General features: G+C 71.3%; 92 protein-coding genes, 2 pseudogenes and 1 riboswitch (1 of these 95 running past the window's edge). Of the genes and pseudogenes, 48 read left to right on the top strand and 46 right to left on the bottom strand.

The annotated features are described in order from the left end of the window. The 3 genes from AB0G10_RS22730 to AB0G10_RS22720 all read left to right on the top strand — a co-directional run. Positions 1-894, top strand: the 3' portion of a protein-coding gene (locus AB0G10_RS22730) for a thiolase domain-containing protein (RefSeq protein ID WP_360924895.1). The gene continues 258 nt to the left of window position 1, outside the view; 894 of the gene's 1,152 nt are visible here — the last part of the coding sequence; its start codon lies beyond the left edge, outside the window; the stop codon is at positions 892-894. Further along, complete coding sequence (locus AB0G10_RS22725) at positions 891-2,495, top strand: GMC oxidoreductase (protein ID WP_360924893.1); 1,605 nt, start codon at positions 891-893, stop codon at positions 2,493-2,495. The genes AB0G10_RS22730 and AB0G10_RS22725 overlap by 4 nt, the downstream gene beginning before the upstream one ends. 160 nt (positions 2,496-2,655) lie before the next feature. Beyond that, positions 2,656-4,461 (top strand): cellulose-binding protein, encoded by a 1,806-nt coding sequence (locus tag AB0G10_RS22720; protein WP_360924890.1) that lies wholly within the window; start codon positions 2,656-2,658, stop codon positions 4,459-4,461. 133 nt (positions 4,462-4,594) lie between these two features. Here AB0G10_RS22720 and AB0G10_RS22715 read toward each other — a convergent pair whose 3' ends face one another. After that, the gene (locus AB0G10_RS22715; RefSeq protein WP_360924887.1) at positions 4,595-5,815 is read right to left on the bottom strand and encodes a cytochrome P450; all 1,221 of its coding nucleotides are present in this window, start codon (positions 5,813-5,815) and stop codon (positions 4,595-4,597) included. A gap of 98 nt (positions 5,816-5,913) precedes the next feature. On the opposite strand from AB0G10_RS22715, the gene AB0G10_RS22710 reads away from it, so the two are divergent. Both AB0G10_RS22710 and AB0G10_RS22705 read left to right on the top strand, forming a co-directional pair. Then, on the top strand, positions 5,914-7,023 hold the full coding sequence (locus AB0G10_RS22710) for a steroid 3-ketoacyl-CoA thiolase (RefSeq protein ID WP_360924884.1): 1,110 nt from the start codon (positions 5,914-5,916) through the stop codon (positions 7,021-7,023). Positions 7,024-7,033: 10 nt separating this feature from the next. Beyond that, positions 7,034-7,186 (top strand): hypothetical protein, encoded by a 153-nt coding sequence (locus AB0G10_RS22705; protein WP_360924881.1) that lies wholly within the window; start codon positions 7,034-7,036, stop codon positions 7,184-7,186. A 144-nt stretch (positions 7,187-7,330) separates the two neighbouring features. On the opposite strand, the gene AB0G10_RS22700 is transcribed toward AB0G10_RS22705, so the two are convergent. From AB0G10_RS22700 to AB0G10_RS22690, 3 genes are all read right to left on the bottom strand, one after another. Continuing rightward, positions 7,331-8,362 (bottom strand): DUF3068 domain-containing protein, encoded by a 1,032-nt coding sequence (locus AB0G10_RS22700; RefSeq protein WP_360924878.1) that lies wholly within the window; start codon positions 8,360-8,362, stop codon positions 7,331-7,333. A gap of 64 nt (positions 8,363-8,426) precedes the next feature. Further along, on the bottom strand, positions 8,427-9,197 hold the full coding sequence (locus tag AB0G10_RS22695) for an SDR family oxidoreductase (protein WP_360924875.1): 771 nt from the start codon (positions 9,195-9,197) through the stop codon (positions 8,427-8,429). Beyond that, positions 9,194-10,345: an acyl-CoA dehydrogenase family protein gene (locus tag AB0G10_RS22690; protein ID WP_360924872.1), complete on the bottom strand. Its 1,152-nt coding sequence runs from the start codon at positions 10,343-10,345 to the stop codon at positions 9,194-9,196. The genes AB0G10_RS22695 and AB0G10_RS22690 overlap by 4 nt, the downstream gene beginning before the upstream one ends. Positions 10,346-10,425: 80 nt before the next feature. Between AB0G10_RS22690 and AB0G10_RS22685 the strand changes: the two genes are divergently transcribed. From AB0G10_RS22685 to AB0G10_RS22665, 5 genes are read left to right on the top strand one after another with little or no spacing between them, the layout of a single operon-like run. Beyond that, complete coding sequence (locus AB0G10_RS22685; RefSeq protein WP_360924869.1) at positions 10,426-11,925, top strand: FadD3 family acyl-CoA ligase; 1,500 nt, start codon at positions 10,426-10,428, stop codon at positions 11,923-11,925. Further along, positions 11,922-12,776 carry an enoyl-CoA hydratase gene (locus AB0G10_RS22680; RefSeq protein ID WP_360924866.1) on the top strand — a complete coding sequence of 285 codons (855 nt, stop codon included), beginning with the start codon at positions 11,922-11,924 and terminating at the stop codon, positions 12,774-12,776. The genes AB0G10_RS22685 and AB0G10_RS22680 overlap by 4 nt, the downstream gene beginning before the upstream one ends. Further along, positions 12,773-13,882 carry an acyl-CoA dehydrogenase family protein gene (locus AB0G10_RS22675; protein ID WP_360924863.1) on the top strand — a complete coding sequence of 370 codons (1,110 nt, stop codon included), beginning with the start codon at positions 12,773-12,775 and terminating at the stop codon, positions 13,880-13,882. Before AB0G10_RS22680 ends, AB0G10_RS22675 begins: the two co-directional genes overlap by 4 nt. Then, entirely contained in the window at positions 13,879-14,775 is an 897-nt protein-coding gene (locus AB0G10_RS22670) for an acyl-CoA dehydrogenase family protein (protein WP_360924860.1), read from the top strand. The genes AB0G10_RS22675 and AB0G10_RS22670 overlap by 4 nt, the downstream gene beginning before the upstream one ends. Continuing rightward, complete coding sequence (locus AB0G10_RS22665; RefSeq protein WP_360924857.1) at positions 14,772-15,905, top strand: acyl-CoA dehydrogenase family protein; 1,134 nt, start codon at positions 14,772-14,774, stop codon at positions 15,903-15,905. Before AB0G10_RS22670 ends, AB0G10_RS22665 begins: the two co-directional genes overlap by 4 nt. Here AB0G10_RS22665 and hsaB read toward each other — a convergent pair whose 3' ends face one another. Genes hsaB through hsaA form a run of 4 tightly spaced genes read right to left on the bottom strand, consistent with a single transcriptional unit; the run spans position 15,906 to position 19,330 of the window. Further along, positions 15,906-16,466: a 3-hydroxy-9,10-secoandrosta-1,3,5(10)-triene-9,17-dione monooxygenase reductase subunit gene (gene hsaB / locus AB0G10_RS22660; protein ID WP_360924854.1), complete on the bottom strand. Its 561-nt coding sequence runs from the start codon at positions 16,464-16,466 to the stop codon at positions 15,906-15,908. Further along, entirely contained in the window at positions 16,463-17,356 is an 894-nt protein-coding gene (gene hsaC / locus AB0G10_RS22655) for an iron-dependent extradiol dioxygenase HsaC (RefSeq protein WP_360924852.1), read from the bottom strand. Before hsaC ends, hsaB begins: the two co-directional genes overlap by 4 nt. Then, positions 17,353-18,162 carry a 4,5:9,10-diseco-3-hydroxy-5,9,17-trioxoandrosta-1(10),2-diene-4-oate hydrolase gene (gene hsaD, locus AB0G10_RS22650; RefSeq protein WP_360924849.1) on the bottom strand — a complete coding sequence of 270 codons (810 nt, stop codon included), beginning with the start codon at positions 18,160-18,162 and terminating at the stop codon, positions 17,353-17,355. Before hsaD ends, hsaC begins: the two co-directional genes overlap by 4 nt. A 1-nt stretch (position 18,163) precedes the next feature. Further along, positions 18,164-19,330: a 3-hydroxy-9,10-secoandrosta-1,3,5(10)-triene-9,17-dione monooxygenase oxygenase subunit gene (gene hsaA / locus AB0G10_RS22645; RefSeq protein WP_360924846.1), complete on the bottom strand. Its 1,167-nt coding sequence runs from the start codon at positions 19,328-19,330 to the stop codon at positions 18,164-18,166. A gap of 80 nt (positions 19,331-19,410) precedes the next feature. On the opposite strand from hsaA, the gene AB0G10_RS22640 reads away from it, so the two are divergent. Genes AB0G10_RS22640 through AB0G10_RS22630 form a run of 3 tightly spaced genes read left to right on the top strand, consistent with a single transcriptional unit; the run spans position 19,411 to position 21,669 of the window. Next, positions 19,411-20,520, top strand: coding sequence for a Rieske 2Fe-2S domain-containing protein (locus AB0G10_RS22640; protein WP_360924843.1), 1,110 nt, complete (start codon positions 19,411-19,413; stop codon positions 20,518-20,520). Then, positions 20,517-20,777, top strand: coding sequence for a hypothetical protein (locus tag AB0G10_RS22635; RefSeq protein ID WP_360924840.1), 261 nt, complete (start codon positions 20,517-20,519; stop codon positions 20,775-20,777). Before AB0G10_RS22640 ends, AB0G10_RS22635 begins: the two co-directional genes overlap by 4 nt. Further along, positions 20,758-21,669: a ferredoxin--NADP reductase gene (locus AB0G10_RS22630; protein WP_360924837.1), complete on the top strand. Its 912-nt coding sequence runs from the start codon at positions 20,758-20,760 to the stop codon at positions 21,667-21,669. The genes AB0G10_RS22635 and AB0G10_RS22630 overlap by 20 nt, the downstream gene beginning before the upstream one ends. A 27-nt stretch (positions 21,670-21,696) precedes the next feature. On the opposite strand, the gene kstD (AB0G10_RS22625) is transcribed toward AB0G10_RS22630, so the two are convergent. Next, complete coding sequence (kstD, locus tag AB0G10_RS22625) at positions 21,697-23,328, bottom strand: 3-oxosteroid 1-dehydrogenase (protein WP_360924834.1); 1,632 nt, start codon at positions 23,326-23,328, stop codon at positions 21,697-21,699. A gap of 79 nt (positions 23,329-23,407) precedes the next feature. On the opposite strand from kstD (AB0G10_RS22625), the pseudogene AB0G10_RS22620 reads away from it, so the two are divergent. From AB0G10_RS22620 to dmpG, 4 genes and pseudogenes are all read left to right on the top strand, one after another. Then, positions 23,408-24,856 (top strand): annotated as a pseudogene (locus AB0G10_RS22620) (FAD-binding protein); the annotation flags it as partial. 118 nt (positions 24,857-24,974) lie between these two features. Further along, positions 24,975-25,763 carry a 2-keto-4-pentenoate hydratase gene (locus AB0G10_RS22615; RefSeq protein ID WP_360924831.1) on the top strand — a complete coding sequence of 263 codons (789 nt, stop codon included), beginning with the start codon at positions 24,975-24,977 and terminating at the stop codon, positions 25,761-25,763. Beyond that, complete coding sequence (locus tag AB0G10_RS22610) at positions 25,760-26,620, top strand: acetaldehyde dehydrogenase (acetylating) (protein ID WP_360924828.1); 861 nt, start codon at positions 25,760-25,762, stop codon at positions 26,618-26,620. The genes AB0G10_RS22615 and AB0G10_RS22610 overlap by 4 nt, the downstream gene beginning before the upstream one ends. After that, positions 26,617-27,621 carry a 4-hydroxy-2-oxovalerate aldolase gene (dmpG, locus tag AB0G10_RS22605; protein ID WP_360924825.1) on the top strand — a complete coding sequence of 335 codons (1,005 nt, stop codon included), beginning with the start codon at positions 26,617-26,619 and terminating at the stop codon, positions 27,619-27,621. The genes AB0G10_RS22610 and dmpG overlap by 4 nt, the downstream gene beginning before the upstream one ends. On the opposite strand, the gene AB0G10_RS22600 is transcribed toward dmpG, so the two are convergent. Next, complete coding sequence (locus AB0G10_RS22600; protein ID WP_360925033.1) at positions 27,611-27,946, bottom strand: helix-turn-helix domain-containing protein; 336 nt, start codon at positions 27,944-27,946, stop codon at positions 27,611-27,613. The genes dmpG and AB0G10_RS22600 overlap by 11 nt on opposite strands. Positions 27,947-28,026: 80 nt before the next feature. Between AB0G10_RS22600 and AB0G10_RS22595 the strand changes: the two genes are divergently transcribed. Beyond that, on the top strand, positions 28,027-28,641 hold the full coding sequence (locus AB0G10_RS22595; RefSeq protein ID WP_360924822.1) for an NAD(P)H-binding protein: 615 nt from the start codon (positions 28,027-28,029) through the stop codon (positions 28,639-28,641). A gap of 66 nt (positions 28,642-28,707) precedes the next feature. Here AB0G10_RS22595 and AB0G10_RS22590 read toward each other — a convergent pair whose 3' ends face one another. The 6 genes and pseudogenes from AB0G10_RS22590 to AB0G10_RS22565 form a co-directional block, all read right to left on the bottom strand. Then, positions 28,708-29,211 (bottom strand): FBP domain-containing protein, encoded by a 504-nt coding sequence (locus tag AB0G10_RS22590; protein ID WP_360924819.1) that lies wholly within the window; start codon positions 29,209-29,211, stop codon positions 28,708-28,710. 47 nt (positions 29,212-29,258) lie between these two features. Continuing rightward, a complete protein-coding gene (locus AB0G10_RS22585) occupies positions 29,259-30,398 on the bottom strand; it encodes a lipid-transfer protein (RefSeq protein WP_360925030.1) in 1,140 nt (379 codons plus the stop codon). Positions 30,399-30,487: 89 nt separating this feature from the next. Then, on the bottom strand, positions 30,488-30,841 hold the full coding sequence (locus AB0G10_RS22580; RefSeq protein ID WP_360925027.1) for a MaoC/PaaZ C-terminal domain-containing protein: 354 nt from the start codon (positions 30,839-30,841) through the stop codon (positions 30,488-30,490). Between the two features lie 42 nt (positions 30,842-30,883). Beyond that, positions 30,884-31,735, bottom strand: a pseudogene (locus AB0G10_RS22575) (OB-fold domain-containing protein); the annotation flags it as partial. A gap of 6 nt (positions 31,736-31,741) precedes the next feature. Beyond that, the gene (locus AB0G10_RS22570; RefSeq protein ID WP_360924816.1) at positions 31,742-32,869 is read right to left on the bottom strand and encodes an acyl-CoA dehydrogenase family protein; all 1,128 of its coding nucleotides are present in this window, start codon (positions 32,867-32,869) and stop codon (positions 31,742-31,744) included. After that, the gene (locus tag AB0G10_RS22565; protein ID WP_360924814.1) at positions 32,854-33,876 is read right to left on the bottom strand and encodes an acyl-CoA dehydrogenase family protein; all 1,023 of its coding nucleotides are present in this window, start codon (positions 33,874-33,876) and stop codon (positions 32,854-32,856) included. Before AB0G10_RS22565 ends, AB0G10_RS22570 begins: the two co-directional genes overlap by 16 nt. Positions 33,877-33,976: 100 nt before the next feature. Here AB0G10_RS22565 and kstR point away from each other — a divergent pair, with 100 nt between their 5' ends. Further along, on the top strand, positions 33,977-34,573 hold the full coding sequence (gene kstR, locus AB0G10_RS22560; protein ID WP_360924811.1) for a cholesterol catabolism transcriptional regulator KstR: 597 nt from the start codon (positions 33,977-33,979) through the stop codon (positions 34,571-34,573). Here kstR and AB0G10_RS22555 read toward each other — a convergent pair. Next, positions 34,562-34,990, bottom strand: coding sequence for an SRPBCC family protein (locus AB0G10_RS22555; RefSeq protein ID WP_360924808.1), 429 nt, complete (start codon positions 34,988-34,990; stop codon positions 34,562-34,564). The two genes, kstR and AB0G10_RS22555, sit on opposite strands and share 12 nt — an antisense overlap. 19 nt (positions 34,991-35,009) lie before the next feature. Then, entirely contained in the window at positions 35,010-36,638 is a 1,629-nt protein-coding gene (gene kstD / locus AB0G10_RS22550; RefSeq protein WP_360924805.1) for a 3-oxosteroid 1-dehydrogenase, read from the bottom strand. A gap of 134 nt (positions 36,639-36,772) precedes the next feature. On the opposite strand from kstD (AB0G10_RS22550), the gene AB0G10_RS22545 reads away from it, so the two are divergent. Then, on the top strand, positions 36,773-37,399 hold the full coding sequence (locus tag AB0G10_RS22545; RefSeq protein ID WP_360924802.1) for a hotdog domain-containing protein: 627 nt from the start codon (positions 36,773-36,775) through the stop codon (positions 37,397-37,399). Here the strand turns inward: AB0G10_RS22545 and AB0G10_RS22540 are convergent. Genes AB0G10_RS22540 through AB0G10_RS22530 form a run of 3 tightly spaced genes read right to left on the bottom strand, consistent with a single transcriptional unit; the run spans position 37,394 to position 41,682 of the window. After that, entirely contained in the window at positions 37,394-38,392 is a 999-nt protein-coding gene (locus AB0G10_RS22540; protein ID WP_360924799.1) for a pectinesterase family protein, read from the bottom strand. The genes AB0G10_RS22545 and AB0G10_RS22540 overlap by 6 nt on opposite strands. Before the next feature lie 52 nt (positions 38,393-38,444). Beyond that, entirely contained in the window at positions 38,445-40,352 is a 1,908-nt protein-coding gene (locus tag AB0G10_RS22535; protein ID WP_360924796.1) for a PAS domain-containing protein, read from the bottom strand. 13 nt (positions 40,353-40,365) lie between these two features. Then, entirely contained in the window at positions 40,366-41,682 is a 1,317-nt protein-coding gene (locus AB0G10_RS22530) for a hypothetical protein (protein WP_360924793.1), read from the bottom strand. A 115-nt stretch (positions 41,683-41,797) separates the two neighbouring features. Between AB0G10_RS22530 and AB0G10_RS22525 the strand changes: the two genes are divergently transcribed. Beyond that, positions 41,798-43,303 (top strand): serine hydrolase domain-containing protein, encoded by a 1,506-nt coding sequence (locus AB0G10_RS22525; protein WP_360924790.1) that lies wholly within the window; start codon positions 41,798-41,800, stop codon positions 43,301-43,303. A 131-nt stretch (positions 43,304-43,434) separates the two neighbouring features. On the opposite strand, the gene AB0G10_RS22520 is transcribed toward AB0G10_RS22525, so the two are convergent. Both AB0G10_RS22520 and AB0G10_RS22515 read right to left on the bottom strand, forming a co-directional pair. Then, the gene (locus tag AB0G10_RS22520; protein WP_360924787.1) at positions 43,435-43,725 is read right to left on the bottom strand and encodes a hypothetical protein; all 291 of its coding nucleotides are present in this window, start codon (positions 43,723-43,725) and stop codon (positions 43,435-43,437) included. A 105-nt stretch (positions 43,726-43,830) separates the two neighbouring features. Continuing rightward, positions 43,831-44,637 carry an isocitrate lyase/phosphoenolpyruvate mutase family protein gene (locus AB0G10_RS22515; protein ID WP_360924784.1) on the bottom strand — a complete coding sequence of 269 codons (807 nt, stop codon included), beginning with the start codon at positions 44,635-44,637 and terminating at the stop codon, positions 43,831-43,833. Between the two features lie 159 nt (positions 44,638-44,796). Between AB0G10_RS22515 and AB0G10_RS22510 the strand changes: the two genes are divergently transcribed. Continuing rightward, complete coding sequence (locus AB0G10_RS22510; RefSeq protein ID WP_360925024.1) at positions 44,797-45,114, top strand: nucleotide pyrophosphohydrolase; 318 nt, start codon at positions 44,797-44,799, stop codon at positions 45,112-45,114. 598 nt (positions 45,115-45,712) lie between these two features. Here AB0G10_RS22510 and AB0G10_RS22505 read toward each other — a convergent pair. The 4 genes from AB0G10_RS22505 to AB0G10_RS22490 form a co-directional block, all read right to left on the bottom strand. Further along, positions 45,713-49,648 (bottom strand): bifunctional nitrate reductase/sulfite reductase flavoprotein subunit alpha, encoded by a 3,936-nt coding sequence (locus tag AB0G10_RS22505; protein WP_360924781.1) that lies wholly within the window; start codon positions 49,646-49,648, stop codon positions 45,713-45,715. Positions 49,649-49,865: 217 nt separating this feature from the next. Further along, entirely contained in the window at positions 49,866-50,918 is a 1,053-nt protein-coding gene (locus AB0G10_RS22500; RefSeq protein WP_360924778.1) for a DUF3068 domain-containing protein, read from the bottom strand. Positions 50,919-50,984: 66 nt separating this feature from the next. Continuing rightward, on the bottom strand, positions 50,985-55,898 hold the full coding sequence (locus AB0G10_RS22495) for an alpha-(1->3)-arabinofuranosyltransferase family protein (protein WP_360924776.1): 4,914 nt from the start codon (positions 55,896-55,898) through the stop codon (positions 50,985-50,987). Beyond that, complete coding sequence (locus tag AB0G10_RS22490; protein WP_360924773.1) at positions 55,895-57,658, bottom strand: substrate-binding domain-containing protein; 1,764 nt, start codon at positions 57,656-57,658, stop codon at positions 55,895-55,897. The genes AB0G10_RS22495 and AB0G10_RS22490 overlap by 4 nt, the downstream gene beginning before the upstream one ends. Before the next feature lie 104 nt (positions 57,659-57,762). Between AB0G10_RS22490 and AB0G10_RS22485 the strand changes: the two genes are divergently transcribed. After that, the gene (locus AB0G10_RS22485; protein WP_360924770.1) at positions 57,763-58,947 is read left to right on the top strand and encodes a glycosyltransferase family 4 protein; all 1,185 of its coding nucleotides are present in this window, start codon (positions 57,763-57,765) and stop codon (positions 58,945-58,947) included. On the opposite strand, the gene AB0G10_RS22480 is transcribed toward AB0G10_RS22485, so the two are convergent. The 3 genes from AB0G10_RS22480 to AB0G10_RS22470 are packed head-to-tail and all read right to left on the bottom strand — an operon-like array spanning position 58,932 to position 62,852. Beyond that, positions 58,932-59,096 (bottom strand): hypothetical protein, encoded by a 165-nt coding sequence (locus AB0G10_RS22480; protein ID WP_360924767.1) that lies wholly within the window; start codon positions 59,094-59,096, stop codon positions 58,932-58,934. The genes AB0G10_RS22485 and AB0G10_RS22480 overlap by 16 nt on opposite strands. Continuing rightward, positions 59,093-60,895 carry a hypothetical protein gene (locus AB0G10_RS22475; protein WP_360924764.1) on the bottom strand — a complete coding sequence of 601 codons (1,803 nt, stop codon included), beginning with the start codon at positions 60,893-60,895 and terminating at the stop codon, positions 59,093-59,095. Before AB0G10_RS22475 ends, AB0G10_RS22480 begins: the two co-directional genes overlap by 4 nt. 1 nt (position 60,896) lies before the next feature. Continuing rightward, positions 60,897-62,852, bottom strand: coding sequence for a hypothetical protein (locus tag AB0G10_RS22470; protein ID WP_360924761.1), 1,956 nt, complete (start codon positions 62,850-62,852; stop codon positions 60,897-60,899). 136 nt (positions 62,853-62,988) lie between these two features. Here AB0G10_RS22470 and AB0G10_RS22465 point away from each other — a divergent pair, with 136 nt between their 5' ends. Genes AB0G10_RS22465 through AB0G10_RS22450 form a run of 4 tightly spaced genes read left to right on the top strand, consistent with a single transcriptional unit; the run spans position 62,989 to position 67,352 of the window. Beyond that, complete coding sequence (locus AB0G10_RS22465) at positions 62,989-64,191, top strand: nucleotide sugar dehydrogenase (RefSeq protein ID WP_360924758.1); 1,203 nt, start codon at positions 62,989-62,991, stop codon at positions 64,189-64,191. Further along, positions 64,188-64,973, top strand: a complete 786-nt coding sequence (locus AB0G10_RS22460; RefSeq protein WP_360924755.1) for a glycosyltransferase family 2 protein — start codon at positions 64,188-64,190, stop codon at positions 64,971-64,973. The genes AB0G10_RS22465 and AB0G10_RS22460 overlap by 4 nt, the downstream gene beginning before the upstream one ends. Beyond that, positions 64,970-66,184, top strand: coding sequence for a polysaccharide biosynthesis protein (locus tag AB0G10_RS22455; protein WP_360924752.1), 1,215 nt, complete (start codon positions 64,970-64,972; stop codon positions 66,182-66,184). Before AB0G10_RS22460 ends, AB0G10_RS22455 begins: the two co-directional genes overlap by 4 nt. A gap of 4 nt (positions 66,185-66,188) precedes the next feature. Next, positions 66,189-67,352, top strand: coding sequence for an AI-2E family transporter (locus tag AB0G10_RS22450; protein WP_360924749.1), 1,164 nt, complete (start codon positions 66,189-66,191; stop codon positions 67,350-67,352). Here the strand turns inward: AB0G10_RS22450 and AB0G10_RS22445 are convergent. Further along, entirely contained in the window at positions 67,318-68,478 is a 1,161-nt protein-coding gene (locus tag AB0G10_RS22445) for an FxsB family cyclophane-forming radical SAM/SPASM peptide maturase (RefSeq protein WP_360924746.1), read from the bottom strand. The two genes, AB0G10_RS22450 and AB0G10_RS22445, sit on opposite strands and share 35 nt — an antisense overlap. A gap of 96 nt (positions 68,479-68,574) precedes the next feature. Between AB0G10_RS22445 and AB0G10_RS22440 the strand changes: the two genes are divergently transcribed. After that, positions 68,575-69,321, top strand: a complete 747-nt coding sequence (locus tag AB0G10_RS22440; RefSeq protein WP_360924743.1) for a M15 family metallopeptidase — start codon at positions 68,575-68,577, stop codon at positions 69,319-69,321. 19 nt (positions 69,322-69,340) lie between these two features. Here the strand turns inward: AB0G10_RS22440 and AB0G10_RS22435 are convergent, their stop codons facing one another. From AB0G10_RS22435 to AB0G10_RS22410, 6 genes are all read right to left on the bottom strand, one after another. Continuing rightward, positions 69,341-70,570 (bottom strand): site-specific integrase, encoded by a 1,230-nt coding sequence (locus tag AB0G10_RS22435; protein WP_360924740.1) that lies wholly within the window; start codon positions 70,568-70,570, stop codon positions 69,341-69,343. A gap of 2 nt (positions 70,571-70,572) precedes the next feature. Continuing rightward, positions 70,573-70,761 carry a helix-turn-helix domain-containing protein gene (locus tag AB0G10_RS22430; RefSeq protein WP_360924737.1) on the bottom strand — a complete coding sequence of 63 codons (189 nt, stop codon included), beginning with the start codon at positions 70,759-70,761 and terminating at the stop codon, positions 70,573-70,575. Positions 70,762-70,813: 52 nt separating this feature from the next. Next, positions 70,814-71,221: a replication initiator gene (locus tag AB0G10_RS22425; RefSeq protein WP_360924734.1), complete on the bottom strand. Its 408-nt coding sequence runs from the start codon at positions 71,219-71,221 to the stop codon at positions 70,814-70,816. Positions 71,222-71,345: 124 nt separating this feature from the next. Further along, positions 71,346-72,026 carry a hypothetical protein gene (locus AB0G10_RS22420; RefSeq protein ID WP_360924731.1) on the bottom strand — a complete coding sequence of 227 codons (681 nt, stop codon included), beginning with the start codon at positions 72,024-72,026 and terminating at the stop codon, positions 71,346-71,348. 1,306 nt (positions 72,027-73,332) lie between these two features. Then, the gene (locus AB0G10_RS22415; RefSeq protein WP_360924729.1) at positions 73,333-73,896 is read right to left on the bottom strand and encodes a hypothetical protein; all 564 of its coding nucleotides are present in this window, start codon (positions 73,894-73,896) and stop codon (positions 73,333-73,335) included. 72 nt (positions 73,897-73,968) lie between these two features. Further along, entirely contained in the window at positions 73,969-74,796 is an 828-nt protein-coding gene (locus AB0G10_RS22410) for a hypothetical protein (RefSeq protein ID WP_360924726.1), read from the bottom strand. Positions 74,797-74,913: 117 nt separating this feature from the next. On the opposite strand from AB0G10_RS22410, the gene AB0G10_RS22405 reads away from it, so the two are divergent. The 5 genes from AB0G10_RS22405 to AB0G10_RS22385 all read left to right on the top strand — a co-directional run bounded on the left by AB0G10_RS22405 (position 74,914) and on the right by AB0G10_RS22385 (position 84,963). Beyond that, on the top strand, positions 74,914-75,510 hold the full coding sequence (locus AB0G10_RS22405; RefSeq protein ID WP_360924723.1) for a TetR family transcriptional regulator C-terminal domain-containing protein: 597 nt from the start codon (positions 74,914-74,916) through the stop codon (positions 75,508-75,510). Positions 75,511-75,527: 17 nt separating this feature from the next. Further along, complete coding sequence (locus AB0G10_RS22400) at positions 75,528-76,244, top strand: MBL fold metallo-hydrolase (RefSeq protein ID WP_360924720.1); 717 nt, start codon at positions 75,528-75,530, stop codon at positions 76,242-76,244. Positions 76,245-76,308: 64 nt separating this feature from the next. Next, positions 76,309-81,381, top strand: coding sequence for a diguanylate cyclase (locus tag AB0G10_RS22395; protein WP_360924717.1), 5,073 nt, complete (start codon positions 76,309-76,311; stop codon positions 81,379-81,381). A 76-nt stretch (positions 81,382-81,457) separates the two neighbouring features. After that, positions 81,458-84,448, top strand: a complete 2,991-nt coding sequence (locus tag AB0G10_RS22390) for an NACHT domain-containing protein (protein WP_360924714.1) — start codon at positions 81,458-81,460, stop codon at positions 84,446-84,448. Between the two features lie 119 nt (positions 84,449-84,567). Next, positions 84,568-84,963, top strand: coding sequence for a hypothetical protein (locus AB0G10_RS22385; protein WP_360924711.1), 396 nt, complete (start codon positions 84,568-84,570; stop codon positions 84,961-84,963). 6 nt (positions 84,964-84,969) lie between these two features. Here AB0G10_RS22385 and AB0G10_RS22380 read toward each other — a convergent pair whose 3' ends face one another. Beyond that, a complete protein-coding gene (locus AB0G10_RS22380; RefSeq protein ID WP_360924709.1) occupies positions 84,970-85,890 on the bottom strand; it encodes a hypothetical protein in 921 nt (306 codons plus the stop codon). A 257-nt stretch (positions 85,891-86,147) separates the two neighbouring features. Here AB0G10_RS22380 and AB0G10_RS22375 point away from each other — a divergent pair, with 257 nt between their 5' ends. The 5 genes from AB0G10_RS22375 to AB0G10_RS22355 all read left to right on the top strand — a co-directional run bounded on the left by AB0G10_RS22375 (position 86,148) and on the right by AB0G10_RS22355 (position 92,227). Then, complete coding sequence (locus AB0G10_RS22375; protein ID WP_360924706.1) at positions 86,148-86,957, top strand: glycosyltransferase; 810 nt, start codon at positions 86,148-86,150, stop codon at positions 86,955-86,957. A 33-nt stretch (positions 86,958-86,990) separates the two neighbouring features. Then, on the top strand, positions 86,991-87,956 hold the full coding sequence (locus tag AB0G10_RS22370; protein ID WP_360924704.1) for a helix-turn-helix domain-containing protein: 966 nt from the start codon (positions 86,991-86,993) through the stop codon (positions 87,954-87,956). An 80-nt stretch (positions 87,957-88,036) separates the two neighbouring features. Then, positions 88,037-90,631, top strand: coding sequence for a LuxR C-terminal-related transcriptional regulator (locus AB0G10_RS22365; RefSeq protein ID WP_360924702.1), 2,595 nt, complete (start codon positions 88,037-88,039; stop codon positions 90,629-90,631). A gap of 10 nt (positions 90,632-90,641) precedes the next feature. Next, positions 90,642-91,802 (top strand): alpha-amylase family protein, encoded by a 1,161-nt coding sequence (locus tag AB0G10_RS22360; RefSeq protein ID WP_360924700.1) that lies wholly within the window; start codon positions 90,642-90,644, stop codon positions 91,800-91,802. Beyond that, positions 91,799-92,227 carry a hypothetical protein gene (locus AB0G10_RS22355; protein WP_360924698.1) on the top strand — a complete coding sequence of 143 codons (429 nt, stop codon included), beginning with the start codon at positions 91,799-91,801 and terminating at the stop codon, positions 92,225-92,227. The genes AB0G10_RS22360 and AB0G10_RS22355 overlap by 4 nt, the downstream gene beginning before the upstream one ends. Positions 92,228-92,347: 120 nt before the next feature. Here the strand turns inward: AB0G10_RS22355 and AB0G10_RS22350 are convergent, their stop codons facing one another. Together AB0G10_RS22350 and AB0G10_RS22345 are read right to left on the bottom strand one after the other, a co-directional pair. Further along, positions 92,348-93,307 (bottom strand): hypothetical protein, encoded by a 960-nt coding sequence (locus AB0G10_RS22350; protein ID WP_360924695.1) that lies wholly within the window; start codon positions 93,305-93,307, stop codon positions 92,348-92,350. Positions 93,308-93,668: 361 nt separating this feature from the next. Continuing rightward, on the bottom strand, positions 93,669-94,064 hold the full coding sequence (locus tag AB0G10_RS22345) for a hypothetical protein (protein WP_360924692.1): 396 nt from the start codon (positions 94,062-94,064) through the stop codon (positions 93,669-93,671). A gap of 37 nt (positions 94,065-94,101) precedes the next feature. Between AB0G10_RS22345 and AB0G10_RS22340 the strand changes: the two genes are divergently transcribed. Both AB0G10_RS22340 and AB0G10_RS22335 read left to right on the top strand, forming a co-directional pair. Continuing rightward, positions 94,102-94,458, top strand: a complete 357-nt coding sequence (locus AB0G10_RS22340) for a VOC family protein (protein WP_360924689.1) — start codon at positions 94,102-94,104, stop codon at positions 94,456-94,458. Positions 94,459-94,593: 135 nt separating this feature from the next. Next, positions 94,594-94,812, top strand: a complete 219-nt coding sequence (locus tag AB0G10_RS22335; RefSeq protein ID WP_360924686.1) for a hypothetical protein — start codon at positions 94,594-94,596, stop codon at positions 94,810-94,812. A 14-nt stretch (positions 94,813-94,826) separates the two neighbouring features. Here the strand turns inward: AB0G10_RS22335 and AB0G10_RS22330 are convergent, their stop codons facing one another. Further along, positions 94,827-95,255 (bottom strand): dihydrofolate reductase family protein, encoded by a 429-nt coding sequence (locus AB0G10_RS22330; RefSeq protein ID WP_360924683.1) that lies wholly within the window; start codon positions 95,253-95,255, stop codon positions 94,827-94,829. A gap of 27 nt (positions 95,256-95,282) precedes the next feature. Further along, complete coding sequence (locus AB0G10_RS22325) at positions 95,283-96,371, bottom strand: MFS transporter (RefSeq protein WP_360925021.1); 1,089 nt, start codon at positions 96,369-96,371, stop codon at positions 95,283-95,285. A gap of 135 nt (positions 96,372-96,506) precedes the next feature. On the opposite strand from AB0G10_RS22325, the gene AB0G10_RS22320 reads away from it, so the two are divergent. Then, positions 96,507-97,121 (top strand): alpha/beta hydrolase, encoded by a 615-nt coding sequence (locus AB0G10_RS22320; protein WP_360924680.1) that lies wholly within the window; start codon positions 96,507-96,509, stop codon positions 97,119-97,121. 42 nt (positions 97,122-97,163) lie between these two features. On the opposite strand, the gene AB0G10_RS22315 is transcribed toward AB0G10_RS22320, so the two are convergent. Beyond that, positions 97,164-97,325, bottom strand: coding sequence for a hypothetical protein (locus AB0G10_RS22315; RefSeq protein WP_360924677.1), 162 nt, complete (start codon positions 97,323-97,325; stop codon positions 97,164-97,166). A 274-nt stretch (positions 97,326-97,599) separates the two neighbouring features. On the opposite strand from AB0G10_RS22315, the gene AB0G10_RS22310 reads away from it, so the two are divergent. Further along, a complete protein-coding gene (locus AB0G10_RS22310; protein ID WP_360924674.1) occupies positions 97,600-98,568 on the top strand; it encodes a TerC/Alx family metal homeostasis membrane protein in 969 nt (322 codons plus the stop codon). A gap of 3 nt (positions 98,569-98,571) precedes the next feature. Here AB0G10_RS22310 and AB0G10_RS22305 read toward each other — a convergent pair whose 3' ends face one another. After that, complete coding sequence (locus AB0G10_RS22305; RefSeq protein WP_360924672.1) at positions 98,572-101,784, bottom strand: PAS domain S-box protein; 3,213 nt, start codon at positions 101,782-101,784, stop codon at positions 98,572-98,574. 111 nt (positions 101,785-101,895) lie between these two features. Between AB0G10_RS22305 and AB0G10_RS22300 the strand changes: the two genes are divergently transcribed. From AB0G10_RS22300 to AB0G10_RS22290, 3 genes are all read left to right on the top strand, one after another. Next, positions 101,896-103,893 carry a response regulator gene (locus AB0G10_RS22300; protein ID WP_360924669.1) on the top strand — a complete coding sequence of 666 codons (1,998 nt, stop codon included), beginning with the start codon at positions 101,896-101,898 and terminating at the stop codon, positions 103,891-103,893. 86 nt (positions 103,894-103,979) lie between these two features. After that, positions 103,980-105,767: a VanW family protein gene (locus AB0G10_RS22295; protein ID WP_360924666.1), complete on the top strand. Its 1,788-nt coding sequence runs from the start codon at positions 103,980-103,982 to the stop codon at positions 105,765-105,767. A gap of 90 nt (positions 105,768-105,857) precedes the next feature. After that, entirely contained in the window at positions 105,858-106,019 is a 162-nt protein-coding gene (locus AB0G10_RS22290) for a hypothetical protein (RefSeq protein ID WP_360924663.1), read from the top strand. A 5-nt stretch (positions 106,020-106,024) separates the two neighbouring features. Here the strand turns inward: AB0G10_RS22290 and AB0G10_RS22285 are convergent, their stop codons facing one another. Further along, positions 106,025-107,104, bottom strand: a complete 1,080-nt coding sequence (locus AB0G10_RS22285; protein ID WP_360924661.1) for a class I SAM-dependent methyltransferase — start codon at positions 107,102-107,104, stop codon at positions 106,025-106,027. A 53-nt stretch (positions 107,105-107,157) separates the two neighbouring features. Beyond that, the gene (locus AB0G10_RS22280) at positions 107,158-110,220 is read right to left on the bottom strand and encodes a BTAD domain-containing putative transcriptional regulator (RefSeq protein WP_360924657.1); all 3,063 of its coding nucleotides are present in this window, start codon (positions 110,218-110,220) and stop codon (positions 107,158-107,160) included. 194 nt (positions 110,221-110,414) lie between these two features. Between AB0G10_RS22280 and AB0G10_RS22275 the strand changes: the two genes are divergently transcribed. The 3 genes from AB0G10_RS22275 (at position 110,415) to AB0G10_RS22265 (ending at position 115,088) form a co-directional block, all read left to right on the top strand. Further along, positions 110,415-111,338: a YegS/Rv2252/BmrU family lipid kinase gene (locus AB0G10_RS22275; protein WP_360924654.1), complete on the top strand. Its 924-nt coding sequence runs from the start codon at positions 110,415-110,417 to the stop codon at positions 111,336-111,338. Between the two features lie 60 nt (positions 111,339-111,398). Beyond that, positions 111,399-111,609: riboswitch (cobalamin riboswitch) on the top strand. Between the two features lie 129 nt (positions 111,610-111,738). After that, entirely contained in the window at positions 111,739-114,093 is a 2,355-nt protein-coding gene (locus AB0G10_RS22270) for a ribonucleoside-diphosphate reductase subunit alpha (protein WP_360924651.1), read from the top strand. Then, entirely contained in the window at positions 114,093-115,088 is a 996-nt protein-coding gene (locus tag AB0G10_RS22265; protein ID WP_360924648.1) for a ribonucleotide-diphosphate reductase subunit beta, read from the top strand. The genes AB0G10_RS22270 and AB0G10_RS22265 overlap by 1 nt, the downstream gene beginning before the upstream one ends. The last annotated feature ends 255 nt before the right edge of the window (positions 115,089-115,343 follow it).

The raw sequence follows: 115,343 nt of genomic DNA, 5'->3' as shown, positions 1-115,343 counted from the left end.
GTCGGCGGCGCCACGGCGCTCGTGGCGACCAGCCTGATCCGGGCCGGCGTGCACCGGCGCGTGCTCGCCGTCGCGTTCGAGAAGCAGTCCGAGTCGAACGCCATGTGGGCGCTCTCGATCCAGCCGCCGTTCACGGCGCCGATCGGGGCGGGCGCGGGCGGCTACTTCGCGCCGCACATCAGGTCGTACATCCGCCGGTTCGACGCGCCCGAGCACGTCGGCGCCATGGTGGCCGTGAAGGATCGGCGCAACGGCGCGCTGAACCCCTACGCGCATCTGCGGCAGCCGGACATCTCCCTCGAGTCGGTGCGCCGGTCGCCGATGCTCTGGGATCCGATCCGGTACGACGAGACCTGCCCGTCCTCGGACGGCGCCTGCGCCCTGGTGATCGGCGATCAGGAGGCGGCGGACCGCAGCGACCGGCAGGTCGCCTGGATCAGGGCGACCGCCATGCGCACCGAGCCGACCTTCTATTCCGGCAAGGACCACGTGAACCCGCGGGCCGGCGCCGAGGCGGCCCGGGCGCTGTGGGAGGCCGCCGGCATCACCGACCCGCTGAACGAGGTGGACGTCGCCGAGATCTACGTGCCGTTCTCCTGGTTCGAGCCGATGTGGCTGGAGAACCTGGGCTTCGCCGGGCCAGGCCGGGGCTGGAAGCTCACCGAGTCCGGCGAGACCGGGATCGGCGGCCGGCTGCCCGTCAACCCGTCCGGCGGCGTGCTCTGCTCCAATCCGATCGGCGCGTCCGGCCTGCTCCGCTTCGCCGAGGCGGCCATGCAGGTGATGGGCCGGGCCGGCGAGCACCAGGTGGAGGGCGCCGCCACGGCGCTCGGCCACGCGTACGGGGGCGGATCCCAGTTCTTCTCCATGTGGGTGGTCGGGAGGCGGCCATGAGGAGTCCGGAGGCGGCCATGAGGATCAGCCGGCGCGCGGTTCTGCGGATCGGCGCGCTCGCCGCCGCCGGGACGCTGCCCGCCCTCCCGGCCCTCCAGGGGAAGACCGCGGTGATCGTCGGGAGTGGCTTCGGTGGCGCCGTGGCGGCGTACCGCCTCGCCCAGGCCGGCATGATCGTGACCGTTCTCGAACGCGGCCGGCGGTGGACCGTGGACGCGTCGGGCACCACGTTCTGCACGATCGGCAACCCGGACTGGCGCTGCGCGTGGTTCGGCGACCGGCCCCCGCTCGGCCTGGACACCGGCAAGGTCATCGAGAAACGGGCCGGCCTCATCCAGAAGCACGCGGGCGATGGCATCCAGGTGATGTGCGGCGCCGGCGTGGGCGGCGGTTCCCTGGTCATCGGCATGTTCCTGCCCCAGCCGCGGCGCACCGACTGGGAGCGTGTCTACCCGGCCGCGCTGCCGTACACGGATTTCGACTCGATCTATTGGCCGCGCGCCCGCCGAAGTCTGGGCGCCGCGGCCATCCCCGCCGACGTCCAAGAGCGGGCAGAGTACGTGGGAGCGAGGAGCTGGCTGCAGTACCTGTCCGAATTCGGCCGTCCCGCGGTGCCGGTGCCGTTCGGCGTGGACTGGAACGTCATCCGCGCCGAGCTGGCCGGGACCGCGGTCAAGTGCCACACCGTCGGCGAGGGCCCGTTCGGGAGCAACTCGGGCGCGAAGAACAGCGTCGACAAGAACTATCTGAAGTGGGCGGAGGAGACCGGCAGGGTGACGGTGCTGCCGTTGCACGAGGTCTCCGAAATCCGCGAGGTGTCCGGTTCCGATCGGTTCGAGGTCGCCGCCCGCCAGATCGACGAGACCGGCTCGGTGCTCGCCTCCAAGACGTTCACCGGCGACTACCTCTTCCTCGCCGCGGGCTCGCTGAACACCACGTCGCTGCTGCTCGCCTCGCGGGCGCGCGGCGGCCTGCCCCGGCTCACCAGCACCGAGGTCGGCAAGGGCTGGGGCAACAACGGCGACTTCCTGGTGGCCCGGCTCAATCTGCGCAAGCCGGTCGGCAGCGCGCAGGGCGGCCCCGGGAACGTCCGTTTCCACGACGACGCGAACCCCTACGCCCCGGCCTCGATGGCGTGGGAGGCGGCGCCCATCCCGGCCTGGCTGCCGAACACGACGGCGCACCTGATCACCAGCATCGCGAGTGAGCGCGGCGAGATCCGCTACGACGGCGCGACCGGCGCCGGCAGGGTCCACTGGCCCTACGCCGAGATGGAGACGTCGTCCGACAAGGCCGGCCGCGACCTCGCCACCCGGCTCTGGTGGGCCACCGAGGGCAGCAGGGGCAGCCTGCTCACCGGCCTGCCGTCCTACGACCGGAACACCGGGATGGGCCTGGGCTCGCGCAACACCTACCACCCGCTCGGCGGCCTGGTCATGGGAAAGGCCACCGACTTCGGCGGCAAGATCAATGGGTACGAGAACCTGTACTGCGTCGACGGGGCGCTGCTGCCCGGCTCGGCCGCTCTCGCCAACCCGGCTCTGACCATCACCGCCAACGCCGAACGATGCCTCGATCTGTTCCTGGCCGCGCATGCCTGACCAATTCTGCAACAAACCTGCAAATCGAATTCGTTGACGCACTTATATCGGCGGTGGCAGATTTCTGTCGTCCCCTTCGCACCGCCGGGCAATTCCCCCACCTGCGGCTTTCCTTTTCACGCCCCGGCTCGGCGGTGTCCATTCTCGGTCAGGAGAAATGATGACACCACCCTCCCGACGGCTGCTCTGGGCCGGCGGTCTCGCCTCCGTGCTCACCGCCGGACTGATCACCGCGGTCGGCACCGCCGAGGCGGCGACCGTGTTCAGCGCCGACTTCGAGTCGGGCAGCACCTCCGGATGGTCGAAGTCGGGCGGCACCTGGTCGGTCGTCAGCGACGGCTCGCGGGTGTTCCAGCAGAGCGACACCGGCAGCGAGCGGGCCCGGCAGTTCGCCGGCTCGACCGCCTGGACGAACTACGCGGTGCAGGCCCGGGTGAAGGCCACCTCGTTCGCGTCGAGCGCCGGCGTGGTGGCGCTGACCGCGCGGGCCGCCGGGTCGACGAAGATGTACCGGCTCGCGCTGACCGGTTCGAATCAGGTGCGCCTCGAGACGATGAACGGCAGCGCCGTGACGGTGCTCGGCTCGCTGTCCCAGACGATCTCGGCGAGCACGTTCTACACGCTGCGCCTGAACGTCAGCGGGACCACGATCAGCGGCACGGTCAACGGCGTCGCGGTCGGCTCGGCCTCGGACGCCACGATCGCGGCCGGCCGGATCGGGCTGCTGACCGAGCACGCGGCCGGCCGCTTCGACGACGTCGTGGTGGACGACGCCGGCGGTTCGACGCCGCCGTCGTCCTCGCCCACCTCGTCGCCGTCGTCCTCGCCCTCCACGTCCACCTCTCCCTCGCCGTCCGCGTCCTCCTCGCCCCCGCCGGCGGCCAACGCCCTCTACGTCGCGCCGAACGGCACGGCCGGCGCGGCCGGAACCGTCGCGGCGCCGACCACGCTGGTCGCGGCCATCCCGCGGATCGCCGCGGGCGGGACGATCTACCTGCGCGGCGGGACGTACGCGCACGCGTCGACAGTCACGATCCCGGCCGGCAACAACGGCTCCGCGGGCGCGCTCAAGACGATCGCGGCGTACCCCGGCGAGAAGCCGGTGCTCAACTTCTCGGCGCAGGCCGAGGACCCGGCCAACCGGGGGCTCGCGGTCAACGGCGACTACTGGCGGGTCGCCGGCGTCACCGTCGAGCGGGCCGGCGACAACGGCATCTTCGTGGGCGGCAGCAACAACGTCCTGGAGCGCACCGTGACGCGCTTCAACCGGGACACCGGGCTCCAGCTGTCCCGGATCGCGTCGGACACCCCGAACAGCCAGTGGCCGGCGAACAACCTGATCCTCAGCGCCGAGTCGCACGACAACGCCGACTCCGACGGCGAGGACGCGGACGGCTTCGCCGCGAAGCTCACCGTCGGATCCGGCAACGTCTTCCGGTACGCCGTCTCGCACCACAACATCGACGACGGCTGGGACCTCTACACGAAGACCGACACCGGGCCGATCGGCGTGGTCACGATCGAGGACTCGCTCGCCTACAACAACGGCACCCTGACGGACGGCTCGCAGGCCGGCAACGGCGACCGGAACGGGTACAAGCTCGGCGGCGAGGACATCGGTGTCAACCACCTGGTGCGGCGCAGCATCGCCTACAAGAACGGGAAGCACGGGTTCACGTACAACAGCAACCCGGGCTCGATGACCATCTCGAACAACCTGAGCGTCGACAACGCCGAGCGGAACTTCAACTTCGACGCCGGCACCTCGGTGTTCCGGAACAACACGTCGTGCCGCAGCGGCAGCGGGACCAACGACCGGATCATCGGCAATGCGGACGGCTCGAACCAGTTCTGGTCCGGGTCGAACGGGTCCCGGTGCTCGGCGTACTCCGGGGCGCTCGCCTGGTCGTACGCCGCGGACGGCTCGCTGGTCGTGACGATCGGCGGAAACCGGGTCACGCTGTAATCCACCGGTGATGAGCGAACGCCGCCTGCCCGAAGCCCGTTTCGACAGGGGCAGGCGGCCGTTCGCTCGGCGGCCCGGAGGCTGCGGCCGTCTCTCGGCCATGCCGCGTCCGGGCGGGAACGCCACCCCGCGATCAGCGATAGCGGACCGGGAGGTGCTTTATCCCGTTGATCCAGCCTGAGCGGAGTCGCGACGGCGGGCCGGCCAGCGCGATGCCGGGCATCTGGTCGGCGATGGCGTTGAAGATGAGGTCGATCTCCAGGCGGGCCAGGTTGGCGCCGAGGCAGAAGTGGGCGCCGCTGCCGCCGAAGCCGAGGTGCGGGTTGGGGCTGCGGGTGATGTCGAAGACCGAGGGCTCGGTGAAGACGTCCTCGTCGTAGTTGGCCGAGCCGTAGAACATCGCGACCCGCTGACCGGCCCGGATCGGCTGCCCGCCCAGCACGGTGTCCTTCGTGGCCGTCCGCTGGAACGAGTTGATCGGGCTGCCCCAGCGGACCACCTCGTCGACAGCGGTACGCGGGCGGGTCTGCCGGTACAGCTCCCACTGCTCGGGGTGGGAGAGGAACGCCAGCATGCCGTGCGAGATGGCGTTACGGGTGGTCTCGTTGCCGGCCACGGCGAGCATCAGCACGAAGAAGCCGAACTCGTCGGTGGAGAGGTGCGAGCCGTCGATCTCGGCGTTCACCAGCGTCGTCACGATGTCGTCGCGGGGGCAGGTCTGGCGGTCCTCGGCCATCGTCATGGCGTAGCCGAGCAGCGACGTCGCCGGCTCGATCGGGTCGCTGCCGTCGCTGAACTCCGGGTCGTCCTGGCCGATCATGGCGTTGGACCAGTTGAAGACGTCGTGCCGGTCCTCCTGCGGCACGCCGAGCAGCTCGGCGATCGCCTGCAGGGGCAGCTCGCACGCGATCTCGTTGACGAAGTCGCCCTCGTCGCGGGCGGTGGACACGATCCGGGACGCCCGCTCCTGGAGGGCGTCGCGCAGGCCGTTGATGGCGCGCGGCGTGAACCCGCGGGAGACGATCGCGCGGTGCTGGGTGTGCTGCGGCGGATCCATGTTGAGCAGGATGTAGCGCTGCATCTCGAGCCGGTCGCGCGTCATGTCCGCGCCGAACCGTACGATCGCGGTGTTCTCCCAGCTCGAGTACGTGTCGCTGTCCCGGGACACGGTCATCACGTCGGCGTGCCTGGTCACCGCCCAGTAGCCGTCGTCGTCGAACCCGGCGCTGCCCCTCTCCTGCGGCACCCAGCAGACCGGCGTGTGGGCCCGGGCCTCGGCGAACTCGGCCTGCGGGATGCCGTGGACGTAGATGTCCGGATCGGTGAAGTCGATGCGGGTGCGGGGCTCGGCCACGATGCCTCCCAACGGCAACAAGTTCTACCGATTCAAACACGAGCGGCGTACCGGATGGTAGGTTCGCGACGAGAACACGTTCTATCTTTGGAGTCGATGTGGGCTCACCGGTGATCGTCGATGCCGTTCGCACCCCGATCGGCCGGCGCGGCGGATGGCTGTCCGGGGTGCACGCGGCGGAGCTGCTCGGGGTAGCGCAGAACGGACTTATCGCGAAATATCGCGATTTGGTGGTCGAGCAGGTCATCGGCGGCTGCGTCACTCAGGGCGGCGAGCAGTCGAACAACATCACCCGCACCGCCTGGCTGCACGCCGGCCTCCCGCAGGAGACCGGCTGCACCACGATCGACGCCCAGTGCGGGTCGGCCGAGCAGGCGGCGCACCTGGTCGCGGGCCTGATCGCGGCCGGCGCGATCACGACGGGGATGGCCTGCGGCGTGGAGTCGATGAGCCGGGTCCCGCTGCGCGCCAACCTCGGCGACGCGGGTCTCCCCCGGCCCGGCTCGTGGGACATCGACCTGCCCGACCAGTACCTGGCGGCCGAGCGGATCGCCGACCGGCGCGGGCTGACCCGGGAGGATCTGGACCGGTTCGGCGTGCGCTCGCAGGCGAACGCGGCCCGCGCCTGGTCCGAGGGCCGCTTCGACCGCGAGATCGTTCCGGTCGGCGACGTCACCCGGGACCAGGGTCTGCGGGAGACGACCCTGGCCGGGCTGTCCGCTCTGAAGCCGGTGCTGGTGGACGGCCGGCACACCGCCGGCACGAGCTCGCAGATCTCCGACGGCGCCGCGGCGGTGCTGCTCATGGACGCCGATCACGCGCGTGACCTGGGCATCCGGCCCCGCGCGCGGATCCTGGCGCAGTGCCTCGTCGGCGCGGAGCCCTACTACCACCTGGACGGGCCGATCGCCGCCACCGACCGCGTCCTGGCCCAGGCCGGCATGAAGATCAAGGACATTGATCTGTACGAGGTGAACGAGGCGTTCGCGAGCGTGGTCCTCTCCTGGCTCGCGGTGCACCAGGCCGCCCCCGACCGGGTCAACGTCAACGGCGGCGCGATCGCCCTCGGGCACCCGGTCGGCAGCACCGGCGCCCGCCTGATCACCACGGCCCTGCACGAACTGGAACGCTCCGGCGGCCACACCGCGCTGATCACCATGTGCGCGGGCGGCGCCATGTCTGCCGCAACCATCATCGAGCGCATGTGAGGAGAGTCGAATGTTGGTGAACCTGCTGGTCGCAACGATAGCGGCGATCATTCTCGCGGTGATCGGGGTGACCGCAGTAGTCGCGGCCGTGAACCCCAGCGCCAGCGAGGTCGCCTCGAACATCGATCCCCTGGCACCCCCGAACTTCTACGGAATCCGCTGACCCCTTCCCCCGCCCCTTCTCTCCCGATCTTGTTGATCCGCGCAGAAACGGCGCAGCCCAAATCAACAAGATCGGCGAAGGGAGGGAGCGCGGAAGAGGGCGCGCGGGAAGGGAGCGCGGGAAGCGGAACTTGGGGCGGCGGGGCTAGGGGACCGGGGCGGGGTCGGGGGAAGCGGCGTGTGCCGGGGTCTTCTGCTCCGGCCCGCGGGTCCGGCGGAGGAGCCAGTAGCCGCCGATCATCAGGGCTACGCCGATGACGACGAGCAGGAGCGGGATCCACACGCTCAGCAGGATGAGCGTGGTCCGGCCGCTGGCCGCCTGGTCGTGGACGGCTTTCAGGGTCGGCTCGTCGTATTGCAGGTCGGCGTCGAAGATGACGATCGGGGAGCCGGCGTTCGGGACGAGTTCGCGGCGCTGGTGCTCGCGGTATCCCACGATCGCCCCGGTCTGCGGCTCCACCCAGAGTGTGCGGCCGGCCTCGTAGTTGACGGTTCCGCTGGTGGCGCCGGGCGCCAGGAATCCGAGTAGCGCGTCGAGGGAGGTCTCGTTCATCTCGATCTGCTGCTTCGGGATCCGCTGCTCGAACCGGTACGTCGGCAGGTCGTTGTAGTTCTCCTCGGCCGCGTACTCCATCGGCAGCGCGGCCTGCAGCGCCGAGTCCCAGTATTGGTAGGTCTTCTTCTCGGTGCCGAAGGGGAAGAGGTAGAGCTGCCCCGCGAAGTCGACGTCACCGGCGACGCAGGCCTGACCCATCGTCTCGCTGTGGCACTGCCCCTCCCAGTCGACGGCCGCGCCGGACTCGCGGTCGAGCGCTATCCGGCTCTCCGACCGGTTGATCGGCTCGCCGGTGTCGGCCCGGTCGGTCCCGTGGAACACATTCCAGATCAGCGTGTTCTCGGCGAGGTCGCCGGTCAGGTCGGCGGCGGCCTGGAAGTCGGGGGTGATGCCGGTCCGCGACTGCAGCGGGCCCTGCTCGACGGCCGCCTCCGCCGTTCCGTCCGGCAAGGGCTTGACCTGTACGAACGTGGCGTTGTCGGCGGCCACGACGACGTCCGGCGGGATCAGGTCGAGCGGCACCTTCCGCTGCGACGGCACGATGATCCAGACCAGCGCACCGGCCAGGAGCAGGCAGAGCACGCCGAGCCCGAAGAGTGTCGCACCTGTGATCCGCCGCATCATCGCGTCCTCCCACAAAGTAGAACGCGTTACAACTTACCGCTCCGTAACCTGCAACGGAAGCCTAAGGATGCTGGCTGCTCACCGAGATGACCTCGCCGGTCAGATAGGACGCGTAGTCGCTGGCCAGGAACGCCACGACGGTCGCCACCTCCCACGGCTCGGCGGCCCGGCCGAACGCCTCCCTTCCGGCGAGCCGGGCCAGCTCGCCGGCGTCCATGACCCGGTCGAGGTACGGGTGCGCGGCGAGGCTCGGGGCGACCGCGTTGATCCGTACCCCGGAAGCGGCTGCCTCGAGAGCGGCACATCGGGTGAACGCCATGACCCCGGCCTTCGCCGCCGCGTAGTGGGCCTGGCCGGCCTGGGCCCGCCAGCCGAGCACCGACGCGTTGTTGACGATGGCGCCGCCGCTCCCCTGCTCGGTCATCCGGCGGAGGGCGGCCCGGGTGCAGCGGAAGGTGCCGGTCAGCGTGACGTCGAGGACCCGGGCCCACTCGTCGTCGGTCATCGCGGTGACCGGCCGGTTCCCACCCAGGCCGGCATTGTTGACCAGGACGTCGATACGCCCGAAATGCCCCGTTGTGACAGTGAGCAGCTCCTGGACGTCCGCTTCGGAGGTGACGTCACAAGGGACGGATAACACTGAATCCCCATAAGTCTGTTCCAGGGAGCAAAAAGCCGTGGAAAGGCGGCGCTCATGGCTATCGCTCAGGACGACCCGCGCACCCTCCTCCAAGCATCGCGCCACCACCGCCGCACCGATCCCGGCGCCGGCCGCCGCCGTGACGACCACGATCTTGCCCTCCAAAAGGGAACGCCCGGCGGGCGGCTTCATCGCCGGTCCCCGCGCGGCAATCCGAGGACGCGCTCGGCCAGGATTCCCCGCTGGATCTCGTTGGAACCGCCGTAGATGGTGTCGGCCCGGCTGAACAGGAACAGTCGCTGCCACCGCTCGACGTCGGCGCCGGACGCGCCCCCGCCGCACGCGATCACGTCCATGGCGAGCTCGCCGAGCCCCTGCCGCCACCGGGTCCAGAGCAGCTTCACGACCGACGGATTGGCTGGCGGTGGCTCCGCGGCCGCCAGTGTGCGCATCGTGTGCGACCGCAGCACGGTGAGGTCGACCGAGGCCCGGGCCAGGCGCTCGCGCAGAAAGGGATCAGCGGCCGCCCCGGTGCGCCGGGCCAGCGAGACCAGGTCGTCGAGGTCGCGCTGGAATCCGATCTGCTGCCCGACCGTGGCCGCCCCCCGCTCGTAGGCGAGCGTCGCCATGGCCACCCGCCACCCCTCGCCGGGCCGCCCCACCACCAGGTCGCGCGCGGTGCGGGCCTCGTCGAAGAAGACCTCGTTGAACTCGCTGTCCCCGGTGATCTGCCGGATCGGCCGCACCGTGACGCCGGGCTGCCTCATCGGCACGAGCAGGTAGGACAGCCCGCGGTGCCGGGGCCCGCCCGGCTCGGCGGGAGCCGTCCGGGCCAGCACGAAGCACCAGTCGGCCACGTGCGCGAGCGACGTCCACACCTTCTGCCCGGTGATCACCCACTGGTCGCCGTCGAGCCGGGCCCGGGTGGTCACCCCGGCCAGGTCGGAGCCGGCGCCGGGCTCGGAGTAGCCCTGGCACCACAGCTCCTCCGCCGCGGCGAGGGGCGGCAGGAAACGGCGCTGCTGCTCGGGCGTCCCGTGATCCATGAGCGTGGGCCCGACCATGGTGGTGCCGATGTGGTCGACGCGGCTGGGCGCGGCGCTCTCCGCGTACGCCTCATGAAAGATCAATTGTCGCGCGAGCGACGCGCCCCGCCCACCGTGAGCCACCGGCCAGGCCAGCGTGGTCCACCCCGCCGCGGCGAGCCGCCGGGTGAACGCGAGGCGCTGCGGAAAGGCCTCGTTCTCCCGGCCCGGGCCGCCGGCGCCGCGCAGCTCGTCGGTGAGGTTCGCGGCGAGCCAGTCCCTGATCTCGCGGCGGAACGCCTCGTCGCCGTCCACTGGCGTCACCTCCCGGAGCGCGCGTAGAGTCCCAAAATACCGACCAAGCACTTGCTTGGTAAGACCCTCGGGAGGCCCGGATGGAGGAGACCATCCCGGCGGCGGTGGCCCGCGCGGCGCGCGAGTTCGGGACGGCCCCGGCGCTGGCCGACGGCGCGGCACGGCTCGACTTCCGCGAGTTGCACGACGAGGTCATGCGGGCCGCCCGGGCATTCCTTGCGTCCGGAATCGATCACGGCGATCGGGTGGCGATCTGGGCGCCCAACACCGCCGAGTGGGTCGTCGCGGCCCTCGGCGCGAGCTGTGCCGGCGCGACGCTGGTCCCGGTCAACACGCGCTACACGGCGATGGAGGCCGCCGACATCCTCGACCGCAGCCGCGCCAAGGCGCTGATCGTTTCCGGTCCCTTCCTCGGCGTCGATCGCCTCGCCGACCTGCGGTCCCACGGCGCCGTGCCGCCGCCGCTGGTGATCGGGCTGCCGGAGTGGCCGGCCTTCCTGCGACGCGCGCAAGGCGTGCCGCTCACGCTCGCCGAGTCACGAGCCTCCGATGTACGGGCGGACGAGCTCAGCGACATCCTCTTCACCTCCGGCACGACCGGCCGCAGCAAGGGGGCGATGAGCGCCCACCGCCAGGCCCTCGGGGTGGCGTCGGCGTGGGCCGGCATCGCGGGCCTCACCCGCGACGACAACTATCTGATCGTCAACCCGTTCTTCCACAGCTTCGGGTGGAAGGCGGGCATCCTCGCGTGCCTGCTCACCGGCGCCACGATCGTCCCGCAGCCGGTCTTCGACGTGTCCCGGGCGCTGGAGCTGATCGAGACCGAGCGGATCACGGTGCTGCCCGGCGCGCCGACCCTCTACATCGGCCTGCTCGACTCCCCCGACCGCGACCGGCACGACCTGTCGTCGCTGCGCCTCGCGGTGACCGGGGCCGCGACCGTGCCGCCCGCCCTGGTGACCCGGATCCGGGAGGAGCTCGGGGTCGGTGCGGTGCTGACGGCGTACGGGCTGACCGAGGCGGTGGTCGCGACGATGTGCCGGCCCGGCGACGACGACCGGACCGTGGCGACCACGTCCGGCCGGGCCGCGGCCGGGATGGAGGTGCGGATCGGCGACAAGGACGGCGAGATCCTGCTGCGCGGGCCGAACGTGATGATCGGGTACCTCGACGACCCGGAGGCCACCGCCGCGGCGATCGACCCCGGCGGCTGGCTGCACACCGGCGACGTGGGCCGGCTCGACGACCGCGGCTACCTCACCATCACCGACCGGCTCAAGGACATGTACATCACCGGCGGCTTCAACGTGTACCCGGCCGAGGTGGAGCGCGCCCTCGCCGCGATGCCGGGCGTCGCCGAGGCCGCCGTGGTCGGGGTGCCGGACGAGCGGCTCGGCGAGGTCGGCCGGGCCTTCGTGGTGGTCCGGCCCGGCCACGATCTCACCGAGTCCGAGGTGATCGGGTTCTGCCGCGGCCGGATCGCCGGATACAAGGCCCCGCGCAGCGTCGTGTTCACCCCGGAACTGCCGCACAACGCCTCGGGCAAGGTCCTCAAATACCGGCTGCGGAGTGGCTCATGACGGTTCTCTACGAACGCCGGGACGGCGCCGCGCTGATCACCATGAACCGGCCGCGCTACCGCAACGCGCAGAACTCGGCGATGACGTACGCGCTCGACGACGCGTTCACCCGGGCCGTCGACGACCCCGCCGTCGCGGTGATCGTGCTGGCCGGCGCGGGCGACCACTTCTCGGCGGGGCACGACATCGGCACGCCCGAGCGCGACGCCGACGTGGCCTTCCCGCGCCGGGCCGCGCAGTGGTGGGACCACACCCCGCGGCAGGGCGTGGACCGGCGGATGGCCCGGGAGCTCGAGGTCTACCTCGGGATGTGCCGGCGCTGGCGGGAGATCCCGAAGCCGTCGATCGCGATGGTCCAGGGCGCCTGCGTGGCCGGCGGCCTCATGCTGGCCTGGGTCTGCGACCTGATCGTGGCGGCCGAGGACGCGTTCTTCGCCGACCCGGTGCTGCGGATGGGCATCCCCGGGGTCGAATACTTCGCCCACCCCTGGCAGGTCGGGCCGCGGTTCGCCCGGGAGATGCTCTTCACCGGTGACCGGTTCGGGGCCCGCCGCGCGTACGAGGTGGGCATGGTCAACCGGGTGGTACCCCGGGACGCGCTCGAGGCGGAGACGTTCGCGCTGGCCGGGCGGATCGCCGCGATGCCGCCGTTCGGGCTGGCGCTCGCGAAACGCGCCGTGAACCTCTGCGAGGACCAGATGGGGATGCGCGCCGGCATGGACGCCGTCTTCGGCCTGCACCACGTCGCGCACGCGCACAACGCGGAGACCGGCGCCGACTCGCTCGCCGGGATGGACGCGGCAGCCATGAAGAGGATGGACGCGGCCGCCGTGAAGAGGGCGGCCCGGTGAACCTCGACCTCGCCCCGGAGGACGTCGCGTTCCGGGACGAGGTGCGCGCGTTCCTGGCCGCCCACGCCCCGGGGCGGCTGCCCCCGGTGGACACCCCGGACGGCGCGGCCGCCCACCGGCGGTGGGAGCGGCTGCTCTCCGGCGCCGGGCTCGCCGCCGTCTCGTGGCCGGTCGCCTACGGCGGGCGGGCCGCTCCCCCGCTGCACGCCCTGCTCTTCGACGAGGAGTACCACGCCGCCGGCGCGCCGGTCAGGATCGGTCAGAACGGTCTCTTCCTGCTCGCGCCGACGCTGCTGGCGCACGGCACCGCCGAGCAGTGCGCGCGGATCCTGCCGCCGATGGCCCGCGGCGATACCGTCTGGGCGCAGGCGTGGTCCGAGCCGGAGGCCGGGAGCGACCTCGCGGCGATCCGGTCCCGGGCCGCCCGGGTCGGCGGCGGGTGGCTGCTCAGCGGCCAGAAGACGTGGAGCTCGCGGGCCGCGGTGGCGGACCGGGCGTTCGGGCTGTTCCGCAGCGATCCGTCGGCCGGCCGTCATCGCGGCCTCACCTACCTGATGCTCGACCTGCGCGCCGACGGCGTCACGGTCCGGCCGATCCGGCAGCTCGACGGGCACGCCGGGTTCGCCGAGATCTTCCTGGACGACGTCTTCGTGCCGGATGACGACGTGATCGGCACCCCCGGCGACGGCTGGCGGGTCGCCATGAGCACGGCCGGCCACGAGCGCGGGCTCACCCTGCGCGGACCCGGCCGCTTCACCGCGTCGGCGTCCCGGCTCGTCCGGCTCTGGACCGCGCACGGCCGGGACCCCGCCCTCCGCGACCGGGTCGCCGACGCGTGGATCGCGGCCCGCGCGTACCGGATGGCGGCCTACCTCTCGGTGCACCAGCCGATCCCGGCCAGCGCCACCAAGCTCTTCTGGTCGGAGACGGACATCGCGCTGCACGAGACGGCGCTGTCCGTGCTCGGCCCGGAGGCCGATCCCGGCTGGCTCGACGGATATCTCTTCGCCCTGGCGGGCGCGATCTATGCGGGCGCCAACGAGATCCAGCGCGACATTCTCGCGCAGCGCGACCTGGGACTTCCCAGAGCCATGGGTACGTCGTGAGGCTCCGCCCGCATCCCGAAGACGCCGAATTCGGGGCCGTCCTGCACCGGGCCCTCTCGTCGTCGCCCGCCGAGATCCGGCCGAGGCTCGCGGCGCTCGGGGTGACCGGTCTCGCCGTCCCCGAACGGTTCGGTGGGACCGCGGCCGCCGTCGGCACCCTCGTCATCGCCGCCGAGGAACTGGGACATCACGCCGTACCGGGACCGGTCGCCGAATCCCTCGCGGCCGTGCCGGTGCTGCTCACCGCCTGTCCCGACTCGTTCGCCGGGAAGTGGCTGCCGGAACTCGCGGCGGGCCGGGTCACCGCCGCGCTGGCCGCTCCGCCGTGGATGCCCGTCGCCGCTCCGGCCGACCTCGTTCTGTCAGCCGGGCCCTCGTACACATCTCTGGTGTCCTGTGCCGGCGCCGAATCTCCCGGCTCCTGCGACCGCGTCGTCGCCGAAGGCGCGGCGCTCGCGCCCGTCGTCGAGCGGGCGCTGAATCTCGGCATGCTCGTCTGCGCCGCCCAGCTGCTCGGCGCGGGGCGGGCGCTGCTCGAGATGTCGGTCGAGCACGCGCGCACGCGAACCCAGTTCGGCGGTCCGATCGGCCGTTTCCAGGCAGTTCAGCACCGGCTCGCCGACGTGGCGGTGGGGCTGGAGTTCGCTCGGCCACTGCTCTATGCGGCAGCGGCGGCGCTCTCCAGCCGTGACGTCTCGGCCGCCAAGGTCGCCTGCGGGGAAGCGGCCCACCGGGCGGCCCGGGCGGCGCTCCAGGTGCACGGCGCATCCGGATACACCTGGGAGCACGCGATCCGGCCCTTCCTCACGACGGCCCGGACGCTGCGGTTCTCCTGGGGAACGCCGTCCCAGCACCGGGCCCGCATCATGACGGAACTGGAGGCCGAACCATGAGCTACGAACACGACGCCCTGCGCTCGGCGATCCGCGGCCTGACCTCCGGCTGCACGGCCCGCAACGGCCACGACCCAGCACTGTGGACCCGGCTCTGCAAGGAGATCGGCGTGGCGGGGCTTGCGGTGCCCCCGCAGTATGGCGGTGCCGGCGCCACCATCCTCGAATCGCTGGTGGCGCTGGAGGAGCTGTCCCGGAACCTCCTCCCCACCCCGATGCTCAACACCCTGCTCGCCACCCAAGCCCTCCTGGCCGCCGGTGATCCGGAGGCCTGCGCCCGCCTGCTCCCACCGATCTGCGCGGGCGATGTGATTGTCTCCATCACCGCCGACGGCACTCTCATCGACGCCGCCGGCGCAGACCTGCTGCTGGTGATAGCGGACGACGAACTGTTCGAGGTCGAGCCGGCCGCGGTCGTCCAGCATCCGTTGCCGTCCCTGGACCTGACGCGACGCCTGACGACGATCGCCCCCACCAGCCCTCCCGCCGCTGCCGCTGCCCGTGCCACCGCTGCGCCTGCCTCCGCCCCCGCTGCCGCGCCCCTCGGTGCGCGCATTAACGACATTTCGGATTTGTTGGATAAGGGGAATGAGGTCGCAGGGAACAAGGTCGCGGGAAACGAGGCCGGGGGCGACGCCGAGCGCGGGGCGGTGAGCGGCAAGCGGGTCGGGGTGGTTTCTGGTGGGTGGGTACGGGATCTGGGATGTGTCGCGCTGAGTGCCGAGCAGGTCGGGGCGGCGTCGCGGGCTCTCGAGCTGACCGTCGCCTATGCGAAGAGCCGGGTGCAGTTCGGGCGGCCGATCGGCGGGTTTCAGGTGTTGCAGCATCGGATGGCGGAGGGACACGTCCGGGTGGAGGCTGCACGCTCGGCGTGCTGGACCGCCGCGGAGGCGTTCGCCGCCGGCTCCGCGGAGGCCTCCCGGCTGGCGGCCGTCGCCAAGGTGTGGTGCTCGGAGACGTTGCGGGTGGTGGCCGCGGACATGGTGCAGATCCACGGCGGGATCGCTATCACCTGGGAGCACGACGCCCACCTGTATCTGCGGCGGGCGTGGGACTCGGCGCAGCTGTTCGGGTCGCCGCGCAGTCATCTGGATCGGCTGGCCGCAGCGCTGGTGGGCGGGGACGGCTGATCAGATCCAGTCGTTGTGGCGGGGCCAGGAGAGCAGGGTGTCGACCACCTCGGGGGGTTCGTGCGGGGATATCGCGACCGTGGCGGTGTAGCGGCCCCGGTGGAAGACCAGCGGGGCCGCGTCCCGGCAGTCGCCGAGGGTCGTGACGCGGCCGACGACTATCTCGTGGTCGCCGCCCGGGTGGACGGCCTGGACGCGGCAGTCGGCCCAGGTCAGGGCGCCCGGCAGGAGGGGTGCGCCGGACGGGGCCGGTGACCAGGGGACGCCCTCGAAGCGGTCAGTGCCGGCCGCGCCGAAGATGCGGGAGAGGTCGCGCTGGTCGTCGGCGAGGACGTTGACGGCGAAGAAGCCGGCGGCCAGGACGCGGCGGCCCGAGGACGACGAGGATCGGACGCAGAACAGGACCAGGGGCGGGTCGAGGGAGAGCGGGGCGAAGGCCTGGCACGCGAAGCCCGCCGGGCCGTCCGCGTCGGTGGTGGTCATGATGGTCACGCCGGTGCAGAAGTGGCCGAACACCCGGCGGAAGCGGCGGGTGTCGAGGGACGCCGGCGAGCGGGTCAATGTCCGCCGCCGCCGGAGAAGCGGTGACCCCAGACGCTGTGCGCCGTGGTCTGCCGGGCCACCCAGGTACGGTCGTCGACGGTGAGCCCGCCGGTGCCGTATTCGATGTCGAAGCCGCTCGGGGTTCGTACGTAGAAGGAGACCATCTCGTCGTTGGCGTGGCGGCCCAGGGTGGAGATCAGGTTGGCCTGGTGCCGGGCGCAGCGGTCCATCGCCCGGCCCACGTCGTCGAGCGAGGACGTCTCGACCATGAGGTGGATCAGGCCGGTCGGGGCGGGGATCGGGGCGAGCGCGACGCTGTGGTGCCGCGGGCCGCAGCCGAGGAAGCGCATCCAGAGCGGCCGGTCGGAGGCGGGCAGGCCGAGCATCTCCGGGTGCAGCCGCATCGAGTCGCGCAGCCGGAAGCCGAGCACCTCGGTGTAGAAGCGCAGCGCCGCGGCGTCGTCGGTGGCGGGCAGCACGATGTGGCCCATGCCCTGATCGCCGGTGACGAAGCGGGTCGCCGACACGTACGGCCGGCTGTCCAGGGCGGCGCCGCAGAAGAACTCGAGCCGGTTGCCGAACGGATCGTCGACGGCGAAGGCCTCCGCCACCCGGCGATCGGCGAGGTCGGTGAGGGGTTCCACGGTGACGCCGGCCTTCTCCACAGCCTCCGACAGACGGCTCAGCGCCGAGAAATCCGGCACCTCCCACCCGCTCGCCACCAGACGATCACGCGAGCCGGGCGTCACCACGATCCGGGCCGGCAGCTCGTCCATCCGCAGATAGAGGGAATCGGACGACGGCCCGCGCCCGGCGACCATCCCGAGGATCTTCGTGCCGAACTCCTGCCACGCCGGCATGTCGGTTGCCTCGACCCGCAGGTAGCCGAGGGATCGGATCGGACTCACGAATACGCCCCCTTTGACGACGACAGGAAGTCGATGGCCAGCCGGTTGAACTCGTCGAACTTCTCCAGATGGGCCCAGTGACCGCAGCCGCCGAACACGTGCAGCCGCGCGTTGCGCAGCAGCTTCAGCGCCACGAGCGCGCCGTCGAGCGGGTTGACGCGATCCTCCCGGCCCCAGACCAGCAGCGTCTCGTGCCGGATCCGGTGAGCCTCGCGCCAGAGCAGGCCCTCCTCGGGGAAGGCGGCGAACGACGCGCCCATCTCCCCCATCGCGCGCAGCGCCGCCGGGGAGGACGCCTGCCCGAAGCGCTCGTCGATCAGATCCGAGGTGATCAGGGAGGGGTCGAAGACGAGCGTGCGCAGGAATGCCCCGATCCGCTCCCGGCTGGGGTCACGCGCGAACGCGCCGAGGCGCTTCACCCCCTCGGTCGGGTCGGCCGCGAAGACGTTCAGACTCAGGCCACCGGGGCCCATCAGCAGCAGACGCCGGACACGGTCAGGAGCATCAAGAGCCATGCGTACGGCGGTTCCGCCGCCCAGCGAATTGCCGACGACGTCCACGCGGTCGAGGCCCAGCTTGTCGAGCAGTTCGACGACGCACCGGGAGGCGAACGTGAAGTACTGGCCCGTGATGTGTTCCTCGACCGAGCCGCCGTAGCCCGGCTGGTCGACCGCGATCACGTCGAATCGTGGGGCGAGCGCGGTGATCGTACGCCCGAAATTGCTCGTGGCGGACGCGCCCGGACCGCCACCGTGAAGAAGGACCACCGGAGGCCCTTCGCCCTGTCTGTGGAATGCCAATGTCATGTCACACCATCGCGTCGTTGAGCGGCAGACCGAATTCGCCGCGACCGAACATGGACAGCGCCCGCTCGGGGTCGTTGATCGCGTGCACCCGGCCGGCGTGGGCGTCGCGCCAGAAGCGCTGGATCGGGGTGCCGACCGCCAGGGCGCGACCGCCGGAGTTCTCGAACATCCGGTCGACGGCCCTGATGCTGAGCTCGGTCCCGCGCACTTGATCCCGGCGTACCCTCAACCGCAACGGCATCGGAAGCCGCTCCCCCGCCGTGACCAGATCCATCAGCTCGCGCATGCCGGCCTGAAGGGCCAGCCAGGCCGCGTCGATGTCGCTCGCGGCCTCAGCGACGCGGACCTGGGAGTGGGGGTCCTCGGCGGCACGCACGCCCACATAGGACGCCCGGACGCGTTCGCGCAGGTAGTCGACGTGGGCCCGGTAGGCGCCGGTGGCCATCCCGATGAGCGGCGTGGTGATCGCGTAGGAGAAGAGCGATGCGTACGGGATCCGGTAGAGCGGCCCCGGGTTCTGCTCCTGGCCGGGGCAGCGCAAACGCGAGGTGTCGTTGAAGCTGAGCGACCGGTGGGCCGGCACGAACGCGTCGTCGACCACGATGTCGTTGCTGCCCGTCCCCCGCAGGCCGACGGTGTGCCAGACGTCCTCGATCGTGTAGTCGCCGAGCGGCAGCAGGAACGTGCGGAAGTCGGCGGGCGTGCCGTCGTCGCCGGGCGGGACGATGCCGCCGAGCAGCACCCAGGTCGCGTGATCACAACCGGACGAGAAGCTCCAGCGGCCGGCCACCCGGTAGCCGCCCTCGACCGCCGTGATCCGCCCGGTCGGCGCGTAGGACGACGACATCCGGGTGCCCGGGTCGTCGGCCCAGACGTCCTGCTGCGCGCGGTCCGGGAAGAGCCCGAGCTGCCAGTTGTGCACGCCGATCACCGAGGCGACCCAGCCGGTCGAGCCGCACGCCGAGGCGATCTCGCGGACGCCGGTGAGGAACGTGAGCGGGTGCGCCTCGAAGCCGCCGAACCGGGCCGGTTGCAGGAGACGGAAGAAACCGGTCTCGGCGAGCGACTTCACGATCTCCGGGTCGAGGGCGCGGCGGTCCTCGGTCTCCTGGGCTCGCTCGCGGAGAACCGGTAACAGTTCTCTGATCTGCTCGAGGACCGCCTCCATGAGATCCCTCCAGGTGTTTGGCTCTCCATCCGCGTGGGACCTATAGTAGAACACGTTCTACCTATCTGGAGGTCTACGCGATGCAACCTCGGCTGATCGACGCGGGACGTCCCCCGGCCCGGTTCGCGCGGGGCTGGCACTGCCTCGGGCTCGCCGACGCGTTCCGGGACGGCCGGCCGCACGCGGTCTCCGCCTTCGGCACGAAGCTGGTGGTCTTCGCCGACTCCTCCGGCGCCCTGCACGTGCTCGACGGCTACTGCCGGCACATGGGCGGCGATCTCACGATGGGGACGATCAAGGGCGACACCATCGCCTGCCCGTTCCACGACTGGCGGTGGCGCGGCGACGGCCGGTGCGCCGCGGTGCCCTACGCGCACCGGATCCCGGCGCGGGCCCGCACCCGGTCGTGGACCACCTGCGAGGAGAACCGGCAGCTCTTCGTCTGGAACGACCCACAGGGCAACCCGCCGCCGCCGGAGCTCGCGATCCCGCGGATCGAGGGCGCGTTCTCCGACGAGTGGAGCTCGTGGACCTGGGACTCGGTGCGGATCGACGGGGCGAACTGCCGCGAGGTCATCGACAACGTGGTCGACATGGCGCACTTCTTCTACATCCACTTCGCCTTCCCGACGTTCTTCAAGAACGTGATGGAGGGCCACGTCGCGGCGCAGTTCCTGCAGACCCGGCCGCGGCCGGACGTGCCGATCACGGCGTCCCAGTCGGGCGACTCGACGCTGCGGTCCGAGGCCGCCTACTACGGGCCGTCCTACATGATCGACTACCTCTACAACAACTGGCACGGCGTCGACGTCGAATCCGTGCTGATCAACTGCCACTACCCGGTCACGCCCGACTCGTTCGTGCTCCAGTGGGGCGTCATCGTGAAGCGGATCCCGGGCATGTCGCGGGAGCAGGCCGGCCGGGCCGCCGCGAAGTTCGCGAAGGGCGTCGGCGTCGGATTCCTCCAGGACGTCGAGGTCTGGCAGAACAAGTCGCGGATCGACAACCCGCTGCTCTGCGCCGAGGACGGGCCGGTCTACCAGCTCCGCCGGTGGTACGAGCAGTTCTACGTCGACGTCGAGGACGTCAGCGAGGACATGACGGCGCGCTACGAGTTCGAGGTCGACACGACGCGGGCGGTGGAGACGTGGGAGGCCGAGGTCGCCGCCAACCAGGCACGGGCCACATGACTCCCCCTTCCGAGCGGGAGTCCTATCTGCTCGGCGGGCTCTCCGCCGTGTCGTGCGATCGGTGCGGGGCCTCGGTTCTGGCCGGGAAGCGCAGTGCCATGCAGACGAGCGTGCAGTGGCCGGGCGGCGGGTGTGCCGACCTGCTGTCGTCGGCTGCCGGCCGTCCGCCCGCGCTGGTTCCCACCTGCTCCCATCTGCGGGACAGCATCGAGAGGGCTGCTGGTGAGGGGCGGTGGGATGCTTCTTTCGATTCGTGAGATCGTCTGGGAGACGGCTGATGCGTGCTCGCTGATCTTCGACTCTTCGTTCGCCTACGAGCCCGGGCAGTATTTGACGGTTTCGACGCCGGTAGGGGCGCGGTGTTACTCGCTCGCCTCGTCACCCTTTTCCGGATCCATGCCTCAGATCGTGGTCAAGAGGGTTGCTGGCGGACAGGTCTCGAACTGGATCTGCGATCACGTCCGCCCGGGTGATCAGCTGTCCTGCACCGGGCCGGCCGGGAGGTTTACCCCGTCGTCGCTCTCCGCCGACCTGCTGCTGCTCGCCGGCGGCTCGGGCATCACCCCGATCATGAGCATCATCACGTCGACGAGCGGCTCCCCGGCGCTGATCTATGCGAACCGGGACGCCTCGTCGATCATCTTCAAGGACGAGCTCGACGGCTTGCTGCCGGTCACCCACTGGCTCGACTCGGAGCGGGGCCTCCCCACCGCCGACGGGCTCGCCGCGCTGATCCTCCCGTACCGGGAACGCGAGGCCTTCGTCTGCGGGCCGGAGCCGTTCGTCGCCGTGGCCGAGAAGGCGCTCCAGCTCGCCGGCGTCCCGGATTCCCGCATCCACATCGAACGCTTCGAGCCGGCGGCGGTCGGCGACATCGACGCGACGGTCTCGGTCACCATCGACGGCCGCACCCATGATCTCCCCTGGCCGGCCGGCAGACGCCTGCTCGACGTGATGATCGACGCCGACCTGAACCCGCCCTTCTCCTGCCGCCAGGGCCAGTGCGGCGCGTGCGCGGTCCGCATGACGAGCGGCGAGGTCGACCTCCTCAACAACGAGATCCTCGAGGAGGAGGACTTCGCCGACGGCTACATCCTCGCGTGCCAGGCGATTCCGCGATCGCCCTCGATCTCCATAACCTATTTCTGAGGGTACGAACGGACGCCGGCCTGCGGGTCAGTGGCGGGATGTCATGTCGAGGGCTGCCAGGTAGCCGAACGTCATCGCCGGTCCGAGGGTGGCTCCCGCGCCCGCGTAGCCCCGGCCCATCACCGAGGCGGCGGCGTTGCCGGCGGCGTAGAGGCCCGCGATCGGGCTGCCGTCGTGGCGGAGGACCCGGGCTCGTTCGTCGGTGCGGAGGCCGCCCTTCGTGCCCAGGTCGCCGGGTACGAGGGAGAACGCGTAGAACGGCGGCTTGCGCAGCGCGCCCAGGCACGGGTTGGGGCGCTGGCGGGGATCGCCGTAGTAGCGGTCGTACGCGGAGTCGCCGCGCCCGAAGTCGTCGTCGCGGCCGGTCGACGCGAAGCCGTTGAAGCGCTCCACCGTGGACCGCAGCGCCGCCGGCGGGACGCCGATCCGGGTGGCGAGCTCCTCCGGGGTGTGGGCGCGGTGCGCGATGCCGGCGTCGAACCAGCGGCGCGGCAGCCGGGCGCGCGGGGCACGGCCGGCGAAGACGTACCGATCGCGGTAGCTCTGGTCGGTGACCAGCCACGACGGGAGATGCGACGGCGGGCCGAGCATGGCGTGCACGGCGTCGACGTAGGGGGCGGCCTCGTTGACGTACCGCCGGCCGCTCGCGTCGACGATGAGGCTGCCGGGGAGGTTGCGCTCGGCGAGGCAGAAGTACGGCCCGCCGGTGAGCGGGATCGACGGCCCCCACCACGCCTCGTCCATCAGATCGAGCGCCGCGCCCGCGTCCTGCCCCGCCGTGATGCCGTCGCCGGTGTTGCCGGCCGCGCCGACCGTCCACGACGTGCCGATGCCCTGGAACTGCCGCCGCATCCGCTCGTTGTGCTCGAATCCGCCGCTCGCCAGCACGACACCGCGCCGTGCCCGCAGCGTGACGTCGCCGCACTCGATCCCGGTCACCCGCCCGCCCTCGACGATCAGGCCGGTCATCGGCACACCGAGCCGCACCGGCACACCCGCCGCCCGGAGACCGGCGCGCAGACCGGCCGCGAGGGCCTGGCCCATGGTGAGCCGGCGCCGTTTCCGCAGGCGATCGGCGGCGGTCACGACGGCGAGGCGTCCGGCGGTGGAGACGGACCGGGCATGCCGCAGCCCGAGCGACAGCCACCGGAAGTCGACGGCCGTGACGGCCATCCCGTTCGGCGCCGCGAGGTAGGGCGGTGCGAGATCGTCGAGATCCGGTCCGGCCGCGCGGGCGTCCAGAGGGCGAGGTTCGATCGTACGGCCGCGGGCCAGCCCTCCGGGCGCCTCCGGATGGTAATCGGGATAGCCGGGCACCCAGGCGAAGTCGAGCGGCGTATGGCTGCGGACGAACGCCAGCATCTCCGGCCCGTACGCGAGGAACGCCTTCTGCCGGGCCACCGGAACCTCCGCCCCGGCCACATGAGCGAGATAGGCCGACGCGTCACCGTCCGGCTCCCGCGCACCGGCGGCGGCCGCGGTCAGCACCTCGTTGCCCGGCAGCCACAGGCCGCCGCCGGAGCGGGCCGTCGAGCCGCCGAAGACCGGGGCCTTCTCGACCACGACGGCGGTCAGCCCGTGCTGGGCCGCGGTCAGCGCCGCGGTCATGCCGGCGGCGCCGCTGCCCGCCACGACGACGTCGAACTCTTCGAAGGTCACTAGAACAGGTTATAGTTATCGCCGTCCGGCGCGCTATGGTCGCGCCTTCAGCTTATTGATACCTGTTCTAGGAGACCTCGTGTATGACGTCGTGGTGGTGGGCTTCGGCGCGGCCGGGGCGTGCGCCGCGATCGAGGCGGCCGAGGCCGGGGCCCGGGTGCTGATCATCGACCGGTTCGGCGGCGGTGGCGCCACCGCGATCTCCGGTGGAGTGATCTATGCGGGCGGCGGCACCCGGTTCCAGCGGGCCGCCGGCGTCGAGGACGACCCGGAGAGCATGTACGAGTATCTGCGCACCGAGACGCGCGACGCCGTCACGCCGCCGACGCTGCGACGGTTCTGTGAGCAGAGCGCGGAGATGCTCGAATGGCTCGCCGGCCACGGGGTGCCCTTCGATTCACGTGTCTGTCCGGAGAAGACCTCCTATCCGACGAACCGCCATTACCTCTATGTGTCGGGGAACGAGACTCCACCCGTACCCCGAGGGCATCGCACCCGCGCGAGAGGCACCTCCGGCCATGAGCTGCACCGGAGATTGGCCGAGGCGGCCCGCGCAGCGGGCGCCGAGGTGCGCACACAGACCCGGGCCGCCGGGCTGACGCAGGAGACGGTCGAATGTCGGGAGCTGACCGGCTGGCCGCGGGCTGTGCATCAAGCCTTGCACCGGCTGTCCGTGAAACCCGGCGTCTATCTGACAACTTTCGGCGATTTCCTGCACCGGCGGGTCCGCCGCATCGAGGACCGCTGGGCGCGACCGGCGGCGATCCCGGCGCGGACCGTGGTGCTGGCGGCCGGCGGGTTCGTCTTCGATCGGGAGATGATGCGGACGCACGCCCCGCTCTACCGGGGTGGCCTGCGACTCGGAACGCCCGGCGACGACGGCTCCGGGATCCGGCTCGGCCTCGCCGCCGGCGGTACCGCGGCCCATCTGGATCGCGTCACCATGTGGCGATTCCTCACGCCGCCGTCGGCGCTGACCGGCGGCCTGCTGGTGGACCGGGACGGGCGGCGGATCTGCGACGAGAGCCGTTACGGGGCGGTCATCGGCGACGCCGTGCTGCGCAGTCCGGGCGGGCGGGCCTGGCTGCTCGTCGACGCCGCGATCCTGCGCGCGGCGCGGCGGCAGATCGGGCGGCAGACGTTGTGGTTCCAGCGCTGGCAGGCGTGGTGGATGCTCGGGCCCGGAAAGGTGAGCGGGCCGACCCTCGCCGCGGTGGCCGCAAAGGCCGGAGTGGACCCGGCCGGGCTCGCCGCGACGGTTTCCGCAACGGCCGGGAAGAGGCTGGAGCGGGGACCCTATGCGCTCATCGACGTCTCGGTCCGCGCGCTTCCGGCGCCGATGCTCACGCTGGGCGGGCTCGTCGTGGACGAGGAGACCGGGGCGGTCGCGGGCACCGGGCGGCCGGGCCTCTTCGCGGCGGGGCGGAACGCGGTGGGGATCTGCTCGGGCAGCTATGTGAGCGGACTGTCGCTCGCCGACTGCGTCTTCTCCGGGCGGCGGGCCGGATCCCATGCGGCCGCGCTGGCGAGAGAAGAGCCGGCTCGCGTGGGCGAAGAAAGGACGGCTCGCGTGGGCGAAGAAAGGACGGCTCGCGTGGGCGAAGAAAGGACGGCTCGCGTGGGCGAGGAGAGGACGGAAAGGACGGATGGTGAACGACGATGAGTGCCGGGTGATCGCGGATCGGCTGCTGGCGGCCGAACGGGACCGCGCGCCGATTCCGCCGCTCACCCGGGAACGGCCCGGGCTCACGGCCGCCGACGCGTACGAGATCCAGCTCTTCAACATCCGCAGGCGAACCGCGCCGATCGTCGGGCACAAGGTCGGCCTCTCCTCGAAAGCGATGCAGGAGATGATGGGCGTGGACGAGCCCGACTACGGCCATCTGCTCGCCGACATGCGGTTGTCCGAGGACGAACCGGTCGACGCGGGCCGGTATTGCCATCCGCGCGTCGAGATCGAGGTCGCGTTCCTGCTCGGCGCCGATCTGCCGGCCGGGGATTGCACCGAGCGGGACGTCCTGGACGCGACCGAGGCGTTCGCCCCGTCCATCGAGCTCATCGACAGCCGCATCGAGGATTGGCGGATCGGCCTCGCCGACACCATCGCGGACAACGCGTCGTCGGCCGGTTTCGTGGTCGGCGCCGATCGCGTCCGGATGGACGACGTGCGCGGGATCGACGCCGTTCTCCACCGCAACGGCGAGGTGGTCGCCAGTGGCCGTTCCGACGCGGTGCTCGGCGACCCGGTCACGGCCGTGGCGTGGCTGGCCCGGACCGTCGCGCGATTCGGGGTGCGCTTGCGGGCCGGCCATCTGATTCTGCCGGGCGCGTGTGCCCGGGCGGTCGACGTGCGGCCCGGCGACGAATTCCTGGCCGCCTTCGACGGGCTCGGCTCGGTGCGGCTCACATTTGACAAAGAAAAGGAAACAGCATGAAGGCGGCGATCGTCGGGTCCGGCAACATCGGGACCGACCTGATGTACAAACTGCTGCGCTCGCCGGTGCTCACGCCGCTCTACATGGCCGGGGCCGACCCGGCGAGCCCGGGATTGCGCCGGGCCGCCGCGGAGGGGCTCGAGACCGGGACCGGCGGCGCGGAATGGCTGCTCACCCGGGATCCGCTGCCCGATGTGGTGTTCGAGGCGACATCGGCGGCGGTCCATCGCCGAAATGCGCCGCGGTACGCCGCGGCCGGCATCCGCGCCGTCGATCTGACGCCCGCCGCGGTCGGGCCGGCCGTCGTTCCGCCGGTCAATCTCGGCGAGCATCGGGACGCCACGAATCTCAACCTCGTCACCTGTGCCGGGCAGGCCACGATTCCGCTGGTGTTCGCCGTCTCCCGGATCGCCGCGGTGTCCTATGCCGAGATCGTGGCGACGGTCGCCTCGCGGTCGGCGGGGCCGGGCACCCGGACCAACATCGACGAATTCACCCGGACGACGAGCCGGGGATTGGAGACGATCGGCGGCGCCGGCGCGGGAAAGGCCATCGTCGTCCTCAATCCGGCCGACCCGCCCCTGATCATGCGGGATTCGGTGTTCTGCGCCGTGGCGACGGACGCCGATCGGGAGGCCATCGCGGCATCCGTCGCGGAGATGGTCGCGGACGTCGGGAGATTCGTCCCCGGCTATCGGCTGCTGGACGAGCCGCAATTCGATGTGCTCGGCCCGCGGCTCAAGGTGGGGATCTTCGTGGAGGTCGCCGGGGCCGGGGACTTCCTGCCGGCGTACGCCGGGAACCTGGACATCATGACCGCCGCCGCGACACGGGTGGCCGAGGAGCTGGCGCGATGACGACCGCTATCCGGATCACCGATTCCACGCTGCGGGACGGGTCGCACGCGAAGCGGCATCAGTTCACGGCCACCGAGGTCCGCGACATCGTGACGGCGCTCGACGCCGCCGGGGTACCGGTCATCGAGGTGACGCACGGTGACGGGCTGGGCGGGTCATCCTTCACGTACGGTTTCAGCCACACCCCCGAGCAGGAGCTGATCACGGTAGCGGTGGGCGCCGCCGGCCGGGCGCGGATCGCGTTCCTGATGCTGCCCGGCGTGGGCGTCGTCGACGACATCCGGGCCGCCGCCGGCAACGGCGCGACGGTCTGCCGGATCGCCACCCACTGCACCGAGGCGGACATCGCGGTGCAGCACTTCGGCCTGGCCCGGGACCTGGGGCTGGAGACGGTCGGCTTCCTCATGATGGCGCACGCGATCCCGCCCGCCGCCCTGGCCCGGCAAGCCCGGATCATGGCGGACGCCGGGTGCCAGTGCGTCTACGTGGTCGACTCGGCGGGCGCGCTCGTGCTCGATCAGGTCGGTGACCGGGTGTCGGCACTGAAGGCCACGCTCGGTGACGACGCGGAGGTCGGCTTCCACGGCCACGAAAATCTCGGCCTCGGCGTCGCCAACTCGATCCTCGCGATCCGGGCCGGCGCGCGGCAGATCGACGGGTGCACCCGCCGGTTCGGGGCGGGCGCCGGCAACACGCCCACCGAGGCGCTCGTCGGCGTCTGCGACAAATTGGGGATCGAGACCGGCGTCGATTTCTTCGCGATCGCCGACGCCGCGGAAGAGGTGGTGCGACCGGCCATGCCCGGCGAATGCCGATTGGATCGGATGGCGCTCATCATGGGCTACGCGGGCGTCTATTCGAGTTTCCTGTTGCACGCCTATGCGCTGGCCGAGCGCTATGGGGTGTCCGGCGCGGAGATTCTGGTGAGGGCCGGTGAGCGGCGGCTGGTGGGCGGCCAGGAGGACCAGCTCATCGGAATAGCGCGGGAACTCAGCCGCTGACCGATCCCTCCCGGGCGTCCAGCAATTCGTCCCAGTGCTCGGCCGTCCAGGCGCACGCCGCGTTCATCGGCTCCAGCATGCTGCGCCCCAGCGGCGTCAACGCGTAGGCCGTCCCGCGGGTGACGAGGCCGTCCCTTTCGAGCAGGCGCAACGATTTGGTGAGCGCCTTCGCGGTGACCCCGCGCAGCGGAATGCGCAGTTCGGAGAAACGGCGCGGGCCGCCTTCGAGACAGCGGATCACCATGCCGGACCACTTGTCGCCGAAACGGATCGGCGAAAGGGTCGACGGGCACACCGGATCGAACATGTCGGGATCGAGCGGCATCACGGTCACAAGAATCCACGATAGACGAACGGCGGGCAGGTATCCGATCGGAAACCGGGCTTCCCGCTACGGTCCGGGGCATGAGCGAGATCGCGATCTTCGGAGCGAACGGGCGGGCCGGCCGGGCGGTGACGGCCGAGGCGGTGCGGCGAGGACATCGGGTCACGGCCGTGGTGCGAGACCCGCATGGGTACGAGGGAACGACCGGTCCCCGGGTGCGGGTGACGCGCGGGGACGTCACGGATCCGAGGGCCGTCACAGCGGGCCACGACGCGATCGTCAGCGCGGTCTTCGACGGTGCGGCGGAGCCCCGGGCGTTCTACACGGCGGCGGCGAAGGCGCTGCTGAGCCACGGCACCGGGCGCTTGATCGTGGTGGGGCTCTCCTCGATCCTCGCCACGGCGGACGGCACACCACTCATGGACACCCCCGGATATCCCCAGGAGTACCGCGCGTTCTACGAGGCGCACGCGGCCGGCGCCGAGATTCTCCGGCGCGCCGATCAGGACTGGCTGATCGTCAGTCCGGCCGGCGATTTCGACCATCGGGGCGGGGAGCGGACCGGCCGTTACCGGATCGCGCCGGCCGATGCGGAAAGCCGGATCTCCCATGCCGGCCTCGCTGTCGCGATCCTCGACGAGATCGAGCGGCCGGCTCACCATCGTACGCATCTCGGGGTTGAACAAAGCTCTTGATCTTCGGCCCCGCTGAAGCGGGGCCGAGTCTTGTACGTGTACCCGGCATCGCGGTCTCCTCGTGATCTAGCCGGCCGCCACCCGGTCGGTGAACGCGGTCAGGTTGGTCATCGCCCGGTCGATCCGCTCATCGAGGGTGAGCGTCTCCTCCCGGCGCACCAGCCGCATCTTCGGTGTCCGTTTTCCGCGCAGGTAGAGCGAGCACGCCAGGTCGGCGCAGATGTACGCGCCCACCGTGTTTCCCCGCCTGCCCGACGCCCCGGCCAGCGGCGCGGCGAACAACACCACCCCACCGCCCGCGTGCTCGGTGAGGCAGACCTGGCACATGCTGGAGCGCAGAGCGGACGCCTTGACCGAATCCGGTCGCCGCATCACGATCCCGGACGGCCCGTCCTCGCCCGGCATGACCAGGAGCGCACGCTGCGGCGCGCCCGGATCGGTCCAGCCGAGGAAGTCCAGGTCGTCCCATCGGAGGTCGGTGAAGCCCACCGGCAGCTTGATCCGGCCGGCCTCACCCTTGCTGCAGTTGACGAAGGAGTCCCTGATCTCCTTCTCGTCGAGTGGTCGCATGGCCGCGAACCTAGCCCAGACAAGATCTGTTGACGAACGATTTCTACTCATTGCGCAAGAATCAAGCCGCTGGTGGGGACCCCGGTTCCGGCCGTGACGAGCACCGGCCCGTCGCCCGGAACCTGGTTCACCGCGGTGCCGCGCACCTGCCGCACCGCCTCGGCGATGCCGTTCATGCCGTGGATGTAGGCCTCGCCGAGCTGCCCGCCGTGCGGGTTCACCGGCAGCCGGCCACCGAGCTCGATCCCGCCGTCCGCGACGAGATGCCGGGCCTCGCCGCGGGGACAGAACCCCAGTTCTTCGAGCTGCATCAATACGTACGGGGTGAAGTGGTCGTAGAGAACGGCGGCTCGCACGTCGTCCGGGGCGAAGCCCGACTGCTCCCACAGCTGCCCGGCCACCACGCCCATCTCCGGCAGCGCGGCGATCGCGGGCCGGTAGTAGCTCGTCATCACGAACTGCCCGGGACCGCTCCCCTGCGCCGCCGCGGCCACCACGGCCGGCCGCTGCGCCAGGTCGCGGGCCCGCTCGGCGGAGGTGACGACGAGCGCCACCGCGCCGTCGCTCTCCTGACAGCAGTCGAGCAGCCGTAGCGGCTCGGCGATCCACCGGGAGGACCGGTGGTCGTCCAGGCTGATCGGCCGGCCGTGGAACCACGCGTACGGATTCGTGGCCGCGTGCCGCCGCATCGCCACCGCCACCCGGCCGAAGTCGTCCGAGGTGGCGCCGTAGTCGTGCAGGTAGCGCCGGGCCACCATGGCGACCATCGCGGCCGGGGTGGCGAGGCCCATCGGATAGTGCCAGCCGGCGTCGGCGTCCGGTGGCGCCACCGCCCGCCCGAAACGCCGGCCGGACCGCTCGTTGAGCGCGCGGTAGCAGACGACCACGTCGGCGATCCCGGCGGTGATCGCGAGGACGGCCTGCTGCACCACGGCGCACGCGGCGCCTCCTCCGTAGCCGATCCGGCTCAGGAAGCGCAGGTCACCCATGCCGAGCTCGCGGGCCACGGCGATCTCCGGGTTGTTGTCCATCCCGAACGTCACCAGCCCGGACACCTCACCGGCGCGCAGGCCGGCGTCGTCGAGCGCGGCCCGGACCGCCTCGACGGCGAGCCGCAGTTCGCTGCGCCCCGAGTCCTTCGAGAACTCGGTGGCCCCGATCCCGGCGATCGCCGCCCTCCGCGAGATCGCGCCTCCCCGCTCGGCTGCGGCTTCCGGCGCGTCCACGGCTTTCGGCGCGCTCACGGCTCTCCGTTCGGTCGCGGCTTCCGGCGCGCTCACGGCTCCACCGTCACTGTTCCGGTCACGTGGGCGCCGGCCGCGGTACGGCCGGTCACCGCTATCCGGCCGGGATCCACCCGGAAGCCGGTGAAGGTCAGCGTGTCCCCGGCGAAGCAGGGCGTGCCCAGGCGGATCGCGATGCCGCGCACCCGGGCGTCCGGGAACCGGTCGGTCACGTAGCGCTGCACCAGCCCCGTCGTCGTGAGAATGTTGAGGAAGATGTCCCGGCCACCCCGGCTCCGGGCGGCGTCCCGATCGTGGTGGACGTCCTGGAAGTCCCGGGTCGCCAGCGCCGCCGTGATGATCAGCGTCGGCGTGACGTCGAGGGTCCACGGCTCGAGCGCGGGCAGGTCGAGCCGCCACGCCGGCAGACCGTCCTCGACCACCGCGGTCACCGGGTCGCCGATCGCTATCGGACGCGGGCCGGTCACCTCGCCGACCATCCGGACGCCCTCGGCCAGATCGATGAGACCCACCGTGTACGGCGCTCGCCGCCCCGGAATCGGCGGATGGTGATGGACCACGAAACTGTGCACCGTCCCGGCGCCGGACGCCACGACGTACTCCTGCTTCAGAGCACCGCACGCCGGGCACGCCGGGCCGGGCGGATGACGCGGTTCGCCGCACTCGCCGCAGCGCTGGATCCGCAGTTCGCCGGCCGCGACGCCGTCCCAGAAGAAGGAGTTGTCACCCGTGATCACCGGGCGCAGAGGAGCAGGCGGCGCGTCGACGGATTTCCCGGGCACCATCGTGCCGTCGACGGATTTCCCGGGCGCTGGCGCGCCCGAAATTTCACGATATTTGAGTATGCGGAACTTCATGGACGCCACCGGCTCGTCGCCCACGAACCAGGTGCTCGCCGTGGTGACGAACCAGCCTTCGCCGAGGGATGTCCGTTTCGGACCAGTGACGGATTCGAGGCGGCTGCGGACCGACACCTTTTCACCGACGCGCAGACAACGGTGGTAGGTCTGCTCCGAATCGGTGGCCACCACGTTCGGGAAACCGGCCTCGTCGAGGGCCGACGACATGAACTGGAGCGGGTCCGGTTCGCCCGGGGAAAGGCCGCGCATGGTCCACACCTGAATCATCGCGGGCGGGGCCAGCGCCTCCCGTTCATAGCGGGGATTGCGGTCGCCGAGCGCCTCCAGCCAATTGCGGATGAGCGGCAGGTTGACCGGATCCCGCCCGTCCCGCGGCGCGGTCCAGCCCATCGCGGAAAGCCGTGCGACGACCTCGTCCATTCCGCATCACCTCGGCACTCGGGGCAGGCCCAGGCCCGCGCTCGCGATGATTTCGCGCTGCACCTCGTTCACTCCCCCGCCGAACGTCAGCACCAGATTGCGTTTCGCCTGAAGGTCGAGCCATTCCTCCAGTTCCGGGTCGCCGCCGAAGCGGGCCACCAGTTCGTCCAGTTCGGCGCCGATACTCAGCAGCCGCTCCGAGGCGAACACCTTGGTGGCGGAGGCGTCGGCCGGGTTCGGTTCGTCCGCGGCCACCTGGGCGTTGAGCAATTCGTTGACGCGCAGGGCCGCGAAGCATCGCGCCAGTGCACGGCGCACTTCCGGGCGGTCGGCGTGGCCCGTCGCGCGGGCCCAGTCCCGTACCCGGAGAAAGAGGGCGGCGAGCCGCCCGGCCGGACCCAGCATGACCCGCTCGTGGTTGAGCTGGGCGGTCAACAGGCGCCAGCCCTCATTCTCCGCGCCGACGCGCATCGAGACCGGAACGCGCACGTCGTCGAGGTGAACCGTATTGACGTGATGGGCGCCGTCGCAGGTGATCAGCGGCGTCCACGAATAGCCGGGATCGGACGTGTCGACGATGAGAATGGAGAGCCCGCGATGCCGGGGCGCGTCCGGATCGGTACGGCACGCGAGCCACAGGAAATCGGCGTCGTGCGCGCCGGTCGTGAACGTCTTCGTCCCGTTCACCACATAGGAATCGCCGTCCCGGACGGCACGCGTGCGCAGCGAAGCCAGATCGGTTCCGGCCTCCGGCTCGGTGTATCCGATCGCGAAATGCAGTTCTCCGGCCAGAATCCGTGGCAGAAAATGATCACGCTGGGCCGGCGTTCCGTGCGCCAGCAGCGTCGGCGCGACGGTCTGCAGCGTCACGGCGGGCAGCGGCACGTCGGCGCGCGCCGCCTCGTTCACGAAGATCTGCTGCTCGGCCGGTCCGAGGGCACGGCCGCCGTACTCCACCGGGAATCCGAGCCCCAGCCACCCGTCGCGACCGAGGCGGGCCACCAGGTCGCGATGGGCGCGGCCATGCCGTTCCCGCGCGAGCTCGGCGCGTTGCGCCGGGGTCAAGAGCGCTTCGAGGTACGAGCGGAGCTCGTCCCGCAGAGCCGCCTGCCGTCCGGTCAGTTCGAGGAACACAGCAGGTCCCCCAGTCGCGCGAGGGCGAGCTCACTCCCGCCCAGGAACCGGCACACCGCCCTGATCGTCGCGGTGTGCCGGTGCAGCGGGTAGTCGATCATCAGCCCGAGACCGCCGTGCAGGTGATGGCAGGTGCGCATCGCCGGCGGCGCTTCCGAGGTGAGCCACTGAACCGCGACGGCGAGTTCGGTGGCGGTGTCACGGTCGTCGCCGTGTATTCGGCGTCCTAGGAGGCTAGGACACGGGCTTGAGGGCGAAGCGAGGCCGAGGGCGGGCTGCGGCTGATCGGGCGGCGGGCTGAGGGTGGGGCGGTCGGGCGGGGAACCGGCGTCGCGGTCCGTGCCCGACGAACCGGTCGCGCGGCGTCCTAGGAGGCTAGGACGTGAGGGTGGCGGCGTGCGGCCGGACGGCGTGCGGCCGGGCGGCGGGTAGTCGGGCGGCGGGTAGTCGGGCGGCGGGTAGTCGGGCGGCGGGCGGTCGGGCGGCGTGCGGTCGGGCGGCGGGTGGTCGGGCGGGGTTTGGGAGAGGTGCCAGGTGGCGGACAGGACGGCCAGGTGGAGGGTTCGGCCGGCTATGTAGACGTCGGCTATCTGCTGGGCCACGGCCTGGAAGGTGGCCAGCGGGCGGCCGAACTGTTCGCGCGTCCGGATGTGGGCTGCTGTGAGGTCGAGCGCGCCTGCCAGAGCGCCATCCCCGAGAGCGCAGGCCGCGGCGACGGCGAAGGGATGCGGGTCGTCGCGGAACGAGGCGTCCAGACGTACGGATGAAGGGTCTTGGGGGTCGGCGATGGACACGGCCGATCCGTCGATCAGGAGAGCGGGGATCGCCGCGGCCCGCCTGCCGATCTCGGTGATGACCAGCGAGGTCTCGAAGATGCCCAGGCCGAGATCGAGCAGGCCGGCCTGGCCCAGGTCCTTGAAGAGGCGCTCCGGAGTGTCGGCGCCGGCCACCACCTCGGCCGCCAAGCGGCTGATCGCCTGCTGCGTCTCGTCCGGACGGAAATCCATGGACGGATTAGAACACGTTTCAGTTTGAGTACGCCACCTATGGGTGACACGGGTACGCAACGCGCCGTTGCTAGGCTTGATTCACAGGCGAGGGGGAACCATGGCGACAGCGAGAACGAGTACCACCGAGGCCGAGCAGGGATCGGCCGCCCAGCGCGATCGGCGGCGCCGGATCCTGGAGGCCACGCTGGCGCTGGCGTCCAAGGGCGGCTACGACGCCGTGCAGATGCGCACCGTCGCCGAGAAGGCCGAGGTGGCGCTCGGCACGCTCTACCGCTACTTCCCCTCGAAGATCCACCTGCTGGTGTCGGCGCTCGCGACCGAGCTGGAGGCGATCCAGGAGAAGTTGAACCGCAAGCCGATCCCGGGCGACACCCCCTATGACCGCACGCTCTACGTGCTGAACCGGGTGACCGGCGCGCTGCAGCGCGACCCGATGCTCGCCGAGGCGATGACCCGGGCCTTCATGTTCGCCGACCCGTCGGCGAGCGCCGAGGTCAACGCGGTGGCCCGGCTCATGGAGGAGATGTTCACCCGGGCCATGCACGACGGCGAGCCGACCGCGGACGACCGCGCCAAGGCCCGGGTGATCGGGGACGTGTGGCTGTCCAACCTGGTCGCCTGGGTGACCCGGCGGGCGTCGGCGAACGACGTGGTCAACCACCTGGAGCTGGCGACCCGGCTGCTACTCCACTAGGGCGGTGAGCTTGTCGAGGGCCTGCTTCGCGGCGGGCCCGGCCTGCTTCTCCAGCATCGCGGCCATCGGGCCGTTCAGCGCCGGGCCGATGAACTCCATGTCGTAGGTGATCTGCGTGCCGCCCTCGGCCGGCTCCAGCAGGAAGCGGTTCTTCGCCTTCACCCCCATCGGGCCGTCGCCGGCCTGCTCCAGGGTGGTGCCGTCGGCGGTGACGACTCTCCACGCCATGTCCGCGGGCATGCCCATGAGCTTCACCTTCTGCCTGTACTGCACGCCCTCGGTGAGGGTGGCCGGCACGTCGCCGGTGAAGCCCTGGTGCATGGCGTTCCACTCGGGTGTCCGGCTCGGGTCGGCCAGCACCTGCCAGATCCGATCGGGGGCGGCCTTCGTCACGGTCGACACACTGACCTTGGGCATGCGCTTCTCCTTCGTCCGTCTAGGAAGCCAGGTCTTCTCCGGCGACGAACCCGAAGGTCATCGCCGGGCCGAGGGTGGAACCCGCGCCGGCGTAGCTGCGCCCCATCACGGCCGCGCTCGCGTTGCCGGCCGCCCACAGGCCCGGGACGACCGAGCCGTCCGGGCGCAGGACCCGGGCCCGGGCGTCGGTGGTGAGGCCGCCCTTCGTGCCCAGGTCACCCGGGACGATCCGGAAGGCGTAGAAGGGCGGCAGCCAGATCGGCGCGAGGCACGGGTTCGGGGTGTTCGTCGGGTCGGCGAAGTAGGCGTCGTACGCGCTGTCGCCGCGGTGGAAGTCGGTGTCCCGGCCGGCCCGGGCCTGCGCGTTGGACCGCTCGATCGTGGCCCGCAGCGCGGCCGCCGGTACGCCGATCTTCGCGGCCAGCCCGGCGATGGTCCAGTCCTTGACCACGGCGCCGCTGTCGTACCAGGCCTGCGGGTAGGGCAGCAGCGGCGCGGTCTCCTTGAAGAGGTAACGGTTCCGGTAGTCCTGGTCGGTGATCATCCAGGCCGGGAAGTGGTCGCCCTGGTACATCACGTGCACGACGTCGCTGTAGGGCGCGGCCTCGTTGACGAACCGCCGGCCGGACGCGTTCACGAAGACGGTGCCGGGCAGGGTGCGCTCGGAGAGGCAGAAGTACGGGCCCTCCGGCAGCGGGATCATCGGGCCCCACCAGGAGTCGTCCATCAGCGCCAGCCCGGCGCCGGCCCGCTCGCCCGCCTCGATCCCGTCGCCGGTGTTGGAGGAGGCGCCGACCGTCCACTCGGTGCCGATCGGCTCGGCCTGGAACTGCTTGCGCATCCGCTCGTTGTGCTCGAACCCGCCGCTGCCGATCAGCACGCCGCGGCGGGCCCGGAACAGCGTCTCCGTCCCGTCGACCAGCGCGACCACCCCGGCCACCCGGCCGCCCTCCACGTGCAGGTCGGCCAGCGGGGTGTTCAGCAGGACCGGCACGCCGGCGGCGAGCAGGCCGGCCCGCAACCCGCCGGCGAGCGCCTGCCCCATGGTGATCGGGTTCTGGCCGCGGGCGGCGAGCTGGAGGTAGCGCAGCACCATCTCGCTCGCGACAGCGACGCCGCGCGGGTGCCGGGCGATCAGGGCGAGCCACCGGTAGTCGACGTCGTAGACCACGGTGCCGGCCGGGGTCGGGATGTAGGCCGGGTTCAGGTGGGCCAGCTCGTCGCCGAGGACGTTGGCGTCGAGGGCCTCCGGCTCGATCGAGCGGCCGCCCGGCATCCCGCCGGCGAGCTCCGGGTAGTAGTCGGGGTATCCCTCCATCCAGCGGAACCGCAGCGGCGACCAGCGCTGGAGGAACGCGATCGCCCGCGGGCCGGCGGTGAGGAACGCCCGCCGCCGGGCCGCCGGGACCTCGGGGCCGACGACCGCCGCCAGGTAGGTGTCGGCCTTCGCGAACGTGTCGGGCACCCCGGCCGCGAGCACGACGTCGTTGTTCGGCACCCAGATGCCGGCCCCGGACCGGGCCGCCGAGCCGCCGAAGACCGGGGCCTTCTCCAGAACGACGGTGCGGAGTCCACTGCGGGCGGCGGTGAGCGCGGCGGTCATGCCGGCCGCGCCGGCGCCGGCCACGACCACGTCGAACTCCGGCATGGGTCTCCCCCGTCCAGTCCGCAATAACTAGAACAGGTTATAGCAGTGTGAGATGATTCACTAGCGCTCCGGCGTGCGGACGGCGTGCTCGTTGGTAGAACCTGATACTGCCGACGCCCCCCGGAGGAGACGACGTGACCGATATCCTCGCCCGGCGTGCAGCGATCGCCGACCTGGGTGACGCGCTCCGGGAGCTGATCGAGCACGCGACCTCGACCGAGGCCTCCACCGAGGACCTGATCCTGGCCGCCGGCCTGATCCGGCAGGCGGCCGCGCCGCTCGGCGAGCGGACCCGCGGGCGCAGCCGGCTGTCCACCGCCGACGACCTGCGCGGCGGGGTCCGGATGTACAACCCGGTGATCGGCCGCGGCAGCGCCCTGGCCCCGCCGGTCGAGATCGAGAGCGCCGGCGGCGTCGCGGTCGGCACCTGCACCCTCGGCCTCGCCTACGAGGGCCCGCCGATGTACGCGCACGGCGGCGTCAGCGCGATGCTCCTCGATCAGATGCTCGGTCACGCCGTGACGAGCTCGGGCAACCCCGGGATGACCGTGCGGCTGGACACCTCGTACGCGAAGCCCGTGCCTCTGAAGACGGCCCTGCGCCTGACCGCCCGGGTCTCCGCCGTCGACGGCCGCCGGGTGACCGCGACGGGCGCGATCGCCACCGCCGAGCACCCCGACGAGGCGCTGGTCACCGCGACCGGGCTGTTCGTGGCGCTGCGGGCCGAGCAGGCGCGGGAGTTGTTCGGAGCACTCCTATGAAAAGCCGCGCAGCGCCGCCTCCACCGTGTAGGCGGCCGCCTCCGCAGAGGTCAGCTGCGGCCGGTCGGGGGTGACGGCGGCGCCCGGGCCGACGTTGCGGTACTCGGCGAACCGGGCCTCCTCCCACGGCCAGGCGCCGAAGTCGGTCCACGGTGCGGCCGGGATGTGCGCCCCGATCCACGAGTTCCGGATGATCGTCTGGCCGATCGCCTCGGGGTCGTTGCTCGGATGCCAGGGGCGGCCCAGGAAGACGGCGCCGGCCGGGACGGCCGCGTCCGCGGTGAAGCGCGAGCGGTGGAAGAGCAGGCCGTAGGGGTTGGCGCGGTCGGTGCTCGGCGCCGTCACGTAGCCGGCCGGGGTGCTGTTCCGGTTCAGCGAGTGGATGTGGCAGCGGTCGAAGACGGCGGTGGCCCGGCCGAAGATGAAGTCGACGTCGCCCTCCACGTAGCAGTCCCGGAAATATGCCCTGGCGACCACGCCGGCGGCGGAGCTGTTCACGTAGAGCGTGTCCTGGTTGCCGAGGAAGCGGACGCGGTCGAAGACGAGCCGGTCGGCGCGGGTCAGCACGGCCACCGCCTGCCGGTTGGTGATCTCCGGGTGGGCGGCCTCGTCGAAGAGGTTCGCGAAGGTGAGGTTCACGGCGCGCAGGCCGGCGCCGTCCACGGTGACCGAGGCGCTGCCCGAGGTGCCCCAGGTGCCGCCGTCCGGTTTCGGGGTGCCGTTGGCCCTGTCATCGGCGATCACCACGTCGGCCGGGGAGCGCCCGAGGCCGCGGAGCTCGATCGACGGCCTGCTCGCCGGGATGATCAATTGCCCGGGGTACGTGCCGGGGCGCACCCGGACGAGCGCCGGTTCGCCGGCCGGCACCGCGTCGATCGCGGCCTGCACGGTGGTGTGGTCGCCACTGCCGTCCGCCGCGACAGTGGTCGTCCATCGGCGGGGCATCGGCAATGCCACCGCCGCGGGAAGAGCCAGGAACGTCCGTCTGCGCATACCGTCCTCCACAAGCGGGAGCGAGCACGGTAGGACTGCAAACGAATTCATGTCAATGGATGCGCTCCTCGATCATCTTCTGCACCTCGCCGAGCAGCGTCCGCGAGTCGAACGGCTTGTGGATCAGCGGGGCGTCCGGCGGCATGGCCTGACCGCCCGGCGCCGGCCCGCTGGTGTAGCCGGACATGAAGAGCACCGGCAGATCGGGCCGCTCGCGCCGCAGCTCGGCGGCGAGCTGGGTGCCCGACATCCCCGGCATGATCACGTCGCTGAGCAGCATGTCGAACCGCAGGTCCTCCTCGCGGCACATCCGCAGGGCCTCGTGCGGGTTGGGGGCGGCGGCCACCTCGTACCCGGCCTTGCGCAGCAGCCGGCAGACGATGTCCCGGACCGCCTCCTCGTCCTCCACCACGAAGACCTTCAGGCCCCGGCCCGGCTTCGCCGGCTTCGGCGGGGCGGCCGGCGACTCGGGCGGCGCGGCCGGCTCGGCGCCGGCCGGGAGCCGGACCCGCAGCGTGGTGCCCCGGCCCGGCTCCGACTCCAGGCTGATCGAGCCGCCCGCGTCGGTGACCACCCCGTACGCGGTGGCCAGGCCCAGTCCGGTGCCGCTGCCCCGGCCGCGGGTCGTGAAGAACGGCTCGAACGCCCGGGCCATCACCTCCGGGGTCATCCCGCAGCCGGTGTCGATCACCGAGAGGCAGACCCGGTCCTTCTCCAGAGCGGTGCGGATCGTCAGCCGGCCGCCGTCCGGCATCGCGGCCCGGGAGTTCAGCGCCGCGTTCATCAGCACCTGCTCCAGCTTGCTGCGGTCCATCACGACCGGGGGCAGGCCGGGCGCCAGGTCGGTGCCGAACTCGATGTCCTCGCCGAGGGTGCGGCCGAGCAGCCGCTGCATGTCCGCGGCGACCGCGTTCAGGTCGATCACCTCCGGCCGGGACGGCTCGGAGCGGCTGAAGATCAGCAGCTGGCGGGTGAGCGCGCTGCCCCGGTTCGCGGCGTGCTTGATGCCGGTCGCGTCGGCGTGGCCGGGATGATCCTCGCCGAGCTCGTCGGCGAGCATGTCGGCGTATCCGGAGATGACCGCGAGGAGGTTGTTGAAGTCGTGCGCGATGCCGCCGGCCAGCTGCCCCAGCGAGTCGAGCCGTTCCGCCTGGCGCAGCTGCTGCTCCAGCTCGGTGCGCTCCTTCTCGGCGGCGATCCGCTCGGTCACGTCGCGCAGGATGCCCTCGACCGCCACGATCCGGCCGTCGTCGTCGGTGACCGTGCTGGCCCGCTGCTCGACGAAGACGATCTCCTGGTCGGCGCGGCGCAGCCGGAACGTGATGGTGCCGGTCCGCCGCGCCTGCCAGGACTGCTGGAAGAGCGGCCGGTCCTCGGGGAGCACGCAGTCGAGGATGAGACCCGGCTCGGCGTAGAACTCCTCGGCCCGGCGCCCGGTGATCGACTCGACGGCCCGGCTCAGGTACTCCATGCCCGGATCGGGGTCGGTCCGATAGCGGAAGATGATGTCCTGCGCGTGCTCGGCCAGCAGGCGGAACCGTTCCTCGCTGTCGCGCAGCGCCGCCTCGGCCAGGGTGCGCTTGGTGATGTCGGTGGAGATGCCGGCCACCGCGTACGCATGGCCGTTCTCGTCGATGAGCGGGAACTTGACGGTGATGTACCAGCGCGACGTCCCGTCCTCGCCGGGCGCCTCCTCCTCCATCTGCACCGGCACCCCACCGGCGAGCGCCTCGAGGTCGTTCTGCCGGAAGGCGTCGGCGATGTCGCGGGGGAACAGGTCGTGGTCGGTGAGCCCGACGATGTCCTCGCGACGCAGGTTGAAGAGACGCTCGTACTCGCGGTTGACCAGCAGGTACCGTCCGTCGGCGCCACGCATGTAGATCACCGCTGACGTGTGGTCGATCAGCGCCATGAGCTGGTCGCGACCGATCTCGGCCAGCGGCGACCTCGTCCCTGGCATCACCACGCCCCCGTCAACCGGCCAGCTCCACCACCACGCGGCGGGTCGCTCCCCCAGCGGACCGTACCTCCGCGAAGGGACCGGATTCCCGGTTTTCGGCGGTTATCACCGGCCGGAGGGGTGCGAGGACGTGATTCTGCCGGGCCCGGGTGAGCCGCTCCAGGAACGTCTCCGTCATGCCCGTCGTGCCGGCCCGGTTGGACACCAGCTCCCGGTCGCCGAGCCCGGCCGCGTCGCGGGCCCGCTGCGGCTTGAACAGGAACTTCTTGCTCAGCATGAGGTGGGCGCCGGCCGCCCGGGCGTGCATCTGGAGCAGCCGGTACCAGTCGATCAGGGCCGGGTGGTGCGCGAGGTGCCGGCGCAGGTCGCCGTCGTCGCCGAGGCGCAGCTCGTGCGGGTCGGTGCCGATCGCGGCGAGCACCCGCTCGGGCAGCGTCGGCATCGACATGAGCGTGTCCAGCTCGCGCCGCTCGGCGTCGAGCAGCGCCGGGAAGAGCCGCCGGGCCTGCCGGTCGTAGTCGTCGACGGCGATGCCGAGCAGGAAGTCCCGCTTCAGCGCCTCCGGGTCGAGCGCCCCGCTCGGCGGGATGTCGTCGAGCGTCCAGTGCGCCGCGAACTGCCGGAACACGTCCATGAAGTGCTCGGCCGGCATGGCCTGCTCGGGCGGCAGCGACGCGAAGTCGACCATGAGCCGGCGCAGCGCGTCGAGCAGCACGGTGGCGATCCGCACCCGGTGCCGGGCGTCCTCGCAGATCAGGCTCGCGTCCTCCCGGGTCAGCGGGCAGAGCAGCTCGTTGACCGCGAGCTCGACCGCCTCGCCCTGCTTGACCAGCAGGAAGAAGCGCTCCTCCCCGGCCGTGCCGGTGTAGCTGCGGATCCGGCCGTCCTCGAAGACGCCGGGCAGCTCGGCGAGCACCTCGTCGCCGAGCAGCACCCGGATCCGGCCGACGTTCCAGCGCACCAGCGAGGCGAAGCTGTCCCGGTCGTAGTGGCCGGTGCCGGTGTGCTCGGCCAGCGCCGCGAAGTAGGCGCGGAACGGGAACCGCTCGGCGCCCGCGGTCAGGCCCTCGAAGGCCAGCTCGGGGTGCTTCACCCCGCCCGGCGCGTGCTCCTGGTAGTGCCGGGCCACCGAGGCGCCGACGAATCCCAGGTTCACCACGAGCCGCTGCGCCTGGAGAGGGGTCAGCTGGGCCACTTCCGGGAGGTGGTTCAGGACGTGCTCCTCGAGCTCGGCGTGCAGCAACTCGGTCGGGGCGTCCTCCTGCAGGATCATGCGGTTCAGGCGGGGAAGTTCGTGCAGCACCCAGTCGCCGATCTGTTCCGGACCCATGCCTTCTTGATCGGCGGTGCGCCATCGAGAATGAACCGCGCATTTCACCCCCATTGAAAAACCGGATTTGTACGCAGGAAAGCGGCCATTGACAGGTGTGGATAGCGTCGGCGGGATGACTGAGCAGATGACCCGCCGAACGCTCATCCGAGCGACCGCCGCAGGCGTGGCCGCACCGGCCCTGATCAGCACTCCCGCCGCCGCCCGGACCCGGGTGCCGTCGCCGATCCGCGAGCTCGAGGACTTCATCGAGGCCGCCATGGAGACCTACGCCGTGCCCGGCGTGAGCCTCGGCGTCTGGTACCGCGGACGCGAGTACGTGCGCGGCTTCGGTGTGACGAGCGTCACCGGCGGTACGCCCGTCGACGGCGACCACACCGTCTTCCGGGTCGCCTCCACCACGAAGACGTTCACCGGCACCGCGGTGATGCGCCTCGTGGAGCGCGGGAGGATCGACCTGGATCGTACGGTCCGCAGCTACCTGCCCGATTTCCGCACCGCCGACCCGGCCGCCTCGGCGCGGGTCACCGTCCGGCAGGCCCTGAACCACAGCGCCGGCTGGCTCGGCGACTACTTCCTCGACACCGGCAGCGACGACGCGGCCCTCGCCCGCTACGTGGACGACATGGACCGGGTTCCCCAGCTCACCCGGCCGGGCCGGCTGTTCTCCTACAACAACGCCGCCCTCTCGGTGACCGGCCGGCTCCTCGAGGTGGTCACCGGGAAGACCTACGAACAGGCCATCGGCGATCTCCTGCTGCGGCCCGTGTCACTCCGGCGGTCCGGCTTCGACATCACCCGCATCGCAGGCGCGCGGATGGCCGTACCCCATGTCTTCGATCCTGAAGGGAATCTCGTGCCGGACCCGGCGCGCTGGTACGTGCCCCGCAGCCTGCACCCCGCCGGCGGCCTCATCTCGAGCGCGCGGGACCAGATCCGATGGGCGCGGTTCCAGCTCGGCGACGGCGACGGGGTGATCTCCCGGCGGTCGCTGCGGCTGATGCGGTCGCGTCCGGGACCGGGCGGGACGCTCTTCGTCGAACTCGACGGCGCCGGGGTGACCTGGATGATCCGGCCGACCGCCGAGGGCCCGAAGGTGGTGCAGCACGGCGGCGACTGGGACGGGCAGCACTCCGGGTTCCTGATGGTCCCGGAGCGGGACTTCGCGCTGACCGTCATGACGAACTCGGACACCGGGCCGGCGCTGCTCGACGAGCTGTTCGTCGGGGACTGGGCGCTCAGCCGGTTCGCCGGCCTGCACAACCTGCCGGCCGTGGTGCGGCCGGTGGACACCACCGCGTACGAGGGCGACTACACGCTCCAGCAGATCGGCTTCGACGGTGAGCTGGTCGAGGCCTCGCTCACGCTGCGCGGCGACCGGGGTGGGCTGATCGCCGGCTCCGAAGGGGTGGACGTGCTGCGGCTCGGGCTCTACCGGCGCGACTACGCGGTGGTGCAGCAGCCGGACGGGACCGCCACGCCGGCCCGGGTCAGCTTCGAGCGCGGAGCGGACGGCTCGGTCGAGTGGCTCCGCTACGGCGGCCGGCTGCTGCGGCGTTCCGCTGCCGGTGCGCTGCGGGCCGCCGCGCGGAAGCCGTTCACGCTGCGGATGCCCATCTAATTGGTCCCGGGAGGCCGGCGGCGGCTGCGCTCAGCTCGCGCCGGCGGCTTCCCACCCCCCGGCCGCGCTCAGCTGGCGCCGTCGGCTTCCTGGCGGCGCTCTCAGCTGGCTCCGTCGGCTTGGCGGCGCTCTCAGCTGGCTCCGTCGGCTTGGCGGCGCTTGAGGCGGCGCTGCTCGATGCGGCGCCAGCGGTCGTAGACCTCGGCCGCGGCCTCCTCCGGCTCGGGCGCCCGGCCCGCCTTCCACTGCCGGGGCAGGAAGGACTCGGCGCCCAGCCACAGCAGCTCGCTCATCGGAACCGTGCCGCCGTGCAGCCGCATCAGCTCGGCCGCGACCGTGGCGGCGTGCTCGCTGCGCCGCCACATCTCCACCGTCGAGCTGCCGTTGGCGAGTTCGTCGCGATCGTCCGGGTGCAGTTCCATAGAGCCCTCCGCCGTGGTCCGTCCGGCGCGAAACCGCAGGTCAGCACGCCGGGAGCGGAAAGAATCCGCTCCCGTGCGGCCCGGTGTCAAGCTCCTCCCGCTTCTCTACTGACGAAGATCACGGACAAACGCCTCATTGAGCTCGTCGTCGGTGATCCCCCGAGCCTTGAACCCGGTGGTGCCCGAATCGAGCAGCTCGCGGGCGGCGTCGCGCAGGGCGCCGTACGCGACCCAGGCCAGCCCACCGCCGAGCGAGACCCGCCGCACGCCGAGCCCGGCCAGCTCGGGCACGCTCAGGCCACCGGCCAGCGCCAGGACGTTGACCGGGGCGTCGACCGACCCGACGACGCGGGCGATGTCGGCGCCCTCCCGCAGGCCGGGTGCGTAGACCACGTCGGCGCCGGCCTGCCGGTAGGCCCGGAGGCGGGCGATCGTGTCGTCCAGGTCGGTGTTGCCGTACAGGTGGTTCTCGGCGCGGGCCGTCAGCACGATGCCGTGCCTTTCAGCCGCCCGCGCGGCCGCCTCCACCCGCTCCGCCGCGACCTCGAGCGTCTCCACCCGATCCGCCGCCGGGTCGTAGTCCTCGATCGAGATGCCGGCCGCGCCCGCCTCGGCGAGCAGGTCGATCGTCTCGGCGATACCGTCCGCCGTCTCGGCGAAGCAGCGCTCGGCGTCGACGTTCACCGGGATCGTCACCGCCGCCGTGAGCGCCCGCACGTGCGCCAGCAGCTCGTCCCGCGTCACCTGCTGGTCGAGTTTGCCGAGCGAGGCGGCCAGGCCGGAGGAGGTGGTGGCGAGCGCCGGGAAGCCCCAGCTCTCCAGCAGCCGGCCGGAGCCGGTGTCCCACGGGTTCGGCAGGATGAAGGTGCCCGACTCGTGCAGGTCGCGGAAGCGTTCGCGAACGTTCGTCATGGCGTCCACGTTAGGCTCCGGGGCGTGTCGTCCCCCGCCCCATCCCCCGGCTCGTCCCCCGCTTCATCCCGCACCTCGTCCCCCACCTCGTCCCCCACCTCGTCCCCAGCCTCATCCCGCAGCTCGTCCCCCGCCTCGTCCCTCAGCGAGCTCACCGCGCTGGTCCGGGCGTTCGCCCGGGATCGCGACTGGGAGCAGTTCCACACCCCGAAGAACCTGAGCATGGCGCTAGCCGGGGAGGCCGGCGAGCTGCTGGCCGAATTCCAGTGGCTCACGCCGGAGCAGTCGGCGGCGGTCATGGACGACCCTGAACTGGGCCCGCGCGTCCGGGCCGAGCTGGGCGACGTGATGATCTACCTGGTGCGGCTGGCGGACACCCTCGGCATCGATCTGATCGACGCCGCGACCGACAAGCTGGCCGAGGCAGGCCGGCGGTACACCGTGGAGGCCGCCCGCAGCTCGGCCGGAAAGCGCTAGCCCTCACCGCCACCCAAGCCCGCGCACCCTCACACCCCTCACCGCCCCAACCTCGCCCTCGCCCGCCGCCCCACCTCTCACCGCCACCCGACCTGATCCTCGCCGCCCGACCTTGCCCGCCGCCCGCCCTCTCACTGCCGCGATCTTGAACGCCCCACCACCGTTCTCGGTGACCGATCGTCCAAGATCGCCACAGAGAGGGGCGGCGCGGCGGAACAGGACCAGCGGGCGGCACGGCGAGAGCAACGGCAGCGAGGGCACGGCACAGCGGCAAGACTGCGCGATCTTGGACGTCTCGCCACCGCTTCCGCGATCTTGAACGCCTCACCACCGTTCTCGGTGACCGATCGTCCAAGATCGCCACAGAGAGGGGCGGCGCGGCGCGGCAGGACGGGACCAGCGGGCGGCGCGGCGAGAGCAGCGGCAGCGAGGGCACGGCACAGCGGCAAGACTGCGCGATCTTGGACGTCTCGCCACCACCGTTTCCGCGATCTTGGACGTCGCGCCACCGCTTTCGGTGGCCAAGCGTTCAAGATCGCGGAAGGTGAGGCGACGGTGACGGCGACGGGAGCGGGGGCGGCGGCGGGAGCGGGGGGGGTTAGTAGACGTCTCGTAGGTAGCGCTTTTCTGTGGCGAGCTGCTTCGTGTATGCGGTCGCCTGCTCGGGAGAGAGGCGGCCGTGGGTGGTCGCTATGTCGTGGAGGGCCTGGTCGACGTCGCGGGCCATGCGGCTCGCGTCGCCGCAGACGTATAGATGCGCGCCTTCCTGGAGCCACGTCCACAATGCGGTGCCCTGTTCGCGCATGCGGTCCTGGACGTAGATCTTCGTGCGCTGGTCGCGGGAGAAGGCCAGGTCCAGACGGGAGAGTGTGCCGGCCGATCGCAGCGCGGTCAGCTCCTCCTCGTAATAGAAGTCGGTGGCCCGGCGCTGCTCGCCGAAGAACAGCCAGTTCCGCCCGGTGGCGCCGATGGCCTGCCGTTCCTCCAGGAAGCCGAGGAAAGGGGCCACGCCCGTTCCGGGACCAACCATGATCATGGGTACGGAGGGATCGGCGGGCGGCCGGAAATGCGGGGCCCGCTGGACGAAGAGCGGGATCTCGGCGCCGTCCGCGGAGTCCGCCAGGTGGGTCGAGCAGACGCCCTTGCGCTGACCGTAACGGACCACCGAGACGGTGAGGCTGACCCGGTCCGGGGCGGTGAGCGGGGTCGAGCTGATCGAATACAGTCGTGGCTGGAGGCGCTTCAGGACGCCGAGCCACTCCTCGGCGGAGGCGCGGACCGGGTGTTCGGCGAGCAGGTCGGCGGCCTGCCTGCCCCAGGTCCACTTCGCCAGCTCGCCCTTGTTGTCCGGGCGGAGCAGGGTCCTCAGGTGGCTCGCGCCGGACCGGTCGGCCACGAACCGCAGCAGGTCGGTGGTGATCCGGGTGATGTCGAGGTGCCGCGACAGAGCCTCCCGCAGCGGCATCTCCCCGGACTTGTCGAGCAGCACCTCCGCGGACGGCGACAACCCGGTCAGCGCCAGCCACTCGGTGACCAGTTCCGGGCAGTTGAGCGGCCACACGCCGAGCGCGTCCCCGGCCTGGTAGTCCAGCCGGCCCTCGGTCGCGAACGTGAACCGGCGCACCTCCTTGGCCGATCCGGGGAGGCTGAGCAGGCGATTCCCGGTGAGCGTGGAGGTGAGCGGCCGGGACCGGGTCGGCATCGGACGCGGCGGGGCGGTCAGCGCCGCCACGACCGATTCCAGCCAGCCGGTAGCGGTGGCCTCGAAGTCCGGCTCGCAGTCGGCGCGGGGCGCCAGGCGGACCGCGCCCAGTTCGGCGAGCCGTTCGTCGAGACGGCGGCCGTGCCCGCAGAAGTCGTCGTAGCTGGAATCGCCGAAGGCGAGCACCGCATAGCGCCGGCCGTCCAATCGGGGCGCGGTGTCGTCGCTGAGGGACTGCCAGAACGCCGTGCCGTTGTCGGGCGCGTCCCCGTCGCCGAAAGTGCTCGTCACCAGCAGCAGATCGGCGCCCGGTTCGAGCAGTTCCGCGGCGGCCGAATCCATTCCGAGAACGCTGATCCGCCGCCCGGTCGCCGACAGCCGGCCGGCCAATTCCCGCGCGAACTCCTCGGCGTTCCCGGTCTGCGACGCCCACAGGATCTGCAGGCTTCCCCCGGCCGGTTTCTCCGATTCGAGAACCGTTTCGGGTACGGCCGAGGCACCCGCCATCAGACCGTTCACCCACATCGCGGTTCCCCGGTCGAACGGCGCGCCGGCCGGCAGCACCGGCGGCCCGGCGAGTCCCCGCGGGACACCGGCCAGGAATCCGGCGAGATAGTGGCGCTGGTCCTCGGTGAGCGCGGGCGGAGTGGGGTCGAGCCCGAGCATCGCATGGAGCCCGGTCCCGGCCGGTGCGAGAGCGGAGGCGGCCGGCGCCGGAGCGGCGGGGGCCGGCTCGGCCACCTTCGTGAGCGCGACCGCGCAGACCTTGAGCTCCGGCTGGAACGAGATCGGGTCGACCGCGTCGCTGGTCACCGCGTTGACGCTGACGTACTCGCCGAACAGGTCGTTCCAGTGCATCGGCGCGAAGCAGGACCCGGGCGCGACCCGGTCGGTCAGCACCGCGGGCAGCACGGCCCTCCCCCGCCGCGACGCAATCTCCACCTGGTCGCCGGCGGCGATCCCGAGCGGGAGGGCGTCGTCCGGGTGGATCTCCACGAACGGGGCCGGGTTGAGCCGGTTGAGCTTGGCGATCTTCCCGGTCTTGGTCATGGTGTGCCACTGGTGCTGGAGGCGGCCGGTGTTCAGCACGATCGGGTAGTCGTCGTCGGGCATCTCGGCCGGGTCGAGGTGCGGCCGGCAGTGGAAGACGGCGCGGCCGTCCGGGGTGGCGAACCGCAGGCCGCGGTCCGGATCGAGGTAGCGGATCGGGTTGCGGGACGGCCCGCCCGGCGAGGCCGGCCACTGCACCGGGCCCTCGGCGAGCCGATCGTAGGTCACCCCTCGCAGGTCGTACCCGGTCTGGGGGTTGTGGAATTGCTTGATCTCCTCGAGGATCTCGGCGGCGCTCGAGTAGGCGAACGCGGCGGCGTAACCCATCTCGGCCGCGACACCGGCGATCAGCTGCCAGTCCGGCAGGGCGTCGCCGGGCGGCTCGGCGACCGGGTGCACGAGGGCGAGCGAGCGCTCCGAATTGATCATGATGCCGTCGGTCTCGGACCACATGGCCGCCGGCAGCGCGATGTCGGCATAGGCGTTCGTCTCGGTCTCGGCGAACGCGTCCTGGGTGACGACCAGCTCCGCCTTTTCCAACCCCGCGATCACCGTACGCCGGTTCCCGACCGAGGCGACGGGGTTGGTGCAGACGATCCAGCAGGCCTTGATCCGGCCGTCGGCCATCTGCTCGAACATGTCGATCGTGCCCTTGCCGACGTCGGTCCGGAGGGTGCCGGACGGCACGCCCCAGATCCGCTCGGTGGTCTCGCGGTCGGCCGGGACCAGCACGGATCGCTGCCCGGGCAGGCCGGGACCCATGTAGCCCATCTCCCGGCCGCCCATCGCGTTCGGCTGGCCGGTGAGCGAGAAGGGGCCTGCGCCCTTCCGGCAGATCGCTCCGGTGGCGAGATGCAGGTTGACCAGGGCGTTCGTGTTCCAGGTGCCGTGGGTGCTCTGGTTCAGGCCCATGGTCCAGAGGCTCACCCACGTGTCGCCGGCCGCCCCGATCCACTCGGCTGCCGTGCGGATGTCCTCCTCCGGGATGCCGGTGAGCTCCGCGACCCGGTCGGGTGGGTAGTCGGCGAGGAACTCCGGCATGGCGTCCCAGCCGGTCGTGTGGGCGTCGATGAAATCCCGATTCTCGGGGATCAGATGAAGCAAACCGTTCAGGAGTGCGAGATCGGTGCCTGGTCGGATCTGGAGGTACAGGTCGGCCTTGTCGGCCGTGGCCGTCCTTCTCGGGTCGACGACGATCAGCTTCGCGCCGGCCTTGACGCGCTCCATCATGCGCAGGAAGAGGATCGGGTGGCAGTCCGCCATGTTCGAGCCGATCACCAGGAAGACGTCGGCGTGGTCGAGGTCGTCGTACGAACCGGGCGGCCCGTCCGAACCGAGCGACAACTTGTATCCGGTGCCGGCGCTCGCCATGCACAGACGCGAGTTCGACTCGATGTTGTTCGTACCGATGAAGCCCTTGACCAGTTTGTTCGCGAGGTACTGCGCCTCCAGGGTCATCTGACCGGAGACGTACATGGCGAACGCGTCCGGGCCGTGCTCGTCGATGATCGCCCGCAGCCGCTGCGCGGTCTCGGTGATCGCCGCGTCGACGCCGATGCGCTGCGGGGTGGCGCCGCGGCGCGGCCGGAGCAGCCCGGTGTCCAGCCGGCCCGGCGCGGCCAGGAGCTCGGCGCCGGTGGCGCCCTTCGTGCAGAGGCGGCCGGCGTTCGCGGGGTGGTCCCGGTCGCCCTTCACGCTGATGACCTTGCGGCCGTCGATCTCCAGGACGATGCCGCAGCCGACCCCGCAGTACCCGCAGACGGTCCTCACCTGAGCAGGCACGCGCGTTCCCCCTTCGAAAGGCCGGCATCGACCAAGGTAGGGAGCCGCGGTTTCAGAGTGCCGTCGGAACTGTGCGACGCTGATTACCCCGACATCACTACGTCGTTGATCGCGTTGTGAGCCGGAGCGGCCAGGCCGGGCGGGAACGGTCCACGGACGAGGAACGGCCCGCGTCGTCCCGGAGGGGGCGACGCGGGCCGTCACGACGAGGGAGGGGTCAGCCTTCGGCGCGGTGGCTGCCCGCCGTGGCCGGCTTGCCGTCGCCGTCCAGGTCGTCGTGGGTGCCGCCGGACCGGGCCGGGGCGCCGGACGCCGCGGCGTTGCCGCGCAGCGTGAGGAAGATGCCGGCGACGGCCAGGATCAGGCCGAGGATGCCGAGGCCGAGCGGGCCCCAGAAGCCGACGAGCTGGAGCTTCTGCCGGTTGTCCTCGACCGTCGCGACCGAGCGGTTGACCGAGTCCTCGGTGTAGGTGAAGTCCGCGTCGAGCAGCGTCACCTCCTGGCCGTTGTTGCCGCGCAGGACCTTGTTCTGCTCCTCGGAGACCCGGAGGAACTGGCCGGTGACCGGCTCCACCCAGACCGTACGGGTGTTGTTGTAGACGACCTCGGCCGTGGTGGCGGTGTCGTCGAGCAGCTGGTCCACGAGCAGGCTCAGCTGGGTCGGGTCGAGCTGCTGGCGGCCGTCGACGATCTGCTGCTGGAACTGGTAGGTCTCCAGCCCGCCGATCTCCTCGGTCTTCACGAACTCGGCCGGCTTCGCCTCCCGGATGTCCCGGTCGAAGATCGGGTAGGCCTTCTTCTCGGTCCCGAACGGGAACTTGTACATGTGGCCGGTGTAGTCGATCTTCTCCTGGTTGCCGGTGTCCAGCCACGCGCCGTCCCACGGCACCGCCGCCGCGGTCTCCCGGTCGACCGCGAGCCGGGTGCTGTACGCGCTGACCCGCTCGCTGTTCAGGGTCGTGTTCACGACGTCCTGGCCGGCCAGCCAGACGATCGCGGTGCCGTCGAGGTCGCCCTCGAGGTTCGCGGTCTCCTTGGCGTCCGGCTGCACCGTCACCGTCGAGCGGAGGGTGCCCTGATTGATCTTGGCCGCGCCGTTGGTGACCTGAAGGAAGGTCGCGTTCTGCGCCTCGGCTACCGACTGGGTCGGTTCCATGTCGTACGGGATCTGCGCTGCTCTGGGCGCCACCACGAAAGCAAGACCGGCGGCGAAGACTATGGCCAGGACTCCGAGACCAAACAGCGCGGTGCCGAGGACGCGGGACCTCATTGTGCCTCCACGAGGTAAAAAGCGGGTTTCGGCAGGCGTTTCTGCTTGCCGGATTGCGGAAGGTTACTACTGAGTCACATCGGTGCGCGAGACCCCGGCCAGATCTTCCTGACGGTCAGCGAATTCCGGTTCCCCGGTGCGCCGCAGGACAACGGTGAAGTTCCATGTGGCCAGCTCCCGCAGCACGGGGACGCGGGCCACCCACTGCGCCCAGCTCGGGTGGTACCGCGGCAGCACATCGACCACCGTCACCTCGCCGGCCCGGCGGGCCTTGCGCGCCCAGCGCATGGTCCGGGCCGCGCTGATCGGGAACAGGCTCTCCATATAGCGGTTCTTCGGCTCCTTGCCGAACTTCCGGACATAGCGGCGCCGGGCCCGCTCGCCGCCGAGCAGGTGCCACGGCCCGGTCTCGTGCCCGCCGTGCGGCGACAGCCAGGGCGTGTACGACACGTACACGGTCCCGCCCGGCCTGGTGACCCGCACCAGCTCGTCGAGCAGCGCCTCCGGGTCGGACACGTGCTCGAGCACGTTGGACGAGTAGGCGACGTCCACCGAGCCGGTACGCACCGGCAGCGCCGTGCCACTCCCCCGGATCATGCCGCCCACCTCGGCGCCGGCCGCCGCGAAGTCGCCGACGGCCGGGTCCAGCCCGACGTACGCGGCGCCGGCCTTGCGGAACTCCGACGAGAAGTAGCCGGGGCCGCCGCCGACGTCGAGCACCACGGCGCCGTCCAGGTCGGCGTAGGAGCGCAGCTGGCGTACCGAGTCGACGGCCAGCTCCGAGTAGAACCGGTCGGGATCGGTCTGCTCGACCCGGAACGCCTGGAACAGGGCGACCGACCGGCCCAGCGTGGCCCTGTGCGGATCCACCGTCATCTCCTCGTCGACCGGCGCCGGATCGGGGTCCCGCCGGCTCGAAGTGGGTGCGGCCGTCGCCGCGACGGCGCAGATGGCGGCCAGCATCGCGAGCTGGACCGCGGCATCGTACGCCCAGGCCTGCCCGTGCCCGCTCAGCCGCCCGGCCACCGCGACGGCCAGGCCCGCGAAGGCCGCGCCGAAGGCGACCCAGGGCAGCAGCCGCGGCCAGATCTGCCGGCCGATCAGGCCGCAGAGCAGGAACACGGCGCCGGCCGCACCCCCGATCGCGACGGCGAGGACCATCAGCGGCGCGAGCATCCACCACTCGCCGCCGGGAACCGCGCGGTAGACGCGGGCGAGCGGGCGGGTGACCGGCACGGCCCGGCGGCGTGCCGGGGCGAGCGCGAACAGCAGCACCACGAGGACGCACGCGGCGCCGGCCGCGAGACCGGTCCGGTACGGGTCGTCCGGCGTGAACCGCAGGGTCACCGCGCCCCCGGCGCCGGCCGGGACCACGAACGCCTGCTGCCAGCCGTCCACCCGGACCGCCCGCAGCTCCCGGCCGTCCAGGGTGGCGGTCCAGCCGGCGTTGCGGTTCTCGGCGACGACGAGCAGCGACTCGGCGCCCGCGCCGACGGTGACCTGCCGGTCGGTGGCGTCCCACTTCTCGACCGCGACGGTCCGCCGGGTGACGGCCGGGGCGGCCGTGAAGCCGTCCCCGACCAGGGCGGCCGACTCGATCAGATAGGACGGCGAGGGCTGCGTGAACAGCCGGTGCTCACCGGCCGTGAGCTGCACGTTCTGGCTCGCGAAGTCGTCGCAGACCCGGACCGGCAGCCGGCGCCCGGCGCGGACGTCGCCGAGAGTGCCGGACACCGAGGTCGGATAGGTGACCCCGTCCAGCGTGACGTCCGGCCCGGTGCCGCAGGAGGCGACCAGCTTCGTGGCGTCCGAGACCGGGGTGATCAGGTCCTTCAGCGCCGGGACCTCGACCTCGGCGACGCCGGCCGGCGCGAGCCAGTCGCCCCGGTCGTCGGCGGCCACCGTGGTGGTCCCGAGGATCGCGATCTCCAGCTTCTTCGTGGTGATCGCCTTGAATCGCACCCAGCCGTCCGCCGCGACCTCGGTGACGATCTCGGTGTCACCGGAGCGCACCAGGACCCGGGTCGGCTGCGCGGCCGTCGGGGACGTCGCGGGCACCAGCCGGAGCCTGTCGATCCTCCGGTTCGCATCCCAGGACAGCGTCAGCGTCGGCGTCGCGTCGGTGGGCTCGGCCAGCCAGGCGGTCGCCGGGTCGCCGTCCACCGCCGCGTGCGCGCCGACGGCGACGTCGCCGGTCAGCACGCTCGTCGCGGAGGCGTCCACCTTCCGGTCCAGCGGCAGGGTGCCACCGGGGCGCGGCAGGGCGGTCAGCCTCAGGTCGTAGGTGGCGTCCACCGGCGTCGCGAAGATCCGGTCCACGCCGAGCGGCTCCTCGCCGGCCCGGGCCAGGAACTGGTCGCACCGGATCGACGCGCCGGCCGCGAAGCACGAGCCCCGGTCCTGGGTGGCGCGCTCGAAGACGTACGCCGGAGCGGTGGAACCACCGAGGTCGTCCGGCACCCGCAGCGCCCGCTCGGCCCGCACACCGGGGATGCCGAGCTCCCGCAGGGCGACGCTTCCCTCGTACCCCTCCCGCAGCCCCAGAAGGGTGATCCGGACGCTGGTCGTGAGCCCGGGAAGGGTGGTGAGGGTGTGCGCGCCGGCGGTGGACGGCACCGGGCGGTCCACGATGCCCTGATCGGTCGTGATCCGGACGTAGGAGACCGGCGACGCGACCCGCAGGTCCTGCGAGAAGTCGACGGTCACCTCGGTGATCCGCTGCGCCGTCTCCAGCTGCACCTCGATCCACTGGCCGTACCCGGCCTGATAGGGGTCCGAGCGCCACGCCGTCGAGGAGTCCCCGTCCAGCGCCGCGAACGGCATGGCGGACGGGTCGGTCGAGCCGACCGAGTCGGCGAAGCTGGCGCTGCTGGACGCCTCGACGGACCGGATGCCCTGGTAGGCCGCGACGGTCTGGTGGCCGTCCGCGTCGAACGGGATCAGGTCGCTGCGGACCCGGCCCTGCCGCGTCTCCTCGTCGCCGGTGAGCGTCTGGCTGGTGTTGTCCCGGACCCGGCCGATGTTCAGCTCGCGCCGCCGCAGGCCGTCGGTGACGATCGGCCGGCCCGCCGCCTCCGCGAGCGCGAGGTCGCCGTCCTGGTCACCGGCGAGCACGGCGGGCTGGCCCGGATCGAGAAGACCCTGTTCGAGCACGCCGAGCAGCGACTCCGGCCCGCCGCTGACCACCGGGACCCCGGCCGTCGCGGTCGCCGACGCCAGCGGGACCTCACGGTCCACCTTGAAGATCTCGATCGCCGGCACCTCGACGCCGGCGTCGACCGGGCTGGCGCCGGGGCCACCGGCGCCGACCCGCGGGCCGAACTCGGCGGCGGCGCTGAGGCCGGGCGAGTTGAGGATCGCGTGACGCACCACGGTGATCGGTGGCGCGCCGGCCGCCGACCGGTCCAGGTCGTTCCGGACCAGCAGGTACGTGTAGCCGGAGCGGGCCAGGAAGTCGGCGAGCGCCGCCGAGCCCCGGCCCTGGGCCAGGACCGCCTCGACGGCGTCCATGACCCGGGTGTTGCCCTCCGAGCCGAGCGGGATCTGGTTGCGGGTCGACCACGGCGCGCCGGCCAGCGGCTGGGTCGGCTCGTCGACGGTCCGCCCCCAGGTGTTCTGCGAGAAGCCGGAGCCGGGGACGACGAGCGTGCGGTCCCGGGCGCCCTGGTCGCTGAGCCAGGTGGTGGCCTGGCTCCAGTAGGACGGGATCGAGGACCAGCCGGGGCCGGGTCGCAGCAGCAGCATCCAGGCCGGCGCGGCGGCGGCGATCACCAGTGCGGCGACCACCGGCGCGGCCGGGAGGCGGAGCCGGACCGGGATCCGGCGCCAGGACGGCGCCCGGCTCGCCAGGTACGCCAGCCCGATCGCCACCGGCAGCCGCAGGATCGGCTCGAACTTGTGCACGTTGCGCAGCGGCGCGAGCGGCCCGTCGAGCAGGTCCCGGACCAGCGGCGCGAACGGGCTGTCCAGGGTGCCGACGTAGCCGACGGTGAGCAGGGTCAGGCCGGTCAGCGCCGCGAGGACGAGGAACCGCTTCTCCGGCAGCCCGCGCAGCGAGAGCCCGACCAGGCCGAGGGCGGCCACCAGCGCGGTGAGCGCCATCAGCGCCGGGTTGTCGATCAGGGTCCAGCCGGCCGGCCACCAGGGTTCACCCTGGACGATGTAGCCGACCCACTGGTTGGTGCCGCGGACCGCCTGGAAGAGCGAGTTGACGGCGGTGGTGGTCGCCGAGGACTCGATGAAGTCGAGGAACGGCAGGCTGTACTGGCCGAACAGCAGCAGCGGGATGATCCACCACAGGGTCGCCAGCAGCACGAACCCGGACCACCAGGCGATCAGCGTGGCGAGCTGCCGGTCCCAGCGGCGGGTGACCAGCCAGAGGCCGGGCAGCACCAGGGCCATCACCACGGCGGCCGCGTTGATGCCGCCCATGAAGCAGACCGCGAACGCGGAGAGCGCGGCGGCCCGGCGCGGCGAGCCGATCCGGTTCACCGTGACCAGCGGCAGCATCACCCACGGCACCACGACGACCGGCAGCATCTCCGAGGAGAGCGGGCCGATCTCGGTGAGCATGCGCGGCGCGAGGGCGTACGCGAGGGCGCCCACCACCCGGCCGGTGTCGGTGCCGATCCGCATGGCGCGGGCCAGCAGCAGCACGCCGAAGTACGCGGCCAGGAACAGCGTCGCCGTCCAGAGCCGCTGGGTGATCCACGGCGGGATGCCGAGCAGGTCGCCGGCCGCGAAGAACGGGCCCATCGGGAACAGGTAGCCGTACGCCTGCTGCTGCAGCTCGCCCGAGGTGGACCACGGGTTCCACAGGTGCAGGGCGCGGGCCATGAACCCGATCGGGTTCTCCGCGAGGTCGAGCTTCGTGTCGAACGTGGTCTTGCCGGGCCGCTGGATGAAGGCGGCCACCACCAGCAGGAACGCGCCGAGGGCGACGAGGCCTGGACGCTTGTGGGGGCGGAGGACGGCGGTCATCGGCGGCACTCCGGTGGCAGGCAGCTGAATTCGGCGAGGGCGGTGTAGAAGATCTGTCGGATGCCGGACGGCTTGTCGGTGAGCGCGACCTGGCCGCCGGTGGCCTTCGCGATCGCGTTCAGCTCGGCCGGGTCGATCTCCGGGCCGACGCCGATGAACAGGATCGGCACCGGGCGCTTGCGGTCGTACATGTCGGCCAGCTCGGCGAGCAGCTTGGCCCGGCTCGTCCCGCTGGCGTTGTCGTCGGTGCCGTCGGTCAGGATCAGCACCATGTTGATCCGGCCGGGCGTCCAGTTCCGGGTGGCGTCCCGGTAGGCCGCGAGTGTCGTGTCGTAGAGCCCGGTCTGGCCGTTCGGCTTCGCCTTCATCCGGCCCACCGCGCTGAAGATCTCGTCGCGGCGCGGGCCGAGCGGGCCGACCGGCACGACCTCGCGGTAGTCCCGCTTGCCGACCAGGTCGGTGGAGAACTCCCAGACGCCCAGCTCGGTGGTGGGCAGCAGCAGCTTCGCGCCGTCCTGCGCCGCCTTGATCGTCGCCGACATCCGGGTGTCCGAGGAGCCCGGCACGGCCGACTCCATCGAACCGGACACGTCGAAGACGGCGAGCATCCGGGCGCTGATGTGCACGCCGCCCCACGCGTTGAGCAGGTCCTCGGCGTCCGGTTCGGAGGGCAGTGCGGCCGGCTCGTAGGTAGTGGTCCGCACCTTCGTGGCGGCCGGGACGCCGGCCGGCGCGCTGCCGTCCGGGGTGCGCAGGCCGTGCCCGGTCACCGCCTGGACGCCGTCCTTCGCGAGCAGCGCCCGCAGCAGCGTCGTCGACATGGTGCGGGCCTCGCTCTCCGCGGTCAGCACGGCGAACGGGTAGTCCGGGCCGGGCGCCGCCGCCTGCGGGTAGACCGCCACCTGACGCCGGCCGTCGGCCGCGGCCTGCAGGACCTGGTGCTCGGTGCTGACCACGGCCTCCTCGTCCTTGCCGGGCCCGGTCGGGTCGGGCACGATCTCGGTCGCGACCGAGGCGGTGTCCGGGGACAGCCGCCGCATGATCGCCGCGGTGCCGGCCGCCTTCGATCCGGCGAGCTTCCGGATGCCGACCAGCGCGCCGAAGCCGATCGGGCTGGTCGCCGGGTCGGGCAGCACCACCGGCATCGGCAGCTTCGTGGCGCCGACCAGCTTCGGCCAGGTCAGCGCGACGTCGTCCTTCGCGAGCCGGTCGGCGGACTTCTCGGCGAGCGCGAGCACGATCGGCGTGCTGGCCACCGAGACGCCCTCGGCCGGGACGGTGAACGCTCCGGTGGCCCGGGCGCGGCGCAGCCACAGCGTGGATTCGGGCAGCCAGACGTCCGGCGCGTCGGCAGCGGAGGTGGTGGTCGCGCTCGCCGGCTCGCCGCCTGCCGAGCCGCTGGCCTGAGCCGGCTCGCTCCGCTTCGCCCGGGACGACGAGGGTACGGGGGAAGCACTCGCCCCCGAGTCCGGGGCGGTCCGGGCCAGCGCCCGCAGCACGTCCGCCGACTCCCGGCCCTCGACCAGGATGTCGAGGCACTGCTGACGACCCGCGACCTGGGCCGCGATCTCCCGTACCGGCGGCACGATGCTCGGCGCCGCGGCGACCCGCAACGTGGTCCGCTCGGCGCAACCGCTCTCGTTCCGGGTCCGGTCGAGATAGGTGGCGCCGCTCCATCCCGCCAGCACCACTATCAGCGTGATGCTCAGCAAGGAGACCGGCCAGAACTCCGGGCGCGCCCGGAGGCTGCCATCGGACACCCATACCCTCCCGTTGTTACGCAGGCGTTGCGGTCTTCCGCAGGGCTGCCCTAGTGTGACGCGATCGCGAATCGTACTCGCTAGTAAGGGTGGCAGAGTAGACCATGACGCGTGTCCGTGGTGCTCACGTGCTGTTCCTGAACTGGCGGGACACCGGCCATCCCGAGGGCGGTGGGTCCGAGGTCTACCTGGAACGGGTGGCCGCCGAACTCATCGACAAAGGTAATTGCGTAACGATTCTGTGCCAGGCGTACGGAACCGCGCCTGCCGAGGAGACGAACGCCGACGGCGTCCGGATTCTACGGCGCGGCGGGCGGCACACGGTCTACCTCCGTGCCGCTCTCGTCTACCTGCTCGGCGTCCTCGGGTTCGGCCCCCTGTCCCGCCGCGGCCTCGGCCGTCCCGACGTGGTCGTGGACGTCTGCAACGGCATGCCGTTCCTCAGCCGGCTCTACGTGCGGCGCCGGCCGGTCATCGCCCTGGTGCACCACGTGCACCGGGAGCAGTGGCCGGTGGTCTTCGGCCCACGCGTCGCCCGGATCGGCTGGTGGATCGAGTCGGTGCTGGCCGTCCGCGTCTACCGCGACTGCCGGTACGTCACCGTCTCCGAGACGAGCCGCAACGAGCTGGCCGGCCTCGGCGTCGACCCCCGGCGGATCTCCATCGTGCACAACGGGACCCCGGAGGCCTGCGGCGGGCCGGTGGCGCGCACCCCGTACCCGAGTCTCGTGGTCCTCGGACGTCTGGTCCCGCACAAGCGGGTCGAGTACGCGCTGCGCGCCACCGCCCTGCTCGCCACCGAGATGCCCGACCTGCAGCTCACGGTGGCCGGTCAGGGCTGGTGGGACGAGCCGCTGCGCACGCTCGCGGACGACCTCTGCATCAACGACCGGGTGCACTTCACCGGCTTCGTCACCGAGGAGCGCAAGCACGAGCTGCTCGGCAGCTCGTGGCTGCTGCTGCAGCCCTCGCTCAAGGAGGGCTGGGGGCTCACCATCGTGGAGGCCGGCGCGCGGGGCACGCCCTCGGTCGCTTTCCGCTCCGCGGGAGGCGTCGCCGACGCGATGTCCGACGGGGAGACCGGGGTGCTGGTGGCCGACGAGTACGAGTTCTTCAAGGCGGTGCGGTCGCTACTGCTGGACGCGGGCCGCCGCACCGCGATGGGTGCCAACGCCGCGACGCACGCTCAGCGGTTCACCTGGGAGAAGGCCGGAGAAGCGTTCTCCCAGGTGATCGCGGGCCGGCTGGAAGCCGGGCAACCGGAGCTGACGGATCAGCGCGCGCCGTAGATGGCCTCTGCCGGGTTGGCGTTGTCCGTCTCGCTGGCGACGTGGTCTGCGGACGGGCTCACCGCCCCCAGAGTGGCAGCCACGCCGACCCCACCGAGGGCTCCCCCGGCCAGGGCCGCGATGAGGAACGTGGCCAACTTGACGATCATTCTTCCTCCCCGGACTCATGGTTGCGCGGACCGTACCACGATCCACGACGTACCCGCAGGAGGCAAAACCAAGCGAAGATCACCACTGCCCCGGCGAACAGATGCGCAGCCAGGGCAGGGATTCGGCGTGCGACCGAGGACTCCCTGAGGGCGTCCGGAGCGGCCGGATTCCCCCAGAGTTGGAGATACCGGCCGTCGTATTCGAGACGCAGTCCGTCGAGCGTCGCGGGCGGCAGCGTCCCGGCGAGCCCGGTCCGGACGAGCACCCATCGCGTGCCCATCTCGGCGACCGGCCGGCCCGCGTCGAGCAGCTCCTGGACCCGTGCGGCGCGCGGGCTCTCCCCGTCGACCGTCACCCGGCCCACCCGCAGGGCGTCGTTCATGAGCACCGGGGCGTCCAGGTAGCGCGGCGCCGGATCGCGGACCACCACCCCGCCGGCCCAGGCGTAGCGCTGGTAGCCCTCGAACGGCAGCGACAGCACCTCGCCGGGGGCGGCGTCCACTCTGGCCGCCACCGCGTCCCAGTCCGCCGGGTAGCGCACCGGCTTCAGCGCCCCGCCCGCGCCGAACGCCAGATCGGGCATCGCCACGACGGGCAGCAGCAGCGCGCTGATCAGCAGCACCCGCCCGGCGTTCGGCTCGAATCGGCGGGCCAGCCGGTCGGCGATCCGCTCGGCGCCGAGGGCGAATCCCAGAGCCAGGACCAATGCGTACGGGATGAGGAACTTCTGCCCGTCGCGGAGCAGGCCGGCGCCCGGCACGGTCACGACGAGCCAGCGCAGCAGGCCGGCCGCCGGGGTGGCGCCCGCCGCGGCGAGCACGAACCCGCCGCCGGCCAGCACGAAGAGGCGTACCGCGTCGCCGCGCCAGAGCCGCCACAGCTCCCGCCAGCCGAACGCGGCCGCGGCCAGGAGCAGCAGCGTGACCAGCGGCGCCAGGGCCGAGGTGCGGCTGCCGGGCACGGTCTGCGCGTTCCAGACGCCGCCGGTGCCGAGCAGCGACATCAGCGTGCCGGCCCAGTTCTCGGCCCGCGCCGCGAACTGCGCCACCCCCTCCGGGTCCGAGCTCCCCCCGGCGGCGCTCGCCAGCGAGGCCACGATCCACGGCAGGTTGAGCGAGACCACCGCCCCGAGCGCCAGCGCCGTGGTCCGGAGCCGCGGTGCGCCGGCTCCCACAGCGCCGGCTCCGGGCGGGCCGGCGTCCGGCGCGTCCGTCCGCGGCCTGCGGGGGCTCCGGACGCGGGGCGGCGGCAGCAGCATCACCGCGGCGGTGGCCAGGGCGATCAGGCCGCCGGTCGGGGTGAGGGCCGCGGGGGCGGCCGCGAGGACCAGCCGGGGCAGGGCGCCGCGCCGGCCGGCGCGCAGGTCGCGCGCCGCCAGCACGAGCCAGGGCAGGGTTCCGTACGCGAGAAGCAGCGCCCACTGACCCAGCAGCAACCGCTCGGCCAGGAACGGCGTCCAGGCGTACGCGAAGGCGGCGACCACCCGGGTGAGCAGCCTGTCGCCCGGCACCAGCCGGGCGGCGCCGAGCGCGGCCAGGTAGACCAGCGCCACCAGCGCCACCCGCTGGAGCAGCCAGCCCGGCACGGCCAGGTTCGCGAGCGACACCACCGCGTCGAGCGGCACGGCCCGCGGCAGCGCGTCGGCCGGGGCGATCATCTCCCAGCTCAGCGGCTGCCGCGGCACGAAGACCATGTCGTAGCGCAGCACGTAGCCGGGCAGTGCCAGCGGCGCCAGCACCACCGCGGTGATCCCGGCCGCGACCGCGCGCGGCCCGAGCCTCCTCAGAAGCGCCGGCACACTATCCGGCCGGCGCCGGGACGATGTCGCCGACCAGCACCTCGTCGGTGCAGACCGAGGCGTTCCGGTCGGCGACCGTGAGCTCCACCGTCGAGCCGCCGCCGTTCACGAGCAGGAAGACCGCGTTGAGCCCCTGGTGCACGTCGAACGGGACCGCGATGCCGTTGCCGAGCCGGGCCATGCCCGAGGTGTCGCTTCTGGCGAGATAGGCGATACGCAGCACGTGCCAATAGTCCGGCACGGACCCCTCCATCGTGATCCGAACCTTCGAACCGGCGAGCTGGTACCCGCAGCCCGACCGCGGGCCGGGCAGCGACCGGGGACCGCGCACCCAGGCCGGGCGGACGTGCCCCTCCTCGTCGAAGACCGAGAGCTCCCGCGCCTTCGTCACGAAGTCCGGGCCGTCCTCCATCGGCGCGAAGAACCGGGACTGCATGTTGTACGGCCCGGACAGCCGGCCGACCACGCCCTCCGGGACGGCCTGGTCCATGAAGACCGTGCCGGCCGGGGCGGCCTCGAGCCCGGCGCGCGCGTTCGCGAGGTAGTCCCGGCCCTGCTTGACCGCCCAGGCGTCGCCGAAGCCGATCGTGCTGACGGCGGCGCTCGCCACGAACAGCGCGATCCCGGCCGCCAGCACCGGCGAGGCGATCCGGCGCGGGATGACGGTCCGCGGCGCGGCCGGACCGCTCCCCGCAGCGGCGCCGGCGGTCCGCGGCCCGCTCTCCGTCACGGCGCCGGCGGTCCGCGGCCCGCTTGCCGTCGCGGCGCCGGCGGTCCGCGGACCGCTCTCCGTCACGGCCTCGACCGCCCGCAGCCCGCACAGGGCCGCGCCGGCCGCGATCGCCACGACCACCGCCACGTCGGCGAGGTAGCGCGGCACCGCTCCGGCCACGCCGCTGTAGATCGAGCCGAGCCGGGTGGCGCCGAGCAGCCCGGCCACGATCGCGGCGTACGAGAGCAGCAGGAACCAGGCCCGCGCCGCGGCCCATCCACGCTGCCAGACCGTGAACGCCACGAACGCCAGCACCACGACCAGGGCGATCCACCGGGCCACCGGGCTGGGCGCCGTGATCGGGGCGCCGTCACCGGCGCCGAGCCACGCCCACGGGCCGCCGGCCATGCCCGGCAGCAGGGTGTGCCCGAACATCTGCACCACGAAGGTGATCACCTCGTCGACCGAGGACGGCCGGCGCAGCGAGGACGTCGAGCGGGACAGGTAGAACGCCAGGAACACCAGCGAGATGCCGGTCAGCACGGCCCACGACGGCCACCAGCGGCGGATCGTCTGGACGACCGCCGTGATCGGGCCGCCCGGCGCGTACAGGAAGAGCGTCACCAGGAAGACCAGCGCGACCGCGAGGATCGCCTTCTCGAAGAAGAGCAGGCCGAGCAGGATCGACAGGCCGAGCGTGACCAGGTGCAGCCGGCGCCGCGTACGGATGTACTTCACCTGCGCGCCGACCGCCAGGATCATGGCGAGCTGCATCGGCAGCATGTTCACGCCGACCGCCCACCACGAGCTCGCCTCCAGCGTGAGCGGGCTGAACAGGAAGATCGCGAGCGGGACGATCAGCAGCCAGCCGGGGGCGAGCATGAGCCGCAGCAGCCGGTAGAACGTGATCGCCACCAGCGCCTGGCCGGCCACGAGCAGGGCGAGGTACGGCCCGTAGCTGAACCCGCCGAGCTCGTTCGTGAGCCAGGTGACCAGGTGCCCGGCCGGCATGAGGTGGTTGTTGAAGAGGCCGAACAGGTAGTCCGGGCCGAGCGGCTTCAGCTCCGCCATCGAGATCAGCGGGAAGTCGTCGTACGACAGGTATCCGCGGCGGGCGATGAGCGCCCGCGCGGTGACGCTGACGATGATGAGCACGATGGCGACGGCGGTGATGACGTCGGCGTCACCGGTCCGGGGCGGACGGCGGTCCGCGGGGGACGCCACGGGGTCTGGAGCCTTGGGCACGACAGCAGGGTGCCACAACGCGTGTGGTTTCCGTAGTCCGCAGCATCCTTCAACGTGCGGCTCCGGCACTGGACCTGAATGTTTCTCGCCAGTAACCTACGCGGTCTACGACACCCGGTTCGATGGTGAGGGATCGATGACAACGGCAGGGAACGCGGCGGTCGACGTCTGCGTGGTGGGCGGCTGCGGCCGGGTCGGGTTGCCGCTGGGCATCGCGCTGGCGTCACGCGGGCTCTCCGTCCTCCTCTACGACATCAACCCGGCCGCGGTCGACCTGGTCAACGCCGGGACCCTGCCGTTCGCCGAGGAGGGCGCGGCCGAGCCGCTCGCCGAGGCGATCGCCGCCGGCCGGCTGCGGGCCAGCACCGCCCCGGAGAGCGTCGGGCTCGCCGACGCCCTGGTCGTGGTGGTCGGCACCCCGGTCGACGAGCACCTCAACCCCGACCTCGGCGCGGTGCCCCGGGCCATCGAGCGCGGTGTACCGCACATGCGCGACGGCCAGCTCGTGGTGCTGCGCAGCACCGTCTACCCGGGCGTCACGGCGCTCACCGAGAAGCTGCTGGCCGGCTGGGGCCTCGACGTCGACGTGGCGTTCTGCCCGGAGCGGATCGCCGAGGGCAGGGCGATGACCGAGCTCTTCACGCTGCCGCAGATGGTCGCGGCGCGCACGACGGAGGCCGGCGACCGGGCCGAGAAGCTGTTCCGCACCCTGACCGGCTCGATCATCCGGCTGGAGCCGGAGGAGGCCGAGCTCGCCAAGCTGTTCACCAACACCTGGCGATACCTCAAGTTCGCGGCGGCCAACCAGTTCTGGATGATGGCGAACGACTTCGGGCTCGACTACGAGCGGATCCGGCACGCGGTCACCACCGACTACCCGCGCGCCGCCGACCTGCCGATGCCCGGCTTCGCGGCCGGGCCGTGCCTGCTCAAGGACACCATGCAGCTGGCCGCGTTCAACGGGAACAACTTCGTCCTCGGCCACTCGGCCATGCTGATCAACGAGGGCCTCCCGCTCTACCTGGTGTCCCGGCTCGAGGAGCGGTTCCCGCTCGCCGACCTCACCGTCGGCGTCCTCGGCATGGCGTTCAAGGGCGGCAGCGACGACCCGCGCGACAGCCTCGCCTACAAGCTGCGGAAACTCCTCACGATCAAGGCGCGCGAGGCGATCTGCACCGACCCGCACATCCGCGACGACCGGTTCCTCCCGCTCGACGAGGTGCTGGCGAGGGCCGACGTGCTGGTGATCGCGTCGCCGCACGCCGAATACCGGGAACTCGTCACCGACAAGCCCGTGATCGACATGTGGGGCCTCACCGGCCAGGGAGTGAAGGTATGAGCCCGCGGGTCACCGTCGTCATCCCGGTCTACAACGAGGGCGAGGGCGTCGTCCGGCACCTCGAGCGGATCCTGCGCGACGTGCTGCTGCCGGCCGAGGTCCTGGTCGTGCACGACATGCCGGAGGACACCACGGTGCCGTACGTGCACGAGGTGGCCCGGCACGACCCCCGCGTCCGCACCGTGCTCAACACGTACGGGCGGGGGCCGGCCAACGCGATCCGGTTCGGCATCGACGCGGCGACCGCGCCGGTCGCCGTCGTGACGATGGCCGACGGCTGCGACGACCCGCAGCAGATCGACGAGCTGGCCCGGCTGGTCGACCGGGGCGTGGTGGTCGCGGCGGCGTCCCGGTACATGCCGGGCGGCCAGCAGGTCGGCGGCCCGCGCTTCAAGCGGCTGGCGTCCCGGTGGGCCGGGCGCACCCTGCACGCGTTCGCCCGGGTCGGCACCCGCGACGCCACGAACAGCTTCAAGGCGTACGACACCGCGTTCGTCCGCGAGGTCGGCATCGAGTCCCGGACCGGCTTCGAGATCGGCATCGAGCTGACCGCGAAGGCCGCGCGCACCGGCCGGATGGTCGCCGAGATCCCGACGATCTGGCTCGACCGGCAGCTCGGCGAGTCACACTTCGACGTGGGCCGGTTCCTGCCGAGCTACCTGAAGTGGTACTTCTTCGCGTTCGGCCGGCGGCTCACCATCGAGGAGCTGGCCGCGCGCTGGCGATCCCTCCAGGACGCGGAGGCGGCGCCGGCCGGCGATCGGGAGGGCACACCGGCGTGACCGTACGAGCCGCGTCCGGCCGGCAGATCGGCATATCCGGCGCGGCGGTGGCCGTCGCCGGCGCGCTGACCAGCGCGCTGGGCTACCTCGTACCCGTCATCGGCGCCCGCGGCCTGGACGCCGCCGATCTCGGCGCGCTCGCCACCGTGCTCGCGATCGCCGCGATCGCGAGCGTTCCCGGCACCGGGCTCCAGATCGCCGTGGCGGTGCACCGCGCCCGCCATCCCGAAGCGGCGGCCGGACGCGCCGGCCTGCTCACGGCGGCCCTCTGCGCCGGCGTGGTCGTGCTGCTCGCCCCGATCGCCGGCCCGCTGCTCGACCTGCCGCTCGCCGTGGTGCTGCTGCTGGCCGTGCAGACCTTCACGGTCGTGGCGGCCGGCCGCCGGCTCGGCGAACTGCAGGGCGCCGGGCGCTTCCTCCGGCTCGCCGCCGGCATGACGGTGCTCGCGGCCGGGAGGTACGGCGGGCTGATCGCGGGCCTGCTGCTCGGCGCCGGGCTGACCGGTTCGATGCTGATCGGCGCGCTCGGCTCGCTGCTGATCCCGCCGGCGCTCGCGCTGCTGGCCCGCCGGCCGGCCGCGCACGACGGCCCCCGGATCACCGCGCGGCAGATCGTCACGGCCTGCTCGGCCACCCTCGCCATGCTCATCGTCTCGTACGCCGACCTGATCCTGGCCCGCCACCTGCTCCCGGCCGCCGACTCCGGCGCGTACGCCGTCGGCACCGTGCTGACCAAGGGCGCGCTCTGGGCCCCGCAGGTCGTCACCGTCCTCGCCCTGCCCCGGCTCGCCCAGGGCAGCCGCCGGGCGCTGACCGTCGCGGCCGCCCTCGTGGCCGGCTGCGGCGCCGTGCTGATCCTGGCCTCCGCGGTCGCCGGCGAGCTCGCGTTCCGGCTGGCCGGCGGGCCGGACTACGTGTCGCTGGCCGGGTACGCGCCGGTCTTCGCCGCGACCGGCGCCTGCTACGCGCTGGTGTTCGTGCTCGTCAACGCCCAGGTCGCGGCGGGCGCCCGGTGGCCGTCGGCGCCGCTCTGGGCGGCCACCGTGCTGCTCGTGGTCACCGCCGAGTGGATCGTCCCGCACACCTTCACCGCGATCATGTGGTGCGCGCTGGGCGCGGCCCTGCTCGCGCTCGCCGGCACGGCCGCAGCAACCGTAGTAAGTAAGGTGTGGATTCGGACGAGCGCGGGTGGTCGCCGTTCCTTAGGGTGATCACATGGGCCCCACTCTGAGCGCCGGTAAGTCGCGCCACGCTTTGCGCACGTCCGCCTTCATCTCGTTGCAGGTGCTGGTCGTGCTGCTGATGACCTGGGTAGTCCTGCGGCTGATCGGCAGCGCCTGGTCGATCGTCTGGCCGCTCGTCGTCGCCCTGCTGCTGACGACCCTGACCTGGCCGCCGGTCCGCTTCCTGCGCAAGCACAAGTGGCCGCCGGCACTGGCCGCCTCGCTCGTCACCGTCCTGTTCCTGCTGATCGCGGCCGGCACGCTGGTCGGCATCATCGTCCCGGTCGCCTCCGAGTCGGGCAAGCTCGCGACCGGGGTGGCCGACGGCATCCAGACGGTCCGGGACTGGGCTGCCGGCCCGCCGCTGAACATCGGCGACGACCAGGTCGACTCGGCGCTCAGCACCGCTATCGACCGGATCCAGGACAGCATCGGCAGCATCGCGACGGCCACCCTCACCGGCGTGAACACGGTGGTGGACGGCCTGGTCACCACGGTGCTGGCGCTGTTCCTGATGTTCTTCTTCCTGAAGGACGGGCCGCGCTTCCTGCCGTGGCTCTCCCGCCAGCTGCCCGGCCGGCTCGCCACCGACGTCCCGGCGATCGCCGGCCGCAGCTGGAGCACGCTCGGCTCGTTCGTCCGCTCGCAGGCGTTCGTCGGCCTGCTCGACGCCGTCTTCATCGGCATCGGCCTGTGGATCGTCGGCGTGCCGCTGGTCCTGCCGCTCGCCGTGCTCACCTTCGTCTCGGCGTTCGTGCCGATCGTCGGCGCGCTCTTCGCCGGATTCGTGGCCGTGCTCATCGCGCTCGTCTCGAACGGCTGGACCGACGCGCTCATCGTGCTCGCCATCATCGTGGCGGTGCAGCAGCTGGAGGGGAACGTCTTCCAGCCGATGGTGCAGAGCCGCGGCCTGGGCCTGCACGCCGGCGTCGTGCTGCTCGCCGTGACGCTGGGCAGCAGCCTGTACGGGATCGTCGGCGCGCTGCTGGCCGTGCCGGTCGCCGCCATCGTCGCGGTCATCTGGAACTACCTGCGGGAGCAGCTGAGCGAGCCGGCGCCGCCCGTGCAGAGCGCCGATCCGCCGCCCTCCCCCGCCTCCTCGGAGGATGCGGACCCGCTCGTCACCGGCGCAGATCGGCCCGCAGCCGCTCACTGATGTGCCGGATCAGCCGGTTCATGTCGGCGCAGTAGACGGTCGGATGACGGAACCCGGCACCGGGCCGGTAGCGGTGAGCGTAGTGCCCGCCGCCGCAGACCCGGTGCACCGGGCAGCTCCGGCAGCCGTCGGCGAGCGCCTCCACGCCGATCTGCCGGGCCACCACCCCCGGATGCCCCAGCACCGCGTCGAACGGGTCGTCGCGCACGTTGCGGCCGGTCGCGCAGGCGCCCGGATACGCGCTCTTCAACGCGTCCACCTGCTCGATCTCGCCGTCCGACTCGACCACGGCGACGACGACCGGGCTCAGCCCGACCTGCTCGGAGCGCGACGATCCACCCAGCAGCAGGCTCATGACGTCGTCGAAGAGCCGGATCCGGGTACGCGGATTCTCGTACCAGGCGTCGAACACGGCGATCAGCCAGCGGGCGGTGTCGTGCCGCGGGGGCTGCCGCCAGTTCGCATGCGGCAGCAGCAGATCGACGGCCGGGGGTTCGTGAGCCACCAACGCCTCGTAGGTCGACACCGGATCGGTGGTGGGGTCGATCGTGCAGAGCAGCCCGGCGTACAGATGGCGGTGGTCTGTCTCGCGAAGCAACCGCAACGCCCTCGCGGTGGCCGCGTGACTGCCCCGCCCGTTGCGGAACACCCGGTGCCGATCGTGGTCGGCGGCGGTCCCATCCACACTCACCCCGACCCGGATCTCCGCCCGCGCCAGCTCACCGAGCGCCCCCGTGGTCAGCCCGATGCCGTTCGTCTGCATGGTGACCCGCGCCGTCGTGCCCTCCGGAAGGTGCGCGCGCAACGCCGCCACGTGCTCCGCGAGACGCCCGGCGCCGGCCAGCAGCGGCTCTCCGCCGTGCAGCACCACGCGTACCTCATCGAGAGAGTGCGCCGCGGCATGCTCCGCGATCCGCGCGGAGGCCGCGCGCCACACGTCGTCGTCCATGAGCCGCGGACGCTGCTGCCAGGTCTGGTCCGGCGATTCGTAGACGTAGCAGTAGGTACAGGCCAGATTGCAGCGTTGGTGCACCTTCAGCACGAACTCGCGGAAGGGCCTGGGACGCCAGCCGCCGGCTTTCAGCCGGTCCAGGTCGAGCTTCGGGTACGGCCAGCCGGGGTGCATGCCTCCAACGGTACGTCCCGTGTCCATTTGGTGACCTAGGTCACTGTTTCGGCGAGTAGTATTGGCTGGGCGATTTGGGGTTGATGCTGGGGAATTGTGCTTTCCCTCCTCGTTGCTCTCGCCGTGGTCGTTCCGGCCCACGTGGTCCAGCCCGGCGACACCCTGCCCTCGATCGCCGCGCAGCATTCGGTGAGCGCCGCCTCGCTGCGGACGTGGAACGGGCTTCCGGCGTACTCGAACCCGCGCCCGGACGGGATGCTGCGGCTGGCGTCACCGCGGGCGCCGATCCCCGCCTTCCGCACCCGTAGTGAAACGGTGGACGAGAAGGAGGCGAACGGCTTCGAGGGCCGCGACTGCCCGGTGCCGGCCGCCTCGCTGCGGCGGATCTGGGTGCGGTACATCGACTTCCAGGGCAGGGTGCACAACGGCAGCCTGATCATGCATCGGTCACTGGTGGCGGCCACACAGAGGGCGTTCCGGCAGCTCTACGAGTGGCGATTCCCCATCATGGTCATGCAGCCGGCGTCGGTGAACATGCCCGGCCTGACCGACAGATCCGTCCTGACCAGTGGCTACGAGTGCCGGTTCGTGGCCGGGACCCGGAAGTGGTCGCAGCATTCCTACGGGCGGGCCATCGACGTCAACCCACGCCAGAACCCGATGATCCGAGGCGACTACCTGGACCCGCCGAACACCGAGAGGTGGCTGGATCGGACGCGCTACTGGCCGGGGATGGTGCACGAGGGAGGGGCGGTGGAGGCCTTCACCGCGGAGGGGTTCGCTTGGGGCGGCCGCTGGAAGTCGCTGAAGGACTACATGCACTTCAGCACCACCAACCTGTGATGACCTGGTCATATGTAGATCACTCCCCCACCTGGGCCGTGGCTGGGCCGTGGAAGCCCGCCGGGCCGTCGAACAACGCGTCGAGGGCCTTGCGGGCGCGACCGGGGCTGTCCGGCATCAGGTGGGCGTAGACCCGCAGCGTGAACGCCGGGTCGGCATGGCCGAGCCACTCGGCGATGGCCTTGATGCTCTCGCCCGCGTCGAGCAGTGCTGAGGCGTAGAAATGCCGGAGCGCATGCATGCCGTTCACCCGGGTGCGCTCGATCCCCGCGTTGTCGAGGGCGCGGTGCCAGGCCACGGCCGTGAACACCTGCTGTTTGAAGGCGAAGCCCCGGGTCGTGGTGAGCAGGAGCGGCACCGTCACCCGCTCATCGCGGCGCGGGTCCTCCCACGGCAGCGTCACCGGCACCGGCGGGTACTCCTTGATGTGCGCCTGGACCGCCCGCCCGACCGAGGTGGGCAGCGGTACCTGCCGTTCCCTGTCGTTCTTCGGTAGACCGAATACTGAGCGGGCACCGACCCGCTTGACCTGGCGGCGGATCGTGAGCCAGCCGTCGTCGAAGTCCTCCGGCGAGATGCCGAAGATCTCCCCGCGCCGGGCACCGCAGCCGGCCCCGATGTCGACCGCCACCTGATAGCGCGGCGGTAGGCCGGTCCGGACGGCAGAGACCGCGTCGATCGTCCAGGGCACGACCCGCTTCAGCGTCGGAGTTGGTGCGGTGACCGACTTGGCCGAGCACGGATTCTTGGCGATCAGGCCGTCATCCACGGCAGCGGTCATGATCCCGCTCAGATGAGCGAACAGCACCGCCCGGGTGCTGTCCGCGAGCCGCTTCTCGATCAGCCCGGCGTCCCAGTCCCGGACCGTGCTCGGCTGCACGGCGGCGATCGGCCGCTTACCGAAGTACGAGATGATGTGCTTGCGCACCCGGGCCTTGATCGGCCCCCGCGCGGACTCGTCGAACCGGCGCGTCCGCAGCCACGTCTCGGCGAACGCGTCGAAGGGCATCCGGCCCGCGTTCGGATCGACATAGCTACCCCGGCGCTTGTCCGTCTCGATCCCGGCGAGGAAGCCTTCAGCGTCGCGCTTGGCGCGGTCCGGGAAGGATCTGCTGCGTTCGCGGCCGTCGGGGGCGATATAGCGGACCCGGTAGCGCAGGCCTTGCCCGTGTCGCCCGGTCTTGACCCGCCGGGGCTTGCCGTCTGGCCCCGGCACGTCCTTGAACCAGCGGTCCTCTACGTGGCCCATCGTTACGCCGCCTCCTGCTGCCGGAGCCAGGACCGGACCTCATCCGGCCGGTAGCGCAGATGCCGGCCGACCCGGGCAGCGGGCGGGCCGTAGCGGCGTTTGCGCCAGGTGTAGAGCGTCTCCACCGGAACGCGCAGGTAGGCGGCCACGTCGGTGACCGTCCAGCAGGGTTCCTGTCCAGGTGTTGCCATCGGTCCTCTCCGTCGATTCGGCGTCAAGGTGGCCTTGACGGTTGACGGCCGTTCACGCGGCCAGGGTGGTCAGGTGGTGCCTGGCGGCGTTCTGGTGCTCACGGGCCATTGCGGCGGAGGTGTTGGCGAGCATGGCGTCAGCGGGGGTGTGCCAGCCTGCGCCGACGTATTGGAGGAAGTTGACGACCAGCGTGGTCGGCTGCTCGTTCGTCTGGGCCTGTTCCGGTCCGGTGTTCTGGGTGCGGCGGAAGACGAGTCGCTGCTCGCGGATCAGGCCGAAGGTGATCGAGTAGCGGCGGGATTTGGTGAGGAAGTGGCCGCCGAAGCCGAGCATGTGTGCCCATCGGCGCAGCCGGGCTCGAGTGCGGGCTGCCGGGGGCCGGTCGTCGACGGCGGCGGCGGCTCGGCGTGCGGTCTCGGTGAGAACTTTCTCTACGTCTTCAAGGCGCGGCCCGGGCACGCCGCCTTACGCCTTCGGCGACGGCGGCGACCCGGCCGCGCATGCGCTTGTTCAGCTGGAACCGTTGATGCCCCTGGATGCTTGCTAGAGCCACCCAGGGGTATCGACAACGCCAAATCACAAGCTATTTGCGACGTAGGACGCCCGTCTTGAGCCAGTGAACGATCAGCACTGCAAGTTGCACGGCAGCCTCGGCCTCCGCCTGACTTTGACGGCGGGACTTTGCGCCGCCTCCGTGACGAGATACCTGCGCGTGCCAGAGCGTTTCCATCATGCCGACTAGATTCTCAACGGTACGCGGCTGCCCTTCCTTATCCGGCAAGACCAGTTCCCAGAGGTGGGCCGCATTACCCCGCAATTCACCCAGGACCGTTCCCAGGGTTGCAAGGTTGTTGCCGGCATGCCGATTTTGAACGAGGGGGCATGCGACGTCCTCGACTGCCCTAATCGCCTCGTGCATCGCTTTATCAGGATCAGGCGAAATCCCGTACGTCGCTGCCCACGCTTGTCGAAGGTGGTCAGCAGCGGCGTCAGACGCTACATGTATGGCAAGGCGCGCCGCAGCCTCAACTGTTTCGTCGACCCTCAACACCAAGCATCGGCTATCCCTGCTCACGGTATATGCAGAACCACCGTTCGCCAGGAGACTCTCCAACCGGTCGAGTCGCTCATCGAAGGCTTCCCAATCTAAGTCTGCAGTTGGGTCGGCATCGAAATCAAGGTCCCAGGCGTAATGTAGCTGAAGCGCAGCGTCTGCAATCAATAACAAGTCGCCCTGTTTCGCATTTCTCGAAAAAGCGTTCACACCACTAGGAACATGGAGCCGTAGGCGGAGGAGGACGCGTTCAGCCAGCGCACGGTCCGCTGGGGAATACCTATTCTCCTGAAATAGGTCGTATAGCCAATCGCGAATGGGGAGGTTGAGCCAATCCGGCACTCCTTCGAAGAGGGTTTCCTCCGGAGTGCGCCCTGCTAACCGGTCGTCCAATCGCCGGAAAGCTCGCTGATCCGCCACTACCGCTCCCGCCTCACCTAGTTCCTCAAGTGGTCGCATAGATTAATGCATGCGGTAGGAAATTTGCACATCGTATAATCATCGACCGAGCTCGAGAATCTCAGCGCCGCGGCCCGCACGACCCGGGCGATGACCGGCACGAAGCCCCGAACCATCTGCCTCCGGCGGGTAGGGCCTCCCGGCCCTACGACCCGGATCAGGCCTCCGGCGGCCAGGGCTTCCAGCCCTGGACCCGGGCGGCTCCGGGATGCCCGGCCCGGACGACATCCCCTCGCACACCGGAGGCAGCCAGACCACGTCTGGCCGGTCCAGGTCGTTCGTCCGGTGGGGCGCTCCACCTGGACCGGCCAGACGCGGCCCGGCGGGGCGATGCCTGCGCGACGGGATGCCACCCAAGGCAGGAGGGACCCCCGGCTTGCATCAATCGCGGCCCGGCCAATCGCAAAGATCATCGGGCACAGCCACGGCACAAACGAGCCCAGAAACCACTGTAAAACGACGAATATCGATGACAGGTTCCGGCGCACGTCAAAGGGCCTTTCGAGGCCGTTTGCGCAAGTCGCCACTCTCCCATGATTGGTTCGAGATGAACTACTGAACTTCCAGCCCCTAGCGGTCCAGGTTAAGCAGGTGACACCCTGTCGATCTCTAACCGAGAGGAGATCACGATGCCAGTAATCAAAGACCGAGTCGTTCTGCGGGCTTGGCGCCACAAGAATCAGCCGGGCCGAATCCACTTCGTCATGAAGCGAGCCGACGGAAGCGAGCGCCGCCTCTGGGTTGGTGAGGGTCACTTCATGTACGAGATTCTGGACAGCCACCTGCTTGCGCAGGGCTACACCGGCCCCGCGAGCGCCAAAACAGATCCCGAAGAGGTCGAGCCGGCCGCCGAGGCAGGCTAGCCATCTGGGCCGTCTCTGGGCCGTCGGGGCCGTCGTCGGGCCGTCAAACGATGACCGGCATCGACAAAAGTCGACTAGAACTAACGTTTCAAATCGCAGGTGAGCCCAGGTGTGCAGCACCCTTATCAGCCACGCGATCAAGAGGCGCACGACTACATGCACTTCAGCACGACCAACCTCTAGAGGGGCTGCCCTCAGGAGATCGAGCCCCCGGGCTGGACCGCCTCGCCGGGCGAGGGCTCCAGTCGCATGACTCGCTCGTATGCCTCGTGCGGGACCCCGAACCGGTTCTCGTACTGCTTCTCGTACCGGATCGCGAGTTTTTCGAAGTGGAAGGCGTAACCCGGCGGCCGCTGTTCTCGATCGTCGAGGATCCACGGGCGGATGTAGTACCAGACGCGCAGCGGAGTGCTTCGGAAGGCCGCGACCACCAGATCGAAGTCGAGCAGGCCCTTCTCGACGAACACTCCGAGGAGTTCCAGTTCGTCGACCAGGCTCCAGAACGCGTAGCGGTCGGCTTCGCCGAGAAGGGAGGGGTCGAACCGGGACGGCGGCCCGAACTCGCCGGTCAGCAGGCGCCGCCTGAACGCGCGCATCTCCGGGGAATGGTATTCGTCCTTGAATTCCAGCAGCAGACTCGCGTTCCGGGTTCTTCTCGCCTCACCGATCTGCGATCTCGCGTACAGCAGTCCCGCGAGCACGATCACCGCAGCACACGCAGTGCTGACGGCTTCGATCGCCGCCCAGATGTCGTCCATGACACTCGCCACCCTCAGCCCGGTTCCGGAAGCGCATGCACGAAGGTAATTCCTCCCGGCAAGGGACGGACGTCAGAAGGACCGGTCTCTCGGGAGGGTGGGGCGGTCGTCCGGCACGGGGTCCGGGAGGTGATTGTTGTCGGACAGCCAGCGTTCCACCAGGGGCCAGTACCAGACCGAGGTGGCGGGTTCCGGCTGGGGGAAGGCGGCGTGCTGGGAGCGCCAGCGGTCGGCCTCGGCGGCTGTCACTCCGGCTCGGCGGGCTATTTGATGCATGGTGACCAGGGAAGGGTCGTCGTGGTCTCGCTGGGTGGCGGTGGCCCAGACACTGACGGCCGGCTCCTCCCAGCCTCGCGCGGCCACGCCCGCGAGCAGCGGGGAGGATGTGCGTAACCGGTCGCGGAGGAGTTCGCGGTTGGTTTCGATGGTGTCCCAGACCGCGGCGTTCGCGGCTCGGATGCTGCCGAACTCGCCGATGTGCCCGATGCCGTAGGGGCGGGTCCCGACCTCGGCCTGCCAGGTGGCGCGCGGGCCGGGCTTCACCGAGCCGCAGGTCAGCGACGTGAACTCGGGGATCGTCAGCTCGTGGCCGCAGGCGGCGGCCAGGCGGCAGGCCTTGACCACCTCGCCGAGCGGGGTGGGGCGGGGGTCGCGGTGCATGGCGGCCACCTGGACGGCGAGGCGGTCGGCGGGTTCGAGGCGCTGCCACCACAGCTCGCGGACCCGGTGCAGCAGGTCGTCGAGGGCCGGGACTAGCACGTGCGAGCCGTCCGGGGCGGGCCGGGAGGCCACCGTCAGAGGGTCCCGGTCGCGGGCCACCGCCGCGGTCAGGTCGGTCACGAGCCGGACCACGTGATCGGCGAGGCGCTGGTCCTCGCCGGATGGGACACGTACCACCATCGATTCTCCTCCCCGGTATCGAGAGCATGCCTCTCCGTGACGAACCCCGTCTGTCCCGACCACTGTCGGGTGCGTAACACTTCTCCCGGCGTGCCGATCCGGCTCCGGAGGTGGGAAGTGCCCAAAATCGTCGACCACGACCAGCGGCGCAGTGAGATCGTCGAGGCCTATCTGACGGTCGTGGCCAGGGACGGGCTGCCCGCCGCGACGAGCCGGGCCGTCGCGGCCGAGCTCGGGGTCGGCACCGGGGCATTGTGGCACTACTTCGACGGGTTCGACGCCGTGGCGGCCGGGGCCTATCAGCGGATAAGCGAGCTCACCACGGAACGGATCGTCGCCGGCACGGCGTCGCTGCGCGGGCTCGAGGCGTTCGACGTGATGCTGCGCGAGATCCTGCCGCTGGAGAAGAAGACGGTCGACGAGGCGTACGTCGTGGTGGGCTTCTGGGGCCGGCTCGCCGCGAACAAGCGGATCGCCGAGACGCAGACCGACGTGGTCGAGGAGTGGCGGGACATGCTGCGCCGGCACCTCGAGGAGGCGATCGCGGACGGGACCATGGTGCCGGAGACGCCGGTCGACGAGGTGATCAACGTGGTGCTGACGATCGCGGTGGCCCAGCAGGTGCACGCCGTCACCGACTCCGAGCTGGCCGAGCCGTCCCGGCAGCTGAAGATGGTCGAGTTCTGCCTGCTGCCATGGCGCAGCGCCGCATGAACGGGTATGGATGAACGATGAGGCGAAGACTGATCGTGACCAGCGGGGCGGGCGTGCTCGGGATCGCCGTCCTCAACACCCTCACCGGATGCAGTGAGAAAGAAGCGGATACGCCGCAGGCGGAAGAATCGGTGAATGCCGGAAACGTCGTCGTGGGTGACTGGCAACGCGTCAACCTCGACTTCGTCTCCGTCTACCTCCTGATCAGGGGGAACGAGGTCGCCGTCGTGGACACCGGCACCTCCAGCGCCCCGGCCGGCATCGAGGCCGGCCTCAAGGCGGCGGGCCACGGCTGGGACGCCGTGAAGCACGTGATCGTCACCCACCAGCACCAGGACCACGCGGGCGGCCTGGCCGGCGTCGCGCCCGCGATCAACGGCACGATCTACACCGGCGCGGACGAGGTCGAGGCGATCACCGCGTCGAAACCGCTGAAGGGCCTCGCCGACGGCGACGAGATCTTCGGCCTGCGCATCGTCGGCACACCGGGGCACACCGCCGGGCACATCTCGGTGTTCGAACCGGATTCCGGGGTACTCGTGGCCGGCGACGCGCTCAACAACATGGGTCAGCTGACCGGCGCGAACCCGCAGTACACGGCCGACATGGTCGCGGCGGCGGCGTCGGTGAAGAAGCTGGCGGCCCTGGACGTCAAGGCGATTTTGCCGGGCCACGGCGAACCGCTCACCACCGGCGCGTCCGACGCGCTGCAGAAACTTGCCGCGTCGCTATGAGTTCAGGTTCGCCTGTCTCCGGCCGATCTTCATGGCGACCCCCGGATGCGGAGTGAGTGTGTAGGTGACGGAGATAGGCCTGACCGACCTGGTCATCGGGGAGGAGCTCGGCCGGGGCGCCTTCACCATGGTGCACCGGGCCCGGCGCGGCGATCATTGGTACGCGGTGAAGCGGCCACTCGCCGCGCCCGACGCGTACCCGGAGATCCGGGCCGTCTTCCACCGTGAGGCGGCCCTGCTGGCCTGCATCGACGACCCGGCCGTGGTCCGGGTGCACGCCTCCGGCGACCTCGACGGGGTGCCGGCGCTGGTGCTCGAGCAGATCCCCGGCGGCACGCTGGCCGACCTGATCGCCGGCGGCGTGGCCGGCCCGGAGCGGGTCGTCGAGATCGCCGCCCAGCTCGCCCGGGGCCTGGCCGCCGCGCACCGGCTCGGCCTGGTGCACCGCGACATCAAGCCCGGCAACATCATGGTCTCCGGGGACCGGCCGGCCAAGCTGATCGACTTCGGGCTGGCCCAGCTCGGCAAGGACCGCGCGGCCCCGGACGACGACCAGGCCGTCGGCACCTTCCTGTACGCCGCGCCGGAGCAGTCCGGCATGCTGAAGCGCCCGGTCGACGGCCGCTCCGACCTCTACTCGCTCGGCATCGTGCTCTTCGAGTGCCTGGCCGGGCGCCTGCCGTTCGAGGCCGACGACGTCGGTGAGCTGCTCCGGCTGCACCTGACCGCGCCGGTGCCGGACCTCGCGGCGCTGCGCCCCGGCATCGACCCGGCCCTGGTCCGGGTCGTCGAGCGGCTGCTCGCGAAGGACCCCGACGACCGCTACCCGGACGCCGCGGCGCTCCTCGCCGACCTGCGCCACTGCCCGGGCGGCGCGGCCGCCGGGCAGCCGGCCGTGAGCGGCTGGCCGCTGATCGGCCGGGACTCCGAGGCCGGGAAGCTGCGCCGCCGCTGGGAGCTGGCCCGGGACGGCAAGGGCGGGATCGCGGTGATCCGCGGCGCTTCCGGTTCGGGCCGCACCCGGCTGGCCGCCGAGGTCGCCGGCTGGGCCGCCGCCGACGGTGTCCCGGTGCTGCGCGCCACCTGCCGCCCGGACGAGGTGACCCCGCTGGCGGTGGCCCGGGAGGCGGTCGGCGGCTGGCTCGAGGAGGCTCGCCGCAGCCCGGACCTGCAGGCCAGGACCGACGAGGCGGCGGCCGCGGCCGGTCCGGCGCTGCTCGCCCAGTTCCTCGGCGAAGCGGGCGAGGGCGAGCACACGGCCGGCACGGGCGAGGGTGAGCACGTGCTCGCCGCGGCCGTCACGTTCGTGGGCGAACTCGCCGCCCGCTCCGGCGGCCTGCTGATCGCCATCGACGACGCCGACGAGCTGGACTCCGGCACTCGGCAGCTGATCGCGAAGCTGACCGAGGAACTGCCGTCGCTGCCGGTCCTGCTGCTGCTCACGATGGCCGGCCCGCTGCCGGCCGGCGCCCTCGAGGTGACCTGCGCGCCGCTGGCCGGGAAGGACGTGGCCGAGCTGGTCGCGTCCCGGCTGCCCGGCGCGCGGGTCGACGACGAGCTGGTCCGGCACGTGGTGGCGCGCACCGACGGCACGCCGCTCGCCGTGGTGAGCCACCTGCTGCGGCTCATCGACGCCGGGCTGATCAGCCCGCTCTGGGGCGTCTGGCGCCTCGACACGGTCGGCGCCGACGCGCTGCCGGCCACCGAGGGCGTCCGCGACCTGCTCGCCGCCCGGCTGGTCACGCTCTCCGACGAGGTCCTCGACTGCCTGACCACGGCCGCCGTGGCGGGCGTGCGGTTCCGGCCCGAGCCGCTGCTGGAGATCGGCGACCCGGACCGGGTCATGAGCTCGCTGACCGCCGGCGTCGACCGGCACGTCCTCGAACCGCGGCCCGGCGGCTGGTACGCCTTCGTCCACCCACAGCTGCGCGACGTCCTCCTGGACCGCCTCGACGACCGTGAGCTGCAGCGGCGGCACGCGGCCCTGGCCCCGGAGCTGGACCGGCTCGGCGACTTCGTCTACGCGGTGGCCCGGCACTACCGCGGCGCCGGCGACCTGGCCCCGGCCGCCGACCGGCAGCGCGCCGTCGCCGCCGCGGGCCTGCGCGCCCTCGCCGACCAGGCGCCCGCCGAGGCGATCGACTACCTGGAGGAGGCGGTCACCGGGGAGGCTGCCGAGCTCCTCCACCCGCTGGCCCAGGCCTACCTGCGGGCCGGCCGCTACGAGGAGGCCGCCGCCACCCTCGACCGGGCGCTGGCCGGCGAGCCCGACCGCCTGCGGCGTGCCCGGCTGCTCACCACCCGGATCGAGCTGCACCACACGCTCTGGGACGACGAGAAGGCGCTCGACGCGACCCGCGCCGCCCTGGCCGAGCTGCGCCGGCCGCTGCCCGGTGCGGGACTGCTCGCGCTGCTGACGTCGTTGCTCGTGGCCTTCGGGGGCGGCGTCGTCCGGCGTACCCGATGGGGTTATGGCACCGCACGGGGCCGGCGGCGGGAAAGCCTGGCCGCACTCACCGCGGTCCTGGACGCCGGCGGCTATGCCGCCGCCATCGGCTTGAGGTTGCGCGAGGCGGGAACGCTTGCGCTGCGGGCCATGTACGCGGTGAACCGGCTCGGACCCTGCCCCGAGTACGTCCGCGTGTACGCCCTGATCGGCTACGTCACCGCCGTGATCCATCTGCGCGGGACGAGCGAGCGGTGCCTCCGCCAGGCCGCCCGCGTGGCCGCCGAGCTCAACGACCCGGCGCTGGTCGCCTACGTCGAATGGCTGCGCGGCTGCGCCCTGCTGTTCGGCGGCTACGACGACGGCACCGCCTGGGAGAAGGTGATCGCCAAGCACTCCCGCTGGTACTCGCCGGCCCAGATGATCCCCGGCTACGCGACCGTCGGCCTGCGGCTGCTGCTGCGCGGCTACACCATCGAGGCCGAGCGGGAGTACGACCGCGCCGTCCGCCACCTCGGCGACTCCGACCAGGCCCTCGGCACCTCGCTCGGCATGCTCAGCGTGATGATCCCGTCCGGGCAGAGCCGGTTCGGCGAGGCCGGCGCGGCGCTCAAGCGGCTGCGCGAGGCGTTCCCGGACGGGGCCGGCACCCGCGTGCAGCGCGCCAACATGCTCACCGCCGCCTGCTGCTTCCTGCTCGAACAGGGCGAGGTCGGCGAGCAGCTGGAGGGGGTGCTCGCCGAGTTCCACTCGCTCGGGCTCAAGCCCTCCGAGCTGATGCCGCAGCACCGGTGGGTGTACGTCTACCAGGCGCACGCCCGGCTCATCCAGTTCCGCTACGCGCCCGACGAGGAGCGGGGCCCGCGCCTCGAGGCGGCCCGGAAGGCGGTCGCCGACCTCGGCGAGATCGGCGGGACGCCGCTGCTGAAGGCCGTGCACCTGACCACCCGGGCGTCGCTGCACTACGTCGCGGGCGAGCACGAGCGCTGCCTGAAGGTCGCCGACGAGGCCGAGCAGAAGCTGCGCGGCCTGGACGCGCCGTTCATCCAGTACGAGGTCTTCCGCATCCGGGCCCGGGCCATGCGCGCCCTCGGCATGGCGAACGAGGCCGACCGGCAGGCCCGCTACGCCCTCGCGGTGGCCGGGCACCACGGCTGGGAGCAGCGCCGCCGCCAGACCCGCACCGAGTTCGGCGTCGAGGAGGGGGCCGGCACGCACCGGCGTACCGTCGCGGAGCGCCGCCCCAGCGGCCGCAACCGGCACCTCGACGCGCTCCAGCAGATCGGCGCGGCCGCCGCGACCATCCTCGACCCCCGGCAGCTCGCCCAGGTCGCGCTCGACGAGATGCTGCGGATCCTCGGCGCCGAGCGGGCGCTGTTCTTCCTCATCGACGAGTCGGGCGAGCCGGTCCGTTACGCCGGCCGGGACGCCTCCGGGGAGCTGGCCGAGGACATCGCGTACGGCGCCACGCTCGTGCGCAGGGTCGCCGACACCGGGGAGCCCCTTGTCGTGACGGGGACCGAGGAGGGCGCCGCGCTGGGTTCGCGCAGTGCCGTGGTGCACGGGCTCCGGAGCATCCTGGTCGCGCCCGTGCAGTTCAAGGGCCGGCTCATCGCGGTCGTCTACCTGGACAGCCGGCTGGCCCGGGGCATCTTCACCGACGACGACGTGGCGGTGCTGACGGCCGTGACCAGCCATGTCGCGGTGTCCCTGGAGACGGCCCGGGCCGCGCAGCTGCACTCGGCGGTGCAGGCGGCGCGGCAGCAGCAGGAGCTCGCCGAGATGCTGCGGGCCAGCCTCGCCGAGCTGACCACGATCCTGGAGCCGGACCGGTTGTTGCGGCAGCTGTTCTCGATCCTGTTCACGCAGCTCGGGGCGTCCGCGGGGTGCCTTCTCGGCCCCGGGAACGACGTCCTGGAGGTGGCGGGTTCGTCGTCGCCTTCCACGGTGGGCACCGTGGCGACCATTCCGGACATTTACGATATTTCGTTGTTTGACGCTATTGGCTCGATGCGCGAGGGGCTGCTCGGTGGCGCGCCCATCGCCCTCGCCGTGCCGCTGCACGGCCGGGAGGCGCCGGCCGGGCTGATCCTGCTCGGCGGCTTCGACCTGGACGACACCAGCCGGCAGGTCGCGGCCGCCCTCGCGACGCAGGGCATGTCGGCCTACGAGAACGCGCGCCTCTTCAGCCGCGTCCAGGAGCTCGCGACCACCGACGAGCTGACCGGCCAGCACAACCGCCGGCACTTCTACGCGATCGCCGGCGCCCTCGTGAACACGGCCGCCCGGCACGGACGCCAGCTCGCCGCCGCCATGCTCGACATCGACAAATTCAAGAACATCAACGATACGTACGGTCATGGCGTCGGTGACGAGGTCATCCGCACGGTGGCCGGCCGCGTCCGGGAGCGGTTGCGCTCCTCGGACGTCCTGGGCCGGTACGGCGGCGAGGAGTTCGCCGTCGTCCTCCCCGACCACGAGGGCCGGGCCGCCGAACTCGCCGAGCGCATCCGCGAGGCGGTCTCCGCCTCCCCGGTGATGACCCAGGCCGGCCCGGTCGTGGTCACCGTCAGCATCGGCCTGGCCCGCCTCGAACCGGGCGACGCCAGCCTCGACGAACTGCTGGCCCGCGCCGACCACGCCCTCTACCGGGCCAAGGAGACCGGCCGGAACCGGGTCGTGTCCGTCTGACCGCATTGCCGATATCGATCCAGGTATTTCGGCCGTAACATTCCGGTCCTCTGATTGACTCCGAGAGGAATCGATCGTGACACCGGATTCCAGCCCCTCCCTCGTGCCGTCGCCGGGCCAGTCCGGCGGTCCCACACAGATCCTGCGGGATCTCGGAGTGCCCGGATGGGTGATCTCGGCCGTCGTGATCCTGATCGCGGTGGGCGCGCTCTACACGGCGCTGAAACCACTGTGGGAGATGTTTCGCTCGGGCCGGGGTGTTCTGGGCCGCCTCGGCATGCGGCTTCGCGAACACAAGCGGGCCGTCCGCAGGCGACAGCTCTTCGCCGACCACATCGACAGCCGGCTCCGCCGGATCAGCGAGAAGGAGGACTGGCGGGACGACCGATTCGCCGAGCTCGAGGCGGAGGTGGAGATGGAGGGCGAGCAGCGCCACTTCCTCCGATTGTTCCGCCGCCCGGTTGACGGCCCGCGCCGGGTGAAGTCGCTCTCCAACGCCCTGGAACGTAGTACCGAACGCCTGGTGCTGCTGCAGGGTGAGCCCGGCTCCGGCAAGAGCGTCGCGCTGCGGCACCTGGCCGGGAAGATGGCACGCCGGGCGATGCGCGACAAACGTCTGGACAGCCGGATCCCCATCTACATCAATCTCAAGGAGTTCGTGCCGGCCGAGCAGCCTGTCACCGCAGCGCACGTACGGGAATTCGTGCTCGCCTCGCTGAACAAGGCGAACAGCCGCGACATCGCCGAATTCCTCGACTCCGGGTTCGACACCGGAATGCGCGAGGGCACCTGGTTCTTCCTCTTCGACTCATTCGACGAGATTCCCGAGGTGCTCAGCTCCACCAGCAACGACGGCTCGGTCGAGTTGTACGCCGACGCCCTCTACGACTTTCTGCACTCCGCCAACACCAGCCGGGGCGTTGTCGCCTCCCGGGAATTCCGGGGCCCGCGCCGGTACGGCTGGCCGCGGTTCACCATCCTGCGCCTGTCCAACCGCCAGAAACTGAATCTGGTGCGCCGTTCCCTGCTGAACGTCCAGCAGGAGGAGCAGGTGATGGGTGGCCTCGCGGCCGCCGACTCGGCGCTGCGTGAGTTCTCCGACAATCCCATGCTCCTGGGCCTGCTGTGCCTTTACGTGAAGAACCACGGGGGTTTTCCCGAGGTCTCCCACATGGTCTTCGAGGACTACGTGGAGAGTCGCCTGAAGCGTGACGCATCCCGGCTCGCGAAACGGTTCGACCTCGACGCCGTCGAACTGCGTACAGCCGCCGAAGAGGTCGCTTTCTGCATCGCCAGCATCCCCGCCCTCGGTCTGAGCCCCGCGAGGTCATCGATGAAGGTGGCCGTGGAGTCGACTTTCGGGGACAGACCGCGGTTGGAGGTGCACCTCGCCGCCTTGGAGTTCGTCCGTCTCGCGAACATCCCGGAGTCCGAGGCCAACCAGGAAGGAAAGTTCACCTTCTCGCACCGGCGCTTTCAGGAGTACTTCGCGACCTGCGTGGTGCTGCGCGAACCGGACCGGGTGAGCGTGGACGCCCTGCTACTGGACGGCAAGTGGCGGGAGACCGCGGTGGCGCTGCTCCAGACACAGGATTCCGATGCCGTATCCCAGCTGATCAATGCAGCGGAACGTATCCTGACCGCGTCGATCGAAGCAACGCCGGAAGAGCCTTTCAGCTGGCCGCCCCACAGCCTGCATCTGATGGGACTGCTGATGGCCGGGCGCATCGGCGGCGGCGACCACCGGAGTCTCTCCCCCGGCGGAGAGGCGAAGATCGCCGCCCTGCTGGGGAACGCGATCGCCACGGCACGTCGCCTGGACCAGAAGTGGGCCGTCGAGTCCGCGACGCTGGCGCCCGACGCGGTGCGGGACGAACTGCTGATCCACGCCGCCGAGTCCCGGAGCCTGCTGTTGCAGCAGTGCGCGTTCGAGCAGGCCGGCCGGGTTCACGATCTTCCCAACTCGATCGCCGTCCACATCCGGAAGGTTCTGGTCGGCCGATTCGTCACCGGTGAGTTGCGCCGCGACGCCATCTCCGTCAAGGCGTTCATCCGGCGCTTGCGGGAGCCGCAGCAGTACATCGACGCGATCCATGCCCTCCATGCCGCGCGCAACGTCGAGGTCGCCATGACAGCGATCGTGATTCTCACGCTGATCTCCGAGGACTACGCGTTCTCCCGGGTCATGCTGGGCATGGCGATCTTCTCGATGATCGGTTTCGTCGTGTCCTTCCAGCAGTTCTGCCGCAATGCCAGGATCGCGGCGACGGTTCCCTACCTGTCGATCGCGAAGATCCTCGGCGCCCCGCCGGAACGAGCTCACGCGAACGATCTCTGGCTCATGCTCGGCTTACGCGCCTTCAGCTGCATGCTGCCCGTCATCGTGATCGCGGCTCGTCCGGACCGGATCAGCGTCCGGTGGCTCGCCGCCGGCCTGTTCCTCTATCTGGCGGCGTGGCCCCTCTGCGCCGTCTTCTCGGTGTCCGACGGCCGGTCCGTCCGCCCGCTACGCTGGCCTGCGATTCCGTTCCTGGTCCTCGCCGGGTTCATCCGGCAGTGGTGGAGTTCCGCATACCTCGTCGGGTTGGCCGTCTACGCCGTGTTCATAGCCCTGGTGTGGACGTGGAACGACGACATCGGCGAGGCCGTCGACAACAGGTTCACCGACATGCTGTTCGACTTCACGATCCTCGGCATGGGTGTTGTCGTCGGCTATCTGCTCTACACCCGTATCTGGTCGCACTACCTGCGGCGATTCTGGAACTTCCACCGGCACGACCGCTCGATCGTCGACGGGTTCGATGGCTCTTCGGGATCGGACCCCGCACAACTCCGCGTCGTCCTGAGCGAGTTGCGGACCGATCTGGGTCTGCGCGAGCTCATCACCCGGATCCGCAGGAACGGGTACGAACTCACCGTTCCGGCGCTCGCCGTGCTCAGCGAATTCTGTGTTCTCGCGGTCAGCGAAACGGGCTCCCCCGACTATCGCTATCTGGACTCGGTCGACGACAAGGCGATCGACGACATCACCCGGCTCCTGGAGGAACGGCTGGCGATCCAGACCTGACCGTCACAGTCCGGCCGGAGGAACCCTCGTCGAGAGGCTGTTGCGTGCCGGCGGAGGACCGGGCCGTGCCGGCGTCCGATCATGCCGTCATCGTGCCGGTTTCTTGCGATCATGGCAGCGTGGTATCGATCCAGAGACCGAGTGAGCGCTGGCGTCACATCGTCGAGAGCGAGCGGGCGGACGTGGCGGCCGGCCGGGTGCCCGAGATCGAGGCGGCGGCGATCCAGTTCTGGCCGCCGCGATTCATCGCCGCGGTGGACGCCGCCCTGGCCCGTTTCGAGCAGGACGTGGCCGCCCTCGACCCTGCCTCGGACGCCGCCGTCCTGCAGGCGGTGGAGCGCGTGGTCCTCGCCCTCAACGAGGCCGACCATCCGGAGGGCCTCATCGAGAGCGGCGAGCGGGACGAGCTGATCGCCTTCATCCAGCGCGTCCTGACCCTCGCCGGCGTCGACGTCCACGCCCTCCTCAAACGCCGCGGGTCGGACGAGCTGACCTCACCCTGGCGTACCTGGTGACTCCGGCTACTGGCCGCAGGCGGACTGGGCCTCCATGGCTGCCCGCAAGTATCGGGTGTTCGTCTGCAGGGCCCGGGTCGGGTCCTCGTCGGCCGCGATCTTCTCGGCCTCGCTGCTCATCGTGGAGATGGCGTCGGCGACCGGCCCGCTGCTACCGGCGGCCACGGCGGCCAGCTCCTCCGCGAAGGTGACCATCACCACCCGGGACGCGGCGGGGTCCAGCCGGGCGCCCTGCTCGAGTGTGGAGTCCAGCACCCGCTTCAGGTGGGCCTCCTGGACCTCCTTGAACGAGGCGCAGATCGCCTCGTCGCCGGACGACGGGGCCGCGGCGACCGGCGCCGGGCCGGTCCTCGTCTCGATCTTCCCGCGCAGCTCGACGAACTCGGTGGTCGCCCGGTCGGCGGTGGAGAAGTACCACATCAGCACGCCGAGGCTGCCCTCGTCGGCCCAGCCGCAGACGGCGATGCCGACACCGTCGGCGTCGACCGCGTCACCGCACTTCGCCGCGCCACCCAGCGGGCCGGGGTCGACCGGCGCGATGCCCTCCACGGCCAGCCCGCCCTTGATGAGGCCTCGGAGCGCGCCGAAGAGCGCGGCGTCCGCCGAGGCGACGGGACGCGCCACGGCAGAGACCACGACGACGTCCCGGCTCTCCGGCTTCCCGTAGAAGGCGCTGAACGCGTTCGTGGCGTCCTCGTAGGCGGCGAGCCCCTCCTCCATGACAGCGGCCGCCGCGGTGAACCGGTCATCGGTCAGCGGAGCGCGCCCACCGAGCGTCGGCGGCTCGACGATGGCGACCATCGGCACCGGCCGGTCGGCGGCGTCCTCCCCCACGACCGTCTCAACCGGGTCGGTTCCGCTTACAAGGAGAAATCCCACGACGCCGACGAGGCCGGCCACGACGGCGGCCGTCACGACCATCGCCACGTTCTTCGCCGTGCGGGACCGCTTCGCCGGTGGAGTGCCGTGCTGCTCAGGGGATGGTTCAAGAGGGGGTTGCGACACGAGGACTCCATGATCAAAGTTCGACGGAGCTTAGCCCGGCCCTCGCGGGGCCGCCCGCCGGGGCGCGGAGTCCGGTCCGGCGGGCGGGACGGGTGACCTGATGCACATTTGATCGGGCGTTCCGCTCGTGGCCATGAGAGCGTTGCCCGGCCGATCGCGGCTGAATCTTCGCTGTGAGCATGCGCGTCGTGCTCGCTACAGAGTCGTTCCTTCCCGACGTCAACGGTGTCGCCAACTCGGTCGTGCGGATGGCCGAGCACCTGGTCCGGTCCGGTCACGAGCCGATGGTCGTGGCCCCGGACTCCTCCGTCTCCTGGTCGCCGGGCGACCTCTCCTACCCGGTGGCGCGGGTGCGGTCCCTCCCGATGCCCGGCTATCCGCAGCTCCGGCTCGGGCTGCCGGCCCCGGCGCTGCACGCGGCGATCCGCCGGGCGCTCGCCCCGCGCGGCGAGGTGCTCGTCGGTTTCGTCGGCCGGCTCGCCGCCGAGAAGGAGGTGGACCTGCTGGCCGGCGCGTCCCGCCTGCCGGGTGTGCGCGTCGTCGTGGTCGGCGACGGCCCGCACGCGGCCTCGCTGCGCCGCGCCCTGCCGGACGCCGTCTTCCTGGGCGCGCGGCACGGCTCCCAGCTGGCGCGGATCTACGCGAGCCTCGACGTGTTCGCGCACACCGGTCCCTATGAGACGTTCGGGCAGGCGGTGCAGGAGGCGATGGCGAGCGGGCTGCCGGTCGTGGCCCCGGCCGCCGGTGGACCGCTCGACCTCGTGGGGCACGGCCTCACCGGCTATCTCGTGCCCCCGCACGCCGGGTCGGGCTTCACCGAGGCGATCCGGGAGCTCGCCGGCGACGAGGGGTTGCGGCGCTCGATGGGCGCGGCCGGCCGGGACGCGGTCCACGGCCGCAGCTGGCAGGTCATCGGCGACGAGTTGATCGCCCACTACGCGGCGGCCCTCGCGGCGCCACTCGCCACCCGCGTCCCCGCCGCCGTCTAGGTTTCCGTCTCGCCTTCTCCTACCGTCATCGGCATGGCGTACGTTCTCGACACCGCGGCCCTGCCCGCCGGCGACCGGGTGGAAGCCGTGCACACCGCGATGATGTACGCCTCCGCCCCCTGTCACGTCATCCACGAGGACCCGGAGGCGCCGGTCCACGCCCGGATGGGCCTCTGGGATCTCGGCGACGCCACCGTCTTCACCCACCGGTCGTCCGGGATCCGGCTGCTCCGGACCGCGAAGCTGGCCCGGCAGGACGCCATGCCGGTGATCGCGCTGTCGGTGCAGCAGCGGGCGACCGGACGGCTCACCCAGAACGGTTCCCGGACCTGCGCGCCCGGCGAGCTCCTCGGCGTCGACCTGTCGGCGGCCTACGACTACTCGTGGTCCGGGAACGGGGCCGCTGGTTGCGTACAGATCCCTCTCGATCGTTTGAATCTCCCGATCGACGTGATCCGCTCGGCGCTCGGAGGGCTGCGATCGAGCCCGCTCCACCGGATGGTGACCAGCCACATCGCCGAGCTCTCCCGGGACCCCGACCGGATCACCGGCGATCAGTCGGCGGCGGCGGTGGCGGCCGCCAGCATCGACCTCTGCCGCGCCCTGCTCGCGTCGGCGGCCCGCACCGGCCGGCACACCCGCGAGGCCATGGCCGAGACGCTGCTGACCAGGATCCGGACATGCGTACGCCAGAACCTCGCCGACCCCGATCTCTCCCCGGCCCGGATAGCGGCGGCCTGCAACGTCTCGCTGCGGCACCTCTACAAGATCTGCGCCGAGGCGGATCTCAGCCTCGAACAGTGGATCATCAGCGAACGGCTGCAGGGCGCCCGCCACGACCTGATGAGCCCGGGCAGCGCCGGCCGCCCGATCGCCGCGGTGGCCCGGGCCTGGGGTTTCCGCGACCCGACCCATTTCACCCGGAGGTTCCGGGCACGGTACGGCATGACCCCGAGTCAGCTGCGCACGTCCTCGGCCGAGGCCCGGACCCTGCCGTAGCAACAGTGCACTGTGGGCCGACGACGGTGCACTGACAGCACGGTGACCACGGCCGCCGCGCCGATAGTTTCCGGGCAGTCATGGGGCTCTGGGGCAGAGCCGGGGAGATCGCGGCGCTTCGGGGGCTCGTCGAGGCGGTGCGGCGCGGATCCGGCGCGGCGTTGGTGGTGCGGGGCGAGGCGGGCATCGGCAAGACCGCCCTGCTCGAAGCCGTCATGCCCGACGATCTCCGGGTGCTGCGGGTGGCCGGGGTCGAGGAGGAGGCACGATTCCCCTATGCGGCGCTCCATCGCCTGCTGATTCCGCTCAAATCCGAAATGTCGGAAATGCTCCGGCGGATCGACGGGCCACTCCCGGACACCCGCACGACCGGCCGGGCCGTGACCGCACTGCTCGCCGCGAACCGCCCGCTGCTGTGCTGGGTGGACGACGCCCAGTGGATCGATCACGAATCCCTGGCCGTCCTCCTCGCACAGCGGACCGGGCTGATCGTCTCCGGTCGGGAGGCGCCCGAAGGCCTGCCCTCACTGGACCTCGGCGGCCTGTCCTCCTCGGCCGGCGCCGGCCTGCTCCGCGAGGTGGTCGACGTCGACCCGCAGATCGCCGCCCACCTGGTCCGGGCGACCGGTGGTAACCCGCAGGCACTGCTCGACCTGACCCGCGAACTGACACCGGCACACCTGCTCGGCACCCGCTCCCTGCCCGACCCGCTGCCGGTGGGCGACCGCCTGATCGAGGCCTACACCCGCCCCGGCTTCGGCGTGCTTGCGGCCGCCGCGCACCCGCAGGCCCGCCCCGGCTTCGGCGTGCTTGCGGCCGCCGCGCACCCGCAGGCCCGCCTCGGCCCCGGCATGCTGCTGGCCGCCGCGCATCCGCACGCCGACGGGCATCCGCTGCGGCGGGCGGCCGTCTACAGCGCGGCCACCGCGGTGGAGCGTAGGGCGGCGCACGCGACCCTGGCCGCCACGACCACGGGTGACCTGCGGGCCTGGCACCGCGCCGCCGCGAGCGTCGCCCCCGACGCCGGCATCGCATCCGACCTGGCGGACGCCGCCGGCCGGGCGGGCCTGCGGAACGGGCCGGCCGCACGCGTCACCTTCCTGCTGCGGGCCGCCGAGATGAGTCCCGGCAGCGCCGACCGGGAACGTCACCTGCTGGCCGCGGCCGAGGCCGCGCTGACGGCGGGGGCGCCGCAGCAGGCGCTGCGGCTGGTGAGCATGGTCGCGGTGGGTTCGAGGGCGCTGATCGTACGAGCGAACGCTCTCGTGATGACCGAGGACGAGCATGCGTACGCCCAGGGCGCCGCGCTCTGCCTCTACGCCGCCCGCGCCTCCGGGCCGACCGAGCCGGACGCGGCCCGCGAAGCCGTGCCCTCCTCCGGGGCGACCGAGCCGGACGCGGCCCGCGAAGCCGTGCGGGACGCGGCCGATCACCTGCTCCGGGCCGGTCACCTGGTCCGGGACACGAGCGCCGCCGAGATCGCCCGCGCGGCCCGGGAGCTGGGCTGCGACGACGTGCTCCCGATGGTCGTGGCGGCCATGGAGCCGGGAAGCGTTGAGGCGAACGCGGATGGGCGACGCGGCGGTGGCGGGCGGCTCGGTGAGGCGGGTGCGGACGGGCGACGCGACGGGATTCGGCGGCTTGTCGAAGGGCTTCGGGAGGCGCCGGACGAGGTGGTTCTGCGGCGGCAGTCCGGGGTGGGGATCGCGGTGGACCTGCTGTGGGACGCCGTCGTCCAGCGGGCGTTCTGGCAGCGGGCGATCGCGGCGAGCCGGCGGAGCGGCGCGGAATGGCATCGGCGGATCGCGCTGACCGGGGCCGCCGTCCTGGAGATCCGGCTCGGCGAGACGGCCCGGGCCGCCGAGCTGCTCAGTGAAGTAGGCGACCGGCCCCACCCGGCGCTGCTGGCCTGGCGCGGGGCCGACCATCCGGGCGTCGTCGGTGCTTGGCTCGAGGCCGCGGAACGGCTCGGGGCCGGGCATGCCGTCCAGCTGATCCGCGCGGCGCTGGCCGGGGCCGCCCTGAGCCGCGGTGACTACAGCCTGGCCTGCACGATCGGGCGGGAGGTGGCCGCCGACGACGAGCTCGGGCTGCACCGGCACGTCCTGCCGGATCTGGTCGAGGCCGCCGTCCGCAGCGGTGACCGGGTACGGGCCGTCGCCGCGGGGGAGGCGTTCGCGGCCGGTGTCGCGGACACGACCTGGTCACGGGGCCTGCTCGCCCGTACCCATGCTCTGCTCGCGGCGAACGACGAAGCCGAACCCCTCTATCGCGAAGCGATGAGCCTTCTCGCGGCCACGCCGGCGCGTGCCGACCTGGCGCGGGCGCATCTTCTGTACGGGGAGTGGCTGCGCCGCCGGCGACGCCGACGGGATGCGCGGGCCGCGCTGGCTACGGCGCGGGAGATGTACGAGGCGATGGGCGCCGCCGGATTCGCCGGTCGGGCGGCGCGCGAGCTGGCGGCGGCCGAGACGACGCCGGCGACGAGCCCGCTCACCGCGCAGGAGCGGGCGATCGCCGACCTGGCCGCCGCCGGCGCCACCAACACCGAGATCGCGGCGCAGCTCTTCCTCAGCGCGAACACGGTCGACCACCACCTTCGCAAGATCTTCCGGAAGCTGGACGTGACCTCCCGCCGCCGGTTGCAACCGGCACTCCGGCCGGACAGTCAGTAGTCTTCCGAGGATGTGGATCGACCACGCCATCTGGTGGCACGTGTACCCGCTCGGCTTCACCGGGGCGCTGGACGGGCAACCCGGGCACCGGCTGCCGAAAATCGTCGACTGGCTCGATTACCTGCTCGAGCTCGGCGCCAACGGCCTGCAGCTCGGGCCGATCTTCGCGTCCGAGACCCACGGGTACGACACCGTCGACCACTTCCGCGTCGACCCGCGCCTCGGCGACGACGCGGACTTCGACAAGCTGGTCGCGGCGGCCCGCGAGCGCGGCATCCACGTCCTGCTCGACGGCGTCTTCAACCACGTCGGGCGGGGCTTCGGCGCGCCCGCGCACTGGCTCAAGGGTACGGCCTTCGAAGGTCACGGCTCCCTCCTCGAACTCGATCACGACCAGCCCGAGGTCGCCGGCCACGTGACCCGGGTGATGAACCACTGGCTGGACCGGGGCGCCTCCGGGTGGCGGCTGGACGCGGCTTACGCCGTACCCCCGCGGTTCTGGCGTGATGTGCTGGCGCCGGTGCGCAAAGCGCATCCAGAGGCATGGTTCGTGGGTGAGGTGATCCACGGCGATTACCCGGCGTATCTGCGGGAGAGCACCCTCGACGGGATCACCCAGTACGAGGTCTGGAAGGCGATCTGGAGCAGCCTCAACGACCGGAATCTGTTCGAGCTGGCCTGGGCGATCGAGCGGCATCAGGACGTGGTGGCGGCCGGGACGCCGATGACGTTCGTCGGGAACCACGACGTCACCCGGATCGCCAGCAGGCTCGTCGATGAGCGGCATCTCGCGCATGCGCTCGTGGTGCTCTTCATGATCGGTGGGGTGCCGAGCATCTACTACGGGGATGAGCAGGCGTTCCGCGGGGTCAAGGAGGAGCGGGCGGGAGGGGATGACGCGATTCGGCCGGCATTTCCGGCAAGTCCGGATTTATTGTCACGTCTCGGGCGGCCGGTCTTCGAACTGCATCAGCGGCTCATCGGGATCCGGCGGCGGCATCCGTGGCTCGTGCGGGCGCGGACCGAGGTGACGGAGTTGACGAACACGTCGATGCGCCTGACGTCGACGGATGGGGTCAATCGCCTCGTCGCCCTGCTCAATCTGGACGACAAGCCGCGAAATTTCGGGCAATATGCGGTGAAGCCGCACGACTGGATGATCGTCGAGTGATCTACGCGGTTCTCCTCTTCGCGCTCGCCGCCACGACCGTCACCTGGTGGATCGTCGGCGACCAGACCGACCCCGAGGCCGCCTCGCTGGGCGTCCCCCTCGACTACGCGCTCCGCCCGCTGCCGCTCTCCACCGGCCAGGAACGGCTCATCGGCATCGCGGCGACCGTCCTCCTGATCGCCGCGGTGGCCGTGATGATCGCCGCGGTGGTCCGGCGCCGGGCCGACCCGCTCTGGCTGCTGCTCCTGCTGCCGCTGTCACTCGCCGCCGCGATCGCCGGCGCCTGCCACCGGATCTTCACGGCCGGCACGATCGGCGCCAACATCGGCGCCGGCCTCGTGACGTTCTTCGTCATCCCGGTCGGCGTCGTCATGCTGCTCCTCGCCGGCCTGGTGCTGATCGCCATCCACCGGAGGAAGCGCTGATCGAACCGGCCGACCGCCGCGTCGGAGGAACACGACCTTCGCGAGGCCGCCCGGCGAGGCTCTGCGAGGGCGGATCCCCGACCCGGCACGAGCCGGCTGCCGGACGGCGTCACTCGGTGATCACTGTTCCGGCGGTCGCCAGTTCACGCAGACCTTCTCCTCCTTCTCCAGTGCGGCGATCAACTCGGCCTGGATGACGTCCTCCAGCCGGCTGAGGTTGGCGAAGGCGGCGTAGATCCAGTAGGTCAGACCCTCCGGCATGGTGGCGTCATAGCGCAGGCCGCGGTCGGCGTTCAGGTCGACCAGGGTGGTCCACGGCGAGAGGTGCGGCTTCTTGCCCCGGACATCGGCGGTTCTGCGAGCCGCCCCGGCCAGCGTCATCCCGGTGAGGGGCGGCACCTCGCCGGCGTCGAGGCCGGCCCCCATGATCAGCCATTGGAGAGTGTGGGTCAGGCCGCCGTGCTTGTAGTTCTCAGCCGAGCCGGTGAAGAATCCCGCGTCGGCGCCGGGATCGAGCGGTAGCTTCCCCCGCGCCACGTACTCGCTCAGGAATCCGTCGGCGGTCAGCGTCTTGTCGACAGTCCCGGCGGCCTGGTCGAATCCGTGGTGCTCAAGCGCGGCCAGGAAATTCCGGTGCCATTCCGCCACCGTACGGTCCGAGTGGTCAGCCGCGACGAGGGCGTCCCAAATCCCGAGCACTTTCACCACGAAGGCCTTTTTTCTGAGCACGTCCTGGAGTGATTTGAGTGTCGTCAGGTACGCCGGGTCGAGCTGGTCTTTCCACACGTCCAGATTGTTGTCAGGAACCCCACCGAACGCGAAACCGTACTTTCTGTGGGCCATGTCGGCTCGTTTCGCGGACGTCGCCCTGGCAGCGGTGTAGGCGGCCAGGGCCCGGATGAAAACTTCCTGCTGATCATCGTTGTAGCGGTAGGTCACGACGGATGTGGTCAATGCCGCGTACGCTTCACCGTGTCCCGCACGGACGGTATCGAGGACCAACTCTTTCGCGGCCAGCCAATTCTTGATCTGTTCCTCGCCGACCGGCTCCTCACCGTGTTTCGCTATCTTGACAACCACTTTCCGGCCTCCTTGCCGAATCTATGCAGCGGTCCACTCAGGCTAGCCGCGCCCGGCGAAGATCCCTGCGTCGCGTCGTCGATTCGACATGGACCGTTCTGCATTCCGCCGCCGTTACCGCGTCCGCTGCGTGTCGAGTTCAGGTCCGATCCGCGCCCCAACTCAACACACAGAGCTCACGCCGGCCAAGCGTGTTGACTAGAGGTTCGATCCGCGCCCCAACTCAACACACAGAGCTCACGCCGGCCAAGCGTGTTGACTAGAGGTTCGAGGGTGACGGCGGAGAGGACCGACGAGGCCGCCAAGTATCACCGAGGACTACTCGCTGTTTTCCGGTATCACCGCAGTCCAGATTCCGGTCCTACCAGGTGCGCCAGGGTGAGGTCAGCTCGTCCGACCCGCGGCGTTTCAGGAGGGCGTGCACGTCGACGCCGGCGAGGGTCAGGACGCGCTGGATGAAGGCGATCAGCTCGTCCCGCTCGCCGCTCTCGATGAGGCCCTCCGGATGGTCGGCCTCGTTGAGGGCGAGGACCACGCGCTCCACCGCCTGCAGGACGGCGGCGTCCGAGGCAGGGTCGAGGGCGGCCACGTCCTGCTCGAAGCGGCCCAGGGCGGCGTCCACCGCGGCGATGAATCGCGGCGGCCAGAACTGGATCGCCGCCGCCTCGATCTCGGGCACCCGGCCGGCCGCCACGTCCGCCCGCTCGCTCTCGACGATGTGACGCCAGCGCTCACTCGGTCTCTGGATCGACACCACGCTGCCATGATCGCAAGAAACCGGCATCATGACCGGCATGATCGGACGCTGGCACGGCCTTGTCATCGATTGCCCGGATCCCTCCGCGCTGGCCGATTTCTATCAGCGGCTCCTCGGCATGCAGCGGGTGCAGGACGAGGGCGACTGGGTGGTCATCGGGGACGCGCCGGATCGGCCGGGCGTCGCGTTCCAGCGGGTGGCCGACCACCGGGCGCCGAGCTGGCCGGATCCCGGGACACCGCAGCAGATGCACTTCGACGTGCGGGTGGACAGCCTCGACGACGCCGAGCAGCAGGTGATCGCGCTGGGCGCGACGAGGCTGGCCGGCGGCAACGACCGGTTCCGGGTGTTCGCCGACCCGGTGGGCCACCCCTTCTGCCTGATCAAGCAATAGAAGCCGATCAAGCAGTGACGACCCGGTTCCGGCTACGCGCTTCGCCCGCTGCCGCTCTCCGCGGGCCAGGAACAACTTATCGGCATCACCGCGACCATCCTGCTGATCGCCGCCGTGGCCGTGATGATCGCCGCGGTGATCAGACGCCGGGCTGACCCACTCCGGCTGCTGTTCCTGCTGCCGCTGTCACTCGCGGCCGTGATCGCCCGCGCCTGCCACCGGATCTTCACGGCCGGCACGATCGGCGCCGACATCGATGCGGGCCTCGTGACGTTCTTCGTCATCCCGATCGGCGTCGTCATGCTCATCCTCTCCGGTCTGGTGCTGATCGCCATCCACCGCAGGAAGCGCTGATCGAGCGGCCGGCCTCACACGGTGACTCTGGCCTGCGCGCCGATCTCGCTCCGAAGCGCCCGGACGACCTCGGCGAACGCGGACTCCGCAGCGGCCTTCCGCTCGGCCGTCTCGTCCGGGCGGGTCACATGGAGCAGTTCGATCGACGACCGGGCGTTGGTTCCGCGGTAGTTGACACGGTATCGCTCGACGCGTTCCAGGCGGGCCTTGTCGTTGTCGATGTGGTCGAAGTAGCGGATCCCCTCGCCGAGCAGGACCGGGACCAGGTCGATGCGGACCTCGTCGAGCAGGCCGGCGTTGAGGCACTGCTGGGCGATGTCCGGGCCGGAGACGCTGACGTCGCCATTGCCGGCCGCCTCGGCCTGGCGGACGGCGCTCTCGACGCCGTCGTGGACGAAGGTGAACGGCGCCAGGCGTTCGGCCGGTCGGCGGTCACCCGCCACGGCACGCAGCCGCGACGCGAACGCGGCTCACGCTCGGGTGGCGGCCAGCAGCGCGGCGGCGATCAGCTGCATCGCGGCGAGGATGACGGCCAGCAGGGTGATCGAGTGTTCGTAGAGGCCGCCCGCCAGCACGCCGCCGGCCAGTGCCGCTATGCCCTGGATCGCGGCGAAGACGCCGTAGGCGGTGGCCCGGCGGGGTGCGGCCACCAGGTCGGCGACGAGGGCCTTCACCGTCGAGTCCTGGACGCCCACGGCGGCGCCCCAGAGCATCGTGCCGGTGACGATCGCCGCGGTGCTGCCGGAGAGGGCCAGCGCCGGGGTGGCGGCGGCGAGGGCGGGCAGGGCGTACAGGACCCGGGCGCCCCATCGGTCGTAGAGGTGGCCGGAGATCAGGGCCGCGACCGCGCCGGCCGCCATCGCCCCGGCATAGAGGATCGGCACGGTCGCGAGCGGGAAGTCGCCGGTCCTGCTGGCGTGGTACGAGATCAGGCCGAAGGTGACGAGGCCGGCCGTGGAGAAGGCGGCGGCCGTGGCGAAGAGGTAGAAGCGGCGCGGCAGCTGCCCGGACATCGCGGGCACGTCGCGCGCTTCGGGTGACGGGAATCGGCGCCTCAACCAGACCAGCAGCAGCATCGACGCCGCGCCCGGGATCGCCAGGAACGCCAACGCCGGCGACACCGAGCCCAGGACGGCGATGAGCGCGGCCACGATGAGCGGGCCCGCGAACGCGCCGATCTGGTCGAGGGCCTTGTGCACCGCGAAGCCCCGCCCCCGGCCCACCTGACCGGCCGCGGAGGCGAGCAGCGCGGATTTCGCCGGTGAGCGGACCGCCTTCCCGATCCGCTCGGAGACGATCAGCAGGCCGGCCACCGCGAGACCGGCCGCCCCGAGCGCCGGGGTGACGGCGAGCAGCGGGACGCAGACGGCCGTCAGCCCGTACCCGAAGATCGTGAGGGCCCAGTAGCGCGCGGTCCGGTCGGCGAGCGGGCCGGACACCAGCCGCAGCAGCAGGGCGGCGGCCTCACCGGCGCCGGTGATCAGGCCGACGACCAGGGCGGACGCGCCGAGCGTGGCGAGCAGCGGGCCGGTCACCGAGCGCGCGCCCTCGTAGACCATGTCGGCCGCGAGGCTGACCAGACCGAAGGCGGTGATCGCGCGCCAGGGAGAGAGGAGAGCTGTTTGAGCCACAACATCATTTTCCTCGTTGGATGTGAATGTTTGGCTCGCCCCCCGATCAGGAAGTCCCCTGCCATGCATCCCCAGGCTCCGCGTCGCACCACCCACGCCTACGGCACCCCGAAGAACCGTCTCGTCTACGACCGATGGGGACGGTTCGGCCGCCCGATCGTCCTGCTGCACGGCCTGCTCTACGACCGGACCATGTGGTGGCCGGTCGCCGCCGAGCTGAGCCACACGAGCAGCAGCGTCATCGCCGTCGACCTGCCCGGGCACGGCGACTCGGCCCGTCGCGGCGACTACGACCTCGGCATCCTCACCGCGGACCTGGCCATGCTGATCAACAGGCTGGAGTTGCACCGGGCGCCGGTGCTCGTCGCGCACGGCGAGTCGGCGCTGCTCGCCGAGGCGTTCGCCGCCGAGTACGCGACCCGGGCGGTGCTGACCGTCGACGAGCCGCCGGGTGAGCCGGCCGAGGATCTGGAGCAGCATCTCGCGACGGCCGACCTCGGGGCGGTTCCGGAGCCCTACCGGCAGTTCGCCGTGCCCCGGCGGGACGCGACGCTGCTCCAGGCGTACCGATGCTGGTCCGCGACGCAGCGCAAGCGGCCCCGGAAGGTCTCCCCCAGCGGGTTTCCGCACCTGAGCGAGCCGGTGGCGTTCGCCGGGAACCTGAGCGACCTGATCTGAGGGAGACCGGGCGGCCTCTTCCCTGAGTCCGCCCGGAACAACTCACCGATGCCGGAAATGCGGCCAATGCGGATGGGGCCAATGGAATGCGGCCCGGTGGTGGCCGTGGCTTCGCGCGTGGCGGGCCGGCGGCGGTAGCAGCGCGATGCTGCTGATCAAAAGACAGACCATCACCACCGTGCCGACCAGGATGTCGAGCAACATGCGGGACCTCCCCGGTACCGCTCCTAGCTGGGACAACGGTCTTGGCTACACGGTCGCGCGCATCCGGGGGGCCGTCAACCGGAATCGCTGAACCCGGTGGTTGGCATGCACTTCGGGGCCGATTCTGACTATGGTGGCCACGAGGGGAGTACCTCCATAAGACGCGTTGCGGTCATCACGGGCATCCCGGTGTGCCCCCGTGCGCCGCCCGCCGTGTCGCACGCGGCGGGTGAGGGAGACCTCGGACGTCGACGCATGTCCGAGGAGGCTCCCGTTGTCCACCATCGCTTCGCCGCAGCTCTGGGCGATCACCATCGCCGTGCTGCTGGCCCTGCTCGCCGCCGACTTCGCGATCACGCGCCGCCCGCACGACGTGGAGATGCGCGAGGCGGTCGGCTGGTCACTCTTCTATCTCGCGCTTCCGGCCGCGTTCGGGGTCATTCTCTGGCAGGTGTACGGGCGGAAGCCCGCCGTCGAGTTCTACACCGGGTGGGTCGTCGAGAAGTCGCTGTCGGTCGACAACCTGTTCGTCTTCATGCTGCTGCTCGCGGCGTTCGCGGTGCCGCCGCAACTGGCGCAGCGGGTGCTGCTCTACGGCATCGTCGGCGCGCTGGTGCTGCGGGCGATCTTCATCGCGGCCGGGGCGGCGGTGCTGCAGACCGGCGCCTGGGCGTTCCTGCTCTTCGGCGGGGCGCTGCTGCTCACCGCCGGCAAGGTGATGCGCGACGCCATGCGGGACGACGAGTACCACGTCGACATCGACAACATGCGCAGCGTACGGCTGATCCGCAAGCTGATGCCGGTGACCCGCGACTATCACGCCGGACGGCTGTCGATCGTCGAGAACGGGCGCCGCACCCTGACGCCGCTGGCGCTCGTCGTGGTGGCCGTCTTCGTGACCGACCTGGTGTTCGCGGTCGACTCGGTGCCGGCCGTCTACGGCGTGACCGAGGATCCGTACATCGTCTTCGCCACCAACATGTTCGCCCTGCTCGGTCTCCGGGCGCTCTACTTCGTGCTGCGCAACGTGCTCGGCAAGCTGCGGCACCTCGACTACGGCCTCGCCGTGATCCTCGCCTTCATCGGCGTGAAGCTGGTGCTGCACTGGGCGCACAAGCTGTGGCCGTCGGTGCCGGACATCCCGACCGAGCTGTCCCTCGTGGTGATCGCCGTGACGCTGCTGACGGTGACCGTGACGAGCCTCGTCGCGAACCGCCGCGAGGTGTCCCGGACCGCGAGCTGACGCTCATGGCGCGGGCACGCCCGCCGCCTCCTCGCTGAACCGGCGGCGGATCCGGCCGACCGCCGTGACCACGAGGGCCACCTGCGGGCGGGCGTGCGCCAGCGAGGCGACGGCCGCGTCCAGGTCACCGGCGCGGGCGTCGTCCTCGAGCCGGCCGCAGGCCAGCGTCGCGGCGCCCGCCCCGAGGTTCGCCATGATGCCCTTGAGCTGGTGCGCCTCGGAGCGCAGCTCGGCGGCGTCCTCGAAGGAGAGCGCCTGCGCGATCCGGTCGAGATGCTCGGGGATCTTCGCGGCCAGCGCGCCGAGCAGGCCGTCCAGCGCCGCCGCGGTGGCGACCGGGTCCGGCCCGCGCAGCTGGTCGAGGCGGGCGTCGATCTCGCCGGCCACGGTCGCGGCGTCCGGCGCCGGCGCCCGGGCGGTCCAGCGCTCCAGCATCCGGGCCACGTCGGCCGGCACCAGCGGCTTGGCGATGTGCGCGTCCATCCCGGCGGCGAGGCAGCGGGCCCGGTCCTCGGCGAGCGCGCTCGCGGTGAGCGCGATGATCGGGACGTGCCGGCCCTCCGGCTCCCGGCGGCGGATCTCGGCGGTGGCGGCGTACCCGTCCATCTCCGGCATCAGGCAGTCCATGAAGATCGCCTGATACTCCCGCCGGCTCGCCTGCTCGACCGCCTCGAGGCCGTTGACCGCCACGTCGGCGCTGTACCCGAGGTTCGCGAGGATGCCGAGCGCGACCGTCCGGTTGATGTCGTTGTCCTCGACCAGGAGCAGGTGGCCCCGGCCCCGGGGCGCCTCGGCCGGGGTGTCGACGGTCCGGTCCTCGACCCGGCCGGCCAGCGCTCCGACCAGCGCGTCGTAGAGCTGCGACTGGCGCAGCGGCTTCGCGAACGCGGCCGAGAACCGCTCCGGGTCCGGCTCACCGGGCAGGCGGTGCGCCTCGTCGGCGAGCAGGATCGTACGCGGCGGCGGGCAGCCGGGCGGCGCGAGCGTGAAGCCGGCCACGTCGAGGCCGTCCTCCTGCGCCGTGCCGATGTCGACGATCACCAGGTCGATCGGCCGGCCCGCCTCGGCCGCCTCCTGGAGCGCCACCCCGGCGCTGCGGGTGTCGCCCATCGCGGCGGCCCGCATCGACCAGCCGGTGAGCTGGTCGGTGAGCACCTCGCGGTCCTTCTCGTCGCGGTCCACGATGAGGACCCGCAGGCCGTCGAGGGAGTGCCGGTCGCTGACGTCGAGGTCGTCGCGGGCGGTCCGCAGCGTGACGGTGAACCAGAACGTGCTGCCCTGCCCCGGCCGGCTCTCCACCCCGATGCTGCCGCCCATGAGCTCCACCAGGTCGCGGCTGATCGCGAGGCCCAGCCCGGTCCCGCCGAACCGGCGGGTGGTGCCGGCGTCGGCCTGGGTGAACGCCTCGAAGAGCTCCTCCTGCTGGTGCTTGTCGATGCCGATGCCGGTGTCGCGCACCTCGAAGCGGATCGGCACGGCGTCCGGGCCGGTGCTCTGCCGCTCGTCCAGCGCCGCCGTGACGGTGACCCGGCCGCGGGTGGTGAACTTGACCGCGTTGCCGGCCAGGTTGAGCAGCACTTGGCGCAGCTTCGCCGGGTCGCCGCAGACCGTCTCCGGGAGCCTTGGGTCGCAGACCCCGGTGACCGAGACGCCGTCCCGGGTGTCCGGCGGCGCCACCAGCGACACCACGTCGTCGATGAGCCGGCCGACCCCGAAGTTGGCGTCCTCGAGCAGGACCTTGCCGGCCTCCAGCTTGGAGAAGTCGAGCACGTCGTTGATGACCGCGAGCAGCGTGGATCCGGCGGCGCTGATGCCCTCGGCGTACCGTCGCTGTTTCTCGTCCAAACGAGAGCCGAGCAGGAGACCGGTCAGGCCGATCACGCCGTTCATCGGGGTGCGGATCTCGTGGCTCATCGACGCGAGGAACTGCGACTTCAGCCGGGCCGTCTCGATCGCCTGGTCGCGGGCCTCGGCGAGGGCCTGCTCGGTCTGCCGGCGGGCGGTGATGTCGCGGACGAAGCCGTGGAAGTGCACGCCGCCGTCGAAGCCGATCCGCCACATGGTCAGCTCGACCGGGATCTCGTGCCCGTCCCGGTGGGTCGCGCCCATCTCGGTGGGCCGGTCGAGCAGCCAGTCCCAGCGGCCGTCGAGCAGCCGGCGCAGCGCCCTGCCGTAGCGCATCGGCAGCACCGTGTCGGACACGTTCCGGCCGATGATCTCGTCGCGCGGCCAGCCGAAGACATGCTCGGCCTGCCGGTTCCACTCCGAGATGACACCGCCTGAGTCCATCGTGAAGAACGGATCGCTGGCCGCCCCCATGATCATTTCGAGCTGCTCGCGCTCCAGGCGCAGCCGCTGCTCGGCCCGGACCCGGGCGGTGATGTCGTGCGCCACCGTGGACACCCCGATCACCGTCTCGTCGGTGTCGCGCATCGGTGCCATGCTGAGCGAGACCTCGATGATGCTACCGTCCTTGCGCTGCCGGCGGGTCTCGAACCGGCTCAGCGCCTCGCCCGCGAAGACCCGGGCCAGCAGCTCCTTCTCCTCGTTCTGCCGGTCCGGCGGCAGCAGCCGGGTCACGTCGTTGCCGACCATCTCCTCGGCCGTGTAGCCGTAGAGCCGTTCGGCGCCCGGGTTCCAGGTGCGGATCGTGCCGTCCAGGGCCTTGCTCACGATGGCGTCCTGGGAGGCCTCGACGATCGCGGCGAGCCGGGCGTTGATGTGCGACTGGAGGCGGCGCTCGCTCGCGGCCTGCCGGGTGGCCCGGTTCGACTCGGTGATCTCGCTGCTCACCCCGAAGATGGCGTACGGGCGGTTCCGGCGGTCGCGGAGGGCGTACAGGGTGGTGACGAACCGCCGGTCGGCCAGCTCGTCCTCGAAGGCGAGCGGACCCTGCGCGGCGAGCACCATCCGGTCCCGGCGGCGGTACTCGGCGAGCTTCTCCGCGGTGTGCACCTCGTGGTCGTAGCGGCCCGCCGCGACCCCGGCCGGCACCTGGTGCAGGCGTTCGTACGCGCCGCTGACCAGCCGGTAGCGGCCGCTCACGCTCTTCACGAAGGCCGGCGTGGCGGTCTGCTCGAGGATCGCGGCGAGATAGAAGTACTGGTCCAGGCGCCGCCCCGCCCGGCGCAGCAACTCGCCGCCGAGCGTCGCGCCGGCGCCGGCGATCCCGCCCGCGACCAGCACGTACCGCAGCCAGCCGGCCTTTCCCGCCACCCGTCTCCCCCGCTTCCGCCCGTGTCCCCCGCGATTCAGAGTCAACCTACATGTGAAGAATTTCTGCTTTAGCCTTATTACGGACAAAGACCACATCGCGAGGGAGACGCCGTGGCGACAGTGATGGTCGTCGACGACGTGGCCGCCAACCGGGACATCGTCCGGATGCTCCTCGGATACCGGGGCCACGACGTCATCGAGGCGCGGGACGGAGCGGACGCGCTCCGGCTGGCCCACGTCCACCACCCCGACGTGGTCGTCTCCGACGTGCTGATGCCCGGCATCGACGGCCTCGAGCTGGTGCACCGGCTGCGCTCCGACCCCGACCCGATCGCCGCCCAGGCGCCGGTCATCTTCTACACCGCGAACTACCTGGAACCGGAGACCCGGCCGATCGCCGAGGCGTGCGGGGTGAGCCAGGTGGTGCTCCGCTCGCAGGACCCGCACACGCTGCTCGAAGCGGTCGACACCGCCCTGGCCCGGGGGCCGGTCATGCTCGACGTGACGCCCTCGGCCGACGAGGAGTTCGCCCAGGCCCACCTGCACGCCGTCAACGCCAAGCTGATCGAGAAGGTCCGCGCCCTGCACGACACCGAGCGGCGGTTCGAGGCGATGGCCGTCGCCTCCCCGGTCGGCATCGGCATCCTCGACACCCACGGCACCGCCGACTACATCAACGAGCGGTTCGCGCAGATCATGCAGCTGCCGCAGGACCGGCTGCTCGGGCAGGGCTGGCTGGACTGCCTCGACGCCGGCGCGCAGGACGCGGCGCTCGGCCTGCTGCACGGCGCCGGCGACACCGCCGAGCTGCGCTTCGACCACCGGATCACCTGGCCGGACGGGACCACCCGGCGGCTGCGCCTGCACCTGCGCCAGATCCACGACGACGACGGCCGGCTCGCCGGCGGCGTGCTCATGGTCGACGACGTCACCGACCTGGTCTCGGCCGAGGAGCGGCTGCGCGAGGAGACCCTGCGCCGGGAGGAGGACGCCCGGCACCGCGACGCCGAGCGCCTGGACAGCCTGCGCCGGATGGCCGGCGGCACCGCGCACGACTTCAACAACATCCTCGGCGCGATCCTCGGCTACACGAACCTCGCCATCGAGACGATCACCGACGCCCAGGAGGACGGCACCATGCCGGCCGAGACCGCCGAGTCGCTCCTCGGCGACCTGCGGCACGTCGTGAAGGGCGGCGAGCGGGCCAAGGGGCTCACCCAGCAGCTGCTCGCCTTCGGCCGCCGGGAGATCATCCAGCCGGTCCCGATCAACCTGAACACGCTGCTGCAATCCTTCGGCGAGACGGCCGAGGTGGTCCTCGACCTCGACCCGGCGCTGCCGGACGTGAAGGCCGACCCCGCCCAGATCACCCAGGCGCTGCGCAGCCTGGTCCGCAACAGCGTCGAGGCGATGCCGGACGGCGGCACCGTCACGATCACGACGTCGGTGCAGGACGAGAACGTCGTGGTCAGCGTCACCGACACCGGGACCGGCATGCCGCAGAACGTGCTGGACCGGGCGTTCGAGCCGTTTTTCAGCACCAAGCCGGCCGGCAGCACGGCCGGCCTCGGCCTCTCCACGGCGCACGGCATCATCAGCCAGGCCGGCGGTCAGCTCACGCTGCGTTCCCAGGAGGGGCGGGGCACCACCGCGACCTTCACGCTGCCGGCGCTGATCACCGAGACGCCGGCGCCGCCGCCGGCCGTGCCCGATTCCGACAAATCGGGCGGTGAGACGTTGCTGCTGGTCGACGACGAGGACGCCGTGCTGCAGGTCACCGCCCGGATCCTCACGGGCGCCGGGTACGACGTCCTGACCGCGGGCGACGCCGGTGAGGCGCTGCGCATCCTGGAACAGCACCAGGGACACGTGTCCGCCCTGGTCACCGACGTGGTGATGCCGGGCATGAACGGCCGGCAGCTCGCCAAGGTGGCGGCGATGCGCCAGCCCAGCCTGTCGATCGTGTTCGTGTCCGGTTTCGCCGAGTCGCTGATCGACGAGAACGGCAACAATCTCGAACCGGGGTCCACCATCCTGGCTAAGCCGTTCGACCGGGAAGCCCTGGTCAGCACGGTGCGAGGGGCCCTGAACGCGGGCGCGCACAGATAACTCACAGGTTGGCTGTCACGGGAATCTACTAGCATCCTGGGCCCGGCGGCGTGTCGTTCGTCCGCCCGAGCCCAGGAGGATGACCGGTGACCACTGAGAGTGATCGCCAAGAGCAGCCCACCGTCATCCTGCCCGCGCAGAAGACCCCGACCCACGACGTCCTCACCGACGCCGACCCGGTGGTGCCGCCCGGTTCCGGGGGCGGCCGGAAGAAGGCGCTGCTCGCCGGGCTCGGTGTGCTCGCGCTGGTGGCCGGCGCCGGGACCGCCGTGACGTGGGCCTACCGCGGTGACGTCCCGCTCGGCGTCACGGTGCTCGGCGCCGACCTGGGCGGGCTGAGCCGGACGGCCGCGGCCGCGGAGTTGCGTACCCACCTGGCCGCCGACAGCCGCCTCACCCAGCCGCTCACCGTGAAGGTCGACGGCCGCGACGCCACCGTGAAACCGGCCGACGTGGGCCTGGTCGTCGACGTGGACGCCACCGTCGCCGAGGCCGTGAAGGGCAGCCCGTCGCCGTTCGGCGAGCGCGCCGTCGACCCGGTCGTCGCCGTCGACGCCGACCTGCTCGACGCGGCCCTGCGCAAGTCGCTCGGCAAGGTCGGCGAGCCGATGACGAAGCCGGCCGTGGTCTTCGACGGCGTCGCGCCACGGGCCGTGCACCCCTCACCCGGACGCGACCTGGTTCCGGAGACGACCGCTTCCGCCGTACAGAAGAACTGGCCCTTGAATCGGGAGATCGCCGTCCCTCTCGCCGAGGTGCACCCGGTGACCACCGCGGCCGAGGTCGATCAGCTGGTGACCGATCTGGCGCGGCCCGCGGTCTCCGGCCCGCTCACCATCACCGCGGAGAAGGGCAAGGTCACCGTCCCGCCCGCCGCCATCGCGAAGAGCCTGGTCCTCACCGCCGACAAGACCGGGCGGATCGAGCCCCGGGTCGACGCGAAGAAGCTGCGCGCCGCCGTCGCGAAGCCGCTCGCCAAGGTGGAGACGAAGCCGAAGAACGCGAAGTTCAGCCTCAAGGGCGGCAAGCCGTCGATCGTGGCGGGCGCGGCCGGCACCGCCGTCGACCTGAACGCGATGGCCCCCTCCCTGCTCGAGACGCTGCGGTCGACCGGCGAGCGCACGGTCGCCGCGACCGTGACGAAGGCCGAACCTTCGCTCACCGCCGACGACCTCGGCAAGCTCGGCGTCGAGGAGAAGGTCTCCACGTTCACCACGAAGTTCACCGGCGGCCTCGGCTCGTCCCGCAGCCAGAACATCGTGCAGGCCGCGAAGCAGGTCGAAGGCGCGCTGGTGCTGCCGGGCGAGACGTTCTCGCTGAACAAGCACACCGGCGAGCGCGGCTACAAGCAGGGCTACAAGGACGCCCCGGTCATCCTCGGCGGCAAGCTGACCCCGGGCGTCGGCGGCGGCGTCTCGCAGTTCACCACGACGCTGTTCAACGCGACCTACTACGCCGGGCTGAAGGACGTCGAGCACAAGCCGCACTCGTACTACTTCGACCGCTACCCGGCCGTCATCGAGTCGACCATCTTCTACCCGGATCTCGACTTCAAGTTCAAGAACGACAGCCCGCACGGGGTCCTGCTCGACACGTCCTGGACGAGCAACAGCATCACGGTGTCGGTCTGGAGCACCAAGGTGTGGGACAAGGTGACCACGGAGTGGAGCAAGCGCCGCAACATCACGTCGCCGCGCACGATCACCCTGCCGGCCGGGCCGAGCTGCATCGCCACCGGCGGGCTGCCCGGCTTCACCCAGGACGCGTTCCGCCTGTTCCACCGGGACGGCAAGGTCGTGAAGCGGGAGAAGTTCACCTGGAAGTACGACGCCGAGCCGAACTACATCTGCGGGAAGCCGGCCGACGAGGATTGATCGGGTTTCATACCGGTGGACGGGCCGTCCACCGGCGCCGCGCCCGGGGCCCGCGACCGCGACTTTCGACAAGCCGGCGCCCGCGGTCCGGTGACCGCCCGATCGGCGGCGCGGGAGCTTTCGCGGGCCCATGTCCGGCTGCACGGCACGGCCTCCGCCGCCCAGGTGGCCGGGCTCGCGATGACCGGGCTGATCCTGCTGATCGGGCCGATGAGACACCGCCGCGATCTGCCGGACCAGCCCGGGAAGTGAAGACCTCAGTATTTCGTCGCCGCCATCACCAGGTTGAAGCCCGTGTCGGCGGCCACGATCGGGTCGGTGAAGCCCGCCCCGGCCAGCAGTTCCAGCCGCTTGCCCGGCCCACCGCACGTGCCGAGCCCGTAGGCCCCGGGCTGGCCGAGCGATGTGGGAGTGCAGAGGGCGGTGCTGGCGGCGTACCCGATCCGGGTGATCGGCATCCCGATCGTGGACGTCCAGTCGTCGGCCGACCAGGGCTCGACCGCCACCACGACGCCGCCCGGCGCGAGCGCGTCGTGGGCCGCCTTCAGCGCGGCGGCCGGGTCGCCGAGGTCGTGCAGGGAATCGAAGAAGACCACCACGTCGAACGGCCCGTGCGCACCGATCGCGGCGGCGTCGGCCACGTGGAAGGAGACGCCGCTGCCCGCCTCGACGGCGCGGGCGCGGGCCGTCGCGATCGACGGCTCGTGGTAATCGAAACCGGTCACGGTGGAGTTCGGCCAGGTGCTGCCGACGAGCATGCTCGCGAAGCCGTGCCCGCAGCCGACGTCGGCGACCCGGGCGCCGGCCTCGAGCTTCGCGACGAGCCCGGGCACGGCCGGGAACCAGGTCTGGGCGAGCTGGTTGACGTACGCCGTACGGAAGTAGCGCTCGATGCCGTGGTAGGTACACCCCGGCACCTCGTCGCCGGCCAGCCCGCCGTCGCCCCGGAACGCGACCTCGAGGTGTTCCAGTGACTGGAAGTAGCCGGCGATGATGTCACCGGCCGCGACCAGGTAGGCCGGCGAGTCCACCACGGACAGGGCGAGAGCGTGCTCGACGGGCAGCTCGAAGGTGTCGCCGTCGGAGGTGAGGTACCCGGATACGGCCTGCTGCCGGAGCCACTCGCCCACCAGCGCCGGGTGCAGGCCGGTTCGTTCGGCCAGTGCCGAAGCGGTGATAGGTCCGATTCCAGTCATGGTCCGGTAGAGGCCGAGGCGGTCGCCGAGAACGGTCATGGCACTGGTCGCGGCGCCGGCGAAGTCGGTGATCAGCTGTCCGGCGAAGGCCTCCACGCGGGCCTCGTCGACTGTCGGAGTCTGGTGCGTTTCTGTCGTCATGTCACCACGGTGCGGGCCGGCGCTTGCCCGCCCCTTGCTGCGACCTTGCTGACTCAAAGACCTTCGATCGGGTACGTCGTGAGCAACGCTGTCAGGGCGTACCCGCAGATGGCGGCCGCATCCCCGGCACCGGGCGGCGGCGGTGGCGCCGGGACGGCGTCGCGCAACCGGGCCAGCCGCTCGACGTCCGGGCCCATCACGGCCGGCGCGAGCGGGTCGGCGTCCGCAGCCCGGACGATCACGGCGGCCGTCTCGCTCTCCCCGGAGGCGTCCAGCAATTCGGCGGTCAGCCGCAGGATGGTCCAGAGCTGAGCGGTCATGTTGACGTCCCGCACCGCCGTGATCGCCTCCCGGCAGGCGTCGGCGGCCTGCTGCCGGCGACCGAGACGGATCAATACGGCGGCCCGCGCCACCCGCGCCACGTTGCTCGTGTAGATCAGGTTGGCACGGTCGCTCGCGGCGATCGACCGGTCGTACCAGGCCAGCGCCTCCTCGGGCGCGCTCGCCGCCAGCAGTTCACCGCGGGTGAACGGCACGAATCCGTCGTAACGTTCGGTGTCGAGCTCGCCGGCGTACTCGTCCAGCCACGCGAGCCCCGCCCCCGGATCTCCGGCATAGGCGTCCATCAGCGCGGCGCAGCAGATCCCGGTGGCCCGGGCCCAGTGCGGCGCGCCCGGGTCGGCCGCCATCAGCTCGGCGTCGGCGCGCACCGAGGCGGCGCGGCCGGCGAACATGCCGTTGGAGATCCGTACGATCAGCGCTCCCCAGCGCAGCGGGTGATCGCCGGGCATCCGGTCCAGCACGGCGGTGAGGATGCGGTCCGCCTCGGCGAGGTCGCCGCGCAGCCACTCGGCGTTGCCGGCCGCGAGCCCGCACAACATGTCACTTTCGGTCTCGATGCGGTCGGGTTTCCAGCTCGCGAGCTGGTCGGTGAGCCCCGGGTCCGGCGCGTCGGAGTTGATGACGGCGAGCAGGGCGGCCAGCCGGGCGCCGCCGTCCCGATCGCCCCGTGCCAGCCAGGAGAGGGCCTCCTGGAGGTTGCCGACCTCCCGGCGCAGCGTGGGCGTGGTCCACGGATCCCGGTCCCGGCCGCGTCGCACCAGCTCGGCGGCGAGGTCGAGCATCCACCGGGCGTGCGCGTCGCGGGCCTGCCGCTCCCCGGCCGGATCCAGGTGGCCGAGGCTGACGTGGCGCACCGTCTCCAGCAGGCGGTAACGGGGCTGCCCGGCACTGAGATCACAGGTGACCAGGGAGGCGTCGGCGAGTTCGGCGAGCAGCGACTCGGCATCCCGGCTCTGATCGAAATAGGGCAGCGCATCGAGGCCGAACCCTCCCCGGCACACCGCGAGGTGGTCCAGCAGGCGTTGCGCCGCCGGGTCGAGGAGACGGTACGACCACTCCACCGTCGCCGACACTGCGGTGGACCGGTCGCCCCCACGCGCCGGGTCGAGCACGTTGAGCCCTGCTCCCAATCGGTCACGCAGATGCGCCAGCCCGAACACGGCCTCCCGCCGCGCGGCGAGTTCCACGGCGAGTGGCAGCCCGTCGACGAGCTCACAGATCTCGGCGGCCAGTTCCCTCGTACGGATGTCGTCCCTGAAATCGGCACGCAGTAGAGCCGCGCGATCACAGAAGAGCGCGACCCGGTCGGAAGCCGGCAGCGGGCCGACTCGAAGGACCCTCTCCCCCGCGACGCCGAGACGCTGCCGCGACGTCGCCAGCACCCTGACCCCCGGACAGCGGATCACCAGCGCGGCGACGAGATCCCGGACTGCCTCCAGAAGATGCTCACAGTTGTCGAGCACCAGCACCGCGGGCGCCGACCCCAGCCGCTCGGCCAGCGCCGCGATCCCGCCGCGAGGCGCGGCCCGCAGCCCGAGCGCGCCCGCGACGGCGGCCGCCACATCGGACGGAACCGAGCGCTCCGCCAGTTCGACGAGCAGCTCCCCGCCGGTCAGCGCCTCCGTCATGAGCCGCGTCTTGCCCACCCCTCCGGGCCCGACAAGACTCACGACGCGGTCGGCGGCGAGCGCGTGACGCAGCGCGGAGAGCTCGGCGGTCCGCCCGAAGAACCGATCCGCGCGCCGGGGAATGCTCTTCCCGCCCGGGCCTGCCGTGCCCTCGGTCCCGTTCACCCACCGCCCTGCGGCCGGCGCTTTCCCGGCCTCCCGGCCCGTGGCCGGCGCTTTCCCGGCCTCCCAACCCGCGGCCGGCGCCTTCCCGGCCTCCCAACCCGCGGCCGGCGCCTTCCCGGCCTCCCAACCCGCGGCCGGCGCATCCCGGGCCGGCCCATCCTCGGGCGACATATCCGAAATGTCACCCGACGGGGTCGATATCCGTGCGGGCGTCTCGGGCGCTCTCCCGGCGGGCATCGGCGGGCGCAGCGCCGGATCCTCCGCGAGGATCCTTCGCTGCAACTCGACCAGGGCGGGCGAAGGGTCCAGGCCGTGGTCTTCCGCGAGCCTTTCCCGGTACGTGCGGACGACCGTCAACGCCTCCGGAGTACGGCCGGTCGCGTGCAGGGCCCGCATGAGCAGGAGCCGGGGGCGTTCGCGGAGGGGTTGCGCCGTGGCGAGGGCCTCGATCTCGGGCAGGGTCTCGGCCGCGCGGCCGGCGTCGAGGCGGCGTTCGAGGCACTCCTCGTGAAGGTGCCGCCGCCACTCGTTGAGCCGGGCCACGTCCGGGGCGAACACCATCCGGTCCGCCACGTCGGCGAGCGATTCCCCGCGCCAGACGGCCAGGGCTTCGGCGAGCGTGACCGCCGCCGGATCGGACCGCTGATCGCGCGCCCGCCGCACCAGCCGCTCGACGATCTCCACATCGGTGCCGCCGTCGCCGCCGGACAGGTTCAGCCGGTAGCCGCCCGGCTCCCGGCAGATCACCTCACTGCCGGCCTGGCGGCGCAGGCGGGAGACGTAGCTGTGCAGATTCCCGACGGCGTTGTCCGGCGGCCCGGCCTCCCAGAGCGCGTCGATCAGGTCGGCGACGGGGACGGGGCGGCCGCCGGCCAGGGCGAGGCGGGCGAGCAGCACTCGCTGTGGCGCACCGGTGAGCGGGATGACGCGCCCGTCCCGGACCAGTTCGACCGGTCCCAGCACACCCACCCGGATCCCCACGGCGTCATTCTCACCAGTACCCGAAGTCCCCGACCACCACTTATCCACTCCCCGACAATCGATCCGCCACCCCCGGCTGAACGCCAGCGCTCACCCGACGCCCGAATTGTCGCCCTCTCGTACAGCCAAGCCAAACCATGCAGCCGGACCGAGCGACCCAGCTGACGATCAGCTACGGGCGATAGGGTCTGGCGGTGCGGACGAAGCAGCAGCTGACCGAGGACATTCACCGCGAACGGCGAGCTGCCCTGGTGGTCAACGCCAAGTCGCGGCGCGGCCGGCAGTTCTACGAGGACGCGCACGACCGGTTGCTGCGGGCGGGTTTCAAGCTGCTCGGCGCCTACGCCGTCGAGGGCGACCTCGAGCAGAGCCTGCAGAGGGCGATCGACCTGGGCCCGGACCTGCTGGTGGCGGGTGGCGGTGACGGCACGATCAGTACGGCGGGCCGGATGCTGGCGCACCGGGACATGGCGCTCGGCCTGCTGCCGCTCGGCACCACGAACAACTTCGCGCGGACGGTCGGCATCCCGCCCGATCTGGACACGGCGGTCACCACGATGACCGAGGGCCTGGTGATCGATGTGGACCTCGGGATCGCCGGGGACATGCCGTTCACGAACCACGTCGGCATCGGCCTGTCCGCCGAGGTGATGATCAACGCACCGAGCCGGCTCAAGCGGGCGGTCGGGCGCCTCGCCTACCCGATCACCGCGCTGGGGCTGCTGACGAGGCACCGGCCGCTGCGGGCGACGGTCCGGGCCGGCGGCGGGGAGATCGTCTTCGAGACGCATCAGGTGTACGTGGCGAACGGCGGCTTCCACGCCGGCCGTCCGATCACGGCGGACGCGCACGCCGACGACCGGCTGCTGGTGGCGTATCCGGTGGGCGGCGCGACCCGGCGGGAGCTTCTGCGCGAGACGGCCCGGAATGCTTTGACGGGGCACCGCCGTACCCTGCATGAACGTCCTTTCCTGGCGGTCGGCGAACTGTGGCTGGAGACGGACCGTCCAGCCGCCGTCGAGGTGGACGGCGAGCCGTGCGGGAGGACGCCGCTGCGGATCGCCCTCGATGCCAACGCCCTGCGGATCATGGCCCCGCCGGGTACTGAAGATCACTGACCCGCCCTTTTAAGATCACACACAGCATGTTGGGTTGCGGAAACGCGCACCGACCCAGATATGGTGTCTCCCGCAGCTGGTTCGGCCCCGCGCGAGCGGACGCCGAGGCAAGAGGGAATCCGGTGTGAGTCCGGAACTGCCCCGCAGCGGTCAGTGGGAACGACCGCCGTCAGTAAGCACTGGGCGCAAGCCTGGGAAGCGACGGCCAGTAGGTGGCTCTACCGAGCCGTGCCCACGAGTCCGAAGACCTGCCAGCGCGCCGCATGCCATCCCGGCGTGCGGCGGTCGGAGGTCGCGCGGGACGACCGACGCCGAATGAGCCGGCGACTGAGTCGCGACCGGCCGGCGTCTCCCCGTGCCCGAAGACCATGGGCTCGCGAGGAGAGAGCGACAGACAGCGATGACGCTGACACCGGAGAAGACCGGTGTGCCGGAGCAACGCAGGCACGCCATGCAGGTCCGCAAGCGCAACGGCGAGACCGAGCCGGTCGACGTCAACAAGATCGTCACAGCGGTCGAGCGCTGGGTCGCCGACCTGGACGAAGTGGACCCGCTGCGGGTCGCCACCAGGACGATCAGCGGCCTCTACGACGGCGCCACCACGGCCGAGCTGGACAAGCTGTCGATCCAGACGGCCGCCGAGCTGATCGGTGAGGAGCCGCAGTATTCCAAGCTGGCGGCCCGTCTGCTCGCCGAATACAACGCCAAAGAGGTCGGCGAGCAGGGCATCACGACGTTCAGCGAGTCGATCAAGTGCGGTCACGACGAGGGCTTGATCGGCGATGAGACAGCAGCATTTGTCGCGAAAAATGCGGACAAGCTGGATGCTGCGATCGACGATGACGCCAACCTGCGGTTCGAATACTTCGGCCTGCGCACCGTCACCGACCGCTACCTCCTGAGGCACCCCACCAAGCGGACGATCATCGAGACCCCGCAGCACTGGCTCCTCCGCGTCGCGTGCGGGCTCTCCGAAGACGCCGACGAGGCGATCGGCTTCTACCGCCTCATGTCGAGCCTCGCCTATCTTCCCAGCTCACCGACGCTGTTCAACGCGGGCACCCGGCACACCCAGATGTCGAGCTGCTTCCTCGTCGACTCCCCCCGGGACGAGCTCGACTCGATCTACGAGCGCTACCACCAGGTCGCGAAGCTGTCGAAGTTCTCCGGCGGCATCGGCATCTCCTGGTCGCGGGTGCGGGGCCGGGGCGCGCTGATCCGGGGCACGAACGGCCGGTCGAACGGCATCGTGCCATTCCTCAAAACGCTCGACGCCGGGGTGGCCGCGGTCAATCAGGGCGGCCGGCGCAAGGGTGCCGCGTGCGTCTATCTGGAGCCGTGGCACCCCGATGTCGAGGAGTTCCTGGAATTGCGGGACAACACGGGCGAGGACTCCCGGCGTACACATAACTTGAATTTGGCGAATTGGATCCCGGACGAATTCATGCGCCGGGTCGAGGCCGATGAAGATTGGTCGTTGATCGACCCATCCGATGCCCCTGAGCTGCCCGATCTCTATGGCGACGCCTTCACCGAGGCCTACCGGCTCGCCGAGAAGAAGGCCGTGAAAACCATTAAAGCCCGAGATCTGTACGGGCGGATGATGCGCACCCTGGCCCAGACCGGCAACGGCTGGATGACGTTCAAGGATCCGTCGAACCGCCTGTCCAATCAGACCGGAGCGCCCGGGAACGTCATTCACCTCTCCAATCTCTGCACCGAGATCCTCGAGGTGAACAACGACGACGAGACGGCGGTCTGCAACCTCGGCTCGGTGAACCTGGGCGCGCACGTGACCGCCGCGGGCGTCGACTGGGAGAGGCTGCGGGAGACCGTACGCATGGCGGTGGTCTTCCTGGATCGGGTCATCGACATCAACTACTATCCGGCGCGGCAGGCGGCCGCGTCGAACCCGCGCTGGCGCCCGGTCGGCCTCGGCCTGATGGGCCTGCAGGACGCGTTCTTCACGCTGCGGCTGCCGTTCGACTCGCCGGCCGCGCGCGAACTGTCCACCCGGGTCCAGGAGGAGATCTTCCTGACCGCGCTGGAGTCGTCGGCGGCCCTCGCGGCCCGGTTCGGCGCGCATCCGGCCTATCCGGAGACCCGGGCGGCCCGGGGTGATCTGCACCCGGACCTGTGGGGCGCCACGGTCACCCAGACCGCCCGATGGGAGGCGCTGCGGGAGTCGATCGCCGAGCACGGTCTGCGCAACTCGCTTCTGGTCGCGATCGCCCCGACCGCCACGATCGCGTCCATCGCGGGATGCTACGAATGCATCGAGCCGCAGGTCAGCAACCTGTTCAAGCGAGAGACCATGTCCGGCGAGTTTCTTCAGATCAACACCTATCTGGTACGGGAACTGAAGGCCCGGAATCTGTGGACCGCCCCCATCCGGGAGGCGATCAAGCGCGCCGAGGGGTCGGTGCAGGGCATCGCCGAGCTCCCCGCCGACGTGCGCGAGCTGTTCCGGACGGCGTGGGAGCTGCCGCAGCGCGCGCTCATCGACCTCGCCGCGGCGCGGGCGCCCTACATCGACCAGTCGCAGTCGCTGAACCTGTTCCTGGCGGCGCCGACCATCGGCAAGCTCTCGTCGATGTACCTCTACGCCTGGAAGTCCGGGCTGAAGACGTCCTACTACCTGCGGTCGCGTCCCGCCACACGCATCCAGCAGGCGACGGTGTCCTTGATCCCCGCGCTCACGCCCGCTGACGTTTGCTCCCTCGAAAACCCCGAGTCCTGTGAGGCCTGCCAGTAATGCTGCTCGACCCCGGAATGGACCTGACCCTGCGGCCGATGAAGTACCCGCACTTCTTCGACCGCTTCAAGGACGCCATCAAGAACACCTGGACGGTCGAGGAGGTCGACCTGCACTCCGACCTCGCCGACCTGGCCCGCCTGTCGGACGCGGAGAAGCACCTGGTCTCCCGGCTCGTCGCGTTCTTCGCCACCGGCGACACCATCGTGGCGAACAACCTGGTGCTCAACCTCTACCAGCACGTCAACTCCCCGGAGGGCCGGCTCTACCTGTCCCGGCAGCTGTTCGAGGAGGCCGTGCACGTCCAGTTCTATCTGAACCTGCTCGACACCTACGTCCCCGACCTGGACGAGCGGGCCGCCGCGTTCGCCGCCGTCGAGAACATCCCGTCGATCGCGCGCAAGGCCGAGTTCTGCTTCAAGTGGATCGACTCGGTCTTCGAGCTGCGGGCGCTGAAGACCCGCGAGGACCGGCGCGCCTTCCTGCTCAACGTGATCTGCTTCGCGGCCTGCATCGAGGGCCTGTTCTTCTACGGGGCTTTCGCGTACGTCTACTTCCTGCGCTCCCGCGGCGTCCTGCAGGGCCTCGCGTCCGGCACCAACTGGGTGTTCCGCGACGAGAGCATGCACATGGCGTTCGCGTTCGACGTGGTCGACCAGGTGCGCGCCGAGGAGCCGGACCTGTTCGACGCCTCGATGGAGCAGCAGGTGCGGGAGATGCTCGCCGAGGCCGTGGAGTGCGAGGTCCAGTTCGCCGAAGACCTCCTCGAACAGGGCGTCAGCGGGATGTCCCTCACCGACATGCGCGAATACCTCCAGCACGTCGCCGACCGGCGGCTCATGGCGCTGGGCATCGCCCCGATGTACGGAAGCACCAACCCGTTCGCGTTCATGGAACTCCAGGACGTCCAGGAGCTGTCCAACTTCTTCGAGCGCCGAGTATCCGCCTACCAGGTAGGAGTAACCGGAACCGTAACCTTCGACGACGACTTCTAGCCGCCGCCACCTCCCCGCCCGCGCCCATTGCCGCCCACCCCTCCCCCCGCGATCTTGTGAAGTCCGGCAGCACCGTCCCTGTCGCAATCACCAAGATCGCGGCAAGGCGGCGGCGCACGGGCGTGGGCGTCACCCCTCCGCCCCGATCTTGTGAAGTTCGACAGGACCACTCCTGTCGCAATCACCAAGATCGCAGCAAGGCGGCGGCGCACGGGCGCGGGCGTCACCCCTCCGCCCCGATCTTGTGAAGTCCGG

Origin of the sequence: Actinoplanes sp. NPDC023714, from assembly GCF_040639855.1 — a bacterium.
Lineage (GTDB): Bacteria > Actinomycetota > Actinomycetes > Mycobacteriales > Micromonosporaceae > Actinoplanes.
Note: the sequence above shows the minus strand (reverse complement) of the source record. Positions and strands in the feature narration are given on the sequence as shown.

Bases quoted from the DNA above. Each gene is read 5' to 3' on its own strand.
- AB0G10_RS22725 (WP_360924893.1), top strand. From the start codon at position 891: ATGAGGAGTCCGGAGGCGGCCATGAGGATCAGCCGGCGCGCGGTTCTG.
- AB0G10_RS22720 (WP_360924890.1), top strand. From the start codon at position 2,656: ATGACACCACCCTCCCGACGGCTGCTCTGGGCCGGCGGTCTCGCCTCC.
- AB0G10_RS22705 (WP_360924881.1), top strand. From the start codon at position 7,034: ATGTTGGTGAACCTGCTGGTCGCAACGATAGCGGCGATCATTCTCGCG.
- AB0G10_RS22700 (WP_360924878.1), bottom strand. From the start codon at position 8,362: ATGCGGCGGATCACAGGTGCGACACTCTTCGGGCTCGGCGTGCTCTGC.
- AB0G10_RS22695 (WP_360924875.1), bottom strand. From the start codon at position 9,197: ATGAAGCCGCCCGCCGGGCGTTCCCTTTTGGAGGGCAAGATCGTGGTC.
- AB0G10_RS22685 (WP_360924869.1), top strand. From the start codon at position 10,426: ATGGAGGAGACCATCCCGGCGGCGGTGGCCCGCGCGGCGCGCGAGTTC.
- AB0G10_RS22680 (WP_360924866.1), top strand. From the start codon at position 11,922: ATGACGGTTCTCTACGAACGCCGGGACGGCGCCGCGCTGATCACCATG.
- AB0G10_RS22665 (WP_360924857.1), top strand. From the start codon at position 14,772: ATGAGCTACGAACACGACGCCCTGCGCTCGGCGATCCGCGGCCTGACC.
- hsaD (WP_360924849.1), bottom strand. From the start codon at position 18,162: ATGACATTGGCATTCCACAGACAGGGCGAAGGGCCTCCGGTGGTCCTT.
- hsaA (WP_360924846.1), bottom strand. From the start codon at position 19,330: ATGGAGGCGGTCCTCGAGCAGATCAGAGAACTGTTACCGGTTCTCCGC.
- AB0G10_RS22640 (WP_360924843.1), top strand. From the start codon at position 19,411: ATGCAACCTCGGCTGATCGACGCGGGACGTCCCCCGGCCCGGTTCGCG.
- AB0G10_RS22635 (WP_360924840.1), top strand. From the start codon at position 20,517: ATGACTCCCCCTTCCGAGCGGGAGTCCTATCTGCTCGGCGGGCTCTCC.
- AB0G10_RS22630 (WP_360924837.1), top strand. From the start codon at position 20,758: ATGCTTCTTTCGATTCGTGAGATCGTCTGGGAGACGGCTGATGCGTGC.
- AB0G10_RS22615 (WP_360924831.1), top strand. From the start codon at position 24,975: ATGGTGAACGACGATGAGTGCCGGGTGATCGCGGATCGGCTGCTGGCG.
- AB0G10_RS22610 (WP_360924828.1), top strand. From the start codon at position 25,760: ATGAAGGCGGCGATCGTCGGGTCCGGCAACATCGGGACCGACCTGATG.
- dmpG (WP_360924825.1), top strand. From the start codon at position 26,617: ATGACGACCGCTATCCGGATCACCGATTCCACGCTGCGGGACGGGTCG.
- AB0G10_RS22600 (WP_360925033.1), bottom strand. From the start codon at position 27,946: ATGCCGCTCGATCCCGACATGTTCGATCCGGTGTGCCCGTCGACCCTT.
- AB0G10_RS22595 (WP_360924822.1), top strand. From the start codon at position 28,027: ATGAGCGAGATCGCGATCTTCGGAGCGAACGGGCGGGCCGGCCGGGCG.
- AB0G10_RS22590 (WP_360924819.1), bottom strand. From the start codon at position 29,211: ATGCGACCACTCGACGAGAAGGAGATCAGGGACTCCTTCGTCAACTGC.
- AB0G10_RS22565 (WP_360924814.1), bottom strand. From the start codon at position 33,876: ATGGATTTCCGTCCGGACGAGACGCAGCAGGCGATCAGCCGCTTGGCG.
- kstR (WP_360924811.1), top strand. From the start codon at position 33,977: ATGGCGACAGCGAGAACGAGTACCACCGAGGCCGAGCAGGGATCGGCC.
- AB0G10_RS22555 (WP_360924808.1), bottom strand. From the start codon at position 34,990: ATGCCCAAGGTCAGTGTGTCGACCGTGACGAAGGCCGCCCCCGATCGG.
- kstD (WP_360924805.1), bottom strand. From the start codon at position 36,638: ATGCCGGAGTTCGACGTGGTCGTGGCCGGCGCCGGCGCGGCCGGCATG.
- AB0G10_RS22540 (WP_360924799.1), bottom strand. From the start codon at position 38,392: ATGCGCAGACGGACGTTCCTGGCTCTTCCCGCGGCGGTGGCATTGCCG.
- AB0G10_RS22535 (WP_360924796.1), bottom strand. From the start codon at position 40,352: ATGCCAGGGACGAGGTCGCCGCTGGCCGAGATCGGTCGCGACCAGCTC.
- AB0G10_RS22530 (WP_360924793.1), bottom strand. From the start codon at position 41,682: ATGGGTCCGGAACAGATCGGCGACTGGGTGCTGCACGAACTTCCCCGC.
- AB0G10_RS22525 (WP_360924790.1), top strand. From the start codon at position 41,798: ATGACTGAGCAGATGACCCGCCGAACGCTCATCCGAGCGACCGCCGCA.
- AB0G10_RS22520 (WP_360924787.1), bottom strand. From the start codon at position 43,725: ATGGAACTGCACCCGGACGATCGCGACGAACTCGCCAACGGCAGCTCG.
- AB0G10_RS22515 (WP_360924784.1), bottom strand. From the start codon at position 44,637: ATGACGAACGTTCGCGAACGCTTCCGCGACCTGCACGAGTCGGGCACC.
- AB0G10_RS22500 (WP_360924778.1), bottom strand. From the start codon at position 50,918: ATGAGGTCCCGCGTCCTCGGCACCGCGCTGTTTGGTCTCGGAGTCCTG.
- AB0G10_RS22495 (WP_360924776.1), bottom strand. From the start codon at position 55,898: ATGACCGCCGTCCTCCGCCCCCACAAGCGTCCAGGCCTCGTCGCCCTC.
- AB0G10_RS22485 (WP_360924770.1), top strand. From the start codon at position 57,763: ATGACGCGTGTCCGTGGTGCTCACGTGCTGTTCCTGAACTGGCGGGAC.
- AB0G10_RS22480 (WP_360924767.1), bottom strand. From the start codon at position 59,096: ATGATCGTCAAGTTGGCCACGTTCCTCATCGCGGCCCTGGCCGGGGGA.
- AB0G10_RS22465 (WP_360924758.1), top strand. From the start codon at position 62,989: ATGACAACGGCAGGGAACGCGGCGGTCGACGTCTGCGTGGTGGGCGGC.
- AB0G10_RS22460 (WP_360924755.1), top strand. From the start codon at position 64,188: ATGAGCCCGCGGGTCACCGTCGTCATCCCGGTCTACAACGAGGGCGAG.
- AB0G10_RS22450 (WP_360924749.1), top strand. From the start codon at position 66,189: ATGGGCCCCACTCTGAGCGCCGGTAAGTCGCGCCACGCTTTGCGCACG.
- AB0G10_RS22445 (WP_360924746.1), bottom strand. From the start codon at position 68,478: ATGCACCCCGGCTGGCCGTACCCGAAGCTCGACCTGGACCGGCTGAAA.
- AB0G10_RS22435 (WP_360924740.1), bottom strand. From the start codon at position 70,570: ATGGGCCACGTAGAGGACCGCTGGTTCAAGGACGTGCCGGGGCCAGAC.
- AB0G10_RS22430 (WP_360924737.1), bottom strand. From the start codon at position 70,761: ATGGCAACACCTGGACAGGAACCCTGCTGGACGGTCACCGACGTGGCC.
- AB0G10_RS22415 (WP_360924729.1), bottom strand. From the start codon at position 73,896: ATGGACGACATCTGGGCGGCGATCGAAGCCGTCAGCACTGCGTGTGCT.
- AB0G10_RS22410 (WP_360924726.1), bottom strand. From the start codon at position 74,796: ATGGTGGTACGTGTCCCATCCGGCGAGGACCAGCGCCTCGCCGATCAC.
- AB0G10_RS22400 (WP_360924720.1), top strand. From the start codon at position 75,528: ATGAGGCGAAGACTGATCGTGACCAGCGGGGCGGGCGTGCTCGGGATC.
- AB0G10_RS22375 (WP_360924706.1), top strand. From the start codon at position 86,148: ATGCGCGTCGTGCTCGCTACAGAGTCGTTCCTTCCCGACGTCAACGGT.
- AB0G10_RS22370 (WP_360924704.1), top strand. From the start codon at position 86,991: ATGGCGTACGTTCTCGACACCGCGGCCCTGCCCGCCGGCGACCGGGTG.
- AB0G10_RS22365 (WP_360924702.1), top strand. From the start codon at position 88,037: ATGGGGCTCTGGGGCAGAGCCGGGGAGATCGCGGCGCTTCGGGGGCTC.
- AB0G10_RS22360 (WP_360924700.1), top strand. From the start codon at position 90,642: ATGTGGATCGACCACGCCATCTGGTGGCACGTGTACCCGCTCGGCTTC.
- AB0G10_RS22340 (WP_360924689.1), top strand. From the start codon at position 94,102: ATGATCGGACGCTGGCACGGCCTTGTCATCGATTGCCCGGATCCCTCC.
- AB0G10_RS22325 (WP_360925021.1), bottom strand. From the start codon at position 96,371: ATGGTCTACGAGGGCGCGCGCTCGGTGACCGGCCCGCTGCTCGCCACG.
- AB0G10_RS22320 (WP_360924680.1), top strand. From the start codon at position 96,507: ATGCATCCCCAGGCTCCGCGTCGCACCACCCACGCCTACGGCACCCCG.
- AB0G10_RS22315 (WP_360924677.1), bottom strand. From the start codon at position 97,325: ATGTTGCTCGACATCCTGGTCGGCACGGTGGTGATGGTCTGTCTTTTG.
- AB0G10_RS22285 (WP_360924661.1), bottom strand. From the start codon at position 107,104: ATGACGACAGAAACGCACCAGACTCCGACAGTCGACGAGGCCCGCGTG.
- AB0G10_RS22270 (WP_360924651.1), top strand. From the start codon at position 111,739: ATGACGCTGACACCGGAGAAGACCGGTGTGCCGGAGCAACGCAGGCAC.
- AB0G10_RS22265 (WP_360924648.1), top strand. From the start codon at position 114,093: ATGCTGCTCGACCCCGGAATGGACCTGACCCTGCGGCCGATGAAGTAC.